The organism is Escherichia sp. E14S1 (assembly GCF_004211995.1).
Taxonomy (GTDB): domain Bacteria; phylum Pseudomonadota; class Gammaproteobacteria; order Enterobacterales; family Enterobacteriaceae; genus Escherichia.
In genome coordinates this window covers 114,491-219,512 of the sequence record NZ_RHJQ01000014.1, presented here as the reverse complement: position 1 = coordinate 219,512, position 105,022 = coordinate 114,491, and the positions used below count along the sequence as shown (strand labels likewise).

Annotated in this window: 110 protein-coding genes and 2 pseudogenes (1 of these 112 only partly in view); 46 read left to right on the top strand and 66 right to left on the bottom strand. The window is 51.7% G+C overall.

What is annotated here, in order from left to right:
* The 3 genes from D9734_RS17350 to gadW form a co-directional block, all read left to right on the top strand.
* Positions 1-655 (top strand): pyridoxal-dependent decarboxylase (locus D9734_RS17350; protein WP_240780547.1); only part of this gene is annotated, 655 nt, incomplete at its 5' end.
* 395 nt (positions 656-1,050) lie between these two features.
* Positions 1,051-1,866: a DNA-binding transcriptional regulator GadX gene (gene gadX / locus D9734_RS17345; RefSeq protein ID WP_130209218.1), complete on the top strand. Its 816-nt coding sequence runs from the start codon at positions 1,051-1,053 to the stop codon at positions 1,864-1,866.
* 368 nt (positions 1,867-2,234) lie between these two features.
* Positions 2,235-2,963: an acid resistance transcriptional activator GadW gene (gene gadW / locus D9734_RS17340; protein ID WP_130209198.1), complete on the top strand. Its 729-nt coding sequence runs from the start codon at positions 2,235-2,237 to the stop codon at positions 2,961-2,963.
* Between the two features lie 363 nt (positions 2,964-3,326).
* Here the strand turns inward: gadW and mdtF are convergent, their stop codons facing one another.
* Both mdtF and mdtE read right to left on the bottom strand, forming a co-directional pair.
* Positions 3,327-6,440: a multidrug efflux pump RND permease MdtF gene (mdtF, locus tag D9734_RS17335; RefSeq protein ID WP_130209196.1), complete on the bottom strand. Its 3,114-nt coding sequence runs from the start codon at positions 6,438-6,440 to the stop codon at positions 3,327-3,329.
* Positions 6,441-6,464: 24 nt separating this feature from the next.
* On the bottom strand, positions 6,465-7,574 hold the full coding sequence (mdtE, locus tag D9734_RS17330; protein ID WP_346460520.1) for a multidrug transporter subunit MdtE: 1,110 nt from the start codon (positions 7,572-7,574) through the stop codon (positions 6,465-6,467).
* A 107-nt stretch (positions 7,575-7,681) separates the two neighbouring features.
* Here mdtE and D9734_RS23800 point away from each other — a divergent pair.
* Positions 7,682-7,966: pseudogene (locus D9734_RS23800) on the top strand (hypothetical protein); the annotation flags it as partial.
* A gap of 19 nt (positions 7,967-7,985) precedes the next feature.
* On the opposite strand, the gene gadE reads toward D9734_RS23800, so the two are convergent.
* Entirely contained in the window at positions 7,986-8,513 is a 528-nt protein-coding gene (gene gadE, locus D9734_RS17320) for an acid resistance transcriptional activator GadE (protein ID WP_064527778.1), read from the bottom strand.
* A gap of 722 nt (positions 8,514-9,235) precedes the next feature.
* Complete coding sequence (gene hdeD, locus D9734_RS17315; protein WP_130209191.1) at positions 9,236-9,805, bottom strand: acid-resistance protein HdeD; 570 nt, start codon at positions 9,803-9,805, stop codon at positions 9,236-9,238.
* A gap of 254 nt (positions 9,806-10,059) precedes the next feature.
* On the opposite strand from hdeD, the gene hdeA reads away from it, so the two are divergent.
* The 3 genes from hdeA to D9734_RS17300 all read left to right on the top strand — a co-directional run bounded on the left by hdeA (position 10,060) and on the right by D9734_RS17300 (position 11,546).
* The gene (hdeA, locus tag D9734_RS17310) at positions 10,060-10,392 is read left to right on the top strand and encodes an acid-activated periplasmic chaperone HdeA (protein WP_130209189.1); all 333 of its coding nucleotides are present in this window, start codon (positions 10,060-10,062) and stop codon (positions 10,390-10,392) included.
* 116 nt (positions 10,393-10,508) lie between these two features.
* Entirely contained in the window at positions 10,509-10,835 is a 327-nt protein-coding gene (gene hdeB, locus D9734_RS17305) for an acid-activated periplasmic chaperone HdeB (RefSeq protein WP_130209187.1), read from the top strand.
* A gap of 63 nt (positions 10,836-10,898) precedes the next feature.
* Positions 10,899-11,546, top strand: coding sequence for an MgtC/SapB family protein (locus D9734_RS17300; protein ID WP_130209185.1), 648 nt, complete (start codon positions 10,899-10,901; stop codon positions 11,544-11,546).
* A 50-nt stretch (positions 11,547-11,596) separates the two neighbouring features.
* Here D9734_RS17300 and D9734_RS17295 read toward each other — a convergent pair whose 3' ends face one another.
* From D9734_RS17295 to shuT, 6 genes are read right to left on the bottom strand one after another with little or no spacing between them, the layout of a single operon-like run.
* Positions 11,597-12,367 carry a heme ABC transporter ATP-binding protein gene (locus D9734_RS17295; protein WP_130209183.1) on the bottom strand — a complete coding sequence of 257 codons (771 nt, stop codon included), beginning with the start codon at positions 12,365-12,367 and terminating at the stop codon, positions 11,597-11,599.
* A complete protein-coding gene (gene shuU, locus D9734_RS17290; protein WP_240780268.1) occupies positions 12,364-13,356 on the bottom strand; it encodes a heme ABC transporter permease ShuU/ChuU in 993 nt (330 codons plus the stop codon). The genes D9734_RS17295 and shuU overlap by 4 nt, the downstream gene beginning before the upstream one ends.
* 50 nt (positions 13,357-13,406) lie before the next feature.
* A complete protein-coding gene (chuY, locus tag D9734_RS17285; RefSeq protein WP_130209181.1) occupies positions 13,407-14,030 on the bottom strand; it encodes an anaerobilin reductase in 624 nt (207 codons plus the stop codon).
* On the bottom strand, positions 14,030-14,524 hold the full coding sequence (gene hutX / locus D9734_RS17280) for a heme utilization cystosolic carrier protein HutX (RefSeq protein ID WP_021550030.1): 495 nt from the start codon (positions 14,522-14,524) through the stop codon (positions 14,030-14,032). Before hutX ends, chuY begins: the two co-directional genes overlap by 1 nt.
* Before the next feature lie 12 nt (positions 14,525-14,536).
* On the bottom strand, positions 14,537-15,874 hold the full coding sequence (hutW, locus tag D9734_RS17275) for a heme anaerobic degradation radical SAM methyltransferase ChuW/HutW (protein ID WP_130209180.1): 1,338 nt from the start codon (positions 15,872-15,874) through the stop codon (positions 14,537-14,539).
* 19 nt (positions 15,875-15,893) lie between these two features.
* Entirely contained in the window at positions 15,894-16,808 is a 915-nt protein-coding gene (gene shuT / locus D9734_RS17270) for a heme ABC transporter substrate-binding protein ShuT (RefSeq protein WP_130209214.1), read from the bottom strand.
* Positions 16,809-16,863: 55 nt separating this feature from the next.
* On the opposite strand from shuT, the gene D9734_RS23260 reads away from it, so the two are divergent.
* From D9734_RS23260 to chuS, 3 genes are all read left to right on the top strand, one after another.
* Positions 16,864-17,064, top strand: a complete 201-nt coding sequence (locus D9734_RS23260) for a hypothetical protein (protein WP_165383169.1) — start codon at positions 16,864-16,866, stop codon at positions 17,062-17,064.
* Between the two features lie 416 nt (positions 17,065-17,480).
* On the top strand, positions 17,481-19,463 hold the full coding sequence (gene chuA, locus D9734_RS17260; protein ID WP_130209178.1) for a TonB-dependent heme/hemoglobin receptor ChuA/ShuA: 1,983 nt from the start codon (positions 17,481-17,483) through the stop codon (positions 19,461-19,463).
* Positions 19,464-19,511: 48 nt separating this feature from the next.
* Positions 19,512-20,540, top strand: coding sequence for a hematinate-forming heme oxygenase ChuS (gene chuS / locus D9734_RS17255; protein WP_130209176.1), 1,029 nt, complete (start codon positions 19,512-19,514; stop codon positions 20,538-20,540).
* Between the two features lie 61 nt (positions 20,541-20,601).
* Here the strand turns inward: chuS and D9734_RS17250 are convergent, their stop codons facing one another.
* The 6 genes from D9734_RS17250 to D9734_RS23255 form a co-directional block, all read right to left on the bottom strand.
* Positions 20,602-21,132: a LuxR C-terminal-related transcriptional regulator gene (locus D9734_RS17250; RefSeq protein WP_130209174.1), complete on the bottom strand. Its 531-nt coding sequence runs from the start codon at positions 21,130-21,132 to the stop codon at positions 20,602-20,604.
* Between the two features lie 155 nt (positions 21,133-21,287).
* Positions 21,288-21,857 (bottom strand): outer membrane lipoprotein Slp, encoded by a 570-nt coding sequence (slp, locus tag D9734_RS17245; RefSeq protein WP_130209172.1) that lies wholly within the window; start codon positions 21,855-21,857, stop codon positions 21,288-21,290.
* Between the two features lie 454 nt (positions 21,858-22,311).
* A complete protein-coding gene (arsC, locus tag D9734_RS17240; protein WP_130209170.1) occupies positions 22,312-22,737 on the bottom strand; it encodes a glutaredoxin-dependent arsenate reductase in 426 nt (141 codons plus the stop codon).
* 12 nt (positions 22,738-22,749) lie between these two features.
* Entirely contained in the window at positions 22,750-24,039 is a 1,290-nt protein-coding gene (arsB, locus tag D9734_RS17235; protein ID WP_130209168.1) for an arsenite/antimonite:H(+) antiporter ArsB, read from the bottom strand.
* Positions 24,040-24,093: 54 nt separating this feature from the next.
* The gene (gene arsR / locus D9734_RS17230) at positions 24,094-24,447 is read right to left on the bottom strand and encodes an As(III)-sensing metalloregulatory transcriptional repressor ArsR (protein ID WP_130209166.1); all 354 of its coding nucleotides are present in this window, start codon (positions 24,445-24,447) and stop codon (positions 24,094-24,096) included.
* A gap of 307 nt (positions 24,448-24,754) precedes the next feature.
* Positions 24,755-24,928, bottom strand: a complete 174-nt coding sequence (locus D9734_RS23255) for a hypothetical protein (protein WP_165383292.1) — start codon at positions 24,926-24,928, stop codon at positions 24,755-24,757.
* Positions 24,929-24,955: 27 nt separating this feature from the next.
* Between D9734_RS23255 and dinQ the strand changes: the two genes are divergently transcribed.
* Positions 24,956-25,039, top strand: coding sequence for a damage-inducible type I toxin DinQ (gene dinQ, locus D9734_RS17225; RefSeq protein WP_001295215.1), 84 nt, complete (start codon positions 24,956-24,958; stop codon positions 25,037-25,039).
* Positions 25,040-25,092: 53 nt separating this feature from the next.
* Here the strand turns inward: dinQ and gorA are convergent, their stop codons facing one another.
* Both gorA and rlmJ read right to left on the bottom strand, forming a co-directional pair.
* On the bottom strand, positions 25,093-26,445 hold the full coding sequence (gorA, locus tag D9734_RS17220) for a glutathione-disulfide reductase (RefSeq protein WP_130209164.1): 1,353 nt from the start codon (positions 26,443-26,445) through the stop codon (positions 25,093-25,095).
* A gap of 71 nt (positions 26,446-26,516) precedes the next feature.
* Positions 26,517-27,359, bottom strand: a complete 843-nt coding sequence (gene rlmJ, locus D9734_RS17215; protein WP_130209162.1) for a 23S rRNA (adenine(2030)-N(6))-methyltransferase — start codon at positions 27,357-27,359, stop codon at positions 26,517-26,519.
* 233 nt (positions 27,360-27,592) lie between these two features.
* Between rlmJ and prlC the strand changes: the two genes are divergently transcribed.
* Both prlC and rsmJ read left to right on the top strand, forming a co-directional pair.
* Positions 27,593-29,635 carry an oligopeptidase A gene (gene prlC, locus D9734_RS17210; protein WP_001298719.1) on the top strand — a complete coding sequence of 681 codons (2,043 nt, stop codon included), beginning with the start codon at positions 27,593-27,595 and terminating at the stop codon, positions 29,633-29,635.
* Positions 29,636-29,642: 7 nt separating this feature from the next.
* Complete coding sequence (gene rsmJ, locus D9734_RS17205) at positions 29,643-30,395, top strand: 16S rRNA (guanine(1516)-N(2))-methyltransferase RsmJ (protein WP_130209160.1); 753 nt, start codon at positions 29,643-29,645, stop codon at positions 30,393-30,395.
* A 48-nt stretch (positions 30,396-30,443) separates the two neighbouring features.
* On the opposite strand, the gene dtpB is transcribed toward rsmJ, so the two are convergent.
* Together dtpB and uspA are read right to left on the bottom strand one after the other, a co-directional pair.
* Positions 30,444-31,913 carry a dipeptide/tripeptide permease DtpB gene (gene dtpB, locus D9734_RS17200; protein WP_130209158.1) on the bottom strand — a complete coding sequence of 490 codons (1,470 nt, stop codon included), beginning with the start codon at positions 31,911-31,913 and terminating at the stop codon, positions 30,444-30,446.
* 355 nt (positions 31,914-32,268) lie between these two features.
* Positions 32,269-32,703 (bottom strand): universal stress protein UspA, encoded by a 435-nt coding sequence (gene uspA, locus D9734_RS17195; RefSeq protein ID WP_000323571.1) that lies wholly within the window; start codon positions 32,701-32,703, stop codon positions 32,269-32,271.
* Between the two features lie 390 nt (positions 32,704-33,093).
* Here uspA and uspB point away from each other — a divergent pair, with 390 nt between their 5' ends.
* Entirely contained in the window at positions 33,094-33,429 is a 336-nt protein-coding gene (gene uspB, locus D9734_RS17190; protein ID WP_124038640.1) for a universal stress protein UspB, read from the top strand.
* 74 nt (positions 33,430-33,503) lie between these two features.
* Here the strand turns inward: uspB and D9734_RS23755 are convergent.
* Both D9734_RS23755 and pitA read right to left on the bottom strand, forming a co-directional pair.
* Positions 33,504-33,602 (bottom strand): annotated as a pseudogene (locus tag D9734_RS23755) (hypothetical protein); the annotation flags it as partial.
* 72 nt (positions 33,603-33,674) lie between these two features.
* Positions 33,675-35,174 (bottom strand): inorganic phosphate transporter PitA, encoded by a 1,500-nt coding sequence (gene pitA, locus D9734_RS17185; protein WP_130209156.1) that lies wholly within the window; start codon positions 35,172-35,174, stop codon positions 33,675-33,677.
* A 230-nt stretch (positions 35,175-35,404) separates the two neighbouring features.
* On the opposite strand from pitA, the gene D9734_RS17180 reads away from it, so the two are divergent.
* Positions 35,405-36,598 (top strand): NAD(P)/FAD-dependent oxidoreductase, encoded by a 1,194-nt coding sequence (locus D9734_RS17180; protein WP_130209154.1) that lies wholly within the window; start codon positions 35,405-35,407, stop codon positions 36,596-36,598.
* Here the strand turns inward: D9734_RS17180 and D9734_RS17175 are convergent.
* A complete protein-coding gene (locus D9734_RS17175; protein WP_130209152.1) occupies positions 36,590-37,588 on the bottom strand; it encodes a permease in 999 nt (332 codons plus the stop codon). The genes D9734_RS17180 and D9734_RS17175 overlap by 9 nt on opposite strands.
* A gap of 105 nt (positions 37,589-37,693) precedes the next feature.
* Between D9734_RS17175 and D9734_RS17170 the strand changes: the two genes are divergently transcribed.
* Positions 37,694-37,990, top strand: a complete 297-nt coding sequence (locus tag D9734_RS17170) for a metalloregulator ArsR/SmtB family transcription factor (RefSeq protein WP_000418114.1) — start codon at positions 37,694-37,696, stop codon at positions 37,988-37,990.
* A 42-nt stretch (positions 37,991-38,032) separates the two neighbouring features.
* On the opposite strand, the gene D9734_RS17165 is transcribed toward D9734_RS17170, so the two are convergent.
* Complete coding sequence (locus D9734_RS17165) at positions 38,033-39,085, bottom strand: DUF2776 family protein (RefSeq protein ID WP_130209150.1); 1,053 nt, start codon at positions 39,083-39,085, stop codon at positions 38,033-38,035.
* Positions 39,086-39,762: 677 nt separating this feature from the next.
* Here D9734_RS17165 and D9734_RS23565 point away from each other — a divergent pair.
* The 6 genes from D9734_RS23565 (at position 39,763) to D9734_RS17140 (ending at position 45,566) form a co-directional block, all read left to right on the top strand.
* On the top strand, positions 39,763-39,876 hold the full coding sequence (locus D9734_RS23565) for a hypothetical protein (protein ID WP_214251098.1): 114 nt from the start codon (positions 39,763-39,765) through the stop codon (positions 39,874-39,876).
* Positions 39,877-39,938: 62 nt separating this feature from the next.
* Entirely contained in the window at positions 39,939-41,006 is a 1,068-nt protein-coding gene (locus D9734_RS17160; protein ID WP_130209148.1) for an HlyD family secretion protein, read from the top strand.
* Positions 41,003-43,738: a ribosome-associated ATPase/putative transporter RbbA gene (gene rbbA, locus D9734_RS17155; protein WP_130209146.1), complete on the top strand. Its 2,736-nt coding sequence runs from the start codon at positions 41,003-41,005 to the stop codon at positions 43,736-43,738. Before D9734_RS17160 ends, rbbA begins: the two co-directional genes overlap by 4 nt.
* Positions 43,738-44,862 (top strand): ABC transporter permease, encoded by a 1,125-nt coding sequence (locus D9734_RS17150; protein ID WP_130209210.1) that lies wholly within the window; start codon positions 43,738-43,740, stop codon positions 44,860-44,862. Before rbbA ends, D9734_RS17150 begins: the two co-directional genes overlap by 1 nt.
* Positions 44,863-44,979: 117 nt before the next feature.
* Positions 44,980-45,210, top strand: a complete 231-nt coding sequence (locus D9734_RS17145; RefSeq protein ID WP_130209144.1) for a type II toxin-antitoxin system HicA family toxin — start codon at positions 44,980-44,982, stop codon at positions 45,208-45,210.
* Positions 45,207-45,566, top strand: a complete 360-nt coding sequence (locus tag D9734_RS17140; RefSeq protein WP_000593555.1) for a type II toxin-antitoxin system HicB family antitoxin — start codon at positions 45,207-45,209, stop codon at positions 45,564-45,566. Before D9734_RS17145 ends, D9734_RS17140 begins: the two co-directional genes overlap by 4 nt.
* A gap of 49 nt (positions 45,567-45,615) precedes the next feature.
* Here the strand turns inward: D9734_RS17140 and D9734_RS17135 are convergent, their stop codons facing one another.
* The 33 genes from D9734_RS17135 to D9734_RS16975 form a co-directional block, all read right to left on the bottom strand.
* Positions 45,616-46,476 (bottom strand): class II aldolase, encoded by an 861-nt coding sequence (locus D9734_RS17135; protein ID WP_001131788.1) that lies wholly within the window; start codon positions 46,474-46,476, stop codon positions 45,616-45,618.
* A gap of 31 nt (positions 46,477-46,507) precedes the next feature.
* Complete coding sequence (locus tag D9734_RS17130; RefSeq protein ID WP_130209141.1) at positions 46,508-46,777, bottom strand: HPr family phosphocarrier protein; 270 nt, start codon at positions 46,775-46,777, stop codon at positions 46,508-46,510.
* Positions 46,767-48,275 (bottom strand): FGGY-family carbohydrate kinase, encoded by a 1,509-nt coding sequence (locus tag D9734_RS17125; protein WP_130209139.1) that lies wholly within the window; start codon positions 48,273-48,275, stop codon positions 46,767-46,769. Before D9734_RS17125 ends, D9734_RS17130 begins: the two co-directional genes overlap by 11 nt.
* Positions 48,268-49,626, bottom strand: a complete 1,359-nt coding sequence (locus D9734_RS17120; protein ID WP_130209137.1) for a PTS galactitol transporter subunit IIC — start codon at positions 49,624-49,626, stop codon at positions 48,268-48,270. The genes D9734_RS17125 and D9734_RS17120 overlap by 8 nt, the downstream gene beginning before the upstream one ends.
* A 76-nt stretch (positions 49,627-49,702) precedes the next feature.
* On the bottom strand, positions 49,703-49,984 hold the full coding sequence (locus tag D9734_RS17115; RefSeq protein WP_000084021.1) for a PTS sugar transporter subunit IIB: 282 nt from the start codon (positions 49,982-49,984) through the stop codon (positions 49,703-49,705).
* A complete protein-coding gene (locus D9734_RS17110; RefSeq protein ID WP_130209135.1) occupies positions 49,981-50,454 on the bottom strand; it encodes a PTS sugar transporter subunit IIA in 474 nt (157 codons plus the stop codon). The genes D9734_RS17115 and D9734_RS17110 overlap by 4 nt, the downstream gene beginning before the upstream one ends.
* 24 nt (positions 50,455-50,478) lie before the next feature.
* The gene (locus D9734_RS17105; protein WP_001308115.1) at positions 50,479-51,225 is read right to left on the bottom strand and encodes a GntR family transcriptional regulator; all 747 of its coding nucleotides are present in this window, start codon (positions 51,223-51,225) and stop codon (positions 50,479-50,481) included.
* A 198-nt stretch (positions 51,226-51,423) separates the two neighbouring features.
* The gene (nikR, locus tag D9734_RS17100) at positions 51,424-51,825 is read right to left on the bottom strand and encodes a nickel-responsive transcriptional regulator NikR (RefSeq protein ID WP_001190062.1); all 402 of its coding nucleotides are present in this window, start codon (positions 51,823-51,825) and stop codon (positions 51,424-51,426) included.
* 5 nt (positions 51,826-51,830) lie between these two features.
* Positions 51,831-52,637: a nickel import ATP-binding protein NikE gene (nikE, locus tag D9734_RS17095; RefSeq protein WP_130209133.1), complete on the bottom strand. Its 807-nt coding sequence runs from the start codon at positions 52,635-52,637 to the stop codon at positions 51,831-51,833.
* Entirely contained in the window at positions 52,634-53,398 is a 765-nt protein-coding gene (nikD, locus tag D9734_RS17090) for a nickel import ATP-binding protein NikD (protein WP_001136218.1), read from the bottom strand. Before nikD ends, nikE begins: the two co-directional genes overlap by 4 nt.
* Positions 53,398-54,231: a nickel ABC transporter permease subunit NikC gene (gene nikC, locus D9734_RS17085; protein WP_001008963.1), complete on the bottom strand. Its 834-nt coding sequence runs from the start codon at positions 54,229-54,231 to the stop codon at positions 53,398-53,400. Before nikC ends, nikD begins: the two co-directional genes overlap by 1 nt.
* Positions 54,228-55,172 (bottom strand): nickel ABC transporter permease subunit NikB, encoded by a 945-nt coding sequence (nikB, locus tag D9734_RS17080; RefSeq protein ID WP_130209131.1) that lies wholly within the window; start codon positions 55,170-55,172, stop codon positions 54,228-54,230. Before nikB ends, nikC begins: the two co-directional genes overlap by 4 nt.
* Entirely contained in the window at positions 55,172-56,746 is a 1,575-nt protein-coding gene (nikA, locus tag D9734_RS17075) for a nickel ABC transporter substrate-binding protein (RefSeq protein WP_130209129.1), read from the bottom strand. Before nikA ends, nikB begins: the two co-directional genes overlap by 1 nt.
* 110 nt (positions 56,747-56,856) lie before the next feature.
* Complete coding sequence (gene acpT / locus D9734_RS17070) at positions 56,857-57,444, bottom strand: 4'-phosphopantetheinyl transferase AcpT (RefSeq protein ID WP_130209127.1); 588 nt, start codon at positions 57,442-57,444, stop codon at positions 56,857-56,859.
* 1 nt (position 57,445) lies between these two features.
* The gene (locus D9734_RS17065) at positions 57,446-58,675 is read right to left on the bottom strand and encodes a beta-ketoacyl-ACP synthase (protein WP_130209125.1); all 1,230 of its coding nucleotides are present in this window, start codon (positions 58,673-58,675) and stop codon (positions 57,446-57,448) included.
* Positions 58,672-59,403 (bottom strand): 3-ketoacyl-ACP reductase FabG2, encoded by a 732-nt coding sequence (locus D9734_RS17060; RefSeq protein ID WP_000091660.1) that lies wholly within the window; start codon positions 59,401-59,403, stop codon positions 58,672-58,674. Before D9734_RS17060 ends, D9734_RS17065 begins: the two co-directional genes overlap by 4 nt.
* Positions 59,403-59,867 (bottom strand): 3-hydroxy-fatty acyl-ACP dehydratase, encoded by a 465-nt coding sequence (locus D9734_RS17055; RefSeq protein ID WP_130209123.1) that lies wholly within the window; start codon positions 59,865-59,867, stop codon positions 59,403-59,405. Before D9734_RS17055 ends, D9734_RS17060 begins: the two co-directional genes overlap by 1 nt.
* The gene (locus tag D9734_RS17050) at positions 59,864-61,033 is read right to left on the bottom strand and encodes a beta-ketoacyl-[acyl-carrier-protein] synthase family protein (RefSeq protein WP_130209121.1); all 1,170 of its coding nucleotides are present in this window, start codon (positions 61,031-61,033) and stop codon (positions 59,864-59,866) included. The genes D9734_RS17055 and D9734_RS17050 overlap by 4 nt, the downstream gene beginning before the upstream one ends.
* 1 nt (position 61,034) lies before the next feature.
* On the bottom strand, positions 61,035-61,619 hold the full coding sequence (locus D9734_RS17045; RefSeq protein ID WP_000595148.1) for a DUF3261 domain-containing protein: 585 nt from the start codon (positions 61,617-61,619) through the stop codon (positions 61,035-61,037).
* The gene (locus tag D9734_RS17040; protein ID WP_130209119.1) at positions 61,616-63,934 is read right to left on the bottom strand and encodes an MMPL family transporter; all 2,319 of its coding nucleotides are present in this window, start codon (positions 63,932-63,934) and stop codon (positions 61,616-61,618) included. The genes D9734_RS17045 and D9734_RS17040 overlap by 4 nt, the downstream gene beginning before the upstream one ends.
* Complete coding sequence (locus D9734_RS17035; RefSeq protein WP_130209117.1) at positions 63,903-64,508, bottom strand: outer membrane lipoprotein carrier protein LolA; 606 nt, start codon at positions 64,506-64,508, stop codon at positions 63,903-63,905. The genes D9734_RS17040 and D9734_RS17035 overlap by 32 nt, the downstream gene beginning before the upstream one ends.
* A complete protein-coding gene (locus tag D9734_RS17030) occupies positions 64,505-64,927 on the bottom strand; it encodes a thioesterase family protein (RefSeq protein WP_130209115.1) in 423 nt (140 codons plus the stop codon). Before D9734_RS17030 ends, D9734_RS17035 begins: the two co-directional genes overlap by 4 nt.
* Before the next feature lie 3 nt (positions 64,928-64,930).
* Complete coding sequence (locus D9734_RS17025) at positions 64,931-66,607, bottom strand: glycosyltransferase (protein ID WP_130209113.1); 1,677 nt, start codon at positions 66,605-66,607, stop codon at positions 64,931-64,933.
* Positions 66,598-66,951: a 3-hydroxyacyl-ACP dehydratase FabZ family protein gene (locus D9734_RS17020; protein WP_024225041.1), complete on the bottom strand. Its 354-nt coding sequence runs from the start codon at positions 66,949-66,951 to the stop codon at positions 66,598-66,600. The genes D9734_RS17025 and D9734_RS17020 overlap by 10 nt, the downstream gene beginning before the upstream one ends.
* A complete protein-coding gene (locus D9734_RS17015) occupies positions 66,938-68,299 on the bottom strand; it encodes an acyl-CoA synthetase (RefSeq protein WP_130209111.1) in 1,362 nt (453 codons plus the stop codon). Before D9734_RS17015 ends, D9734_RS17020 begins: the two co-directional genes overlap by 14 nt.
* A complete protein-coding gene (locus D9734_RS17010; RefSeq protein WP_130209108.1) occupies positions 68,296-68,877 on the bottom strand; it encodes a hypothetical protein in 582 nt (193 codons plus the stop codon). The genes D9734_RS17015 and D9734_RS17010 overlap by 4 nt, the downstream gene beginning before the upstream one ends.
* A 4-nt stretch (positions 68,878-68,881) precedes the next feature.
* Positions 68,882-69,133 (bottom strand): acyl carrier protein, encoded by a 252-nt coding sequence (locus D9734_RS17005; protein WP_000139646.1) that lies wholly within the window; start codon positions 69,131-69,133, stop codon positions 68,882-68,884.
* A gap of 11 nt (positions 69,134-69,144) precedes the next feature.
* Positions 69,145-69,402: a phosphopantetheine-binding protein gene (locus tag D9734_RS17000; protein ID WP_047643688.1), complete on the bottom strand. Its 258-nt coding sequence runs from the start codon at positions 69,400-69,402 to the stop codon at positions 69,145-69,147.
* Positions 69,377-70,198, bottom strand: coding sequence for a lysophospholipid acyltransferase family protein (locus D9734_RS16995; RefSeq protein WP_130209106.1), 822 nt, complete (start codon positions 70,196-70,198; stop codon positions 69,377-69,379). The genes D9734_RS17000 and D9734_RS16995 overlap by 26 nt, the downstream gene beginning before the upstream one ends.
* On the bottom strand, positions 70,195-70,917 hold the full coding sequence (locus tag D9734_RS16990; RefSeq protein WP_130209104.1) for a beta-ketoacyl synthase chain length factor: 723 nt from the start codon (positions 70,915-70,917) through the stop codon (positions 70,195-70,197). Before D9734_RS16990 ends, D9734_RS16995 begins: the two co-directional genes overlap by 4 nt.
* A 40-nt stretch (positions 70,918-70,957) precedes the next feature.
* Positions 70,958-72,016, bottom strand: coding sequence for a methyltransferase (locus tag D9734_RS16985; RefSeq protein WP_130209102.1), 1,059 nt, complete (start codon positions 72,014-72,016; stop codon positions 70,958-70,960).
* A gap of 68 nt (positions 72,017-72,084) precedes the next feature.
* Positions 72,085-72,462: a hypothetical protein gene (locus tag D9734_RS16980; RefSeq protein ID WP_130209208.1), complete on the bottom strand. Its 378-nt coding sequence runs from the start codon at positions 72,460-72,462 to the stop codon at positions 72,085-72,087.
* Between the two features lie 393 nt (positions 72,463-72,855).
* Complete coding sequence (locus D9734_RS16975; RefSeq protein WP_130209100.1) at positions 72,856-73,905, bottom strand: AI-2E family transporter; 1,050 nt, start codon at positions 73,903-73,905, stop codon at positions 72,856-72,858.
* Between the two features lie 98 nt (positions 73,906-74,003).
* Between D9734_RS16975 and D9734_RS16970 the strand changes: the two genes are divergently transcribed.
* On the top strand, positions 74,004-75,254 hold the full coding sequence (locus D9734_RS16970; protein ID WP_130209098.1) for an MFS transporter: 1,251 nt from the start codon (positions 74,004-74,006) through the stop codon (positions 75,252-75,254).
* Between the two features lie 3 nt (positions 75,255-75,257).
* Here the strand turns inward: D9734_RS16970 and dcrB are convergent, their stop codons facing one another.
* Positions 75,258-75,815 (bottom strand): phage sensitivity protein DcrB, encoded by a 558-nt coding sequence (gene dcrB / locus D9734_RS16965; RefSeq protein WP_130209096.1) that lies wholly within the window; start codon positions 75,813-75,815, stop codon positions 75,258-75,260.
* A 72-nt stretch (positions 75,816-75,887) separates the two neighbouring features.
* Complete coding sequence (locus tag D9734_RS16960; RefSeq protein WP_130209094.1) at positions 75,888-76,553, bottom strand: 7-cyano-7-deazaguanine/7-aminomethyl-7-deazaguanine transporter; 666 nt, start codon at positions 76,551-76,553, stop codon at positions 75,888-75,890.
* Between the two features lie 220 nt (positions 76,554-76,773).
* Here D9734_RS16960 and tusA point away from each other — a divergent pair, with 220 nt between their 5' ends.
* Positions 76,774-77,019, top strand: a complete 246-nt coding sequence (tusA, locus tag D9734_RS16955; RefSeq protein WP_000130623.1) for a sulfurtransferase TusA — start codon at positions 76,774-76,776, stop codon at positions 77,017-77,019.
* Positions 77,020-77,433: 414 nt separating this feature from the next.
* Positions 77,434-77,742: a hypothetical protein gene (locus D9734_RS16950; RefSeq protein ID WP_130209092.1), complete on the top strand. Its 309-nt coding sequence runs from the start codon at positions 77,434-77,436 to the stop codon at positions 77,740-77,742.
* 32 nt (positions 77,743-77,774) lie between these two features.
* Here D9734_RS16950 and zntA read toward each other — a convergent pair whose 3' ends face one another.
* Positions 77,775-79,973 carry a Zn(II)/Cd(II)/Pb(II) translocating P-type ATPase ZntA gene (gene zntA, locus D9734_RS16945; RefSeq protein WP_130209090.1) on the bottom strand — a complete coding sequence of 733 codons (2,199 nt, stop codon included), beginning with the start codon at positions 79,971-79,973 and terminating at the stop codon, positions 77,775-77,777.
* Positions 79,974-80,046: 73 nt separating this feature from the next.
* Positions 80,047-80,673 carry a lysoplasmalogenase gene (locus D9734_RS16940; RefSeq protein WP_064527705.1) on the bottom strand — a complete coding sequence of 209 codons (627 nt, stop codon included), beginning with the start codon at positions 80,671-80,673 and terminating at the stop codon, positions 80,047-80,049.
* A gap of 141 nt (positions 80,674-80,814) precedes the next feature.
* Between D9734_RS16940 and D9734_RS16935 the strand changes: the two genes are divergently transcribed.
* Positions 80,815-81,174: a DUF2500 domain-containing protein gene (locus D9734_RS16935; RefSeq protein ID WP_130209088.1), complete on the top strand. Its 360-nt coding sequence runs from the start codon at positions 80,815-80,817 to the stop codon at positions 81,172-81,174.
* 2 nt (positions 81,175-81,176) lie between these two features.
* On the opposite strand, the gene D9734_RS16930 is transcribed toward D9734_RS16935, so the two are convergent.
* Complete coding sequence (locus D9734_RS16930; RefSeq protein ID WP_130209086.1) at positions 81,177-81,452, bottom strand: DUF1145 family protein; 276 nt, start codon at positions 81,450-81,452, stop codon at positions 81,177-81,179.
* Complete coding sequence (gene rsmD, locus D9734_RS16925; protein ID WP_130209084.1) at positions 81,442-82,038, bottom strand: 16S rRNA (guanine(966)-N(2))-methyltransferase; 597 nt, start codon at positions 82,036-82,038, stop codon at positions 81,442-81,444. Before rsmD ends, D9734_RS16930 begins: the two co-directional genes overlap by 11 nt.
* Before the next feature lie 149 nt (positions 82,039-82,187).
* On the opposite strand from rsmD, the gene ftsY reads away from it, so the two are divergent.
* The 7 genes from ftsY (at position 82,188) to ataT (ending at position 88,872) form a co-directional block, all read left to right on the top strand.
* Complete coding sequence (gene ftsY / locus D9734_RS16920) at positions 82,188-83,726, top strand: signal recognition particle-docking protein FtsY (RefSeq protein WP_130209082.1); 1,539 nt, start codon at positions 82,188-82,190, stop codon at positions 83,724-83,726.
* A gap of 2 nt (positions 83,727-83,728) precedes the next feature.
* A complete protein-coding gene (gene ftsE, locus D9734_RS16915; RefSeq protein WP_000617723.1) occupies positions 83,729-84,397 on the top strand; it encodes a cell division ATP-binding protein FtsE in 669 nt (222 codons plus the stop codon).
* Positions 84,390-85,448, top strand: coding sequence for a permease-like cell division protein FtsX (gene ftsX, locus D9734_RS16910; RefSeq protein WP_130209080.1), 1,059 nt, complete (start codon positions 84,390-84,392; stop codon positions 85,446-85,448). Before ftsE ends, ftsX begins: the two co-directional genes overlap by 8 nt.
* Before the next feature lie 244 nt (positions 85,449-85,692).
* Entirely contained in the window at positions 85,693-86,547 is an 855-nt protein-coding gene (gene rpoH / locus D9734_RS16905) for an RNA polymerase sigma factor RpoH (RefSeq protein ID WP_000130217.1), read from the top strand.
* Between the two features lie 271 nt (positions 86,548-86,818).
* On the top strand, positions 86,819-87,922 hold the full coding sequence (livJ, locus tag D9734_RS16900) for a branched chain amino acid ABC transporter substrate-binding protein LivJ (protein ID WP_130209078.1): 1,104 nt from the start codon (positions 86,819-86,821) through the stop codon (positions 87,920-87,922).
* Between the two features lie 149 nt (positions 87,923-88,071).
* Positions 88,072-88,338 (top strand): type II toxin-antitoxin system antitoxin AtaR, encoded by a 267-nt coding sequence (gene ataR, locus D9734_RS16895; RefSeq protein ID WP_001277106.1) that lies wholly within the window; start codon positions 88,072-88,074, stop codon positions 88,336-88,338.
* A gap of 6 nt (positions 88,339-88,344) precedes the next feature.
* Positions 88,345-88,872, top strand: coding sequence for a type II toxin-antitoxin system toxin acetyltransferase AtaT (ataT, locus tag D9734_RS16890; protein ID WP_130209076.1), 528 nt, complete (start codon positions 88,345-88,347; stop codon positions 88,870-88,872).
* Here ataT and panM read toward each other — a convergent pair.
* Positions 88,869-89,252 (bottom strand): aspartate 1-decarboxylase autocleavage activator PanM, encoded by a 384-nt coding sequence (panM, locus tag D9734_RS16885; RefSeq protein ID WP_130209074.1) that lies wholly within the window; start codon positions 89,250-89,252, stop codon positions 88,869-88,871. The two genes, ataT and panM, sit on opposite strands and share 4 nt — an antisense overlap.
* Positions 89,253-89,675: 423 nt before the next feature.
* Here panM and livK point away from each other — a divergent pair, with 423 nt between their 5' ends.
* The 11 genes from livK (at position 89,676) to ugpQ (ending at position 100,692) form a co-directional block, all read left to right on the top strand.
* Entirely contained in the window at positions 89,676-90,785 is a 1,110-nt protein-coding gene (gene livK / locus D9734_RS16880; RefSeq protein WP_130209072.1) for a high-affinity branched-chain amino acid ABC transporter substrate-binding protein LivK, read from the top strand.
* A 47-nt stretch (positions 90,786-90,832) separates the two neighbouring features.
* Positions 90,833-91,759 (top strand): high-affinity branched-chain amino acid ABC transporter permease LivH, encoded by a 927-nt coding sequence (gene livH, locus D9734_RS16875; RefSeq protein WP_130209070.1) that lies wholly within the window; start codon positions 90,833-90,835, stop codon positions 91,757-91,759.
* On the top strand, positions 91,756-93,033 hold the full coding sequence (livM, locus tag D9734_RS16870; protein WP_130209068.1) for a branched chain amino acid ABC transporter permease LivM: 1,278 nt from the start codon (positions 91,756-91,758) through the stop codon (positions 93,031-93,033). Before livH ends, livM begins: the two co-directional genes overlap by 4 nt.
* The gene (gene livG, locus D9734_RS16865) at positions 93,030-93,797 is read left to right on the top strand and encodes a high-affinity branched-chain amino acid ABC transporter ATP-binding protein LivG (protein ID WP_000082101.1); all 768 of its coding nucleotides are present in this window, start codon (positions 93,030-93,032) and stop codon (positions 93,795-93,797) included. Before livM ends, livG begins: the two co-directional genes overlap by 4 nt.
* A 1-nt stretch (position 93,798) precedes the next feature.
* On the top strand, positions 93,799-94,512 hold the full coding sequence (gene livF / locus D9734_RS16860; RefSeq protein ID WP_000416895.1) for a high-affinity branched-chain amino acid ABC transporter ATP-binding protein LivF: 714 nt from the start codon (positions 93,799-93,801) through the stop codon (positions 94,510-94,512).
* Between the two features lie 118 nt (positions 94,513-94,630).
* Positions 94,631-95,377: a tetratricopeptide repeat protein gene (locus D9734_RS16855; protein ID WP_130209066.1), complete on the top strand. Its 747-nt coding sequence runs from the start codon at positions 94,631-94,633 to the stop codon at positions 95,375-95,377.
* Positions 95,378-95,736: 359 nt separating this feature from the next.
* Positions 95,737-97,053, top strand: coding sequence for a sn-glycerol-3-phosphate ABC transporter substrate-binding protein UgpB (ugpB, locus tag D9734_RS16850; protein ID WP_130209064.1), 1,317 nt, complete (start codon positions 95,737-95,739; stop codon positions 97,051-97,053).
* Between the two features lie 97 nt (positions 97,054-97,150).
* Entirely contained in the window at positions 97,151-98,038 is an 888-nt protein-coding gene (gene ugpA, locus D9734_RS16845; RefSeq protein ID WP_000099289.1) for a sn-glycerol-3-phosphate ABC transporter permease UgpA, read from the top strand.
* Positions 98,035-98,880, top strand: coding sequence for a sn-glycerol-3-phosphate ABC transporter permease UgpE (gene ugpE, locus D9734_RS16840; protein WP_000572183.1), 846 nt, complete (start codon positions 98,035-98,037; stop codon positions 98,878-98,880). The genes ugpA and ugpE overlap by 4 nt, the downstream gene beginning before the upstream one ends.
* Position 98,881: 1 nt before the next feature.
* Positions 98,882-99,952: a sn-glycerol 3-phosphate ABC transporter ATP binding protein UgpC gene (gene ugpC, locus D9734_RS16835; protein ID WP_130209062.1), complete on the top strand. Its 1,071-nt coding sequence runs from the start codon at positions 98,882-98,884 to the stop codon at positions 99,950-99,952.
* On the top strand, positions 99,949-100,692 hold the full coding sequence (ugpQ, locus tag D9734_RS16830) for a glycerophosphodiester phosphodiesterase (RefSeq protein WP_130209060.1): 744 nt from the start codon (positions 99,949-99,951) through the stop codon (positions 100,690-100,692). The genes ugpC and ugpQ overlap by 4 nt, the downstream gene beginning before the upstream one ends.
* Here ugpQ and D9734_RS16825 read toward each other — a convergent pair.
* Entirely contained in the window at positions 100,679-101,119 is a 441-nt protein-coding gene (locus tag D9734_RS16825; protein ID WP_130209058.1) for a DUF2756 family protein, read from the bottom strand. The genes ugpQ and D9734_RS16825 overlap by 14 nt on opposite strands.
* 120 nt (positions 101,120-101,239) lie before the next feature.
* Between D9734_RS16825 and ggt the strand changes: the two genes are divergently transcribed.
* A complete protein-coding gene (gene ggt, locus D9734_RS16820) occupies positions 101,240-102,973 on the top strand; it encodes a gamma-glutamyltransferase (RefSeq protein ID WP_130209056.1) in 1,734 nt (577 codons plus the stop codon).
* Positions 102,974-103,033: 60 nt separating this feature from the next.
* On the opposite strand, the gene yhhY is transcribed toward ggt, so the two are convergent.
* Positions 103,034-103,522: an N-acetyltransferase gene (gene yhhY, locus D9734_RS16815; protein ID WP_130209054.1), complete on the bottom strand. Its 489-nt coding sequence runs from the start codon at positions 103,520-103,522 to the stop codon at positions 103,034-103,036.
* A gap of 474 nt (positions 103,523-103,996) precedes the next feature.
* Here yhhY and D9734_RS16810 point away from each other — a divergent pair, with 474 nt between their 5' ends.
* Positions 103,997-105,022 carry the 5' portion of an oxidoreductase gene (locus tag D9734_RS16810; protein WP_130209052.1) on the top strand. It continues 12 nt past the right edge of the window, so 1,026 of the gene's 1,038 nt are visible here — the first part of the coding sequence; it begins with the start codon at positions 103,997-103,999; its stop codon lies beyond the right edge, outside the window.

Here is a 105,022-nt window from a genome sequence, read left to right as displayed (position 1 = left end):
CCTTGCGCCGTTCGTGGCGCCAGATATCGTCTGGGACTTCCGCCTGCCGCGCGTGAAATCGATCAGTGCTTCAGGCCATAAATTCGGTCTGGCTCCGCTGGGCTGCGGCTGGGTTATCTGGCGTGATGAAGAAGCGCTGCCGAAAGAACTGGTATTCAACGTTGACTATCTCGGCGGTCAGATTGGTACTTTCGCCATCAACTTCTCCCGTCCGGCAGGTCAGGTGATTGCGCAGTACTATGAATTCCTGCGCCTCGGTCGTGAAGGCTATACCAAAGTACAGAACGCCTCTTACCAGGTTGCTGCTTATCTGGCGGATGAAATCGCCAAACTGGGGCCGTATGAGTTCATCTGTACGGGGCGCCCAGATGAAGGTATCCCGGCGGTGTGCTTCAAACTGAAAGACGGGGAAAATCCAGGATATACCCTGTATGACCTTTCCGAACGTCTGCGTCTGCGCGGCTGGCAGGTTCCGGCATTTACCCTCGGCGGTGAAGCCACCGACATCGTGGTAATGCGCATTATGTGCCGCCGTGGCTTCGAAATGGACTTCGCTGAACTGTTACTGGAAGACTACAAAGCCTCCCTGAAATACCTCAGCGATCACCCGAAACTGCAGGGCATTGCCCAGCAGAACAGCTTTAAACATACCTGATAACCGAATGTCACCTGCATGCCAGGAGCATGCGGGTGTAATTCATTCACGGTAAAGAAATATATCCTATAAATAAGAGTAGTGGCGTAATGATCAGGATGCTAATTCTGATCATTTTTTTGTTTTTTGGGAAATTCATATAATTGAATAATTTGCAATGTAAATTAAATATTGTACAAATTACAATAGGATGCATCAGCTATTATTCATATCCGTTATTATTGCTTGTTTTTGCTCTAATAGATTGAAAAATAAGTGACCTGGAACAATGCTTCTAACCACTTAGGATGCTATTATTTTTTTTCGTTTAAGCTTTGTTTAAATCGCGATTTGACTTAGGGTGTTGGCGTGCTACATTAAATACAATAATATGTTTCTGTTATAGTGTATTAATGATGCAATCACTACATGGAACTTGTTTAATTGCGTACGCAAAGCATAAATATATTCTTACCATGCAGAATGGTGAATATCGCTGTTTTAACGGTGGTGATTTGGTTTTTGCGGATGCAAACCAGATTTTAGTTGATAACTGTGCAGAGAACGTCGTCTTTGTCACGAAGGAAACACTTTCATTATTTCTCCCAATGCTCAAGGAGGAGGCATTAACTCTTCATGCCTGTAAAAAAGTACCTTCGTTAATCGTGCATCACTGTACCCGAGATATCCCCGTTTTTCAGGAAGTTGTACAGCTTTCACAGAGTAAAAATCTCCGCTATGGTGAGATTTTACGTAACAGGGCATTAATATTCGCAATATTGTCGGTTTTTCTTGAAGATGAACAGTTTATAGCGCTACTCATGAATATCCTACAGCCCAATATGCGAACTCGGGTTTGTACGGTCATTAACCGTAATATTGCTCATGAATGGTCATTGGCGAAAATAGCCAGCGAGTTATTGATGAGTCCAAGTTTGTTAAAGAAAAAATTGCGTGAAGAAGAGACGTCTTATTCGCAACTGCTTACCGAATGTAGAATGCGACGCGCGTTACAATTCATTGTAATACATGGCTTTTCTATAAAGCGAGTGGCCGTGTTGTGTGGCTATAACAGTGTGTCGTATTTTATTTATGTTTTTCGCAATTATTATGGCATGACACCGACTGAGTATCATGAACGAATAGCTGAAAGAGGGGGTGATAACCCTCTGATGATGGACACTTGTTTAGCAGGAAAGTGTTGTCACCCTGAAAGGATAGTAAGGTTATAATTGCTTTTTGAAGATAAAAAAAACCCGGCATAGGGGACCGGGAAGAGGATAGTCTGCCGTCTCCAGACTAATAAGCCGTTATAACACTCCATGTTGGCACGGGAAACTTTGTGCTCTCAGTGGGTTAAATATAACTTTTGCTGGAGATAAGATCAGCCAATTTTTTATAAACATAAGCTATACACAAATTTAAGATATATCACGCATGCATTTACTTTTTATGGCTTAACTGATATATGCGCTTATGTATGTGATTACTTTTTGGTCCTACCAATTTTGGCAGTTTTGGATTTTTACAGGAGTCATACATCATTTCATTTGTATACTGAAATTGTAATGGTTGTAGTAATGGAATATAAGGGCTTGTCATGACACACGTTTGCTCAGTGATCCTCACCCGCCGTTCATTTGATATTTATCATGAGCAGCAAAAACTCTATTTGCAAAAAGAGAGTATTCTTTTGATGGATAAATATATGGTGGAGAATTTTCCTTTTGATGAATCCCATGCCCGTAGACTAGATATCGATGAAAGGATCATTAGCCATTATTTGCACAATGTCCGTCTTTCGGGTCGGTGTTTAGGGCTGCATGGTAAAAAACGGTTGCTAGTTAACCCAACACCACCAATGCCGCTGGTCACTGCGATATTTGATAGTTTTGCTCAAGAAGATATTGCGTCCAGAACATTAAGTAATATGCTTTACTTTTCCTGTCTTTCGATGTTTTCACGAAATAAAGAACTTATTCCCTTCCTTTTTAATAGCATTAGTACTGTTTCAGGTAAAGTTGAACGCATTATTAGCTGTGATATAGCCAAACGTTGGTATCTGCGTGATATCGCCGAAAAAATGTATACCAGTGAAAGCCTAATCAAGAAAAAATTGCAGGATGAAAATACCTGCTTCAGTAAAATATTGTTGGCCTCGCGAATGTCGATGGCCAGACGATTACTCGAGTTACGACAAATCCCGCTGCCGATGGTCGCAGAAAAATGTGGCTATAGCAGTACGTCGTACTTTATTAATACTTTCCGCCAGTACTATGGCGTAACACCGCACCAGTTTGCGCAACAATCAACTGGGACCTTTAACTGACAGGATTTCTCATTCGAAAGTCGGTCAGGATCTCCCTCACACTTCATGTGAAAATCTTTCCTCATTAACTCTGCCGGGTCACCGGCAAGTTTGCTTTCGCAGTTTGCAAAACACTAAACGTATTTTCAGGAGGAAAAGACGCGGCATGTTCAGGATTATTAAGTTTGCAATTCATACAATTACGGGAATTCTGGTCAGTGTCGTGTTGTTTAAATTGATAACCAACGGTTGGAGCGGGTTCTACTTTCAATGCTGTTTACTGAGTCTGATGTTCCTGGCAGTAAGCTGGCTGTTGAGTGGCGAGTGGTTAGCGGGAAAGAGTAAGGCTGAACCCTCACGTTCAACCTTACTCTCGTTTACGCGTTACGCTTTTTTAAAGCGGGCAAAGAGATGTTCCACCACAACGAAAAAGACCGGAACGAAGTAAATCGCCAGCACCGTTGCTGCAAACATCCCCCCCATAACGCCTGTACCTACTGCGTTTTGCGCACCGGAGCCTGCGCCATGACTGATAACCAGCGGCAGTACGCCGAGAATAAAGGCCAGAGAGGTCATCAGGATTGGGCGTAAGCGCATCCGTGCCGCTTCGATAATCGCTTCCATCGGTGTCTTCCCTTCTTTTTGCATCATCTCAACCGCAAACTCGACAATCAGGATGGCGTTCTTGGCGGAAAGCCCAATGGTGGTCAGCAGACCAACCTGGAAGTAGACGTCATTGCTTAACCCGCGCAGATCTGTAGCCAGTAACGCGCCAATTACCCCAAGCGGTACGACCAGCATTACCGAGAATGGAATCGACCAGCTTTCATAAAGTGCGGCGAGGGCAAGGAACACCACGACCAGCGAGATGGCATATAGTGCCGGGGCCTGGTTGGAAGATAACGCTTCCTGATATGACAGTCCGGTCCATGAATAGCCAACGCCAGTCGGAAGTTTTGCGACCAGATCCGCCATAAATTTCATTGCGTCACCCGTACTTTTTCCTGCCGTCGCTTCACCTAAAATCTCCATTGCTGGAATACCGTTGTAGCGTTCCAGACGTGGTGAGCCGTAGGTCCATTCTGTTGAAGAATAAGCAGAAAGCGGCGCCATCGTGCCGGAGGCGTTGCGCACATACCATTGGTTTATATTATCTGGCAGCATGCGGAACGGTGTTCCCGCCTGGACATACACTTTTTTCACTCGTCCCTGGTTAAGGAAGTCGTTCACGTAGCTACTACCGAAAGCGGTGGAAATGGTCTGGTTGATATCGGACAACTCCACGCCCATCGCCTCAGCTTTCGCAGCGTTGACGTTGACTTTGAACATCGGTGTATCTTCCAGGCCGTTCGGGCGTACCCCGGTGACCTGGTCAGGGGATTGTGCTGCCAGAGACAGCAACTCATTTCTCGCCTGGGTCAGCTTTTCATGTCCCAGGTTACCGTTGTCCAGTAGTTCCATATCAAAACCTGACGCTGTCCCCAGTTCTGCTACCGCCGGTAAGTTGAACGGGAAAATAACTGCTTTATTGATGCGGCTAAGAGCCACCATCGCCCGCTGAATAATCGCGGTCACCGAATTTTCTTCGCCGACGCGTTCAGACCACGGCTTCAGGCTGATAAACGCCAGACCGTTGTTTTGCCCCTGGCCGCTGAAACCAAAGCCGCCAACGGTAAACACCGACTGAACATTATTTTTCTCTTTTGTCAGATAGTAATCGGTCACCTGCTGCAGCACTTTAGTGGTGTTAACCATCGTGGAACCTGATGGTAGCTGTGCAGTGGTCATAAAGACCCCCTGATCCTCTTCTGGCAAGAAGGAGGTCGGTGTACGCAGAAACAGCACCGCCATCCCGGCACAAATCAGCAGGTAAACCACCATATAACGACCCGTGCAGCGCAGCAGTGAGCGGGTACTGTCGGTATAGTGTTGAGTTGATTTTTCAAACAGATGGTTAAATCGCACAAACAACGCATTCTGTTTGTGACCGCCTTCTGGAACGGCTTTCAAAATGGTGGCGCAAAGGGCAGGCGTTAGACTCATCGCCACAAACACCGAAAGCAACATGGAGGAGATCAGCGTAATGGAGAACTGACGGTAAATTTCCCCGGTCGCGCCGCTCATAAAGGCCATTGGCATAAACACCGCGGAAAGCACAACGGCAATCCCGACCAGCGCACGTTGGATTTGCCCCATTGATTTATGCGTCGCTTCCTTCGGCGGCAGCTTATCTTCTGCTATCACGCGTTCGACGTTTTCTACCACCACGATGGCGTCATCCACCAACAACCCTATAGCTAACACCATCCCGAACATGGTGAGGGTGTTGATGGTAAAACCGACAGCCGACAAAATCGCGAACGTGCCGAGAATAACGACCGGTACGGCAATAGTCGGGATGATCGTAGCGCGAATGTTTTGTAAAAACAGATACATGACCAGGAAGACGAGGATGATGGCCTCAACCAGCGTTTTGAAAACTTCCTGGATTGAAATTTTAATAAATGGTGTCGTGTCGTAAGGATAAACCGTCTTCAGGCTGGCGGGGAAATAGGCCGATAAACGGTTGAGCTCCTCTTTTACCGCCCGGGAGGTATCGAGCGCGTTTGCTCCTGTAGCCAGTTTGATAGCGATCCCGGCGGCAGGTTTGCCGTTATAGCGCGCCACGGTGGAGTAATCTTCCGCTCCCAGCTCGACGCGGGCAACGTCGCGCAGCAGCACTTGTGAACCATCTTGCTGAACTTTCAGCAGGATTTTGCCAAATTCTTCCGGTGTTTGCAGACGTGTCTGCACAATGATCGAGGCGTTCAGTTGTTGGTCTGCCGCCTGTGGCATTCCGCCCAGTTGACCGCCGGAAATCTGGTTGTTCTGTACCTTGATTTGGGAAATAACATCGGCAGGAACAAGGTTGTATTTATTGAGTTTTTGCGGGTCCAGCCAGATACGCATGGCGTACTCTGAACCAAAGAGCTGCACGCTACCGACACCTGCGGTACGACTTAATGGGTCTTTAATATTAGAAGCCACATAGTCCGCAATGTCGTACTGGTTGAGGCTGCCGTTTTCAGAGATAAACGCTGCCACCATCAGGATATTGCTGCTCGACTTATTGACGCTAATCCCTTGTTGCTGTACTGCTTCGGGGAGTGATGGCATAGCAAGTTGCAGTTTATTCTGCACCTGAACCTGCGCAATATCGGGCGACGTTCCTGTCTCAAAGGTCAGTGTGATGGAGGCATTACCCGCCGCATCACTGGTTGATGACATATACATTAAGCCATCAAGTCCATTCATATTTTGCTCAATCACCTGAGTGACTGAATCTTCTACCGTTTGCGCATCAGCACCCGGATAGGTGGCGCTAACGGTGATGGTCGGTGGTGCAATCTGCGGATATTGCGCCACCGGTAAGTTCATGATCGCCAGCCCGCCTGCGAGCATCAAAATAATGGCAAGTACCCAGGCAAAAACCGGGCGATCAATAAAATAGTTAGCCATGAAAGTCCCCTTAAGCCTGCAACGTTATTGTTTCGATTCGGTGCTGGCGTTTTCCTGGCTGGAGGAAATTGCGCGTGCTTTGATACCTGGGCGAATGCGTTGCAAACCGGAAACGATCACCCGATCGCCAGCTTGCAAGCCAGAGGTAACAACCCACTGGTTGCCGATGGCTTTGGTAGCGTCAATTTCGCGTAACTGCACGACATCATCTTTATCAAGAATGAGCGCCGTTGCTTTGCCCTGAGCGTTATGGGTAACGCCTTCCTGCGGCACCAGTAACACATTCTGGCGACTACCTTCATCCACTAATGCTGTGACGTACATGCCTGGCAGTAAGTCACCATTTGGATTGGGGAAAATCGCGCGCAACGTGACCGAGCCAGTAGTTTCATCCACCGTCGGGTCAGAGAATTTCAGCGTACCGCTCTGGCTGTAACGTTTGCCATTTTCCAGATTGAGCTGTACTGGCGTACTGCCCTGAACCTGTTTGATTTGCCCACTGGCGACCTCTTCTTTCATGCGCAAAAAATCTTGTACCGACTGCGTGAGATCGACATAAATCGGGTCCAGACGCTGCACTGTAACCAGCGAATCTGCCTGATTAGCAGTAACGAGTGCGCCGACGGTCACTGATGATTTCCCACTGACGCCCGTAATGGGCGAGGTGACATTTGCGTATTGCAGATTGATCGTCGCCTGCTCAACAGCCGCTTTAGCAACGGTGACATTGGCTTCAGCCTCATTCAGCTGGGTGCGCGCGGTGTCGTAATCCTGACGGCTGACGTAGTTGGTTTTTAGCAACGATGCCTGGCGATTAAAGGTAATGCGGGCATTGCTGGCGGTAGAGAGGGCTTTCGCCAGCGAACCTTTGGCTGAGTTCAGCTCTGCCTGCAAGGGCGCAGGGTCAATCTGATACAACGAATCGCCCTGGTTAACTTTATCGCCTTCGATAAAATTGCGCTTAATGATGATGCCACCCACCTGCGGGCGAATCTCAGCAACTTCATAAGGAACAGTTCTGCCGGGCAATTCGCTCATGACATTGATTGAGCCGGGGGAGAGCGTCACCACGCCCACTTCTGGCGTCATGGCGGCAGCATTTTGCGCTGATTTGTCGTCGCATGCGGTGAGTATTACGCCGCAGAATAACAACGGTATTAACAGTTTTCTTTTTCTGTTCATTTTATTCCCTGAAAATTCGTGAAAAATTACGGATTTTTTGAATGTGTGCGGGGAGAGGCATGAGGGATTTACAGACCTGCGGCATAGTGCAAGCCATGGGGATGTATGCCTGTGATGGCGCATGCAGGCCGAGTGACCAATGTGGCGATTTAGATGGCAAAAAAAATGTTGCCGTTCTGCTGACAGTCTCTGCCTGCGTCCGGGCAACGAATGTTTCTACTGGTGGATACATAAACCAGGGGAATAAGTTCGTTTTTGCTTCTCCTTTGGTTATCACCGGGAGTAATGGAGTCAGCATTTGCATCCCTCGTCATGCCAGCCGTCAATTTCAGGCACTTATCGCTGGGCCACATCAACGCCTTCTTAAAAATAAGAAGAGATCCCCAGAGTCACGATGTCGCTCATACGTCTAAGTTTCAGCTTGTACATAATATTGAATTTCTGGATCTTTAATGTCTGCTGCGAAATTTTCAGTGTTGACGTGATATTACTTTCATTTTTGTTCTTCAGGATTAATTGCATAATTTTGAATTGATTATGCGAGAAACATAATTGAGAATTCTTATGAGGCAAGTGTTTTCCATAAGTAATATCAATCAGATTTTTAATGCTTTCTTTACGGCTGATAAAAAAGATAGGCGACTGACTTTTAAGTTTGCTGATGTGGTAAGGTGCCAGAACAATGATTCTTTCAGCATCTAACTTCTCAAGAAACTTAATCGCTTCTTCATCAAGGATATGATTATGATAGGTATCAATGATCACCTTGAATGGTTTGTTACCTATGCTTTTTATCTCTGACAGGGAATTGATTTTTATCATTTCGTGATTATCTTTCAACTGCAAAAAGCCCTGTAAAAGAAAAGAATCCTTCGTCATGAGAAAAATCATAACTTGCTCCTTAGCCGTTATTGTTTCGAACATGTCATCCTTTTCATTATTTACATCCATGTCCGAATTCGTTGTTCAATATAGTAAACGCCTATAAGAACGTTGCCCTTCGTGAACTAATACGTCTATTAACACTAATCAAAACTTGAGATTTATCCATCACGCACTCCATATATTGATCCTAGGTAATATTCCTGGTTGTTATAAATTTGTTAGTGCTAACATGAAATTAACAACTCCCATATTTTTACCAAGAATAAGTTATCAATTTAAAGTTTGTGATTTCTGAATGATAAAACTAAAATAAAAAAGTAATCCGATTTAAATATCGAGTCTCCTTGTTTCTACTTAAGCTGGCAATTGGATTTGCCAGCTTTCTTTTTAATTTTTTGGGAAAATTAACATCAACTGCATTAATTACCTTCTTATTGAGCCAATGCTTGCCAAATCTTGATTTCATTTTCCCACAGCACTTTTAAACATTAAACCTGACTACAGAAAATATCAGCCATGATAATGTTTGAAATGGCTAATTTGCTGTGAAATTTATAAAACCATAAAGGTTTCAGCGAGTTGTTTAATGAGTCGCACGGTAATTATTTCAACGATGGTTTATGTTTTGCCATGGTGGCGATATGAAGCGGGAGTGTTATATGCCTCATAGTCACCATAAGTGATTATGAGGCGGTGTGGGAAATACTGTGCCGACGGTCTGATATTGATTATTTTTTAACGAATAAACTAGCGAAGCTAAACAAGCTGGCAGCGCTGAATATTAGTTCTATCCCCACCAGTGTAGAAACTAGTGTTACAGAAACCATTGGCGTTGCACCCAGGAATATCCATGCAATGATGATATCCAGGATACCAATGACTAGTTGTAGCCAGCTGCCTTTCATTGAACGCTGGCGATACCAGCTCATCAAGCGAATAACCCCAGCGACACAAAACAAGCCAGCGATAAACGCCGCAATAGCAAAAATTCCCAGTTCTGGTGCGCGGATGAAGAAATAGCCGATCAACAAATAGGCGACAGCGACAAGGAAGCCGGATAATACAGGCCAGAAATTATGACTCCGGTTGCTGAATAAACCGACAATAAGCGCAATGCCTGAGCAGATTAATAATGCGCCAACGACTGTGCTAAGGATATCGCCAGAGACAAACGGGAAGCTTATACACAGTAAACCGACAATAAACAGTAGCACAGCAATAAACTGGATTGCTCTCCGATGCCTCTTAAGCATATCCAGATCAAATTTCAAAATTGTTGCCTTATCTATATATAACATAGAACCACCCTATAAATTTAAGAAGAAAAATCCCTACTATCAATCTATGCCAAAAATGCATCCAGGAATGCATGTGATTTAATAAAAATTTCCTAATTAATGTGTCCAACACCCATGTAACTTGTTGTATTTAAATAAAAATATCTGATTTTGATATTTTATCTCAACATGACATACCCAAAAAACCAGGTTATAACCTCAATGTCGAAATTGATTCGTGACGGCTCTTTCACTTTATAGTTGAGGATATTACGATGAAAAAAGTATTAGGTGTAATTCTTGGTGGCCTGCTTCTTCTGCCAGTTGTGAGCAATGCCGCGGATGCACAAAAAGCAGCTGACAATAAAAAACCTGTCAACTCCTGGACCTGTGAAGATTTCCTGGCTGTGGACGAATCCTTCCAGCCGACTGCAGTCGGTTTTGCTGAAGCACTGAATAACAAAGATAAACCAGAAGATGCGGTTATGGATGTTCAGGGCATTGCAACCGTAACCCCAGCTATCGTTCAGGCTTGTACTCAGGATAAACAAGCCAGCTTTAAAGATAAAGTTAAAGGCGAATGGGACAAGATTAAGAAAGATATGTAATTCATGGAATGCGTTGCATCGTATTTCCTTGAATATTGAACAGGCAGGAATACCTCGCGTTAAAAGCAGATAATCCTCCTGTTCATATATACTTTATTTGTTGAATGGGTTGTAAAATGAATATTTCATCTCTACGTAAAGCCATGATTTTCGTTGGCGCTGTAGCGGCACTTTCACTGGTTAATGCACAATCTGCACTGGCTGCTAATGAATCTGCTAAAGATATGACTTGTCAGGAATTTATTGACCTGAATCCAAAAGCGATGACACCGGTTGCATGGTGGATGCTGCATGAGGAAACGGTTTACAAAGGTGGTGATACTGTAACCTTAAATGAAACTGATCTGACTCAGATTCCTAAAGTGATTGAATATTGTAAGAAAAATCCGCAGAAAAATTTGTATACCTTCAAAGATAAATTGGCAAATGTCCTGCCGAATTAACAGGAATAAAGCAAAAAGGAGTAGCAAGTTGAGCCATCTTGCTGCTCCTTTTTGCATTTTTATATGACTGCAGAATTTATTGTTCGTCTAATCCTGGCTGCTATTGCCTGTGGTGCTATTGGCATGGAAAGGCAAATCCGCGGCAAAGGGGCAGGGCTTCGTACACATGTCTTAATCGGTATGGGTAGCGCCCTGTTTATGATTGTGTCGAAATATGGTTTCGCTGATGTGCTGGCGCTGGATCACGTCGGGCTTGATCCCAGCCGTATTGCCGCTCAGGTTGTCACTGGCGTCGGTTTTATAGGCGCGGGTAATATCCTCGTTCGTAATCAAAATATTGTCGGCCTCACCACCGCTGCGGATATCTGGGTAACAGCTGCAATCGGTATGGTGATTGGTAGCGGCATGTATGAGCTGGGGATTTACGGTTCTGTAATGACCTTGTTGGTACTGGAAGTCTTCCATCAATTAACTTTCCGGCTGATGAACAAGAATTACCATTTACAGCTGACGTTGGTGAACGGTAATACGCTGTCGATGCTCGACTGGTTTAAACAACAAAAAATAAAAACTGATTTAGTTTCGTTGCAAGAAAATGAAGATCATGACGTGGTTGCTATTGATATTCAGCTTCATGCGGCGACGTCGATTGAAGACTTATTAAAGTCGCTAAAAGACATGACGGGTGTGAAAGGTGTTTCAATCAGCTAATGTGAATATTAATGATATCGACGGGAGTACACCCGGTACTCCCGTCGTATTTAACTATCGAGGACAATCAGCGGAGAATGATTGGCAGGGGCGTTTAATACAGTAATATCCGCGCCGTAGAGCATAGTCAGCGCCTGCTGTGTCAACACGTCCTGCGGTTTACCATTGGCGATAACCTTTCCTTTTTGCATCAATACAACACGGTCGGCATAGCGGGCGGCAAGATTAAGATCGTGCAATACACAGCAGACGTTGAATTGCCGTTCGCGAACTAACTGACGTAATAAACGAAACAGATGCTGCTGATGGTGAATATCCAGCGCCGACGTTGGTTCATCAAGAAATAACCATTTCGGCGAGGGTATTGCTTCCCAAAGTTGTACCAGCAGGCGCGCTAATTGCACACGCTGTTGTTCACCGCCGGATAATTGCCGATAGTCGCGGTTTGCTAACGCCTGACAGTCGCATAGCGCCATTATCTGTGCCGTTTCATCCCCCTGATTACCGGTACGATGCGGATGGCGCCCCATCTGGATTACTTCTTGTACACTGAATGGGAACGCCATATGGCTATTCTGACGCATCACGGCCCGGTGTTTCGCCAGTTCGGTAATTGACCATTCATTTAATGGCTTATTGAATAACCGGCATTCGCCGCTATCAGGTTGAAGATAGCCGGTGAGCTGGCGAAGCAACGTGGATTTTCCCGCACCATTAGGACCGAGAATGGCAACAATTTCCCCGCCGGGAAAAGTCAGCGAGACATTGTCAGTCAGGCGTCGCCCATGAAGGCTATAAACCAGGTTCCGGGCGCTAATCATGCGATCCTCCGGTTGCGCAGAATCAACCACATGAAATACGGGCCGCCAAGCAGGCTGGTTAGTAATCCGACAGGCATTTCTGCTGGCTGTACCAGTGTGCGGGCAAGCGTGTCTGCCATCAGTAATAAGCAGGATCCGGCAAGGGCAGAGCAAGGAATTAGCCAGCGATGATTTGCTCCGGTAGTCATGCGAATCAGATGCGGGATCACCAGGCCAATAAAGCCGATAATGCCGCTTACCGATACGGCAGCGCCAACGAGCAGTGAGCTAATCAACAGTAATTGTTGGCGTTTACGCTTTACGTTCACGCCGAGGTAATGGGCTTCTTCATCACCAAGTTGCAGCAAATTCAGCGTTCCGGCGAGACACGTTGTTGCCATAATGGCGGGCAGAATGAAGGAGCTGGCAACCAATAACGTTGGCCATTGCGCCTGACCGAGATTGCCCATCATCCACAACGTGAGTTGTCGTAATTGCTGCTCATCGCCTATATAGCTCAGTATGCCGATTGCTGCGCCGCATAGGGCATTGATGGCGATACCGGCGAGTAACAATTGCATCATGCTGCCATCGCGATGGCGCTGCGTGATGAGAAAAATGATGGTGCAGACCACTAAACTTCCGGCGATGGCAAACACCATTTGCTCATAGAGCACCAGCACCACGGGGAAGGAAAAGGGCAGCACAATAGCAACGCCAACCATTAATGCCGAACCGCTACTGACGCCGAGTAATCCTGGGTCAGCCATGGGGTTGCGGAAAAGCCCCTGCATAATCACCCCGGCGGTTGCCAACGCGGCGCCTACCAGCACGGCCAGTAAAACGCGCGGCAGGCGAATATTTAGCCAGATATCGCGGTATTCCTCATCAAGAAGGGCGCTAAAGCTGATTTTTAACGCGCCCTGACTGGCACCGAACAGCACCAGGGCAAGCAATAATAGTGATAGCCCCATAAAGACACTGGCGGATGAAAATGAATCCTTGAGCACGCAAAACTCCGTTATGACGTTGCGGCGCGGAGAGTCTGCGCCGCATGGGATTACGCCGGTTTCAGGTCAGGTTCAATCAGACTGTAGATCTGCTTGTTGAGTGCTGGCGCGTTTGCCAGTTCATGAATGTGTGCGGCGACATCGGCACGGCGGACAAAACCATGACACTCCTGATTTTGTATCCGTTGTGCTTTGCCTGTTGCTGCGCCGTCAAGCAGACCGCCAGGGCGGAGAATGGCGTAGTCTAGCTGGCTGGTTTGCAGCCAGCTTTCCGCCAGTGTCTTTTCGCGCACCGCCTGACCAAACGCGGCTTTTGCCCGATCCGATAAAAACGGCCAACTATCGGCGCATCCCAAAGAAGTCACCAGAATCATGCGACTGATGCCTGCCTTTTCGGCCTCATCAATCACCGTTCTGTGGGCCAGATAATCCTGTGCGCCGCCCATTGTTGAGATGATAAGTGCTTGCGGACCAGCCGCGCGGCAGGCGGCTGCGACTACGCTGGCGTCACAAGCGTCGCCAGTAAAAGCCTGCACACCTTGTTGCGTCAGTTGAGCCGCAGCGTCTGCACGGCGAACGACAGCGACGACCGGACGTTGTTCCGCCAGCGCCAGTTCAAGCGTTCTGGCGCCCACACCTTTTCCGCCCGCGCCAAAGAGTAGCCACGGTGTCATCAGGCGTGTTCCTTTAACGATGCTGCCAGAGCATGGAAGGCGTTGACCTGTTCACTCAGGAGCTGACGATGGTCATCCCTGCCGAGGAAGATTTTCAGCATGGCGCTGCCTTCTTTGTTGAAAAAGAGAATGGATGCGGTGTCCATGCCCATAAATTTACGTTCGATTAAGGCAATATGCGTGCAGTTTTCTGCTTTGATATGCCCGGACATGCCGTGCTTTCCACGCAGATTGAAATAGCCGTGGCGGTGGAAACCCGAAGGCAGTTCGCCGCTAAATTCGAGGATCACATCGGCAGTATGCACCAGCGTGGTGACGTTGCCCCATTCGCAGACGGTATCCCAGACAGTATCGAATTTATCGCCTGAGACAACTGTCGGAGAGGGCAGATTTTTCACTACCTCCAGCAGCGTGGTGTTGTATTGTTCGGCGATCGCCTCCAGCGTACCGTCTGGCTCCGTTTTCAAAAATTCCTGTAACGAGACATGGCTCATAAATCACTCCTGTTATGGTTTTTCAAGCGCAATCGCTGGCGCATTAAGTACCTGAATCAGTTCATTAAGAGACTGCAAAATGTTGCTTGCCCAGAAACGACCTTCATTGGTTAACCGCAGGCACGTTGAAGCATCGCGGCTTAAGCCTTTTTGGTGCCACTGGGCCAGTAATGGTGCGAGTTTTTCAGCATGTGGCGTAAGTTCGTCCAGCGGTACACGCGCCGTTTCAATGCCCGACTGCAAGGTATGACGCCACTGCGCGTTACGTTCGGCGTTACGCATGATCATCATCAGCGGTTTTTTGCCTGCCGCGACGGATTCATGCCAGGTCTGCAGATTGCGTTCGTTCATCCAGGAGTAACCATTAATCGAACCACCTGCGCCGGAACCAAAGGCCAGACAATCGGCACCTTGTTTTATCAGCAGGTTATAGAGATTGCGTTCGCGTGTGGTACGGCCCCAGTGGCTGTTACTGATGCAGCGCCAACCGGCATCGTCCATAAAATCACACCCTTGCAGGTAAAGATCGCGACGCTCCGCCGGAGAGGGCACGGTAGTGCGCCCGTTTTCCACGGCTTTGCCCAGTGGCGTGTTGGGCAGGACGTTGAGCGCATAGAGGTCGACGCCGTCAAGACCGATATCGCGGGCAATAGCCAGATCTTCTCCCCAGGTTTGCGCATCCTGACCTGGCAGGCCAAACAGCAGGTCACAGACCACCGCAGCACGGTCGCGTTTGACCAGGCTTTCCATAAACGCAATGGCGGTTGGACCATCCGAGGTGCGGGCCATTTTCTTGCGGATTTTGCTGTTAAACGACTGAATACCAATTGAGAAGCGGTTTGCTCCCGCATCAAGGCAAGCGTCGATTCGGTCAGCGTCAAAATTCAGTACCCGGCCTTCAATGGTGATTTCACAATCGGGTGCCAGTGGTAATTTCTCTCGTAGTGTGGTGATGATTCTTGCTAAATCGCGCGCGGAGAGTGCGGAAGGCGTACCGCCACCGAAATAGACCGCATGGATGGGTGCGGACTGATGCAATACGCTGTCTGCCTCCTGTTCGATTTCTCGAATCAGGGCATCGGTATAATGAGCACACGCATCTTCATTAAAACGATTCTGATAAAAATCACAAAACGTGCAGTGTGTCGCGCAAAAAGGAATATGAAGATAAACCAGTCGCTTACGAGGTGAGGTTGTTTGACTGATCATCTCTTGCCAGGTCTGTGCCAGTTGTTCTTTGGCGACCGGAATGGCCCCACGAAACGGCATCATGGCACGCCTGTCTTTAAATGGCTGGTCACCGTCTAAAGCAAAATGAGGCGTGAGATCCAGGGTGTTTTTCATGTTCATACGTCTGATTTAAATCCGTTTATTGCGGCCAAAGTTGCTGGTGTAAAGACGCAACGACATCAGCAATACGTGGGCCCATTCCCAGAATCAGGTTTTGATCAACGGTGATAATGCGCTGGTTCTTCCAGGCGGCGGTGTGGGTAATTCCGGCAATGGAACGTAGCCGATTAATATCGCCATCGACCATTTGTGAGGTTACGACAATCACTTCAGGGTTAGCCGCAATCAGCGATTCCGCGCTGTAGCTTTTGTACTGCTGGTGGGTAGCGACGTTTTCTGCTCCGGCAAGCGACAGAATGGCGTCTGCAACGCTGCCTTTACCGGCGACCTGTGGCGCGCTGCCGCCAGCAGAGAGAATAAACATCGCTTTAACCGGGGCTTTTTTTGCCGCCACGCTTTGCTGTACTCGCTCCAGGCGTTGGCTGATTTGTGTCACCAGCGCCTCGCCTTGTTCAGGAACCTGTAACGTTTTTGCCAGTTGGCGAATGTTGGCGTACATCTGCTCAAGGGTGGCTGGTACACGCGGCAGAGTGACGACGTTGACCTTTTGCGCCCGCAACTGGTCGAGCACAATTTGCGGTCCTGCATCCTGCCAGGTAATTACGCTATCCGGGCGAAGTGACAAAATGCCTTCGCTGCTGAGTTGTTTCCAGTAGCCAATATGCGGCAGTTTGGCGGTTTCTGGGGGATAAGATGTCGTTTCATCGACACCCACCACGCGCTCGCCAGCACCCATCGCGTAGATTAGCTCCGTCAGTGATCCTCCAGCGACCACAATGCGTTCGGCAGCCGTTGCGCTAAAAGCCCAGCTAAGAGCCAGTACTGCCGTAAACAATTTTTTTCGTTTTACCGCAGTCTTCGCGACAGAGGCCACGGCTGAAATACATAACGTTAGTGGGGAAAAAAGATACGGCCTGTTGGTGATCCTTGGCATCATATGAGAACTCTTATCGAATTGAGAATGATCATGATTATCATTTGAGTTATATATGAAATACAACCGTCGATTCAATACGCAAGGCGTTACAAGCGTATTTATTTTTGATTTTTATCAAGATGCTTCGTCAGCTAACGTTCTTGTTACCGACAAAATTTCAGGGCGGGAAAAAGCTGAGATCTCAGAGATATCGCGGCTTGCAGAGCAAAGAGAAGAGAAAATTATCGCGGTTAACGACAATGTTTCGTTATGAGGTCGTGGGGGAATGCCACAAGAAAAAAATGGTTTTCTGGATACAGGATAGCTTTCATAACCCCCTGTTTATTGTGTTAATGGCGGTTAAAAAAAAGCTTGATCATAAAAAATTGATCGATAATAATTCTCATTATCACATCTGGCTTTAACAAAATATGACTATATGGATAACAAAATCATAGCTTTTGCAAGGGATAACGCACAGCGCTCTTCACTCCAGATGCGGCATATCGCTTTGCCTGACAAAGAGGGCGAATTGTCCGGGATACCAGGCAATTTCACCGGATATAAACGCCCGTTAACTCACCCGGCGAATATTATCGCTTTGAATTGTAAATAAATTTATTTTTCGCCAGCCATCCCGGTATTAATCCAGGTAGCCAGCATTTTTTATTTTCCTCATGGAGAATCGCTATGTCACGTCCGCAATTTACCTCGTTGCGCTTGAGTTTGTTGGCTTTGGCTGTTTCTGCCACCTTGCCAACGTTTGCTTTTGCTACTGAAACCATGACCGTTACGGCAACGGGGAATGCCCGTAGTTCCTTCGAAGCACCAATGATGGTCAGTGTCCTCGACACTTCCGCTCCTGAAAACCAAACCGCGACTTCAGCCACCGATCTGCTGCGTCATGTTCCTGGAATTACCCTTGATGGTACCGGACGAACCAACGGTCAGGATGTAAATATGCGTGGTTATGACCATCGCGGCGTGCTAGTTCTTGTCGATGGCGTTCGTCAGGGAACGGATACCGGACACCTGAATGGGACTTTCCTCGATCCGGCGCTGATCAAACGTGTCGAGATTGTCCGTGGACCTTCGGCATTACTGTATGGCAGTGGCGCGCTGGGTGGGGTTATCTCCTACGATACGGTCGATGCAAAAGATTTATTGCAGGAAGGACAAAGCAGCGGTTTTCGCGTTTTTGGCACCGGTGGCACGGGGGACCATAGCCTGGGATTAGGCGCGAGCGCGTTTGGGCGAACGGAAAATCTGGATGGTATTGTGGCCTGGTCCAGTCGCGATCGTGGTGATTTACGCCAGAGCAATGGCGAAACCGCGCCGAATGATGAGGCTATTAATAACATGCTGGCGAAAGGAACCTGGCAAATTGATTCTGCCCAGGCTCTGAGCGGATTAGTGCGTTACTACAATAACGACGCGCGCGAACCAAAAAATCCGCAGACCGTTGAAGCGTCTGACAGCAGTAATCCGATGGTTGATCGTTCAACGATTCAACGTGATGCTCAGCTTTCTTATAAACTCTCTCCAGTGGGCAACGACTGGTTAAATGCTGATGCAAAAGTTTACTGGTCGGAAGTTCGTATTAATGCGCAAAACACGGGAAGTTCCGGTGAGTATCGCGAACAGACAACAAAAGGTGCCAAACTGGAGAACCGTTCCACTCTGTTTGCCGAGAGTTTTGCCTCTCACCTGCTGACGTATGGCGGTGAGTATTATCGTCAGGAACAGCATCCGGGCGGCGCGACGACGGGCTTCCCGCAAGCAAAAATTGATTTCAGTTCCGGCTGGCTACAGGATGAGATCACCTTACGCGATCTGCCGATTACCCTGCTTGGCGGAACCCGCTATGACAGTTATCGCGGTAGCAGCGACGGCTACAAAGATGTTGATGCCGACAAATGGTCGTCTCGTGCAGGGATGACTATCAATCCGACCAACTGGCTGATGTTATTTGGCTCATATGCCCAGGCATTCCGCGCGCCGACGATGGGCGAAATGTACAACGATTCTAAGCACTTCTCGATTGGTCGCTTCTATACCAACTATTGGGTGCCAAACCCGAATTTACGTCCGGAAACCAACGAAACTCAGGAATACGGCTTTGGGCTGCGTTTTGATGACCTGATGTTGTCCAATGATGCCCTGGAATTTAAAGCCAGCTACTTTGATACCAAAGCGAAGGATTACATCTCCACAACCGTCGATTTCGTGGCGGCGACAACCATGTCTTATAACGTCCCGAACGCCAAAATCTGGGGCTGGGATGTGATGACGAAATATACCACTGACCTGTTTAGTCTTGATGTGGCCTATAACCGAACCCGCGGCAAAGACACTGATACCGGGGAATATATCTCCAGCATTAACCCGGATACCGTTACCAGCACCCTGAATATTCCTATCGCTCACAGTGGCTTCTCTGTTGGTTGGGTCGGTACGTTTGCCGATCGCTCAACACATATCAGCAGCAGCTACAGCAAACAACCTGGCTACGGCGTGAATGATTTCTACGTCAGTTATCAAGGGCAGCAGGCGCTCAAAGGCATGACCACGACTCTGGTATTGGGCAATGCCTTCGATAAAGAGTACTGGTCGCCGCAGGGCATCCCACAGGATGGACGTAACGGCAAAATTTTCGTGAGTTATCAATGGTAATCATCAGCCCCGATATTTCGGGGCATTTATCTGGAAGGAAGAGAGACAATGAACCACTACACACGCTGGCTTGAGTTAAAAGAACAAAATCCCGGAAAGTACGCGCGTGACATCGCAGGTTTAATGAATATCAGCGAAGCAGAACTGGCATTTGCGCGCGTCACTCACGACGCGTGGCGGATGCGCGGCGATATTCGTGAAATTCTGGCAGCGCTGGAAAGCGTTGGTGAAACCAAATGTATTTGTCGTAATGAATATGCAGTCCATGAGCAAGTTGGCTCGTTCACAAACCAGCATTTGAACGGTCATGCCGGATTAATACTCAACCCGCGCGCGCTGGATTTGCGACTATTTCTTAATCAGTGGGCCAGTGTTTTCCATATAAAAGAAAACACGGCTCGCGGTGAACGTCAGAGTATTCAGTTCTTTGATCATCAGGGCGATGCATTACTGAAAGTTTATGCTACCGACAATACCGATATGGCGGCATGGAATGAGCTTCTGGCACGCTTTATCGTCGAGGAAAATACGCTGCTTGAGTTAACAACGGTTGATGCGCCTGTCGCACAAACCGACGTCGATGCCAGTGTCGTAGAACAAGAGTGGCGTGCGATGACGGATGTCCATCAGTTTTTTACGTTGCTCAAGCGCCACAACCTGACTCGTCAGCAGGCGTTCAATCTGGTGGCAGACGATTTGGCCTGCAAAGTACCTGGCAGTGCGTTGGCGCAAATTCTTGAATCTGCACAGCAGGATGGCAATGAAATCATGGTGTTTGTTGGCAACCGTGGCTGCGTACAGATTTTCACGGGTGTGGTAGAAAAAGTGGTGCTAATGAAAGGTTGGCTGAATATTTTCAACCCGACGTTTACTCTTCATCTATTAGAAGAGAGCATTGCTGAAGCCTGGGTTACCCGTAAACCGACCAGCGATGGCTACGTAACCAGCCTGGAACTGTTTGCTCATGATGGTACGCAGATTGCGCAACTTTATGGTCAGCGTACTGAAGGGGAACAGGAGCAGGCGCAATGGCGTAAACAGATTGCGGCGCTGACGCAGGAAGGCGTTGCTGCATAACGAGTCATTGTCCGGAGGTCTGGCTGTCGCCGGGCCTCTTTATAAATATTAGCTGGAGATTTCAGACCAGATAATCAATATGTTGATGACGTACCAGCTCATTGATCCGCTTAAGATTGAGGATCATCATAATATTGTGTTTATGGCAGTAGAATGTTTTCAGCGATATTTTTAGTTTCCCCAGAATATCTTCTGTCGTCATTTGATTCGCAATGCAGCTCAGAACCTGATGCTGTTTGCGCGAGAGTGACACGTCTGCTTCAGGTACAGAGCAATAACTGCCATTGAGCAGTGCGATGAAGTCAATAATCGTAATATTTCTCTGGACAAAGGTTACCGGAACTTTCCCCAGACAGCGTTTAATATTAAACGGCGAGAAAACAATGACATGAACAGGCCGCAGGCGTTCAATTTTGTTGAGCATTGATGAGTGGAATACATTATTCATTAATGTATCAATAATTACTAAGGCATTCTGATGCAACGTTAAGTCAATCTCTTCTTCGTTCTGTATATGAACGACATTACCTTTACTTACAATATTTTTCATCGCGGTGAAAAACATAGTGTCTTTGGTAATTATAAGAAACATAACCGACTCCCTTTGCGAACATTAACTTTATAATCAGGTTGCCAAAGGTAATAAAAAGGTCAGGGCTTGTAATTATACTAATTAGCTTGCTGTACATTAATTGAATGTGTTCAAAGATGCAGATATCTCATCAATATCTGCATCTTCAGGTAATGTTATTTGACCAGTTCTGGCGTTACCTGGCTAACCGCATCGGTATAGTAAGGAGTGCCGCCCCAGCCGGGTTCTGGCCAGAATGCGCCGTAGCCGTAATCCCACAGGTTATAGGTTGTGTTCACCACTTCTCGTAAATGCCACACCTGAATCCCCTGCATATTCACTTCAAGGAAGTTATATGGGACTTTATTGATAAAGCCAGGTTGTTCGCCCTGAATGGTTCCGAGGATGGTGACATAGTGGTTACGGTAGTTTACTGGGTCAAGGAAACCACTTTGTCTGGCGAGCAGTCGCCCTTGATAGTTGGCCTCAATGTCAGGTTTCGCATAGCTATCCAACGGCAATACGGCGATTTCTAGCAATGTATCGGTTTTGCCATTAATGACGTTAATGACTTTACCGCCAAAGCGGGCCTGCTGACCAACGTATAAATTTGGTTGGTTATGAACAGCAACAAAACTTTTTTGGATATCAGGCTGGTTATTACCTTTGATATTTTGTGGAATAGAACTACACGCGGCAAGCAATAATGCAAGGCTGACGATGAGAGCACCTTTTGACTTGTTCATGTTACTATCCTTATCAACAAATGTTAAAACCATAATAGATATTTCTTTATGGTTTTCATCTGATTTTCAGGTGATATGCCTGATAGTAACGCAAACCTGTCTGATATTTATATCCTTGCAGATGAGATCCGGAAAGCATTGATGTGTGATGTTATTATGTGTCTCCTTATAATATGGGATATTATAAGGCGGCTCTTATTTCTAATGGCACATGGTGTAAAGATTGTTATTGATGTGATGATAATGGTTTATAAATGTTAGATATGCAAGCCATTCGTAATTTTAACTTTGGGGACCTTCAATTTAAAAACACTTATTATATGACTCATTTTATCTGTTCATTAAAAAAACATTGTTTATCCGTCCTGCATGGATATCAATAAGTTACTGAAATTGCACGATCGAAATTATGTATTTTTTGTCAATAATGAGAGGGCGCAGCCGCCCCCTTTGTTTATTTTAATCGTTTACCCGCCTCATCAACCACTTTCTCGCCATCTTCCTTGGTGAACGCGCCTTGTTGCGCATCTGGCAGAATTTCCAGCACCACTTCTGAAGGGCGGCACAGACGAGTTCCCAGCGGTGTAACCACAATCGGGCGATTAATCAGGATGGGATATTGCAGCATAAAGTCGATTAACCGATCGTCAGTAAATTTATCTTCCGCAAGGCCCAGATCCTCATATGGCTCGACGTTTTTACGCAGCAGCGCGCGTACCGAAATCCCCATATCGGTAATGAGTTTGACCAGTTCATCGCGCGTCGGCGGTGTTTCCAGATAATAGATAATGGTCGGTTCTGTACCGCTGTTGCGGATCATCTCCAGCGTATTACGCGACGTGCCGCAGGCCGGGTTGTGATAAATGGTAATGTTGCTCATATCAGTATCTCATTACGATGTGAAAGAGAGGCGTAGCGCCAGCGCGGTCAGCGTCACAAACAGCACAGGCAGGGTCATGATAATTCCTGTACGGAAGTAATATCCCCAGCTGATTGTCATATTCTTCTGCGAAAGTACGTGCAGCCAGAGCAGCGTTGCCAGACTACCAATCGGGGTAATTTTCGGCCCCAAATCGCAGCCAATCACGTTGGCATAAACCATCGCTTCTTTGATAACGCCAGATGCCGTGCTGCCATCAATGGATAACGCGCCAACCAGCACCGTTGGCATATTGTTCATAATAGAAGAGAGGAAGGCGGTGAGGAATCCGGTGCCGAGCGTCGCGGCCCACAGGCCGTTATCCGCCAGCATGTTGAGTACGCCAGAAAGATGTTCCGTTAATCCGGCATTGCGCAGGCCATAAACCACCAGATACATGCCGAGCGAGAAGATGACAATCTGCCAGGGTGCACCGCGCAGCACCTTACCCGTATTAATCGCGTGACCGCGTTTAGCGACGGCAAATAATATCAGCGCGCCCACTGCCGCAATGGCGCTTACCGGAATGCCGAGTGGTTCCAGGACGAAAAATCCCACCAGCAGAAACAGTAAAACAACCCAGCCAGTTTTGAACGTAGCAGGATCTTTAATCGCTTCGGCGGGAGATTTCAGTAGCGCCATATCGTAGTTCTGCGGAATATCTTTGCGAAAATAGAGATGCAACATCGCCAGGGTAGCCAGTATCGCGGCGATATCCACCGGTACCATTACCGAGGCGTATTCGCGAAAGCCGAGGCCAAAGAAATCTGCGGAAACGATATTCACCAGGTTGGAGACGATAAGCGGCAGGCTGGCGGTATCGGCAATGAATCCCGCTGCCATCACGAACGCCAGCGTAGTGCCTTTACTGAACCCTAAAGCCAGCAGCATGGCGATGACAATCGGCGTCAAAATAAGCGCCGCGCCATCATTGGCAAACAGGGCCGCAACGGCGGCACCGAGCAGGACAATCCAGGTAAACAGCAAGCGACCGCGTCCATTGCCCCAGCGTGAAACGTGCAGCGCCGCCCATTCAAAAAAGCCGGACTCATCCAGCAGCAGGCTGATGATAATGACGGCAATAAACGCAGCCGTCGCGTTCCAGACGATATTCCACACCACCGGAATATCACCCGGATGTACCACGCCCGTAACTAACGCCAGTACTGCGCCGAGCGTTGCACTCCATCCGATGCCTAAACCTTTCGGCTGCCAGATAACCAATACGATGGTCAGGACAAAGATAGCGCCTGCCAGTAACATAATGCCTCCCGGATAAAACACATGCGAAAATCCATATGTGTTTGGATAAATTTTTTAACTGCAAATGTTATTACCGTCTGCGGAACAATTTTGTCGAGACAGGTTGCGGACAATCGCCTGAACCTTTTCCTGCTCACACCGCCAGGCCTCATCAATAATTTTCGCCGCCCACGATGGAATATGCGGCGATAAGCGGTAATGAACCCACTTTCCTTGCTTGCGGTCCAGCAATAGCCCGCTCTCACGAAGAAGCGCCAGATGGCGGGAGATCTTGGGCTGCGACTGATCGAGGGCAGTGCAGAGATCGCAGACGCATAACTCTCCCAGTTCGCTGAGCAGTAAAACGATGCCCAGACGGGTTTCATCGGCAAGAATTTTGAACAGTTGGATGGGTAACAGAAATGACATATTGCGCTCCTGATTATGGTCAGTAGTGTCTCTCTTTGAAGCGGATAAGTCAAAAACATATATGTTTTAGCGAATTCGTAAGTGCAGAGGAAGGTAACAGGTGTGAATTTTGAGTTGGGTATTCATTTGAAAGGCGGTCTGAATCAGGACGTAAAAAAACCGACTTTGCGTCGGTTTTTTTACTCTTCAGCCTGAGTTGGTGGCTCTGGCTGGAGTGAGAATGCCATCATCTAACTTTTCCATGCTATTACCTTAAAGGATACATTGCAAGGTTATGCTGGTTATTTAGCCTAATTTCACTGTATGATTATCCAGTTAGCTCTGAGGCATTTTCACTCTGGCAATGCGCATAAACGCTTTCAAAGTCCTGATCAGTGGTACGGGTGGTGCCGTTAACTGATGCTCTGGCCGGAGTGAGAATGCCATTATCTAACAATGGGGCATGCGCCGTGACAGGCAGTGGATGAGTAAGCGGATGCATTCTCACTCCATCGCATGGAGAAAACGGGTGATTGACAAAGCAATCATCGTTCTTGGAGCGTTAATTGCGCTGCTGGAACTGATCCGCTTTCTGCTTCAGCTTCTGAACTGATAGCGGAAACGTAATTAAGGGCTAAGAGCGCACTACTCTTAGCCCTTTAACATTTAACGCATTGTCACGAACTCTTCTGCCGCTGTCGGGTGAATGGCAACCGTGTTGTCGAAGTCTTTTTTGGTTGCGCCCATCTTCAGCGCCACCGCGAAGCCCTGCAACATTTCGTCCATACCAAAGCCAATGCCGTGAATACCGACAATCTTCTCTTCCGGTCCAACGCACACCAGTTTCATGCGGCACGGCTGGCGGTGAGTGGTGACGGCGGTATACATCGCGGTGAAAGAGGATTTATACACTTTCACCTGATCGTCGCCGTACTGCCCGCGCGCCTGCGGTTCCGTTAAACCAACAGTACCAATCGGCGGATGGCTGAAGACCACGGTCGGAATGTTGCTGTAATCCAGATGCTCATCCGGCTTGTTATTAAACAGGCGTTCAGAGAGACGACGACCCGCTGCAACTGCCACCGGTGTCAGTTCCACTGCACCCGTGTTATCGCCCACCGCGTAAATACCTTCAATGTTGGTGTTTTGATATTTATCGACGACGATATAGCCTTTTTCGTCGGTTTTAACGCCAGCGGCTTCCAGGTTGATGTTGTCATTGGCAGGCTCGCGACCAATCGCCCAAATCAGGCAATCCACCGTTTCACTGCGACCATCTTCCAGCTCCAGCGTCAGGCTGCCATCGGCATTTTTCACCACCGCTTTCGGGATGGCGTTGGTGTGCAGCTGCGGGCCTTCGGCGTTCATCACTTCAACCAGCGTTTCAGAGATCATCGGGTCGAAACTGCGCAGCGGCGCATGTTTACGCACAAACAGATGCGTTTTCGCGCCCAAGCCGTTAATCACGCCCGCCAGCTCAACAGCGATGTAACCCGCGCCAACAACCGCCACGCGCTCTGGCAAAGCAGGAAGGGCGAAGAAGCCATCAGAATCAATACCGTATTCCACGCCTGGAATATCCGGGTGGCTCGGACGACCGCCGGTAGCGATCAGAATATGATCGGCTGTGATGGTTTCGCCGTTTACTTCCAGCGTTTTGGCATCAACGAAGCGGGCAAAGCCTTTGATTACATCAACGTTATTTTTACCGAGCACGTTTTCATAGGAAGTATGAATACGGTCGATATAGGCGGTACGGCTGGCGATCAACGTTTCCCAGTTGAATTTATTGATAGTGGTATCGAAACCATAATCCGGGCCGTACATATGGATCGCTTCACGGATTTGCGCCGCGTGCCACATCACTTTTTTCGGCACGCAGCCGACGTTCACGCAGGTGCCGCCCAGCTCTTTGGCTTCAATCAGCGCGCATTTCTGGCCGTACATAGCCGCGCGGTTGATGGAGGCGATACCGCCGCTGCCGCCGCCGATGGCGATGTAATCATAGTGTTTAGTCATGACAGAGTGTCCTTATCGTTGATTACCGCGATTGTAGCGCGAGACGTAATAGGTGCCAGCAATGGCTGCAATTACTCCGGCACGATCCAGCTTACGGTGGCGTGCCCGGTGCCAGCCGGAACCAGTTTGCTGTGCAGCCACGGCAGCACGTTATTCATCTGCTGTTCCAGCTTCCACGGCGGGTTAATCACAATCATGCCGGAAGCGGTCATGCCACGGCGATCGCTGTCTGGCAGCACCGCCAGTTCAATTTGCAGAATTTTGCGAATGCCGGTCGCTTCCAGGTCGTGGATCATGCGCTTAATTTGCTGGCGCAGCACTACTGGATACCACAATGCGTAAGTGCCAGTGGCGAAACGTTTGTAACCTTCTGCTATCCCGCTGACCACCGCCTGATAGTCGGTTTTCATTTCATACGGCGGGTCGATAAGGATTAAACCACGGCGGGAAACCGGCGGTAGCTTGGCCTTAAGCTGCTGGAAACCGTCGGCTTTTTCCACGCGCGCACGGCTGTCTTTCTGAAATTCAGAACGCAGCAACGGGTAATCGCTCGGGTGCAGCTCGGTCAGTTGCAGGCTGTCTTGTTCGCGCAGTAGCTGGCGAGCAATCAACGGCGAACCGGGGTAGTAACGCAACTGACCGCTACGGTTGAAGTGTTTTACCACATTGATGTACGGCTCCAGCTCCGCAGGCAAATCCTCCTGCTGCCAGATACGGGCGATACCTTCGAGATATTCGCCGGTACGCTCGGCATGTTCGCTGCCTAACTGATAACGCCCGGCGCCTGCGTGGGTGTCGAGATAGAGAAACGGTTTATCTTTCTCTTTCAGCGACTCGATGATCAGGCTCTGAACGGTATGTTTAAGGACGTCGGCGTGGTTGCCAGCGTGAAAGCTGTGGCGATAACTGAGCATGGGTAAAGGTGTTCCGGTAAGTAAAAATCGGCCCGTATTCGGGGCGCACAAAAGCCTATCAGGACAGTATACCGAAAAGAGGCCGCCGCCGCGAAAGCGTAACGTTTCTCATTGAAATTCACTACACTTAACCCCATGCTATTGCCATTACGCGCCGGATGAGATGCTTTGTGTCACACCCGGCGAAAGCGCCTGTGAGCGTTTTGTTCCCCTCTTTAACCAGGACTGTACCTATGACGAATCCGTTACTGACTCCCTTTGAATTGCCACCGTTTTCTAAAATTCTCCCGGAACATGTGGTTCCAGCCGTGACTAAGGCGCTGAACGACTGCCGCGAAAATGTGGAGCGCGTAGTAGCGCAAGGGGCACCGTACACCTGGGAAAATCTCTGCCAGCCGTTGGCGGAAGTGGACGATGTGCTGGGGCGTATCTTCTCCCCGGTCAGCCACCTGAACTCGGTGAAAAATAGCCCGGAACTGCGCGAAGCCTACGAACAAACCTTGCCGCTGCTGTCAGAATACAGCACCTGGGTAGGGCAACATGAAGGGCTGTATAAAGCGTATCGCGACCTGCGCGATGGCGATCATTACGCCACGCTGAATACGGCGCAGAAAAAAGCGGTTGATAACGCACTGCGCGACTTCGAACTCTCTGGCATCGGTCTGCCGAAAGAGAAACAGCAGCGTTACGGCGAAATTGCTACCCGTCTTTCCGAGCTGGGCAACCAGTACAGCAACAACGTCCTTGATGCGACGATGGGCTGGACCAAACTCGTTACCGACGAAGCTGAGCTGGCGGGTATGCCAGAAAGCGCGCTGGCTGCGGCAAAAGCCCAGGCCGAAGCGAAAGAACTGGAAGGTTACCTGCTGACGCTGGATATCCCAAGCTACCTGCCGGTAATGACCTACTGCGACAACCAGGCTCTGCGTGAAGAGATGTATCGCGCTTACAGCACCCGCGCCTCCGATCAAGGGCCGAATGCCGGTAAGTGGGATAACAGCAAGGTGATGGAGGAGATCCTCGCGCTGCGTCACGAACTGGCGCAACTGCTGGGCTTTGAAAACTACGCCTTTAAATCCCTTGCCACTAAAATGGCAGAAAACCCGCAGCAGGTGCTGGATTTCTTAACCGATCTGGCAAAACGCGCGCGTCCGCAGGGCGAAAAAGAGCTGGCGCAGCTGCGCGCCTTCGCCAAAGCCGAATTTGGCGTCGATGAGTTGCAGCCGTGGGATATCGCTTACTACAGCGAAAAACAAAAACAGCATCTTTACAGCATCAGTGACGAACAGCTGCGTCCGTACTTCCCGGAAAACAAAGCGGTTAACGGCTTGTTTGAAGTGGTGAAACGTATTTACGGAATCACCGCTAAAGAGCGTAAAGATGTTGATGTCTGGCATCCGGATGTACGTTTCTTCGAACTGTATGACGAAAACAACGAACTGCGCGGTAGCTTCTACCTCGACCTGTATGCCCGTGAGAACAAGCGCGGCGGGGCGTGGATGGATGACTGCGTAGGCCAGATGCGTAAAGCAGACGGTTCGCTGCAAAAACCGGTCGCGTATTTGACCTGTAACTTCAACCGCCCGGTAAATGGCAAACCGGCGCTGTTTACCCACGACGAAGTGATCACCCTGTTCCACGAGTTCGGTCACGGCCTGCATCATATGCTTACCCGCATTGAAACCGCTGGTGTTTCCGGGATCAGCGGCGTGCCGTGGGATGCGGTCGAACTGCCGAGCCAGTTTATGGAAAACTGGTGCTGGGAGCCTGAGGCGCTGGCGTTTATCTCCGGTCACTATGAAACCGGCGAACCGCTGCCGAAAGAGTTGCTGGATAAAATGCTGGCGGCGAAGAACTACCAGGCGGCGCTGTTTATTCTGCGTCAGCTGGAGTTCGGCCTGTTCGATTTCCGCCTCCATGCAGAGTTCCGCCCGGATCAGGGAGCGAAAATCCTCGAAACTCTGGCAGAAATCAAGAAACTGGTTGCCGTGGTACCGTCTCCGTCATGGGGCCGTTTCCCGCACGCTTTCAGCCATATTTTCGCCGGTGGTTATGCGGCAGGCTACTACAGCTACCTGTGGGCCGATGTGCTGGCAGCAGATGCCTTCTCGCGTTTTGAGGAAGAGGGCATTTTCAACCGTGAAACCGGGCAGTCGTTCCTCGACAATATTCTGAGCCGTGGTGGTTCAGAAGAGCCGATGGATCTGTTCAAACGTTTCCGTGGTCGTGAACCGCAACTGGATGCGATGCTGGAGCATTACGGCATTAAGGGCTGATCATTCAGTGAAAATCTGCTTAATTGATGAAACGGGCGCCGGAGACGGCGCCTTATCTGTTCTGGCGGCCCGCTGGGGGCTGGAACATGATGAAGACAACCTGATGGCGCTGGTGTTAACGCCGGAGCATCTGGAACTGCGCAAGCGCGATGAGCCAAAACTTGGCGGCATCTTTGTTGATTTTGTTGGCGGAGCGATGGCGCACCGCCGCAAATTCGGCGGTGGTCGCGGTGAGGCGGTGGCGAAAGCGGTGGGCATTAAAGGCGATTATCTGCCGGATGTCGTCGATGCTACCGCAGGGCTGGGGCGCGATGCCTTTGTGCTGGCTTCGGTCGGCTGCCGCGTACGGATGCTGGAGCGTAATCCAGTGGTTGCTGCATTGCTCGACGATGGCCTGGCGCGTGGTTATGCGGATGCGGAGATCGGCGGCTGGTTGCAGGAGCGTTTGCAGCTGATCCACGCCTCCAGCCTGACGGCGCTGACTGATATTACCCCGCGCCCGCAGGTGGTCTATCTCGATCCGATGTTCCCGCATAAGCAGAAAAGCGCGCTGGTGAAAAAAGAGATGCGCGTGTTTCAGTCGCTGGTGGGGCCGGATCTCGACGCCGATGGGTTGCTGGATCCTGCGCGGCTGCTGGCGACCAAACGTGTGGTGGTAAAGCGCCCGGACTACGCGCCGCCGCTGGCGAATGTCGCCACGCCAAACGCGGTTGTCACCAAAGGGCATCGCTTTGATATTTATGCGGGTACACCGGCATAAAAGTAAAACAGGGTAGCGTTATCGCTACCCTGTTTTCTGCAAGAATAATCAATGGCTTTCCGGCGTCTCAATCATGCGTTTCAGCCACGGCACCATCAACAGCATCACTACTGCAACGGCCAGTGTAACCAGACCAATCTTACCAAACACGTTGGTATAGACAGGCAGCGTCTCAAGCGGGTCGGTAATGTTGTCTGGTACTGCGGTAAATGTTGCCACATAGCCGCCCAGCAAGAACGCGGCAGCCTGCGTAAGGAACCACATCCCGAGAATAAAGCCCATCAAATGTTGTGGCACCAGAGCGGCAATCATTGCCAGGCCCAGGGCGCTAATAAGCAGTTCACCTAAGCTCTGGAATAAGTAAACCAGCACGATAAACCATGGCGATGTCAGCCCCTGGGCGTCTGCAAACCACATTCCCGCTGCGGCGGCTGTCAAAAAGCCTAGCGAGCACATAAACATACCGAGAGTAAATTTCATCGGCATGGAGAGGTCTTTGCCTTTGTTACCCAGATGCGTGTAAATGCCTGCCAGAACTGGGCTGGCGAGTACCACCCAGAACGGGTTAAGCGCCTGGAAGCTCACCGGGTTGATGGAAAAACCGAGAATTTCATGATGCACGTTGTTGATAGCAAAGAAGTTCAGCGACGTTGGCATCTGGGCGTAGAGGATGTAAAACACTACCGCTTCAAGCATCAGCACAAAGGCGACAAACATCTTATTGCGCCCGGTTTTATCCAGCTTGAATGCCTGACGGAAGAAGATAATGGTCACGACGATAGAGAGAACAATCAGTACCAGATTGGCGACTTCCACGTTGTGCATCAGCCATGCGCAAACGAAAATCATCACCACGCTGCCCATCAGCACGTACAACAATTTGCTGAAGTTCATCGGTCGGAAATCTGGTTCAGAACCAATATCTTTCACCATTCCGCGACAGGCGATGTAAACCAGTAGCGCGACAATCAATCCTGCTCCGCATAAGTTATAGGTGACGGAATAGCCAAATCTGTCAGCGATAACCGGTGCTAGCGACAGCGCAATCAACGAGCCGATATTGATCGACATATAGAACAGGGTGAAAGCGCCATCGAGACGTGGATCTTTCGGTGGATAGCACTTCGAAAGCAGGCTTGCCGGGTTGGCTTTAAACAGGCCGTTGCCGACAGCGATTGTTCCCAGCGCGATGAATATCAGGTCTGGTTTGAGTAGCGACATCCCGGTCATGAAGTAGCCCATCGCCAGAACAATTGCCCCAAGGACAATGGTGCGTTTAGTTCCTAACAGATGGTCGCCAACATAACCACCGATCGAGATAAGGCCATAGACCAGCGCAGCGAAGGCACCAAAGGTGACAAAAGCCTGTTCTTGTGAGAAGCCGAGCTGTTTAACGAAGAAAACGGCCAGGACGCCTTGCACGCCGTAGTAACCGAATCGCTCCCATAGTTCGACAAAAAAGATCATGAAGAATGGGCGAGGTTGTTGCAGCATCCCAGTGGGTGTTGTTGTATTCATAATTTTTAGCCTTTCAATACCATCATGAAAAGTATGAACGCGTAAGTGATTGCGCGCGAAAGAGTTTACACATGTCTAAAATTCTTAATATTGATGCAATGAATGCATTAATGCACTATCTCAGCAAAAAATAACCAGCTAATCATGCTGATTGTTTGAGTTATGATGGCGTTAAATGCTGTTTTTTTGGTGGGGTAAATTTGAATTATTCGATGCGTAGTTGAAGTTTCTGACCGCAGATGAATACCGGCTTGATTGAGCGACCTCGTGTTTGTACCCGCACGTCGCATTCGGGTACAACACAAAAAGCAGAACGCCCGCATAAGCGGGCGTCCAGGAGCAAGTAGGGGAGATATTATTCTTCTTCGTCGCGCAGCGGAACAATCAGCATATCAACGTGAACGGTGTTGATCAGCTGACGCGCGGAAGACATCAGTTTGCTCCAGAAGTCCTGGTGGTGACCACAAACAACCAGGTCCATGTCGTATTTCTTGATCGCATCAACCAGCACCTGACCCAAATCGCCGCTGCCGCTAAGGGTTTCAGTAATTGGGTAGCCTGCGTTGGTGGAGAGTTCGGTCAATGCATGATGAGTCTCTTCGGAAATGCGTTTCTGCATGTCACCCAGATTTACATCAATAAGTCCGGTGTATAGGTCAGAGTAGTTTACATCTACGTGGATCAGAGAAACTTTCGCATTGTAGGGGCGAGCCATAGAGACTGCTTTCTCTACCAGAACTTTGCTTTCCGGGGAGAGATCGACCGCGATGAGAATGTGTTTATAAGCCATAGTGTTACTCCTTCCATAAAGTTGTCGATGACTGGCCAGCTTGCGTTTCTTGTGCCGTTACGTCACCCGCGTCCTGCGAACTACGTGCGCGGGGCTAACCCAGCCGTAAAGATTCAGTGAAAAGACCATCCTTACCTTATAGCGACCTGGATGATCCGTCAATCCGCCTTGCTTACCAATCAGATAATCAAATTTTCTACATGAATGTATTGATAGTGGTTAACCTTATGGAAAAAAAACAACCTGATCTCCTACACTATCTATAGAGCCGCTCGGATGTTTGTCATCACAAAAGCGGTTTCTCCAGGACCTGGTGTTAACTGATTGGCAGCGTATCGGGAGCGGTAGCCCCGGAGGGGAACTCCGCGGGCAGGTCGCCGGGGAGGGGGTATGATAAGCACCGTCGCATTATTTTGGGCTTTATGTGTCGTTTGCATTGTTAACATGGCGCGCTATTTCTCATCACTACGCGCGTTGTTAGTGGTACTGCGTAATTGCGATCCATTGCTCTATCAATATGTTGATGGAGGGGGCTTTTTTACCTCACATGGCCAACCCAACAAACAGGTGCGTCTCGTTTGGTATATCTATGCCCAACGTTATCGCGATCATCACGATGATGAGTTTATCCGTCGCTGCGAGCGCGTGCGTCGTCAGTTTATTCTGACCAGCGCATTGTGTGGCCTGGTGGTGGTAAGCCTGATTGCGTTGGTGATTTGGCATTAAGCGCCACGGTAATAACGCATAAAAAAAGCGGGCCAGTAAACTGACCCGCTCGAGACTGATTACAAACGCAAAATTGCCTGATGCGCTACGCTTATCAGGCCTACATAATCTCTGCAATCTCTTGAATTTGCATGTTTTTGTAGGCCGGATAAGGCGTTCACGCCGCATCCGGCATGAACAAAGCGCACTGTGTCAACAATCTGAAGCGGGCCAGTAAACTGACCCGCTCGTTTTTATGCGTGCGATTACAGGAACTGCAAGGAGATCCAGTACAGCGCACCGGAGAGCAGAACTGCAGCCGGGAGGGTAAACACCCAGGCCATCAGAATGCTGGTTACGGTTTTACGCTGTAAGCCGCCGCCGTCAACCACCATTGTCCCCGCTACGGAAGAGGAGAGTACGTGAGTGGTGGAAACCGGCATCCCGGTATAACTCGCCAGACCGATAGACACCGCTGCCGTCATCTGAGCAGACATACCCTGAGCGTAGGTCATGCCTTTCTTACCGATTTTCTCACCGATAGTGGTCGCCACACGACGCCAGCCAATCATCGTACCGATACCTAACGCCAGCGCGACCGCCATGATGATCCACACCGGAGCATACTCGATGGTGCTCAGCATATCGGACTTCAGTTTCTTCAACAGACGCTGATCATCCGCAGTGACGCCAGGCATTTTCACCACTTTGTCGATAGTGTCAGAAACGCACAGCATAATGCGGCGCATCTGGCTACGTTGGTCAAGCGACAGCTTGTCGTAGCTTTCCACATCGGCGGTCAGCATGCCTTTCAGGCGGTTGAGCGCGTTAATGGTATTCGACGGATGGCAATGGAACTCCGCAGGTTGTGTTGCGCCTGCTTCCGGAGCCGGTACTAACTGATCGGCACCGGTCGCCTGTTTAAGCAGCGCAGGATGCTGCTCAAAGTAAGCTTCCACATTGTTGATGGCATCACGGGTACGGGTGATTTCGTAGCCAGTGGCATTCATATTCACCACGAAGCCCGCTGGTGCGACGCCAATCAGAACCAACATAACCAGACCAATGCCTTTCTGACCATCGTTCGCGCCGTGAGAAAACGCCACGCCGATAGCGGAAAGGATCAGCGCGATACGCGTCCAGAAAGGCGGCTTTTTCTTGCCGTCTTTCTTTTCACGTTCCGCTGGGGTCAGGTGGATACGGGCGCGTTTCTTGGTGCCGCTCCAGTAGCGACGCAGCAAGAAAATCAGACCGCCAGCAAACACCAGGCCGACAATAGGGGAAACGATCAGAGATGCGAAAATACTTAATACTTTCGGGATATTGAGTGCATCCACCACTGACGTACCGGACATCAACGCATTGGTTAAACCAATACCGATGATCGCGCCAATCAGCGTATGGGAGCTGGATGCAGGTAAACCAAAGTACCAGGTACCAAGGTTCCAGATAATTGCTGCCAGCAACATAGAGAACACCATGGCAAGACCATGGGACGATCCCATATTAAGCAGCAGATCCGTCGGCAGCATATGCACAATGGCATAGGCAACACTAAGACCACCCAGCAAAACACCCAGGAAGTTGAACACTGCCGCCATAACCACAGCGAGCTGAGAACGCATCGCGCGGGTATAGATGACAGTTGCCACGGCGTTGGCTGTGTCATGGAAACCATTGATGGCTTCGTAGAACAGCACAAAAGCCAGTGCAAGCAATAATAACAGCCCGGTATGCAAATCCAGGCCAGCAAACAAATGTAGCATAGGACGTTACGCCATTTTGAGGACATGAACGCGGCGCATTATCAGTGACTTTCGCGGCGCGGGCAAAGTGAAATATAGATTTTTTTGATTTGCCTCCTGTATGAATTTCGCTCAAAAAATAATTATCTTATATAATTCAGACAAATACTTCCCCTAAGTAATATTGATGCTGGTGCGACCACTGAGGAATCTTTACAATTCACGCCCGTTTTTTCTAAGAGGAACGCAACGTGGAAAAGTTTGATGCCATTATTATAGGCGCTGGCGCGGCGGGTATGTTCTGTTCTGCGCTGGCAGGTCAGGCAGGGCGCAGAGTTTTGCTGATCGATAATGGCAAAAAACCGGGGCGCAAAATCCTCATGTCTGGTGGTGGGCGCTGTAACTTCACCAACCTTTATGTCGAACCAGGTGCCTATCTGAGCCAGAATCCGCATTTTTGCAAGTCTGCGCTTGCCCGATTTACTCAGTGGGATTTCATTGATCTGGTCAATAAGCACGGCATCGCCTGGCACGAGAAAACGTTAGGGCAACTCTTCTGTGATGACTCCGCTCAGCAGATTGTCGACATGCTGGTGGATGAGTGCGAGAAGGGCAATGTGACCTTCAGATTACGTAGCGAAGTGTTGAGCGTGACGAAGGATGACGCGGGATTCACGCTTGAACTGAACGGCATGACCGTAGGCTGCGATAAACTGGTCATTGCGACCGGAGGCCTCTCGATGCCGGGTCTGGGCGCGTCGCCGTTTGGTTATAAGATTGCCGAACAATTTGGCCTCAACGTGTTGCCGACGCGCGCAGGCCTGGTGCCATTCACCCTGCATAAACCGTTGCTGGAGGAGTTACAGGTGCTGGCGGGCGTGGCGGTGCCTTCTGTGATAACCGCTGAAAACGGCACCGTGTTCCGTGAAAACTTACTCTTCACCCACCGCGGCTTGTCTGGCCCTGCGGTATTGCAGATATCCAGCTACTGGCAACCGGGTGAATTTGTCAGCATCAATCTGCTACCGGATGTCGACCTGGACACTTTTCTTAATGAACAGCGTAACGCGCATCCGAATCAGAGCCTGAAAAACACGCTGGCGGTTCATTTGCCGAAACGGTTGGTTGAACGGTTACAACAACTCGGGCAAATCCCGGACGTCTCGTTAAAACAGCTCAACGTGCGTGACCAACAGGCGCTCATTGCCACATTGACTGACTGGCGTGTACAACCTAACGGCACTGAAGGCTATCGCACCGCCGAAGTGACACTCGGCGGCGTGGACACCAATGAACTCTCTTCACGGACGATGGAAGCACGTAAAGTTCCGGGCTTGTACTTTATCGGCGAAGTGATGGACGTTACCGGCTGGCTAGGGGGCTATAACTTCCAGTGGGCGTGGTCGAGTGCGTGGGCTTGTGCACAGGATTTGGCCTCAGAATAACGCTTGCGTTACATATCCCATAACCACTGCCATTCCTAAAATTACCATCAGAAAGGCAATAATCATCGGCGTGCGAAACATCGATTTCAGCAAAATAACTTCTGTTAAGCTGGCACCCGCGCTACCGATGATAAGTGCCATTATGGCACCCATCCCCATGCCTTTGGTCATTAATACCGACGCGAGGGGAATGACGGCCTCTGCACGTATATAAAGCGGGATACCTATAACCGCGCTTAAGGGGATAGCCAGTGGATTATCCGTTCCGGCATGTGCTGCAATCCATTGTGCTGGAATAAAGCCGTAAATAAATGAGCCAATTAGCACCCCAATTAACAGGTAGGGCAGCACTTCTTTAAATTGCCGCCATGCATCCTTTATTGCCTGAGTCAGCAGGCTGGGGGGCGCCGTTTTGGCTGCACTACAGCAATTAACAGCAGGTTCTGCGGTACAGCAAGATGTGGTTTGTGGTGTAAACGTCGCGGAGCGCAAGTTAATAACGGGTTTATCGGACAGTGGTTTGCAGCAGCTCGCGTTGCTCCCCTTTGCCTGTATGACATATCGTTCGAAGCCAACAAAATCCAGTAACAAACTGGCGGCCAGCGAAACGCTGCACGCAATAACGGCGTACAGCAACGTTACCTTCCAGCCAAATGTTGCCCACATTAGCCCGACGATAATCGGGTTGAGTAATGGTGAAACAAATAAAAAGGTGAGCGTTGGGCCAAATCCCGCTTTTGCAGAAAGAAGACCGCGAAGCATAGGAATGGTTGAGCAACTGCAAAACGGAGTCACTGCACCTAACATTGCTGCTAGCAAATAACCGCGCCCTTTACGCGCACCCATCATTTTCTGGATCTTATGATCCGGGATTTTCTGACGGATTACGCTGACACCAGCACTGATAAGAAGAAAAAGTAACGATAGCTCTACAGCTAAGAACAGGAACATCCCGGCGGCGTCGCGCAGCCCTGGTAACCATTCAAACATTTTATACCCTCTTTAAAACTATATTTCTAAAATTATCGAAATAACGAGAGATGAACAAGATATTTCTGGTATTATCGAAATATCAATTAGCCGGAGAAACTACTTATGGAACTGGAAGATGTCGCTAAGGCACTGAAAGAATTAGGTCATCCGACCCGTTTGTTTATTTTTCGTCATCTGGTCAAAGCGGGAGAACGCGGGATGCCGGTAGGCGAGTTACAGAAAGAACTTGCGATCCCCGCATCGACCTTGAGCCACCATATCTCGGCGCTGGTCTCCGTTGGTCTGGTTAAGCAAAACCGCGAAAGTCGCACGTTGATGTGTGTCTCGCAATATGATGTTCTGGAAGGGATTATTAGCTTTCTGCGTGAAGAGTGCTGCGTGAATAACGGGAAGTATTAATATTCGCCGGGCTGTAGCATAACCACAATCCGGCGAGAGTCATTATTTTTTCGCAGACCCTGCTTCTAATATAGAAACGATGGAAAACAGTGTAAAACACACTGCACCTAAGCCAACCAAAACTCGCGAAGGAATAAAATAAGCCATGTCGGTTTGCGCAATTTCAGCAAGGAACGCTGCGAGGAACAGGCAAAACAGACAGGTAAATACCGGAATCATGGGTATTCTGTTGGCTAACGAACAGGTGCGTCGCCATACCAGCGCCAACAACCACACTTTGGAGAAAATACTGTAGCAAATCATTCCCAGACAAATAAGAATAATGCCGGGTGCCAGTCTGGCACTTTCATCAGAACTGACTAAAACGTAGATCCCCTGAATAACCGTCAGTGAGCCAAGTAAAATAACCCAATAGCACCACAGCCAATGCTCTTTCATTGAGAACGTATTCCGCGTTTGATGGACAATAGTGGCGACAAGACCAATAAGACAAGCGCAAATTGCCGTTAACCCCAGCAGTACGTGACCAGCAACATAATGTGGTGTGATATTTGCACTACGTAACAGCGCGACTGACCAAATGAAACCAAAGAGAGTAAGCAGAACGGGAACGGCAATTAAGCCATTACCGATTGTCGAAGAATAAGCCTGCAGCGGCGTACCATCACTCTTACTGCCCGAGGCGTTTTTGGGAATTAGCAGAAAATGCCCGGAAGACGCCGCCACGGTTGATACGCAGGCAGCAATCATCCCAACACCGAAAATAACATGTCCGGCAACAAATTCATCGGCCATGACATTATCACTTGCCAGCAGCAACCATCCCCAAATCATAGTTGCGACAGACCCAGCGTAACCAATAACAGGAAAAAGTGTGCTGTAGAGCTTATTCACACCATGCGTTAACTGCGAAATAATAATAAATGCAGTAGTGAATAACGCCAGACATATTGCAGAAAGCGAAATAAGTACATGTCCCGCCACAAAATACTCACTTTGCCCGGAACCTGCTAATACAAAATCACCCAATGCAATACATATTATCCCCATAATTAAAGGGATTAATTTAAATAGCCATCCGATATATATATTCATTTTAAACTCCATGTGTACTTTCTGCTAATATAAGAAAGCGTATCAGTAGTATTTTTAGTCAGTTAAATATAACAATGAGATACCACCAAATGTAACAAGTAACTTTACTATAGCCGGATTTATTGCCCGGAGTGTTAAGTTTTAGATGTGAGTTAATGCTGATAAATAAATATTTATCCTAAGGTAAATTCCGAGTTAATATCTTTATCTTATACTCTAAATAATTCGAGTTGCAGGAAGGCGACAAGCGAGTGAATCCCCAGGAGCTTACATGAGTAAGTGACTGGGGTGAGCGAACGCAGACGCAGCACATGCAACTTGAAGTATGACGAGTATATTTTTATTTTGTTGCTTTAAACGACCTTGTTCGAGACTGCTTTATTTAATACATAAGCCTTTATCATCTTTTTAAAAAATTATTTCGCTTTCGGTAAATATTTGCACCTCGGCGATAATAACGCTATGTGATAGTCATCGGGTTTTCTGTTACGGAAACCTACGCAGTAGTACCTGAGAACCTGTGCAGAAGATTTTTGGTTAAAAACGCTATCGGACAGAAGAACATCGCGATGTATCACAAGCTGATGGTAATCAAATAGACAACATGAATATAACTGTTAGTATTTAATTGATTTCACTTATGAGTATGCGTGTTTCATTTACGGCCAGGAATGCTGATGATGACAACATTACTACCCGTTTTCACCAGACCTTCCCCGTTGGCGCTCAGTTTGCTGCGCCCTGGCCGCCTTTGCCGTTTCCTTCTTATCCCGGATGGAATAATTCGCTGAACGTCGTTCGGTGGCAGTTGTAACACGCGTCGATTGCTTACAGGGATTATGGCGGGTCGATTATGGATAATATTAAGCGCCATCTGGCGTGGTGGGTTGTCGGGTTACTGGCGGTGGCTGCTATCGTGGCGTGGTGGCTGTTGCGTCCAGCAGGTGTGCCGGAAGGCTTTGCCGTCAGCAATGGGCGCATTGAAGCGACGGAAGTGGATATCGCCAGCAAAATTGCCGGGCGTATCGACACCATTCTGGTGAAAGAAGGCCAGTTTGTTCGCAAAGGCGAAGTGCTGGCGAAGATGGATACTCGTGTGTTGCAGGAACAGCGACTGGAGGCCATCGCGCAAATCAAAGAGGCGCAAAGTGCCGTTGCCGCCGCGCAGGCTTTGCTGGAACAGCGGCAAAGTGAAACTCGCGCCGCTCAGTCGCTGGTTAATCAACGGCAAGCTGAACTGGACTCCGTAGCCAAACGTCATACCCGTTCCCGCTCGCTCGCCCATCGTGGGGCTATTTCTGCGCAACAGCTGGATGACGACCGCGCCGCTGCCGAAGGCGCCCGTGCTGCGCTGGAATCGGCAAAAGCCCAGGTTTCGGCTTCTAAAGCCGCTATAGAGGCGGCACGCACCAATATCATTCAGGCGCAAACGCGCGTCGAAGCGGCACAAGCCACTGAACGGCGCATTGCCGCAGATATCGATGACAGCGAACTGAAAGCCCCGCGTGACGGACGCGTGCAGTATCGGGTTGCCGAGCCAGGCGAAGTGCTGGCAGCAGGTGGTCGGGTGCTGAATATGGTCGATCTCAGCGACGTCTATATGACCTTCTTCCTGCCAACCGAACAAGCGGGCACGCTGAAACTAGGTGGTGAAGCCCGGCTGATCCTCGATGCTGCGCCAGATCTGCGTATTCCTGCGACCATCAGTTTTGTCGCCAGCGTCGCCCAGTTCACGCCAAAAACCGTCGAAACCAGCGATGAACGGCTGAAACTGATGTTTCGCGTCAAAGCGCGTATCCCACCGGAATTACTCCAGCAGCATCTGGAATATGTCAAAACGGGCTTGCCGGGCGTGGCGTGGGTGCGGGTGAATGAAGAACTTCCGTGGCCTGAAGACCTGGTGGTGAGGTTGCCGCAATGACGCATCTGGAACTGGTTCCCGTCCCGCCTGTCGCGCAACTGGTGGGCGTGAGCCAGCATTATGGAAAAACCGTTGCGCTGAACAATATCACTCTCGAGATTCCGGCCCGCTGCATGGTCGGGCTGATTGGCCCGGACGGCGTCGGTAAGTCGAGTTTATTGTCATTGATTTCCGGTGCTCGTGTCATTGAGCAGGGCAACGTGATGGTGCTGGGCGGCGATATGCGCGACCCGAAGCATCGCCGCGACGTTTGCCCGCGCATCGCCTGGATGCCGCAAGGGCTGGGCAAAAACCTCTACCACACCTTGTCGGTGTATGAAAACGTCGATTTTTTCGCCCGCCTGTTCGGTCACGACAAAGCGGAGCGGGAAGTGCGAATTAACGAGCTGCTGACCAGCACCGGGTTAGCACCATTTCGCGATCGTCCGGCAGGGAAACTCTCCGGCGGGATGAAGCAAAAACTTGGGCTGTGCTGTGCGTTAATCCACGACCCGGAACTGTTGATTCTTGATGAGCCAACAACGGGGGTTGACCCGCTCTCCCGCGCCCAGTTCTGGGATCTGATCGACAGTATTCGCCAGCGACAAAGCAACATGAGCGTGCTGGTCGCCACCGCCTACATGGAAGAGGCCGAACGCTTCGACTGGCTGGTAGCGATGAATGCCGGAGAAGTGCTGGCGACCGGCAGCGCCGAAGAGCTGCGGCAGCAAACGCAAAGCGCCACGCTGGAAGAAGCGTTTATCGCTTTGTTACCAGAAGCGCAACGCCAGGCGCATCAGGCGGTAGTGATCCCACCGTATCAAGCTGAAAACGCAGAGATTGCCATCGAAGCGCGCGATCTGACCATGCGTTTTGGTTCCTTTGTCGCTGTTGATCACGTCAATTTCCGCATTCCACGCGGGGAGATTTTTGGCTTTCTCGGTTCGAACGGCTGCGGTAAATCCACCACCATGAAAATGCTTACCGGACTACTGCCCGCCAGCGAAGGTGAGGCGTGGCTGTTTGGGCAACCGGTTGATCCAAAAGATATCGATACGCGTCGTCGGGTGGGCTATATGTCGCAGGCGTTTTCGCTCTATAACGAACTCACCGTGCGGCAAAACCTTGAGTTACATGCCCGTTTGTTTCACATCCCGGAAGCAGAAATTCCCGCTCGAGTGGCTGAAATGAGCGAGCGTTTTAAGCTCAACGACGTTGAAGATGTTCTGCCGGAGTCATTGCCGCTCGGCATTCGCCAGCGGCTTTCGCTGGCGGTGGCGGTGATTCATCGCCCGGAAATGTTAATCCTCGATGAACCCACTTCTGGCGTCGATCCGGTGGCGAGGGATATGTTCTGGCAGTTGATGGTCGATCTCTCGCGCCAGGACAAAGTGACTATCTTCATCTCCACCCACTTTATGAACGAAGCGGAACGCTGCGACCGTATCTCACTGATGCACGCCGGAAAAGTGCTTGCCAGCGGTACACCGCAGGAACTGGTTGAAAAACGCGGAGCCGCCAGTCTGGAAGAGGCATTTATCGCCTATTTGCAGGAGGCGGCAGGGCAGAGCAACGAAGCCGAAGCGCCGCCCGTGGTACATGACACTACCCACGCGCCGCGTCAGGGATTTAGCCTGCGCCGTCTGTTTAGCTACAGCCGCCGCGAAGCTCTGGAACTGCGACGCGATCCGGTACGTTCGACGCTGGCGCTGATGGGAACGGTGATCCTGATGCTGATAATGGGTTACGGCATCAGTATGGATGTGGAAAACCTGCGCTTTGCGGTGCTTGACCGCGACCAGACCGTCAGTAGCCAGGCGTGGACGCTCAATCTCTCCGGTTCCCGTTACTTTATCGAACAGCCGCCGCTCACCAGTTATGACGAACTTGACCGTCGGATGCGTGCGGGCGATATCACGGTGGCGATTGAGATCCCACCCAATTTCGGGCGCGATATCGCGCGTGGTACGCCTGTGGAACTCGGTGTCTGGATCGACGGTGCGATGCCGAGCCGTGCCGAAACGGTAAAAGGTTACGTGCAGGCCATGCACCAGAGCTGGCTACAGGATGTGGCGAGTCGACAACCCACGCCTGCCAGCCAAAGCGGGCTGATGAACATTGAGACGCGCTATCGCTATAACCCGGACGTAAAAAGCCTGCCAGCGATTGTTCCGGCGGTGATCCCGCTTCTGCTGATGATGATTCCATCAATGCTAAGCGCCCTTAGCGTGGTGCGGGAAAAAGAGCTTGGGTCGATTATCAACCTTTACGTGACTCCTACCACCCGTAGCGAATTTTTGCTTGGCAAACAGCTGCCGTACATCGCGCTGGGGATGCTGAACTTTTTCCTGCTCTGTGCCCTGTCGGTGTTTGTGTTTGGCGTACCGCATAAAGGCAGTTTCCTGACGCTCACCCTGGCGGCGCTGCTGTATATCATCATCGCCACTGGAATGGGGCTGCTGATCTCCACCTTTATGAAAAGCCAGATTGCCGCCATTTTCGGTACGGCGATTATCACGTTGATCCCGGCGACACAGTTTTCCGGGATGATCGATCCGGTAGCTTCGCTGGAAGGGCCTGGACGTTGGATCGGCGAGGTTTACCCGACCAGTCATTTTCTGACTATCGCCCGCGGGACGTTCTCGAAGGCGCTTGATCTGACTGATTTGTGGCAACTCTTTATCCCGTTGCTGATAGCCATCCCGCTAGTGATGGGCTTAAGCATCCTGCTGCTGAAAAAACAGGAGGGATGATGCGCCATTTACGCAATATTTTTAATCTGGGTATCAAAGAGTTGCGCAGCCTGCTCGGTGATAAAGCGATGCTGACGTTGATCGTTTTCTCGTTTACGGTGTCGGTGTATTCGTCAGCGACCGTCACACCAGGATCATTGAACCTCGCGCCGATCGCCATAGCCGATATGGATCAATCGCAGCTATCGAACCGGATCGTTAACAGCTTCTATCGCCCGTGGTTTTTGCCACCGGAGATGATCACCGCCGATGAGATGGATGCCGGACTGGACGCCGGACGCTATACCTTCGCGATAAATATCCCGCCTAATTTTCAGCGTGATGTCCTCGCCGGACGCCAGCCGGATATTCAGGTGAACGTTGATGCCACGCGCATGAGCCAGGCATTCACTGGCAACGGTTATATCCAGAATATTATCAACGGTGAAGTGAACAGTTTCGTCGCGCGCTACCGTGATAACAGCGAACCGTTGGTATCGCTGGAAACCCGGATGCGCTTTAACCCGAACCTTGATCCTGCGTGGTTTGGCGGGGTAATGGCGATCATCAACAATATTACCATGCTGGCGATTGTATTGACCGGATCGGCGCTGATCCGCGAGCGTGAACACGGCACGGTGGAACATTTATTGGTGATGCCGATAACGCCGTTTGAGATCATGATGGCGAAGGTCTGGTCGATGGGGTTGGTGGTGCTGGCAGTATCGGGATTATCGCTGGTGCTGATGGTGAAAGGCGTGCTGGGCGTACCGATTGAAGGTTCGATCCCGCTCTTTATGCTGGGCGTGGCGCTCAGTCTGTTTGCCACCACGTCAATCGGCATTTTTATGGGGACGATAGCGCGTTCAATGCCGCAACTGGGGCTGCTGGTGATTCTGGTGCTGCTGCCGCTGCAAATGCTTTCTGGTGGCTCCACGCCGCGCGAAAGTATGCCGCAGATGGTGCAGGACATTATGTTGACCATGCCGACGACACACTTTGTCAGCCTTGCGCAGGCCATTCTCTACCGTGGTGCCGGATTCGAAATCGTCTGGCCGCAGTTCCTGACGCTGATGGCAATTGGCGGCGCGTTTTTCACCATCGCGCTACTGCGATTCAGGAAGACGATTGGAACAATGGCGTAAGGAAGGGAAACTTGACTTCATACTGTGATGTCATACTATTGATGTCATAAAGTGAAGTCATAAGGACATGCCATGAGAACCTAGGTACAGGCTTTACGGAAGAAACAAAAAAACACATTGGATCAAATATTTAAATCTCCTGTTCCTCAAGGGATCAAGTGGTCTGATATAGAGTCACTGGTTAAAGCATTAGGCGGAGAAATTAAGGAAGGAAGGGGTTCGCGTTGTAAGTTCATACTAAATATGAGCGTTGCGTGTTTCCATCGGCCTCATCCGTCGCCAGATACCGATAAAGGCGCTGTAGAAAGCGTGCGTGACTGGTTACTAAGTATAGGGGTAAAACCATGATCAAACTGAAGACGCCAAACTCTATGGAGATTGCCGGGCAACCTGCTGTTATTACCTACGTGCCAGAACTAAATGCATTTCGTGGCAAATTCCTGGGCTTGTCAGGTTATTGTGATTTTGTCTCTGACAGCATTCAGGGGCTGCAAAAAGAAGGGGAGCTTTCCCTGCGAGAGTATCTTGAGGATTGTAAAGCTGCGGGTATTGAGCCGTATGCGCGTACAGAAAAGATTAAAACCTTTACGTTACGCTATCCAGAATCGCTGAGTGAACGCCTTAATAATGCGGCTGCGCAGCAACAAGTCTCTGTTAATACTTATATTATTGAAACGCTGAATGAGCGTTTGAATCATTTATAACTTATAGCGGCCCAACAATTTCTGTTGCGCCGCTATATTTTTGTGGCTCTTAAGATGCCTTTCTAACCAACCGATGGCCTTCATTCATCATCAGGATTTTGCTATACACATCTTCCTCGACGGCGTTTTTTGCTGATGCCATCACTCGTGCCAGATTCGCTTCGTTGTGATTATTCACATACGCTTTGCCGACGGCGGTGATAAACGCTTTGCGCAGATCGCTGGCGATATTTACTTTAGCGACGCGATAATTAACAAAGCTGCGTAATATTTCCGGGGCGATACCGGAGCCGCCGTGAATAACCAGTGGCACCGGGCAGACTTCGGCAATGCGCTTCAGCAGGGGGATATCGATCCGCGGTATATCGTCCAGGCCATGAACGTTGCCAATAGAAACTGCCAGCATGTCGCAACCGGTGCGCTCGACAAAGGTCTTCACCTTTTCCGGTTCCGTTTTACAATCGGCTTCGCTGACGTGATCGTCTTCTTTGCCGAGAATCGCCCCCAGCTCCGCTTCAACCGGTACGCCATAGGATTTACAGAAATCGACAGCTTCCTGAGTGAAAGCGATATTCTCTTCAAAAGAGAATGCGGCGCCGTCAATCATGACCGAGGTAAAGCCCGCCCGCACCGCCTGTTTAACATCCTCCTGGGTTTTCCCGTGATCCAGATGAAGACTGACCGGAACATCCATTTTATCGGCGTGACGTTTCACGATTTCATAAATGTAATCGTATCCCGAGAGTTGCGCATTGGTGGGCGCAATCTGAATGAAGTTGGGTAATCCCGAACGCTCAATAGCGTTTAAAATTGAAATCGTCGTCTCCAGATTGGTGGTATTAAACGCGCCCGCTAATACCCGTTTTTCCTGAATGCGGTCGAGCAGTATCCGTCCATTAACTAATGGCATATTGAAAACCTCATCTTTTAATATCAGTTAATTATTCAGTTTCACCGAAGCGGTCACGAAATAAGGCAGCGAGAGTCTGTATTGCCTCGTTTTCATCATCACCTTCGCAGCGTATTTCCACCGTTTTGCCGCCTTTTATTCCGGCGCGCATAATATTCATCATGCTGGTGGCATTAATATCATTACCCTCATAGTGCAGCGTCACTTTACAGCTATATTTTTTGGCGGCTTTCGCCAGACAGGCCGCCGGACGTGCATGTAGGCCAGTACTGTTTCTGACCTCCACGGTTTTACTCAACATAGTGCTCCTCCCGATGATGTAATGGCATCACGCCTTCTTGCTGTAATTTCAACTGATACCAGCTTTTCCACTTGTGCTGATAACGCTGCAATTGATGGTATCTCGCCCGATTCGGTAACAAACGTTGGGCAATGGTGACTTGCGGCGGTGGAATATCTGGTGCGGCGGTTAATAATGCTCCGACAGAAACCGCCTCGTTAAATGCAATTGCTTCAACCGGACGCTGTAAAATATCCGCCTTTAATTGCAGCCAAAGAGGATTATGGGTCGCCGGACCAATCACTTTTAACGCGCTGGTGCCAGGCACATTAAAACAGGCAAAACAGTTGGCAAATTCCATGGTTAATCCCAGTGAAATACTGGCAATTAACATGTCGATATTTAATGTATCGCCAAGCCCATAAAATAATCCTCGGGTATGGCGATTTTTATAGGGCGAACCTGAACCGCGAAGATGGGGAATAAAGACGGGAATGTCATCGAGCGACCAGTTCCCCGCCAGGTAATCCGCATGTCCGCGAGTAAGTGATGCGGCGATCTCCTCATCGGTTAGCCGGAACGTGTTGCGCAGCCACTCCAGCGCGAAACCGCCCACGGGCAGCGACGCAAACAGGGTGAACTGGTTGGCAAGCGAGTAACAGCCGTTTGCCAGCTTGTCGCGCTTCGCCTGTTCATCCAGCGTCGGTTGTGTATCCAGTTGCAGAATGCCTTCCGTGGTGCCCGTCGAGTTAAGGATATCGCCTGGCATCATCTGTAACGCCCGCGCACCCACCATATGGTCATGTCCGGCCAGCGTCACGCTGACCGATTGCGAGAACCCAAGCGTTTTGCAGAGCGACTCGCTGACCCATCCGGCGTGTTCGCCTGGCTGCACCAATGGCGCAAATGCTGAACAGGGAACGTGTAACAACGCCGCCGCTTTCGCTGACCATTCGCCTTTGCGCACGTCCAGACACAGCGTACGGCTGGCTAAGGTGATATCCGTGCGCTGTTCGCCAGTCAGCCGCCAGAGCAGCACTTCCGGTGCATGTAGCCAGCGCAGGCCGCGACGATTACGCAGCGGGTAATGCTCCAGTAACCAACGCATTTTGAAGGCAGAGTAATTGCTGTGCAGCGGTAGCCCGCAGATGTCATAAAGTGCCGCACTGTCTGCCTCGCTAAGTGTGGCCAGATACTCTTCACCGCGACGGTCATACCAGGCAAGCATTGGCGTCAGGATCTCGCCGTGCTCGTCAAGGAACACGCCTGATTCGCCAAAACTGGCAATGCTGATCCGCCTGACTGGCAGTGGCGAGGCGGCGTTCAGTTGCGCTATCGCCTGACGGACCTCCTGCCAGAGGGCGTCGATATCGAAATCGACATCACCCTGTGGAGAGATCTGTTTTGCCGTCACGAATTTATGCGCGCCCAACGTCGTTGCATCCAGGCAGGAAAAGCAGGTGACTTTGCAATTGGTGGTGCCAATATCGATAACGATAGCTGCGCTGTTATCAGGCATAAACCGTGCTCCGCGTCATTCGGAAAATGCCATACAGTACCAGGGCGATAATCGGCACCAGACCAATGGCGATGATATTGCCGTTGAAGATTTCCAGCAGCCAGAAGCGGAACGGGTTGCCGCCATCAAGGAAACTGGAAACCTGTCCGCTGGAGCCTTCGGCAAATTTGAAATTAACGTCTTTCGCCATTCCGGTAATAAACGGCGCGATTTTGGTGGCAATCCACAGGTCGGCAATAATTACCGGGATTGCTGCAATAACGGTGCGGAAAATATTGCCACGGTTGGCTAAAGCTATCATCGAGGCCATTACTGCCAGGTTGGCAAGGTCGCCAAGCGGCAGGACTTCATTACCCGGCAACACAAAAGCGATAAAGACCGAGATGGGCGTCAGCAGCAGGGCGGTGGAGATAATCGCCGGGTTACCTACGGCAACGGCGATATCCAGGCCGATATAGAGATCGTCACGGTCAGGGTATTTGGCGTTGAGATACTTTTTGATGGCTTCAGACAGCGGTAATAAACCTTCCATCAGAATGCGTACCATGCGTGGCAGGATGAACATCACACCGCCAATACTGATGCCAAGCAACAAGACTTTTTTGAAATCGTATCCAGCAATCACGCCGAGCAGAATGCCCAGAATAGTGCCAACCATCATCGGTTCGCCGAAGATGCCAAACTTTTTCTGTACGGTTTCCGGGTCGATATGAATACGATTGAGGCCAGGGATATGGTCGATGATTTTGTCGACCAGCAGACCGACCGGGAAGAACACTACCGAAGAGAGCGTCGGCAATGAAATCCCTTCCAGACCAAAGTATTTTTGTACCAGTGGCGCAGACCAGTCGGCGAGTTTAAGTACTACCACCGCAGCAATCGCCGCCGCCAGCAAACCAAAGAACAGGCTGTCGGTGCTGTAATAAACCAGCGTACCAGCAAGGGCAAAATGCCAGTAGTTCCACATATCTACGTCAACGGTGCGGGTTTTATTTAACGCCAGCATCGCCACGTTAATCAGAATGGTCAGGGGAATAACAAACGGGGCAATTGGCGAACCCCATGTAATTGCGGAAAGTGGCGGCCAGCCTAAATCCACCACCGGTAAATTAATTCCAGTGCGTTCAACCATCGCCTGGGCCGCTGGCCCGACATTGCTGGTAAGAATATCGAAAATGGCATAAATACCGACAAAACCAATGCCGACCGTTAATGACGAGCGTAAGGCTTTAGCGGGTTTTACTTTAAAACAGAGAGCAAGAATAAATAACACCAGCGGCAACATTACCGTGGGGCCAAATCCCAATATATATTGCACAATATTATAGAGGGTATGCGCGATATCGTTCATAATAAACCTCTTTTTCAGGCGAGAGCGCACCTCGCGTTAGCGCCTGATGGAGTGTGTTGAAATTAATTATTATTAATTACTTTTTAAGGATAGAAACAATTTGCGCCAGCACTTTCTCTTCGCCAATACCGGTAATAATTGGCAAGCCGTTAACCACCGGCACGTCGAGTTCATAAGGTACTTTCGTGGTTGAAACAACCAGTGCTACGCCGTCGGTATTTCCGGGTAAAGAGGCAACGTTGGTTTGGGAATAATTGACGTTAAGACCGTGCTCTTTGCAATATTCCATGACTTTTTCTGTTACCGCCGTGGATGTGGCAATCCCCGTGGCGCAGACAAATAAAATAGTTTGACTCATATTTCACCTCGTTCTTTCATTTTGTTTAAGATTACTGTGTGTATTTCTGTTGTTTCCATCGTAAGCAGGGCGCACATAAAGGGCGTATCCTGAATCATCTCCATAATCCAGCCCAGGGCATTTAATTGTTTGTTGCTTTCGCTTAATGCGAGCAAAAAAATCACTCTTACAGGTACGGGGTCAGGATCGCCGCCCATATCGGCAAACTCTACCGGCTCCGGCAGGATGCCGACGGCAATTGCATTGTGTCTGACATGTTTATGATCCGTGTGTGGAATGGCGACGCACGGTGGTTCGGTAGGCAGCCCCGTTGGGTACGTTGCCTCACGTTTCAGCACATGGTCGGCAAAATCAGGGACCACCAGTTCGGCGGTAACCAACGGTTGCGCTAACTGACGGATGATCTCTTCAACGCTTAACCCTGCCGGAAGTCGTTGAATATAATTTTCCTGAAACAGTATGCCTTGCATTTTATTCCTCTTAAAAAAATGTACTTAACTCACTTCCCGCCGTTGCAGCACGGTGCCAAGATAATATTTATTTCCTTTTAACCAGACATTGCCAAACTCAACGGGTAACCCTCGGGAGAAAAAGACTAACTGCTCCAGATGCAAAACGGGGGCATCTTCACTGATATCTAAAAAATGGCCGCGTTCATTACCAATTAATCGCGCGGCATAGCGGCTTTCCGAGTAGCGAATTTTTCTTTGCGACAAACTTTCAATGGTTGGAAATAAATTGTGTTGATTAAAATCTATTTCCGCGATGCCGGGGCATAACTCAATATTGATACGGTTCTCTATCAGCATCGCTTTTTCATCACCAATTGAACGTAAACGCTCAAGGTAAAGAATATCCTGACCGGGCGTTATTCTTAATTTCTCTGCCACATAACGATTAGCCGGTTCAATCCGTGACGTAATAACTTCAGTGGTAAAATGTATTTTCTGGCTTTCCAGCGATTCCGCGAATGACAATAATCCTTCACCTAACGGATATGCCACGTTCTCTTTTTTAACAAATGTTCCCTTGCCCTGGACCTGAATCAACACGCCTTCTTTTACCAGTTGGGCGACCGCTTTTTTAACGGTTCCCCGACTCACTTCCAGCATATCCATAATCTGGTATTCCGAAGGAATGCGATCGTCTTCCACCAGATCCCCGGTATAAATACTTTCTCTTATCCACTCCACCACTTGTTGATAAAGCGGTATTTGGGACGACTTACTTAATGATTTCATGGCGCGCACCTGAACATTCACAGTTGTCTATGGACAATCATGGACAACTTCAAGCGTATAGTAGGTGAACAGGCGAAAAAGAGGATCGAAGCGTCTCACATTTTGGGGGACCAAATCGTGATCAAAAAAATGTGACGCAAGTCGAAATTTGGCAGAAATTTACTGCGCCGTCAGGAAATAACGGCGCGTTGGTAGGAGTTAATCTTCCTTCGGCAAGCACTGCAAATGCCCGTGCCGCACGCCGCGTTGGGCGATAACGTCATCGGCAAAATGCTGCACGTCGCCCATGTCACCTTTCAGCACGGCAATTTCCAGACAGTCGTCGTGATTAATGTGCACATGCAGCGTGGCGACCGAGAGATCGTGGTGGTGATGCTGCGTGGAGACAATACGGCTGGCTAAGTCGCGTTTTTCGTGTTCATACACATACGACAGCACCGCGAAACCTTGTGTGCCGTGCTGCTGGGTAGCTTCCTGTGCCAGGGCGCTGCGCAGAATATCGCGGATAGCTTCGGAACGGTTGTTATAACCACGACGCTGGCTCAGGCTGTCCAGCGTCTCCAGTAAATCGTCATCAAGCGTGATGGTGACTCGTTGCATTTGCGTTAAACCTTTTCTGTGGCGCGACGGCGCACGGGGAATGCGGGTAATACCGCGTTTTGTAGCACACGTCCGGCGTTAGAGGAAAAGGTTAATTTATCTCCCACCACCTGGGTTTCGATGATTTGTCCGTTGTCCATCACCATCACCCGCTGACAGAAGCGTTCTACAAGACGTAAGTCGTGGGTGATGAACAGGCAGGCGGTGCCAAACTGTTGTTGTAGCTTTTTCAGCAGGCGAATGACGCCCGCCTGTAACACGAGATCAAGGTTAGAAACGGCTTCATCCAGAATCAGCAGTTTCGGTTCGACCGCCAGCGCGCGCGCAAGGCAGACGCGCTGGAGCTGGCCGCCGCTTAACTGCGGTGGGCGCTTGTCGAGCACGCTGTCGTCGAGGTCGACCGCCTTCAGCATTTCGCTGGCGCGCGCCAGTTGCTCCGATTTTTTCAGCGATAGCAGGTGGCGCATCGGTTCACGCAGGATCTCGCGCACGGTTTTGCGCGGGTTAACGGCGCTGATAGAGTCCTGAAATACCATCTGAATATCGCGACGGAAGGCTTTTCGCTGGGCGCGATTAAGTTTCGTCAACGGTTCGCCGCGCCAGCTAATATTCCCATGTGAGGGCGATTCTAAGCCTACCAGCAGCCGCGCGAGAGTGCTTTTCCCGCAGCCGCTACGCCCCAGCAGGGCGACGGTTTCACCGCTTTTCAGGGTCAGGGAAACGTTATTCAGCACCGCCTGATGCTGGTGCTTACCGCTGAATCCACCGTGCGCATAGTGATGGGAAAGGTCGCAGACGTTAAGTAAAGTCATGATGCCAGCTCCATACCGTAGAGGGCGAGATGAGCGGAAACCAGGCTGCGCGTCACCGCATGTTTGGGGGCGTTAAACAGCGTTTCTACATCGCCCTGTTCGACAATCTTACCGTGCGACATCACCGCCACGTCATCCGCCAGACGCGCCACAACGCCCATATCATGGGTGACCAGCAGCATTCCCGGTGCTTGTTTTTGCATAATGCTTTCCAGCAGATCGAGAATGCGGGCCTGCGCCACCACGTCAAGGTCAGTGGTAGGTTCATCGGCGATGATAAATGGTGATTCACACAGCACCGCCATCGCAATCATCATGCGCTGCAACATGCCGCCGCTCATCTCGAACGGGTACAGCTTCAGCACGCGTGCGGCGTTTTCCAGCCCCACCGCTTCTATGGCTGCGGTAAGCGTGGCGTCGTCGGCGGGTTTCCCCAGCGCCAGGCAGGTTTCACGCGCGTGGGTGTGCATGGTGTGCAGCGGATTAAAGGCGCTGCGCGGGTTCTGCATGATGGTGGCAATTTTGATGCCGCGCAGGGCGCAGGGAGAAACCGGTTTGCCATCGGCTAAAATTTCCCCCGCCGTCTGGCGAACGCCAGCGGGCAGAATGCCCAGCGCTGCGGCGCAGGTCAGTGATTTTCCGCTGCCGCTGCCGCCGACTAACGCCAGCACGCGCCCGCGTTGCAGGGTTAACGATACACCGTGCACCAGCGGCTGCGCGGCCTGTAGCGCGATATTACGTAGTTCAATCTGTTGCGGCATTAGTGTGCGTGCTCCGTCACCAGATGAGGATCCAGATGATCGCGCAGTGCGTCACCCACCAGGTTAAAGGCCATCACGCTGATAAACAGCGCCAGCCCCGGCCAGAACATTTGCAGCGGCTGGGTCCAGATATACTGGCGCGCGTCGTTAATCATCACGCCCCATTCGGCGGTCGGCGCGGTCACGCCGAGGCCGAGGAAGGACATACCCGCGACGTGCAGCATCATATGGCCGATATCCAGCGTTGCCAGCACCAGCAGCGAGGGGATCACCGCACCTGCCAGATGATCAACAAACACCCGCACATGGCCCGCACCAGAAAGCCGTGACGCCAGCACAAACTCGCGCTGGCGCAGTGAAATCACCAGGCTGCGCACCATGCGTGCATACCACGCCCAGTGCGACAGGGCGATGGCGATAATTACGTTGGTCAGCCCGGTGCCGAGCACGCCAACCATAAAGAACGACAGAATCGAGGTCGGGAAGGTCATAAACATATCGGCAACGCGCATGGTGGCCTGATCAACGCGCCCGCCAATCAGTCCGGCGCTGCCGCCAATAACCAGCCCTAATGTCAGTACCAGCAGCAGGCAGGCCATTACCGAACCGAGCGACACGCGGGTCGCCGCCATCAGCCGCGAGAAAATATCGCGTCCTAAGTGATCGGTGCCCAGCCAGTGCTGCGCATCCGGCGAAAGCAGGCGCGACGGCAAATCAATCGCCTGGGGGTCATACGGCAGCCACCACTGGCTGGTGAGCGCAATCAGCGCCAGCAGGGCGATAATGATCAGCGCCAGGCGAACCGACCAGCGGGAAGAGAGGAAAAAGTTCACGCGTGCGCTCCTTCATGGCGACGAATGCGCGGGTCCAGCGCGGCGTTGAGCAAATCAACAATCAAATTACAGACCACAAAAACCACCACCATCATCAGCGTAAAGCACTGAATAACCGGATAGTCACGGTTAAAAATCGCCGACACCGCATAGCGCCCGACGCCCGGCCAGGCAAAGATGTTTTCGATAATCATCGTCCCGCCGATCAGTTCGCCAATGTGCATCCCCACGGCAGTGATCATCGGCAGCGAGGCATTGCGCAGAATATGGCGGCGTTCGGTCTGTTTGTCGTTCAGGCCGCGTAGCCGCGCCCAGGTGACGTGACGCTGACCGGCGACGTCCAGCATACTGGCGCGCAGCAGACGCGCGTTAATCGCCAGCGACATAAAGGCAATGGAAACCGCAGGCAAAATGATGTGCTGCCAGCCGCCGTAACCCATTGCGGGTAGCCATTGCAGATAGACCGAGAAAAACATCACCAGCAAAAACGCCAGCCAGAAGTTAGGCATCGACACACCGAGAAACGCGATGAAACGTACGGCGAAATCCGGCAGACGGTCGCGATGGCGCGCCGCCCAGATACCGAGAGGTACGGAAGTGAGCAGAATTAATACCAGCGCCGCACCTGCCAGTTCCAGCGTGGCGGGCAGGAAGTTCAGCATATCGTCCAGCACCGGGCGTTGGCTGGCGAATGAGATTCCAAAGTCAAGATGCAGCGCCTTCCACAACCAGGTACCGTACTGGACGTACAGCGGCTGATCCAGTCCCAGCATGGTGCGGGTAGAGGCCAGCATCTCCGGCGTTGGCGGCAGGTTAGATAAACGCAAATAATCGAGCGCCGGGTCGCCGGTGCCGAGGCGCAGCATCAGAAAAATGATCACCGAGGCGGCGAGTACCATCGGGATCAGCAGCAGAAAGCGGCGTAATACGTAACGCAACATTAAGGTTTCACCGGTTTAATCTGTTCGAACGGAATTTCGGTGGCGATCGGCGCGTAGGGGATGTTACCCAGCTCCGGTTTTGATACCACCATCATTGAGATGTAACTGATAGGCAGATAAACCGCCTCGTCATGCAGACGGGTCAGAATGTCGCGATACAGCGCCTGACGTTGCGTTTCGTCATGGGTCGCCAGCACTTCGCCGATCTCTTTATCAATCAGCGGCTTGTCGGCTAATCCTTGCTGTGCCTGGAAATCAGCGTGCGACGGTACGCGCATTGAACTCAGGAAGGCGTGTGGGTCGTATGGCGCGCCCCAGGTGCGGTGGAAAATCATGCCAAAACGACCGTCGCGCTGACGAGCATAGATACTGCTCTCTTCTTCGCCAATCAGCGAGACATCTGCGCCAATCTGGCGCATATCAGCCTGAATGATTTCCGCCATCGATTTACTTAACGCATCGGTGCCGATGAACGACAGTTCAATGCGCAGCGGCTGACCGTTTTTCTCGCGGATGTCTTTGCCCGCAGGTAGCGTCCAACCGGCTTTTTCCAGCAACTCTTTCGCTTTCTGCGGATCGTACTGGCGTGGTTTCAGGCCGAGATTAGCGTAAGGCACAGAAGGGGCAAACAGGGTGTCGGCAACCTGCTGGGTGCCATACAACGCGTTATCAATCAGCGATTTTTTGTTTACCGCGTAATTGAGAGCTTCACGTACTGCCAGCTCGTTGGTGGGGGCTTTGGCGGTATTAAGTGCCAGCATCACGGTTTCGATCGGCTGTGACAGTTGGGTGTGATAAGCCGGATTCTGGCTAAAGCGGGCGAAGGTATCGAGCGGTAATAACCCTTCGTTTCCGTACAGCAGGTCGATATCGCCAGTTTCAAACGCTACCGCGCGGGTAGTCGGGTCCGGGATCACGTTAAAAGTGATCTTTTTAATCGCCGGCTTTTCGCCCCAGTAGTTTTCGTTTCGGACGAAGACATCGTACTGATTCAGTTTCGATTCCTGCAAAACCCACGGCCCGGTGCCAATCGGCGCTTTAATCCCGTTCATGGTTTCATGGTTTTTAAACTGCGAGGGGGCGATAAAGCGGAAAGGGCGTGGCAGGGCCAGTTCTTGCAGGAAAGGATAGTAGGCGCTTTTCAGGGTGATTTGCAGCTCGTTTTTACTGAGTGCTTTGACATCAACAATCTGGTTTGCCAGCTCCAGCCAGGCGTGACGTTGACGGTTATCGAGCACTGCGCGGAAGTTTTCTGCCGCCGCCTCTGCATCAAACGGTTCGCCGTTAGAGAATTTCACGCCATCACGCAGAGTGAAGGTCCAGGTTTTGCCATCTTCCGAATGGGTCCAGCTTGTTGCCAGCCACGGGATCACCGAACCGTCTGCCTGATATTTCACCAGCGGTTCATAAACCATGCTCTGGGCGAACATCTGATTAGGCGTGTAAAGGTGTGGGTTTAGTGGCCCGACATTCACCGGCCAGGCGGTGGTGATTTCATCTGGCGCGGCGGCATGAACGATAAAAGACGCACAAGCCAGCAGCGCAAATAGAGTGCGGCGGAGTGTGGAGAGCATGGTAACCCCAATGGATTAAAATAGATGGCGGAAATAAGTATGACGATTTTAAGTATTCGTCATACTGATTACCTGTTCTGGATCAAGAGATAGGCAGTCGGACGGGCGGATCAGTTAACTGAATCGATCCATTGCACACTGTCAGCGGTGAGCGTAAAGGGGGTAGGAGTGCAGATTGCCAGGCTTAAATTGTCGAGCTGGCAATGGCTAACTGACAGCGATGACTGATAGGTGCTGTCTACGCTGACGATTTGCCAGGCGCTGCCACCACGCTGTTTAACGATGGCTTCTTTGCGCGTCCAGATGCGCCAGAACATTTCCAGTTGCTGATCAGGATGCACGGCGTCCATCTCAGCGTGTTCCCCAAGGCTGAACACGGCGTTCGCCAGCCAGCGCCAGTTGGCGCGCGGGCGAATCACTTCGATATCGCAGCCGACTTCGCCTTCATCGCTCAACAGCAGGGCGATATCGTCACCGCTATGGCTTAAGTTGAACCATAGCGGCGTTTCCGGCGCGAATGCCGGTTTGCCTTGTTCGCCATAGATGATCTCCGGTAGCGGGGAAAGCGTGTGCGAAAGCAATGCACGCCCCGCCAGCCAGCGTTCGCGTCGTGGACCTTGCGGTGCTTGATCGTGTAAAGCCGGTGGCAGTGGAGCTGCGCTTAAGGTCGAAACTTTCCCCAGAACTATCCGATACATATCAGGGCCAACGTTTAATGATGATGGATGTATTAATGCCGCCAAAGGCAAAGTTGTTACTCTGCAAAAACTCACAATCAACCTTGCGGGCTTCATGCATGATGTAATCCAGCGCGCCACAATTCGGGTCTGGTTTATTCAGGTTTAGCGTAGGAGCAAACCAGCCTTCGCGCATCATTTGCAGACTCATCCAGGCTTCGAGCGCGCCACAGGCACCAAGCGTATGACCAAAATAACTTTTCAGCGAGGAGAGCGGCACATTATCACCGTAAATGGTTGCTGTCGCCAGACTTTCTGCCATATCACCACGATCGGTCGCCGTGCCATGCGCTGAAATATAGCCGATATCTTGTGCGCTTAACCCGGCGATTTTCAGCGATTGCTCCATACAATACTGCATGGTCTCACGCTGTGGCTGGGTGATATGCGCGGCGTCGCAGTTAGTCGCAAAGCCGACGATTTCACCGTAAATGGTCGCGCCGCGCGCTTTGGCGTGCTCCAGTTCTTCGAGGATGAGCGTCCCTGCGCCTTCACCAATCACCAGCCCGTCGCGGTTTTCATCGAACGGTGAAGGTGTGGTTTTCGGCGCATCATTGTGCTGGCTGGTGGCGAAAAGCGTATCAAATACCGCTGCTTCTGAAGGACATAACTCTTCGGCACCACCAGCAACCATCACCGTTTGATAACCGTGGCGAATGGCTTCCCACGCATAACCGATCGCCTGGCTGCCGGAGGTACAAGCGCTGGAGGTTGGGATCACCCGCCCGCGCAGGCCGAAAAAGAGGCCAGTATTAACGGCGGTGGTGTGCGGCATCATCTGCACATAGGTGGTGCCAGTGATGTTATTGGTGTGCTTTTCAGTCAGCATGGTGGCGAACTCGCTTACCGGGCCGGTACTGCCGGTTGATGAACCGTACGCAATGCCCGTTTCGCCGCTGGTTAATATCGGATCGCCAATCAACCCTGCCTGCTCTAACGCCAGCTCGCTGGCGCGGGTCGACATTTGCGACACGCGGCCCATCGCACGGATACGCTTGCGGGTGTAGTGCTCCGGTAGCGTGAAATCATCAATAGGCGCGCCAAGCAGGGTGTGCAGGCCATCGTAAACCTGCCACTCCGGCATTTTGCGCACCGAGTTTTCATACGCCAGTAAGCGTGCAGAAACGTCCTGCCAGTTTTCACCAAAGGCAGTCACGCCGCCCATTCCTGTAATCACTACGCGACGTGTCATAACATCCCTCCGTTGATGGAAATAACCTGGCGGGTGACGTAACCCGCAATATCAGACATTAAATAGCTGGCAAGCCCGGCAACTTCTTCCGCCTGGCCCATGCGTTTCATTGGGATCATCGACATTGCCTCTTTCAGGGCGCTCTCTTCCATTTCGATCATCCCGGTATCAATAAGTCCCGGCGCGATGCAGTTGACGGTGATTTTGCGCTTCGCGAGTTCGATAGCCAGCGCTTTTGTTGCGCCGATAATTCCGGCTTTGGCAGCGCTGTAATTCACCTGGCCGCGATTGCCCATTACGCCGGAAACCGAGGACAGCGTGATGATGCGTCCGCCCTGGCGCGCACCGATCATCGGCATAATGCACGGCTGAATGACGTTGTAGAAACTGTCGAGATTGGTGTGGATCACCGCATCCCAGTCGTCATCGCTTAAAGCCGGAAAAGCGGCGTCGCGGGCGATCCCGGCGTTACTGACTACGCCGTACCAGGCGCCGTGTTGCGCGATCTCGTGCTCCAGCACTTCCCGACATTGTTCGCGGTTTGCGACGTCGAAACTGAGCAAACGCCCGTTACCACCGTTGGCGACAATGGCATTCAGCGTTTCCTGAGCGCCTGCGGCGTCACGGTGATAGTGAACGCCAATGTTAAAGCCGTCTGCCGCCAGTTGACAGGCGATGGCGCGACCAATGCCTTTGCTGGCACCAGTAACCAGAACTGAACGACTCATCAGGACGCTCCTTGTTGAAACAGGGTGGTAAGTTCTTCCGCGGTCGGCTGGAAGGTGTTAATGCGGCCCGTCGCCTCGCCGTCGTTGATGCTGCACTCAAAACTGCCGAAGCGATCGTCTTGCATCAGCAGTTTGACGGTAATGGTCAGCGTCTGGCCTGCGGGCAGAATGCCAGTGGTGCAAAGCAATTCACGCGCGCCCAGTACCATCCCTAACTCAATACTGTTTTTGCCCTGCTGGTGGCGATGCCAGCCAGACCAGACGCCGACGGTTTGCGCCATCAGTTCAAGGGCAAACCAGCCAGGGAGATTGCCGTCCGGGTCGAGAAACGGTGCCAGTACGCCACTGGGCGAGACTGTTACGCGGCACACCGCGCTGTCATCGCTGACGCTCACCACTTCTTCCAGCAGTAACATGGGCGCGTCGTGGGGCAGATAAGCGCCGGGTGATAAATAGTGGCTCACGAAACCCTCCCGAGCAGAATGCTGGCGTTATTGCCGCCAAAGGCGAAGGAATTGGACAGGATCACCGGACGTGCCAGCGGCTGCGGTTGTTCGATAATGCCACACGGTGGCAGCCTGGGATCGCGCGGCGACAGGCTGAAGTCCTGAGCGGGCAGCGGTAAATCACGCTGTAAGATCAACATGCTGATTGCCGCCTCGGTAATGCCCGCCGCGCCCAGCGTGTGTCCGGTCAAATGTTTGGTGGAGCTGCAAGGTACGCGTTCGCCAAACAGGGCGTTAACCACCATTGATTCAATCTGATCGTTGAGTTGTGTGGCGGTGCCGTGCAGGTTGATATAGCCGACGTCATCTGGCGTAAGCTGCGCATCGGTCAGCACCTGATTAATAGCGCGGATCGCCCCTTCGCCCTGCGGATGCGGGGCCGAAATATGGTAAGCGTCGCTTGATTCACCAACGCCCAGCAACGCGATGGGCTGCGGTTCGCGGGTTAATAACATCAGCCCCGCCCCTTCGCCAATGGTAATACCCGCGCGGTCACGACCAAACGGCTGACATAAGGTTGGCGAGAGCGATTCGAGGCTGTGAAAACCGTTAATCGGCATTCGGCTCAGGGTATCTGCGCCACCCACAATGGCGGCATCGACCAGCCCCGCTTCGATAAGTCTGCGCCCGCTGATCATCGCTCTGGCACTGGAGGAGCAGGCGGTTGAAAGGGTATAGGCCGGGCCGTCGAGCGCCAGCCAGTGGCTGAGAAAACGCGACGGATCGCCGAGTTCCTGTTGTGCATAGTGCCACGTGGTGCTCGGCTGTCCGTTGGTGCGCAGCTTAACGTGCGTGTCGCCTTCATGCAGGCCGGAGGTGCTGGTGCCAAGCACAATCGCGATGCGCTCGCGGCCATATTTCGCGATAGCGTCATCAACCTGCGGCTGGATCTGCGCCAGCGCCGCCAGCAGGATCTGATTGTTGCGCGAGCGGTGCGCAGCGAATTTTTCCGGGATAAGCGGAAGCTCGCCATCCACGCCAGCCAGGACCGCCTGCGGATGCCCCTGCAACCAGCCTGCGCGTGGGCGCATTCCGGGAGCAACACCGCGAGCCAGGTTGGCTGCAATTTCGTCAAGGTTATCTCCCAGGGCGTTGATCATGCCAACGGCGGAAATATAAATCATATCAGTCACCTAAGTATTGAATGGTGATGTGGTATTTAAAGACATGCTGCTCAATGCTGATTGGCACGCGTTTGCCCTTGCGATTCAGATAGGTGATTTCCGTGACCAGTTTGCCGCTGGCGTTACGCAGCTCGCGTTTGTCACCGTTGTCGCGAAGTGTCCAGCCTGCGGGGAGTTGCGGTTGCCAGGCGCTAATCGGCCAGTGGCTGAGCATTACGTCAGCCAGTACCTGACTTGCGGGCGGTAACTGTGGGACGACGATGGATTGCTCGGCGCGTAGCCCTTGCGCATCGTAGGTCACCAGAAACAGGCGAATGCCGACCGACGACAGCCCGGCAAGGGTGATTTTCTGGTCGTCGGCGTTAAGCATCACTAGCAGCGACTGGGTTTTGCCGTTGAAGCTGCCGGTCAACAGTTGCTGGGAATTGACGGCGGGTGAAATCCCCGGCGCAGGCAGCGTGATGCGCGTGCCAGGTTGCAGCCACGCCTGCGGGCGACCTTCCTGTTCCGGTTGCGAGTGGCTACAGCCGGTGAGGATAAGCGTAGCGGTCAGGGCGAACGCTCGCCAGAATGTGGGTTTGATCATTTTTTTGTTCTCTTTTTATCGGGCATAGCCAGCGGCGAAAGCAGGAAGGCGGTGAAAATACCGCTCACCAGCACAATGCCAAAACTGCTGATGGCCTGGGTGGCGCTGAATACCAGCATTCCCAGCGTCAGTAAGGTGGTGAGCATTGCCAGCATGATCGCCAGTAGTGAAGTTAACGGTGTACCGCGCGGATTACTGAAAAATAGTGTGTAGTTGATGCCGATGCCAAGCACCAGCACCAGCGCCAGTAGCGAAAAGAGATTCACCGCCTGCCCGCTCATCGCCAGCACTGCCAGACCGCAGCCCAGAGAAAGCACCGAAGGTACAAGGCTGATAAGCCCTTTGCGCCAGCCGAGGCGGGCCACCGCGCCGCAGGCAATTACTGCCAGCGCCACCAGCAACAAACCGGTTAACACATAACGGTAAAGTGCGAACAATTCATCAAAGGTGTTTTTGCGATCAACCCAGGCAATGCCGCCAGGGTAATAGCTGGCTATTTCCTGCAACAACGCGCTACTTTTAACCCCTTCAACCGGCACCAGTACGCCGCTTGCGCCGTTTTCCAGCGTCAGCCACAGCAGACGCCAGCCTTCACTGGCGGGGCTTGCCAGCCATTCATCAACGTTCACTGGCATGGCGTTGAGATCTGGTTTCACCGCCGTCAGCCCGGCATTTTGCAGCGCTTTTGTTACCGTCGGGGCCGCCGTTTTCAGCAGGTCTAAATCTTCCTTCTGCCGCGCCAGGGAGTTCAGCGGAATAGTGCGGTAGTTGCTGATAAGGCCGTCTTTTTTCGCTTTCTCCAGCGAGGTGGTAAATGTCTCCAGTCGTCCCAAGGTTTGCTGTGGGGAGTCGCCGTAAACTACAAACCATTTTTGATCGACGCTTTGTCCGGTCAGGGCGGTAATGGCTTTTTCCTGCGCCAGAATATGCTGCGGCAGCGCCTGTAACTGCGAGATATCGTCATCGACGCGCAGCATTGACATCCCCGCCAGCGAAAACAGCGCCAGCGCGACGGGCAGACCCAGCGACAGTTTTTTATTACGCCGCCATGCTGCCAGCCAGCGCAGCATCAGCGCCATCGCCGGAACCGGGCGCACCGGCAGGCCACGGCACAGCCACGGATGCCAGAACAGGACGGTCAGACAGGAGGCGCTCAACCCGACGGCGGCAAAAATCGCCATCTGGCGAATGCCGGGGAAGGGGGCGAGCATCATAATCAGATACGCCGCCACGGTGGTGAGCAGCGCCAGCAGCAGGGCATTGTGCACTTTTGCCAGGCTTTGCCACGGCGAAACGTCATTGCCGTGTACCATCCGCTCGGTAAGGTAATAGAGCGTGTAGTCAGCGGAAATGCCAATAACGCTCATGCTCATCACCAGCGTCATCAGGTGTAATTCACCGAAAATCAACAAGGTGGCGACCGTTCCCGCCAGCGCGCCGATGCCGATGGAAATCACGCAAAGCAGCAACGGACGTAAAGAGCGGAACACCGCCACAATCAGCAATATCACCCCCAGCAGCGTTACCACGCCCAGGGTGGAGATATCCTGCTTCGCTTGTTGACTGGCGTAATCGCTGTAAAACACCGTGCCGCGCGAGAGCAGTTGCGCCTGCGGGTAACGTGTTTTCAGATCTTTTTCCAGCGTATTCAGGGTCGTGATGAGCTTGTGGGTTTGCTGCATATCAAACGACGATCCCGCCAGTTCGCCGTGCAGCAGATACCAGTAGTTTCCCTGGGGATCCTGCGTCACCAGCCAGCCGTCCATCAGTCGTAAACGCTGGCCGTTTTTCGCCATCGCCAGCTGCGAGCCGCGCATTAACATCAGCGGATCGTTTTGCAGCTCCTTGCCGCTTACCCCGGAGAACGCAGAATAAAGCTGGGAGAGGATCCACTGCGCCTGCGCTTCGCCGCCGTTTTGCAGGCGGACGCGAGTGTCGGGGTCAATCAGGCCGTTGCGGTGCTGCCAGAAAAATGCTCCCCACGCCTGCTGGCTGGCGGCATCCATTGGCCCTTTAACGTCGCCGAGCGCAGCGGATTTTTGCAGCAGCGTCAGCCACTCCTGAGCCACCCTGGGATTAGCCTCTTTACCGGGGCTGACCAGCCACACCAGTTGGCGGTCCAGACGCTGCATAAAGCCGTCATTCAGCGCTGGGGGAATATCGCCCATCGCCTGTTTGGGTAACATTGCCAGCACGCTACTGTTCAGCCGTGATTGCGGCAGCAGAATCAGCAACGCCGCCGCCATGACCAGGCAGACGATCCCCCATAACAGCGCGGGGCGTTTACTGGGCGGCAAAACGTTGGCGTTCGTCATCGGTCAGTTGCGCTGGCGTCAGTTGATGTTGGGTAAGAGCGATACCGGTGCGATCGCCCTGTTTATCATTAAGCTGAATGCTCTCCAGATAGGTTTGCCCGGCGAGATCGATGGTGTTGAAAATTTTATCCAGCGGCGTGGTGGTCGGCGTCAGGCGCAGCGTCCAGCGGCCTTCGCCTTTGTCAGCAAATTCGACGCGGAAGTTTTGTTCCAGCACTTTGCGATCGGCCTGAAACAGCGCGCGCAGCAGGTGGTTAAACTGGAACATCTGCGGGTTATTTTCTGCCGTGATGATTTGCGGCGGCTGACCGTTGATCACCTGCACCATGCGTTTATCGTCCAGCAATAGCTGCATGGGGAACGGTGAGGTTTGATCCCACAATAACCCATGGTCGCGGGCGATCAACATCTGGCCCTGAGATCGCAGCGGCTGCGGCAGATCTTTAATCGTCCGGGTTTGATCGAAATGGGCGCGGATCACCGGCTGTTCGGTAAAGCGTTGCTGAAGATCGTCCAGGGTCAGGGCGCTGACAAACGGGCTAATCAGCATCGCCAGCAGCGGCAAAAATTTCATGGTTTGACTCCCATGCGTTCAAACAGAATATCGGGGCTGACAAAGCACAGTTCGCGGCTTTTCTCGTCGACCGCGACCTGAATGGTGTATCCGGTGGTGGCGCGTTTACCCGTTTCGGCATCGAAAATCTGATAGCTAATCCGCAGACGGTTTTCGAACTCTTCGATATGCGCACGCACGCGGATGCGTTGCTCAAAGGTGAGAGCGTGGCGATATTTCACCCGCGCATCGACCACTGGCCACAAATAACCTGACTCTTTCATCTGCCGATAGCCGTAATTGAACTGGTTGAGCAGCGCCTCGCGGGCCACTTCAAAGTAGCGAAAATAGTTACCGTGCCAGGCCACGCCCATCATATCGACATCGTGAAAGGGAATGGTCAGCTCGACTTCAGCGGTAAATCGGGGATCGTTAAGCACCCTTTACTCCTTGTCCTGAATTTCCGGCAGTTGCCAGAAATCGAAAAAATTAAACCAGTCGAGGGGCGACTGGAGCGCGTAATGTTCCAGACGCGCGGCGTAGTGGTCGATAGCGTTTTGCAGCGCCTGTTGGCGTTCGCCACGCGGCAACAGCAGCGGGTCGGCAAAGGTTTCGCAGTGAATATGCAGCTTGCCGTGCTGGCGCAGGGCGAAAATCAGATTCACCGGGCAGCGCAAAATGGACGCGAGAATAAACGGCCCCTGTGGGAAAGGTGCAGGCTGACCCATAAACGGACTCCAGCAGACGCGCCAGTCGCCGCCGCGTTGCGGGTTGACGGCGATGCGGTCACCGACAATCGCCACCCATTCGCCGTTATCCAGCTTCTCTTTCAGCAGGATGGCGGTTTCCGGGCCGATATCTGTTACCGGGAGCAGGTTAATGCCTGCCTGAGGAGCCATCTCCTGCATTATCTGTTTAAAGCGTTGGGCATTTTCGCTAAACACCAGCGCGTTAATGGTTTTGTAGCCCTGAATTTTTGCCAGCGCCCGGCACACTTCGACATCGCCAAGATGCGAGGCCAGCAGCAATTTGCCGCGCGGATCGCGGACGTCAAGCGCCGCTTCTGCGCCTGGCGCAAACAGCACATCGCGCCCCAGTTGCAGCTCGCCGCGCCAACTGGCGATTTTGTCGAGCATGGCGTTGCCGAAACGTAAAAAGTGCTGGTAGCTGTTGAGTTTTGCTGCCTGTGGTTGATGCTGGCGCACACGGGCGAGCCAGTCTTGCGATGCTTTACGCGCACGGGAGGCGGTGAGCCAGTAGACGCCCACTACCGGGTAAAGCAGCGCGCTAAACGCCGTTCTTCCCAGCAGACGCCAGACCAGCAGCATCAGGCGCATTCCCCATAATCCTTTCACTTCACTCTGCCGCGCCCAGTGGCTGGAAGAGCGGCGCATTAACAGCGAAGGAATACGCGGCAACATGCCGAAAAACAGACGCGTGTGCATGAGCGAGATGCGGACGTTATCTTTCAGGGCATCAAAATGCGAAAGCCCGTCTAGCGGATAGGTGACGCGGGTCGGCACGAAATAACTGGTATTTCCCTGCCAGTAGAGGCGCACCATCACTTCGGTGTCGAAATCCATCCGCTTGCCGATGGTGGCGTGTTTTGCCAGTTGCAGCGTTGGCGCAACCGGATAAACGCGAAAGCCGCACATGCTGTCTTTCAGTTGCAGGGAGAGCGTTTCGATCCATACCCAGACGTGGGTGACCCAGCGCCCGTACAGCCGTGAGCGGGGGATGGATTCATCGTAAATCGGCTGGCCGGAGATCAGCGCCGCAGGGTGCTGTTCGGCAAGTGCCAGCAGTTTGGGGATATCTTCAATCGCGTGTTGACCGTCAGCATCCACCTGCACCGCATGGCTGAACCCCGCGTCTGCCGCCGCCTGTAAGCCGCGCATCACCGCCGCGCCTTTGCCTGCGTTTTCTGCCTGGCGAATTAAGGTCACGCCAGGCTGTTCGCTAACCAGCTTATCCAGTTGCTGTTGCGTGGCGGCATCGCTGCCGTCATCCACCACAATACAGGGCAGATTAAATGGCTTAAGACGCGCCAGCACGCCCGGCATCATTGCGCCGTGGTTGTAGCAGGGGATCAACACGCAGGGAGAAAAGTTTACCGACATAGGCGGATCTTCCCGCTACTGGCGGTGTGGCGGGCGTCACCGTCGTGACGCTGATAGCTAAAGCTCAGAATCTGGCGATCTTCCTGCCAGTTAAGCGTGAGCGTGACGCGGTTTTCCGGCAGCAACGGAGACTGGAATTTTATGTTCTGAATGGAGTGAAAACGCCAGCCGGGCGCGAGCAGAGTGAGCGCGTAGCTCATCGCCCAGTCGATTTGCGCCACGCCAGGGAGTAATGGTTGCACGGCAAAATGACCGCGAAACCAGAACAGATCTGCCCTGAGATGCAAAACAATCTCAAGGTGATTCGCTTGTGCCTGATGGCGCTCGATTTCATGGGGCTTCATGAAATAACTCCTGTAATTGCGCATAGACACGCTTGTTCATACTGTTTACTGGCATTTCATCAATAACGCGCCAGTAACGCGGAATGGCAACTGGCTCCAGCGTCGGGCGCAGTAATCGCCGCCAGGTCATTTCCTGGCTATGCCCGCCCCCGTTCTGCCATTGCAGATGAGCTTCGTCATCCAGCACCAGCAAAACGCCAATGCACTGACGCCCGCCGCGCGTAACGGGAACTGCCGCCACCTCGCGAATACCGTCCAGCGCCAGCAGACGTTGTTCCACTTCCTGCAGAGAAATACGTTTTTCTTCAATCTTAACGATGCGCCCACGACGCCCCATCAGATGGAACTGGCCGTCTTCGCTAAACTGTAAGGCATCGTCGAGCAACAGGCCGTTATCTTCCGTCATCAGCGGTGAAAAGAGGCGAAAAGAATCACCTTCTGCCTGGAACTGCATACCTGGGAAAGGCAGCCAGCGGCGTTGCTCCTGTTCGCGGTAACGCCAGGCAATGACGCCGGTTTCCGTGCTGCCGTAGATTTCATCAGGCCAGACGCGTAGCCAGCTCGCGGTGTGTTGTACGTCCTGCCACGGTAGCTCACCACCAGCAGAGAGAAGCACCTGAACAGGCGGCGGGGATAGCTGAGCATCCAGACGCTTCAAAAATGCCGGGCTGCTGATGAAGATATAGTGATGCTGATGACTCAACGCGGCAAACTGTTCGACATACCAGAGCATGGCGGCATGCAGGGGTAATCCCAGCGCCATTGGCAAGAAAATGCGAAAAGTCAGGCCGTACAAATGCTGCGGTAATACGGAACCGACCACCCGACAACCCGCCAGACGTGCGCCTAATCGTTCAGCCAGCAGTTGTGCTTCACGGTCCAGCAAATGAACAGGTTTAATCACCCGCTTCGGCTGCCCCGTGGAACCAGAGGTAAATAGCTCGATATAAGCGTCTGGCGCTATAGCAGCAAAGGTGAATGATTGTGGCGCGACTTGTGGGGAACTTGCTACCAACAGCAATGAACCTTGCCAGTTAAGTTCGCTGTCGCTAAGCACACCATCAAAAAGTTCACGTTGCTCATTAAGCTGGATGACGCGGTTATGCCCCGGAAGCACCGGCGTTTTTCCGGCGTGTAGCGTGGCGAGCAGGGCAACGATAAACAGATAGCTGTTCTCAAAGCATAGCGCCCAGCGTTTCCCGGGCTGTTGCTGTAAACGGCAGATAAGTTGCGCGACATCGTGACGCAAATCGCCCAGTGCCCAGGTGCTTTCGTCCAGCCACGCAATGGGCGTGTCATCAGGGCGTGGCGCAGTCAGCCAGCGTGCAAGCGGTAAGGTCTGCTTCATGAGCGATCTCTTTTCATCACCTGACGGCGCACCAGCCATTCACCAGCCATTAACGTCCCCATCAACAAATAAGCGATCATGCCGTTCCAGGCAGTCCATAACGACATATCGCCATGCAGCGCGGTAAACAGGGCAATTCCGCCGTTGATGATGAAAAAGCCGCACCAGATTTGCGTGACGTGGCGGGTATAGCGCACGCCCTTTTCCGGAAGGTCTGGCTCCTGCAAACGCGCCAACCGCTCAACTATCGGCATTGCCGACCACAGCGAACCGCCAAAAACCGCCAGCATTACCGCATTAACCACTACCGGGTAAAACAGCAGTAGCTGGTGCGTTTTCAACAGAAAGCTGGCGACACACAAGGCGATGCCCACGACAGCGACGATTTGTGTGACAGCTTGTAGCGGCCCCGCCTGGCGACGGGTCTGGCGCAGGCGCAACAAAAGCAGCAGCGCCATCAGCGGCAACAGCCAATGCAGGCCGTTATGTGCCAAACCAAGCCAAATCACAAACGGCCAGGCGAGCAGCAATAATCCGGTCAGCAGCTTAATAATCGGTAGCGAGCGAATGCCCGACATCAGATCAGGCTTCTTGTAGCAGGCGTTCTACGGCCTCTACGACATCCTGGACTGTACGCACTGCTTTAAACTCTTCCGGCTTGATTTTCTTACCGGTTTTCTTTTGCAGGTGCACAATCATGTCAACGGCGTCGATGCTGTCCAGTTCCAGATCTTCGTACAGGCGCGCTTCAGGTTTGATGTCCTGCGGATCGATTTCAAACAGCTTGACCAGCAGGGCTGAGACTTCCTGATAGACGGTTTGTTGTTCTGTCATGATGGCTTTCCTCAGGCGCGTTGCGCAGCAATGAAAGAGGCCAGAGTGGCGACGGAGAAAAAGTGCTGACGCATCTCTTCACTTTCCGCGGAAAGTACAACGCCATATTCATTTTTCACTGCCAGCCCCAGTTCCAGGGCATCGATGGAATCCAGCCCTAAACCGTCGCCGAACAGCGGCGCATCGGTATCGATATCATCAGGAGTCAACTCGTCCAGATTGAGGGTGCTGATGATGAGATTTTTAATTTCCAGATAAAGCGCTTGCATTATTTATTCCTGAGAGAGGTAAACAACCTTGTTGTAATTGAAGCAAAAGATGCCGGTTTAACCGCCTTGCTGCCAGCGCCGGTTCTTGTGAAGTTGCATCGTAAAATTTATTGATTTCTACCCGCCCACGGACTTCAACCGTAAAAAACGGCCTGGCAGGCGGAACGTCATACCATTTACTTTGTTTATCCAGCAGATGCTCGCTACAGCCGATCGTCACGATGCGTAAATCGCTGGCACAGCGCACGGCAATATTCGCTGCCCCGCGCTGCAACGTCATTTTTTCACCAGGCTTCGTTCGCGTGCCTTCGGGGAAAATCAAGATAGTGTCGCCCTGTGCCAGTCGCTGTTGGCAACGGGGTAAGAGGGTTTCAGCTTCGCTGTTGATTAAATAATCTGCCGCCCGCACGACGCCGCCAAGAAAAGGATTTTTTAACAGCGCGCTTTTCACCAGGCAGTCAGTTTCTGGCATGACTGACGCCAGCAGTACGTAATCGATCAGCGTGGGATGATTGGCTACGACGAGGCAACCGCGTTCCTGACGTAAAATTTCAGCCCCATCAATCCGATAATCCAGCACACCAAGCCCTTTTGCGACTGTTAAAAACAGACGAAAACTGGCGGCAATGCTGCGGCGCGCCACACGACGGCGGCGGGAAGTATCCCACACCAAAACTAACAATACGTTAAACCACACCACAGAGAGCAGTAGTCCGCCGAGGCCAAACAGGGCAAAACATAACCCGGTCATAACCAGTCGCCATGCCCACTCCAGGCGCGACATCAGCTTACTCATCTGCGGCTCCAGCGCCATTGCACGCGCTCGCCAGGCAGTGAAAATGTGTCTGCATTTTGTAAATAGTGCTGTAAAAACAACATGCTTTGCGGCAGTGTTGTTTCATTGCCCGCAATGGCTGGCTGTGTTTCACATTGCCAGTCATCGCCAGCTTCAATCACCAGCGCGACGGCGTACGGCCAGGTCGGCATTTCTGCTGGCAGTTGTGGGTGATAGAACTCAGGCAGAAAGCCATCAAAATCGACCATCAACACGCGCTGGTATCCCGCTTGTAGCAGGCTAAGCACTTCACATAAACCTTGCTGGAAACTGTCGCGACCAGCCGAAAGCGATGACGAAACGATCGGTTGTTTGGCCGTAATGGTCAGGTTACCCACGGAAGAGTTGTGTACGGAGAGCGCGAAGTCTGTCGGAGAGAGTGCCTGTTCGGTTGCCAGTGCATGAACAATGCGGTAATTGCGTTCCAGTTCGCCATGACGACTCGTATACAAAACGGCGTCTATTTGATGGCGGCGTAGCATTGCCAGACCGCACTCCACGGCCAGTTTACTGCCAGAACTGAGACGGCGGGCGGTCATCATTGGCAATTCGCATAATTTTGCCAACGGTGCAGCAGGGTCAACCGCCCACGGCTGGCGCGACCATGCTTGCCATTGCTGGGCTTCGCTGAGTCCAGGCGCCAGTGCCTTCCAGTCGGTAATATTTAATGTAAATTTCATCAACGCGCGCCCGCGGTAAACCAAAATTATTAAGTGACGATTATTTCTTTTGGCATATCAATAATGTATGCCCAACGCCTAAATTATCGTGGCGCTCTGCTACCTGAAATCCTGCTTTATTCAGATAGTCGTAAAATTTCTCTGCGCTATAGAAACGACTGTTACCGTTTGCCATGCAGGTGAAATAAAGTGAGGAGGCATTCAGGCTAAACGATGCCGCTTCAAACCGCTGCGCATCCCAGAACAACTCCATAATGCAAAGTTTTGCGCCGGGCTTCATTACGCTGGCAACTTTGCTGAGTATGCTAATTATTTGTTCGGGTGAAAAACAGTCTAAAAATTGACTCATCCACCAGATATCAGCCTCGCCCGGTAACGGCGCATCGCTTAGCATATCCACAGCATGGAAATCTATACGATCAGAAAAGCCTGCATTCGCGATATTTTCTTTGGCGAGCACGATTTGTTGTGGCAGATCTAATAACGTAACGGTGATGTTTTCGTTGTATTTACAGCAGCGCAAAGCCCACTTACCGGTATTGCCGCCTACATCGTACAAGGTTGTGGGGTTGTTGGCGAATACATAAGGCAGTGCGGCGTTAAATGCGCCATCTGAATAGTAATGATCAAACGCGAACCAGCTTTCACGGGCGGCGTCAGGTAATTGTGAAAGTGCCGGGTATATCGTCGGCCAGTCGCCAAATACTTTTAACCCGGAAGGTTTGCCTTCATTGAGTGAATCGGCGAGGAAGAATAGCCCCTGATAACAGACATCCTGGGTGAAATCCATATTCACGCGCGTCATGGTGTCATGCAGGAGGTAATGACCGATTTTCGCCAGGTAATAAATTCCCTCTTTGCAGGTAATAATTCGCCCGCTTAAGCCCATATCTAACAGAACGCTGGCAGCATATTCGTTGATATGACTATTTTCGGTGATATCAGACAGCGTTGCGCCATCTTTGCCTTGCCGATCCAGATAAGAAAGTACACCCGCATTACGCAGGCAGAGAGCTGTTTGAAAAAGCATGGGGGCAAAGGCAATGCGTTGAGCTTCGGTAATCGCATCCAGTGCGCTAAGAGAATCCTGTTCGTACATGTTGGGCACAACCTGTTAAGAGGGAATTAAATTATTATCGGACCGAAGCGGCCCGACTTTAGGGGAAATTACAAATCTGCGCCAGCCGACAAATTCAGTTGAATATCTTTGTCGAGATTGCGGACCCAGCGATTATAGTTTTTATGAATTTGTCCGCCTGATGCTTGCAGGTTCTGACTATTTTCATAATTGATATCGTAGCTGGATGCCGTGTAGTTAATGCGAATTTCTGCTGAATGATCGCGTGATTGTTGACGTGCTTTAATTACACCTTGTCCGGCTTCGGACATAATCCATTTGCGTTCAACGCCAGCTTTCAGAATCGCTTTTTTAACTTGATCCTGGGTATGACCGGCGCTGACGGTTGAGTGGACTTGATCAATTGGTGCAGTACGCGCACAACCCGCTAAAGCGCCGACAACAGCAATAGCAGCAAACCATTTCATGTAGTGTTTCATTAAAGCCCCATTAAAGTATTGTTTTTACGAGTAAAGCAGGATTTAACTGTAATTGCTGGTATCACTATTCTTTATTTAGCGAAAAATTTACTTATGAGATAAGTCAGTAAGTGCACATCAGAACAAATCATTTTGAGATGACTAAATTACTGCCAGCGGGGACCAACTATAAGTGAGTGAGAAAAATGAGGCAATAAAAATAACACAATATAATCAGTGCGTTCTCTGGGATGGGAATTTAATGATTATTTGGTGTTTATATATATTTGACTTAAGGAGTGGTTTTTAGAAATTAATTTTCTGAATAATATTGCATCATTTTCTCGAATCAAATGGCCACCGTTAGATAAACGGTGGCCATTGTCTGATCAGGGTGCGCTATTACCCCGGTAACCGACTTTTCGGTCTGCCTGGCCCCAGTAAAATCGCCAGTTTGCTACCGCCTTTAGTGGTTTCCATCCAGATTTTACAGACGCTGGTTAATGGCACCGAGAGTAGCATTCCTACCGGACCGAGCAGCCATCCCCAAACCAACAACGAAAGAAATACCACCATGGTGGACATCCCCAGGCGATGGCCCATCATCCGTGGTTCTAAAATATTGCCGATGACCATATGGACAACTAAAAACAATGCGCCGACCAGAATACATTCGTAAACACCATTAAACAGCAGCACCTGAATCATTGGCGGTACGGCGGAAATTACCGCGCCGATATTGGGGACGTAGTTGAGTAAAAACGCCAGTACCGCCCACATCAGCGCAAACTGCACGCCCATCAGCGCCAGCCCCAGCCAGACGATAACGCCCGTCCATAAACTTAGCAGCGTTTTTAATGCCAGATAATGCGAAACGCCTTTTAATGCGCGGTGTAATCCGGCGATGTGAATCTGTGGGTTATTCAACGCAAAGCGCATTTTGTAAGGGACGTGGCGTACTTCAAACAGCATAAAAACAACGGTCATCACCAGCAGAAGTACGCTCGCCATTGCCCCGGAAAGCCCGGTCATTAAAGCGGTGGTGAAGGTAACCACTTTTTCTGAATCCATCCGCTGCAACATTCGTTCCGGCGACATATGCAAATTAAGAAAAGGCAGCATCTCCTGCAATTTAAAAAGCTTGCGCGTCAGCTCCTTATTAAATTTCGGCAGCATAGAGATGAATTCGTTAAACGATGCCGCCAGCACACCGACCAGCGCAGTAAGCGCAATCAACATCACTACGACCACAATCGTAATGGCAACGGGACGCTGAACTCCGCGACGAATAAACCAGGTCACCAGTGGATTGAGGACGATGGCGAAAAACAGCGCCAGTAACAATTGCACAATGATATCTGCCGCTGCGTGAATACCTGCGAGGATTACTACCAGTGAAGCCAGCTTGAGTAGAATGTGCATGCCCGTTTTATCGGGTTGAGATGTTTCCATTGGGGCTTCCTTATGACTTTTTGTATTAAGTGTAGCGGGAGTCACGCCAGCAATATTCTGATTCTTCTTGCTGATTTACACGCCACCACGTGGTAAAAATGAAACACTGTTGTAAAAATGTGGTGCTCCTCATGCCCGTACCTGTTGCCGAACCGGCGCTTAACGGAATGCGCCTGAATTTGCGCATTGTCTCCATTGTCATGTTTAACTTCGCCAGCTATCTGACCATTGGGTTACCGCTCGCCGTGCTACCGGGCTATGTCCATGATGTGATGGGCTTTAGCGCCTTCTGGGCGGGGTTGGTTATCAGTCTGCAATATTTCGCCACGTTGCTGAGTCGTCCTCATGCCGGGCGTTATGCTGATTTGCTGGGGCCAAAAAAGATTGTCGTCTTCGGTTTGTGCGGCTGCTTTTTGAGCGGGCTGGGTTATCTGGTGGCTGGGTTAACCGCCAGTCTGCCAATTATCAGTCTGTTATTACTTTGCCTGGGGCGCGTGATTCTTGGGATTGGGCAAAGTTTTGCCGGAACGGGGTCGACACTGTGGGGCGTTGGCGTGGTCGGTTCGCTGCATATCGGGCGAGTGATTTCGTGGAATGGCATTGTCACTTACGGAGCGATGGCGATGGGCGCGCCGTTAGGTGTGGTGTTTTATCACTGGGGCGGTTTGCAGGCGTTGGCATTAATCATTATGGGCGTGGCGCTGGTGGCTATTTTGTTGGCAATACCGCGTCCGACGGTGAAAGCCAGTAAAGGCAAACCTCTGCCGTTTCGCGCGGTACTTGGGCGCGTCTGGCTGTACGGTATGGCGCTAGCGTTGGCTTCCGCCGGGTTTGGCGTTATCGCCACCTTTATCACGCTGTTTTATGACGCTAAAGGCTGGGACGGTGCGGCCTTCGCGCTGACGTTGTTTAGCTGTGCGTTTGTTGGAACGCGATTGTTATTCCCTAACGGCATAAACCGCATTGGTGGCTTAAACGTGGCGATGCTCTGCTTTAGCGTTGAGATAATCGGCCTACTGCTGGTTGGCGTGGCGACTATGCCGTGGATGGCGAAAATCGGCGTCTTACTGGCGGGGGCGGGCTTTTCGCTGGTGTTCCCGGCATTGGGCGTAGTGGCGGTCAAAGCGGTGCCGCAGCAGAATCAGGGGGCGGCGCTGGCAACCTACACCGTATTTATGGATTTATCGCTTGGCGTGACCGGACCACTGGCAGGGCTGGTGATGAGTTGGGCGGGCGTACCGGTGATTTATCTGGCGGCGGCGGGGCTGGTCGCAATCGCGTTATTGCTGACGTGGCGATTAAAAAAACGGCCTCCGGTGGAAGCACCTGAGGCCGTTTCGTCATCTTAAAACTTACTGAATAACCAGCGTGTTAATGATGTTTTCTGCGGTGGTCTGCGCTTTTTGCTGATCGTCAGCAGGCAGTGTGATTTGCATTGTCAGCAGTTGGTTGCCCACGTTACCCAGAATGACGGAAGAGTACGCCGTCTGGCCTTTAGCAGAGATAACGCTGTCTAACTGCTGCATTTTGTGACCTTTCAGCTCAATGGCTTTGTTGGTCACCACTTGCAGCTGTGGATCGCGGCTACGTTGCTGATCTTCCAGACGCTTCGCCAGCACAGCCAGGTCTTCTTTCGGATCATCGCCCATAATAACAATCACCGCTTTCTGCCCGGTGGCGTCGGACCAGACGTGCATGTTATTGGCCTGTGTTCCCAGCTTACCGCTCTGGTCGGTCATATCCGCTGGCAGCGAGAAGCTTAACTTGCCATCAAGCAGGTTGACGGGATTCGCGGTAGCGTTACTTTCCGCGACTGTACCTTCCGCTGTAGCGTTAGTGTCTTTATCATCACAGGCCGCAAGCCCCATAACCAGCAGGCCAATTCCGACATATTTAACCAGATTGCGCATTGACATCTTCCTTTCGATAAACGGCCATAACGGCTCATTCATCCATCTTATCACAAGTCTGATAACGAACCTTTAACTGGCCTGCAAAGCGTTGATTTCGGATTTATCTGCCAGTCTTTTCAATAGCATATTGAGTAATACGCCATACATTGGCAGGAAAAAAACGATGCTGATTAACACTTTGAAACAGTAATCAACCAGCGCGATTTCCATCCAGTGTTCGGCCATAAAGGCATCCGGACTACGCCAGAAAGCAATGAAGAAGAAGGCCAATGTGTCACTGACGTTACCGAACAGTGTGGACGCCGTCGGTGCCAGCCACCAGCGGCGATTCTGGCGCAGGCGGTTAAATACATGCACGTCGAGGATCTGCCCCAGTGCGTAGGCCATAAAACTGGCGGCAGCGATACGGGCGACAAACAGGTTGAAGTGGGCGAGAGCGCCGAATCCCTGCCATGAACCCATATAGAACAGCGACGAGATGACATAGGAGATCAATAACGCCGGGATCATCACCGCAAAGATGATACGACGGGCCAGCGGTGCGCCAAAAATACGCACGGTCAGGTCGGTAGCAAGGAAAATAAACGGAAAGCTAAACGCGCCCCAGGTGGTATGAAAACCAAAAATGGAGACAGGAAGCTGAACCAGATAGTTACTGGAGGTGATCACCAGCAGATGAAATAACGATAACCAGAACAACGCCTTATAGCGTTGAGTTTGTGAGGAAACGTTCATATTGTACCTTTTTGATTAGCCATTGGGGTGAGGGAACCCAATACGTACGACACGTCTGTTACCTTAACATAATAACGTGCTTACCCTTTTTTCGAGCCGCCGCATGATACTGCTTTACGTTGACAATGCAATGGTTAATTTTCACGCAATCGTTAACCTGGTTTGCTAACGGACATACAGAGCGTAAACTAGCGCCGTTTTTTTATGTGATGAGAAGAAAATGACCGATCTCTTTTCCAGCCCTGACCACACACTCGACGCGCTTGGCCTGCGCTGCCCGGAACCGGTGATGATGGTGCGCAAAACCGTGCGCAATATGCAGCCTGGCGAAACGTTACTGATTATCGCCGACGATCCGGCGACGACCCGAGATATTCCTGGGTTTTGTACCTTTATGGAACACGAACTGGTTGCTAAAGAGACGGATGGCTTGCCTTATCGTTATTTGATTCGTAAATCGGGTTAAGGTGGAGCAGGCTAGCGGACCGATCGCGCTCAATTTTGCGGTTTGCAACGGGTTTGTAGGACGGATAAAACGTTCAAGCTGCATCTGGCGATACGGTGCGCAATGCCTGATGCGACGCTGTCGCGTCTTATCATGCCTACGAGTTCGATGCCTTGTGTAGGCCGGATAAGGCGTTCACGCCGCATCCGGGCGGTGGTGCGCAATGCCTGATGCGACGCAGCCGCATCTTATCATGCCTATGAGTTCGATGCCCTGTGTAGGCCGGATAAAGCGTTCAAGCTGCATCTGCGATACGGTGCACAATGCCTGATGCGACGCTGCCGCGTCTTATCATGCCTACGAGTTCGATGCTCTGTATAGGCCAGATAAGGCGTTCACGCCGCATCCGGCACGCAAGTGTAATGGAATGCACAAATGGATTATTTAATTCCAGTTTGTCTGGGATTGCTGGGATTGCTGGCGATGTTCGCCCCCAATTGGCTGATGCCTGTTTTTATCATCATGGGGGGATGGCTGGGGGTACTTGCCTGTGGTTGGCTCTGGTTAATGATTTTTTTACCTTTACTTAGCGGTGTCGGGCTTGCTTATGCCCTGTGGTTGATGTTCAAAAGGCCATCATTAGCATCCCGTCTGGTTGCTGCATTCAGTGTTATCTCCGTCATTCTGATGTTAGCGCTATATTACGCTTTCCTGACCATGCTGCCGTTCCCGCCTCAGCACTAAGCCTGATAGCCAGAGGCTATCAGGCAACACCTTTATCTCCTGCGCAACAACCTTAACGCATTCGCCGTCACCAGCACCGTTGCCCCCGTATCTGCCAGCACCGCCAGCCACAGGCCGGTCATCCCTAACAGCGTCGTGACGAGGAAGATCCCTTTCAGCCCCAGCGCAATAGTGATGTTCTGGCGGATATTAGCGTGAGTGGCGCGCGCCAGTTCAATCATCTGCACCAAGCCGCGCAGGTGATTATGGGTTAATGCTGCGTCGGCGGTTTCCAGCGCCACGTCTGTGCCGCTACCCATTGCAATTCCGATGGCGGCAGCTTTCATTGCTGGCGCGTCGTTAATACCGTCACCGACCATTGCCAGCGGCGCATGTTGATTCAGCTCGGTCACCGCTTTGACTTTATCTTCCGGCAACAATCCAGCTTTAAACTCCAGCCCCAGCTCCCCGGCGATTGCCGCCGCTGCGCGTGGATTATCGCCGGTGAGGATCACCCCTTTGACGCCCAGCGCGTTCAGTTCATTGATAGCAGTTGCGGCATCGGCGCGCAGGGTGTCCTGCAATGCAATGACACCCAGCACGTCATCGTTACGTACCACCAGCACTACCGTTTGCCCGGCGCTTTCCAGTTCATTAATCAAACCGGCGAATGCATCAGCAGGATGTTTTCCGGCAGCGCAAATCAATACGCGCTCACCGTTAACCTGCGCTTCAATGCCGGACCCGACCAGCGCCCGCTGTGACTCGGCGGCGGGAATGGCGAGTGCAGCGACCTGTGCTTCACGAACTATGGCTTGCGCAAGTGGATGCGTTGCGCCTTGCTCGACCGCCGCCGCCAGTGTCAGCAGTTCAGATTCGCTAATATCCGTTGCCGGATGGATGGCGGTAACGCGTGGTTTCCCGACGGTCAGCGTTCCGGTTTTATCAAACGCCACCTGGGTAACGCGACCTAGCTGTTCCAGCGCCGCGCCACCTTTAATCAATGCCCCGCGACGTGCCGCCGCCGCCAGCCCGGAGGTAATCGCCGCGGGCGTGGAGATAACTAACGCACACGGGCAACCAATCAGTAGCAGCGTCAGCCCTTTATAAATCCACTCCTGCCAGCTTGCGGCAAACAGCAGCGGCGGAACCAGCGTTACCAGCAGAGCGACGGCCATAATCGCGGGCGTATAGATACGGCTGAAACGGTCGATAAACCGCTCAATGGGCGCGCGGCGCTCTTCGGCTTCTTCGATCAGTTTCAGAATCCGGTCAATGGCGCTGGCACCCGGTTCTGACAGCACTTCCAGCGTTACCAGACGGTCTACGCTGGTGGCGCCTGCAGGAACTTTATCGCCCGTCGCGCGCTCCACAGGAATGGATTCGCCGGTCAGGGCGCTTTCATCAAAACTGGCAAATGGCGAGAGCAGTGTACCGTCGGCAGGCAAACGCCCACCTGCCGCAACTTCAATCACATCGCCAGGGCGCAGGCTATTGATCGCCACCTCTTCCCGCTCACCGTTACGCAGGCGCGTGGCGGTTTCCGGTTTCAGCGCCATTAGCGCGCTGACGCCCTGACGCGCGCGGCTGGCGGCCCAGCCTTCCAGTCGTTCACCAATCAAAAACAGCAGCAACACCATCGCGGCTTCAGCCGTTGCGCCAATAAACAGCGCACCAATGGCGGCTACGCTCATTAACGTTTCAATAGCAAAGTAACTGCCGGATTTGATCAGCCGTAATGCCTGACGAGCAATTGGGTACAGCCCAACCAGCGTGGTCGCGATAAACGCCAGTTGACCAAACGGATGATTGAACTGCTCCAGTCCCCAACTGATTGCCATCATCACGATAAGCGTAATCAGCGGCAGATTCTCTTTCAGGCGCGATGCTTGCGGTTCGTCGGCGGCCTGTTCATCGCGCAGGGAATAGCCTGCTTTTTGCACCGCAGATTCAACTTGTGCACGGATGTCATTGTCGGCATCAACCACCAGCTTCTCGGTGGCGAACAACACCTGCACCTGATTCACGCCTGCAAGCTGGCGCACGGCATTTTCTACCTTGCGCGCACAGGCGGCACAGTCCATACCGCTGACTTTCCAGCTATAGCGGTTGCCGGAGACGTTTTCGGAGAGTGTTGGCGTACTGGAACATGCGCCGTCGCAGCAACAGTCGTTAGCGTTCTTTACTGGTGTTAGCGGTTTGAACGCAGCAAATTGAGGGGCTTTCTTGCCGAGATTGTCAGGAGTCGACATGGCATCCTCCGGTTAAGTTTTTTCTCATTAACCGAAGGATACACTCTGGAGTCGACTCCAGAGTCAAGTTTTATCAGAGATACAGCGAGCGGACGATGAGGAAGTGACCGGCAAAGTAGCAGGCAGCAGCAATCGCGTTATCGGCCCGGAAGCGGCGGCGATAGTGGCTACCCAGCCAGACAAAGTTGCTGATAAACAGTAACGAAGCGCCGACAAACGCAGAGAGCGCCGGAGCGGTCGGGCGGAAGAACCACAGTTCGCCTGCCAGCCACACCATCACCAGCGTCATACCGACAAAGGTACAAATGGGCCAACGTAACTCTTCCAGGCGTGTCCAGATAATGGCCAGCAACAGCGCGCCCAGTACCAGCAGCACCAGCGGCAATGGCCAGAAGAAAGAGAGCGTCATCTGGCTGGCGAAATAGATGGTGTACAGCAGGTGCGAGAGGAAAAATGCGCCAATGGCGTACATCAGACGCTGACGTGGCAATAGCGTTAGCGCATCGCCCAGCAGCGACGCACATAGCCCCGCCAGCACCAGATAGCTAATGGCGTCGAACATCGGCGCTTGCCAGGCCAGTAATAGCAGGAGAAGAAGAGTTAACGGCTTAAACACCCAGCGTTGCCAGGTTGAACCACGATAGGAGGCATCCACAGATAGCCATGCGGAAAGACAGACAGCGATAAACGACCAAAGCATCTTAGTTCCTTGAATTCGTTATTATTTAGTAAGCGGAATGCCTACAGTCTTGCTATTCAGTTTAGTGGCGAGGGCGGACAGATGACAACACCATAACGGGCAGGGTATGCTTATTTCCGCATTTTCCGATAAGGTACAAAGATGAGTAAACCACCTCTTTTCTTCATTGTTATCATTGGCTTAATTGTTGTCGCTGCATCGTTTCGCTTTATGCAGCAGCGGCGGGAAAAAGTTGATAATGATATGGCACCGCTCCAGCAAAAGCTGGTGGTGGTGAGTAACAAGCGGGAAAAACCAATTAACGATCGCCGTTCGCGCCAGCAGGAAGTGACACCGGCTGGCACCAGTGTGCGCTATGAGGCAAGCTTCAAACCGCAAAGCGGTGGACTGGAGCAGACGTTCCGTCTAGATGCCCAGCAGTACCACGCCCTGACAGTGGGCGATAAAGGTACGCTGAGCTATAAAGGCACGCGTTTTGTCAGCTTTGCTGGCGAAGAATAAGGTTATTTTTTAACTTTAACTTTAAATTTCTTCTGCCAGGCCAGCAGTTCAAACACGCCGAAAAGGAAAATACGCACCTTTTCGGCACTGCTTAGCTGCGGACCATCCTTCGGCAAAGTGGATTTCAATAGCGCCAGCTGCATACCATGCATCAGCACGGTAAAAATCAGCGCCACGTTAACGAATATATTCAGCGGTCGCGGAAATGGCTGAACAAGATTGAGGATTAAAAATCCCCATACGCAAAGCATTAACAAACGTCCAATATTAATCAGCATCACTTTCTCCTTGTGTTTCACGCTGATACAACCGATAAGCAACTTGACCCGCCACTTTTTCCCGATATAACGACCAGTTTGCCGGAACAGTAGGCAGGCCATTTTCTACTTCACTCTCGACATATATCCAGGCTTCGTCAGCCAGCCAGCCGTTATCTTCCAGTAAATTAATGGTTTCTTCCAACAAGCCACGGCGGAATGGCGGATCGACAAACACGATATTATGCGGTGTGCCTTTTTGCGCCAGGAATGACATTGCATTGCTGTTAACCACCCGCGCATTATCTGCTTTCAGGGTTGCCAGATTCTTGATTAATTGCTGATGCACCGCACGATCCATCTCAATCAGCGTGGCACCCGCAGCGTAGCGAGACAAGGCTTCCAGCCCCAGCGCGCCGCTACCGGCGAAGCAATCCAGACATTGCGCATCGACGATAACCGGAGCCAGCCAGTTAAATAACGTTTCGCGCACGCGATCGGTGGTGGGGCGCAGGCCAGGGCTGTCCGGAACCGGGAGTTTACGGCCTCGCCACTGCCCGCCAATAATGCGGATTTGGCCGCTACCGGAATGATTCGGTTTTTTCATGATAAATTGCTCAATCCGCCAGATAACACATAATTGCAGGCGGTGATGTGTATTCAGTTAAGTGATAGACTATTTCATCATTTTTTTAGCTGCTATGTACATAGCGTTAACGCTGTGCCATGAAGCAACAGCGAGGAGTGTAGTCGCAGATGGCGAAAGAAAAAAAACGTGGCTTTTTTTCCTGGCTGGGCTTTGGTCAAAAAGAGCAGACCCCGGAAAAAGAGACAGAAGTCCAAAATGATCAATCGGTTGTAGAAGAAACTGTCCAGGCAGAAGAGCCTGCGAAGGTTGCTGAACAACCTGTTGAGGAGTTGCCGCAGTCCCATACTGAAGCCGAGGCGGAAACTTTTGCTGCCGAAGTGGTGGAAGTGACGGAACAGGTTGCCGAAAGCGAGAAAGTGCAGCCTGAAGCTGTTATCGAAGCGGAAGTCAGTGCGCAGCCAGAACCCGTAGTGGAAGAATCGCCAGCACCGGTAGTTGAACCTGAAGTTACGCCGGAGCCGGTGGCTATCGAGCGTGAAGAGCTGCCATTGCCGGAAGACGTCAACGCCGAAGAGGTTTCGCCAGAAGAATGGCAGGCAGAAGCGGAAACCGTGGAGATTGTCGAAGCGGCGCAAGAAGAAGCGGCTAAAGAAGAAATCACCGACGAAGAGCTGGAAGCACAGGCGCTGGCTGCCGAAGCGGCAGAAGAGGCGGTGATGGTGGTTCCTCCGGCAGAAGAAGAGCAGCCGGTGGAAGAAATTGCCCAGGAGCAAGAAAAACCGACCAAAGAAGGTTTCTTCGCGCGCCTGAAACGCAGCCTGTTAAAAACCAAAGAAAATCTCGGTTCCGGATTTATCAGCCTGTTCCGCGGTAAAAAAATCGACGATGATCTGTTTGAGGAGCTGGAAGAGCAGCTTTTGATCGCCGATGTGGGTGTGGAAACCACGCGTAAAATCATCACCAATCTGACAGAAGGCGCATCCCGCAAGCAGCTTCGTGACGCCGAGGCGCTCTATGGCCTGCTGAAAGAAGAGATGGGCGAGATTCTGGCGAAAGTCGATGAACCACTGAACGTCGAAGGCAAAGCGCCGTTTGTGATCCTGATGGTCGGCGTCAATGGCGTGGGGAAAACCACGACGATTGGCAAGCTGGCGCGTCAGTTTGAACAGCAAGGTAAATCTGTCATGCTGGCGGCGGGCGATACTTTCCGTGCGGCAGCGGTTGAGCAGCTTCAGGTCTGGGGGCAGCGCAACAATATCCCGGTGATTGCCCAGCATACTGGTGCGGATTCCGCCTCTGTTATCTTCGACGCCATTCAGGCTGCGAAGGCGCGTAATGTTGACGTTCTGATTGCCGATACCGCCGGACGCTTGCAGAACAAATCGCACCTGATGGAAGAGCTGAAGAAAATCGTCCGCGTGATGAAGAAACTCGACGTTGAAGCCCCGCATGAAGTTATGCTGACTATCGATGCCAGCACCGGGCAGAATGCGGTAAGCCAGGCCAAATTGTTCCACGAAGCGGTTGGCTTAACCGGCATCACGTTAACGAAACTGGACGGCACGGCGAAAGGCGGGGTAATTTTCTCGGTGGCTGACCAGTTTGGTATTCCTATCCGCTATATTGGTGTCGGCGAACGTATTGAGGATTTGCGTCCGTTTAAGGCGGACGACTTTATAGAGGCACTTTTTGCCCGAGAGGATTAACAATGATTCGCTTTGAACATGTCAGCAAGGCTTATCTCGGTGGGAGACAGGCGCTGCAGGGCGTTACGTTTCATATGCAGCCGGGTGAGATGGCGTTTCTGACCGGTCATTCCGGTGCAGGGAAAAGTACCCTCCTGAAGCTGATCTGTGGGATTGAGCGGCCAAGCGCCGGGAAAATCTGGTTTAGCGGCCATGACATCACGCGTCTGAAAAACCGTGAAGTTCCGTTTCTGCGCCGCCAGATCGGCATGATTTTCCAGGATCACCATCTACTGATGGACCGTACTGTCTATGATAACGTGGCGATCCCGTTGATTATCGCCGGTGCCAGCGGTGACGATATTCGTCGCCGTGTATCGGCGGCGCTGGACAAAGTCGGGCTACTGGACAAAGCGAAAAACTTTCCAATACAGCTTTCTGGCGGTGAACAGCAGCGCGTTGGCATTGCCCGCGCGGTGGTGAACAAACCTGCGGTACTGCTGGCGGACGAACCGACCGGTAACCTGGATGATGCGCTGTCAGAAGGGATTTTACGTCTGTTTGAAGAGTTTAATCGCGTTGGGGTAACAGTATTGATGGCTACACACGACATCAACCTGATTTCACGACGTTCCTATCGCATGCTCACCCTGAGCGATGGTCACTTGCATGGAGGCGTGGGCCATGAATAAGCGCGATGCAATCAATCATATCCGGCAGTTTGGCGGGCGTCTTGATCGCTTCCGTAAATCGGCTGGCGGCTCTGGCGACGGGGGGCGTAACGCGCCGAAACGCGCGAAGTCCTCGCCAAAACCGGCAAATCGCAAAACCAACGTTTTCAACGAACAGGTGCGCTATGCGTTCCACGGCGCTTTGCAGGATCTGAAAAGCAAACCGTTCGCCACGTTTCTAACCGTGATGGTCATTGCCATCTCCCTGACGCTGCCAAGCGTCTGTTATATGGTGTACAAAAACGTTAACCAGGCGGCGACGCAGTATTATCCGTCACCACAAATCACTGTTTATCTACAAAAAACACTGGATGATGACGCCGCAGCAGGCGTGGTGGCGCAGCTACAGGCCGAGCAGGGCGTGGAGAAAGTGAACTATCTTTCTCGTGAAGACGCACTGGGCGAGTTCCGTAACTGGTCTGGCTTTGGTGGTGCGCTGGATATGCTGGAAGAAAACCCGCTTCCGGCAGTGGCAGTGGTGATCCCGAAACTCGATTTTCAGGGGACGGAGTCACTGAATACGCTGCGCGATCGAATCACTCAGATTAACGGCATTGACGAAGTGCGGATGGATGACAGCTGGTTTGCCCGTCTGGCGGCGTTGACCGGGCTGGTCGGGCGCGTTTCGGCGATGATCGGCGTATTGATGGTGGCGGCTGTGTTCCTCGTCATCGGCAACAGTGTGCGTCTGAGCATCTTTGCTCGCCGTGACTCCATCAACGTGCAGAAACTGATTGGTGCGACGGATGGTTTCATCCTTCGCCCGTTCCTGTACGGCGGTGCGCTGCTGGGATTTTCTGGCGCATTGTTGTCATTAATTTTGTCAGAAATTCTGGTACTGCGTTTGTCGTCAGCGGTGGCGGAAGTGGCGCAGGTTTTCGGAACTAAGTTTGATATCAATGGCTTATCGTTCGATGAATGTCTGCTTTTGCTGCTGGTGTGTTCGATGATTGGCTGGGTGGCAGCCTGGCTTGCCACGGTACAACATTTACGCCATTTTACGCCTGAATAATAAAAGCGTGTTATACTCTTTCCCTGCAATGGGTTCCGTAGCAGGGAAAGAGACCCCGTTGTCTCTTCCCGGTATTTCATCTCTATGTCACATTTTGTGCGTAATTTATTCACAGCGTTGCATTGAACTTGTGGATAAAATCACGGTCTGATAAAACAGTGAATGATAACCTCATTGCTCTTAAGCTCTGGCACAGTTGTTGCTACCACTGAGGCGCCAGAAGATATCGATTGAGAGGATTTGAATGACTGACAAAATGCAAAGTTTAGCTTTAGCCCCTGTTGGCAACCTGGATTCCTACATCCGGGCAGCTAACGCGTGGCCGATGTTGTCGGCTGACGAGGAGCGGGCGCTGGCTGAAAAGCTGCATTACCATGGCGATCTGGAAGCAGCTAAAACGCTGATCCTGTCTCACCTGCGGTTTGTTGTTCATATTGCTCGTAATTATGCGGGCTATGGCCTGCCACAGGCGGATTTGATTCAGGAAGGTAACATCGGCCTGATGAAAGCAGTGCGCCGTTTTAACCCGGAAGTGGGTGTGCGCCTGGTCTCCTTCGCCGTTCACTGGATCAAAGCAGAGATCCACGAATACGTTCTGCGTAACTGGCGTATCGTCAAAGTTGCGACCACCAAAGCGCAACGCAAACTGTTCTTCAACCTGCGTAAAACCAAGCAGCGTCTGGGCTGGTTTAACCAGGACGAAGTCGAAATGGTGGCCCGTGAACTGGGCGTAACCAGCAAAGACGTGCGTGAGATGGAGTCACGTATGGCAGCGCAGGACATGACCTTTGACCTGTCTTCCGACGACGATTCCGATAGCCAGCCGATGGCTCCGGTGCTCTATCTGCAGGATAAATCATCCAACTTTGCCGACGGCATTGAAGATGATAACTGGGAAGAGCAGGCGGCAAACCGCCTGACCGATGCGATGCAAGGTCTGGACGAGCGTAGCCAGGATATCATCCGCGCGCGCTGGCTGGACGAAGACAACAAGTCCACGTTGCAGGAACTGGCTGACCGTTACGGTGTTTCCGCTGAGCGTGTGCGTCAGCTGGAAAAGAACGCGATGAAAAAACTTCGCGCTGCTATTGAAGCGTAATTTCCGCTGTTAAGCAGAGAACCCTGGATGAGAGTCCGGGGTTTTTGTTTTTTGGGCCTCTGCAATAATCAATTTCCCCCTCCGGCAAAACGCCAATCCCCACGCAGATTGTTAATAAACTGTCAAAATAGCTATTCCAATATCATAAAAATCGGGTATGTTTTAGCAGAGTATGCTGCTAAAGCACGGGTAGCCATGCATAAAACGAAATAAAGTGCTGAATAACAACATCACAACACACGTAATAACCAGAAGAATGGGGATTCTCAGGATGAATATAAAGGGTAAAGCGTTACTGGCAGGATGTATCGCGCTGGCATTCAGCAATATGGCTCTGGCGGAAGATATTAAAGTTGCGGTCGTGGGCGCGATGTCTGGTCCGGTGGCCCAGTACGGTGACCAGGAGTTTACTGGCGCAGAGCAGGCGGTAGCGGATATCAACGCCAAAGGCGGCGTTAAAGGCAACAAACTGCAAATCGTAAAATATGACGATGCCTGTGACCCGAAACAAGCGGTCGCGGTGGCGAACAAAGTCGTTAACGACGGCATTAAATACGTGATTGGTCACCTCTGTTCTTCATCAACGCAGCCAGCGTCTGATATCTACGAAGACGAAGGCATTTTAATGATCACCCCTGCGGCAACCGCACCAGAGCTGACCGCGCGTGGCTATAAGTTGATTATGCGCACCACTGGCCTGGACTCTGACCAGGGACCAACGGCGGCGAAATATATTCTTGAGAAAGTGAAACCGCAGCGTATTGCTATCGTCCACGACAAACAACAGTACGGCGAAGGTCTGGCGCGTGCGGTGCAGGATGGCCTGAAGAAAGGCAATGCTAACGTGGTGTTCTTTGATGGCATCACCGCTGGGGAAAAAGATTTCTCAACGCTGGTGGCGCGTCTGAAGAAAGAGAATATCGACTTCGTTTACTACGGCGGTTACCACCCGGAAATGGGGCAAATCCTGCGTCAGGCACGCGCGGCAGGGCTGAAAACTCAGTTTATGGGGCCGGAAGGCGTGGCTAACGTCTCGCTGTCTAATATCGCGGGCGAGTCAGCGGAAGGGCTGCTGGTGACCAAGCCGAAGAACTACGATCAGGTTCCGGCGAACAAACCGATTGTTGACGCCATCAAAGCGAAAAAACAGGACCCAAGCGGCGCATTCGTCTGGACTACCTACGCGGCGCTGCAATCTTTGCAGGCGGGCCTGAATCAGTCAGATGATCCGGCTGAGATCGCTAAATACCTGAAAGCGAACTCGGTTGATACCGTGATGGGACCACTGACCTGGGATGAGAAAGGCGACCTGAAAGGTTTTGAGTTCGGCGTATTTGACTGGCACGCCAACGGCACGGCGACCGATGCGAAGTAACAGATAGATAAATGAAAATGCCCGATGCGCTTAACGGCTATCGGGTTTTTTTGTGTTTGTCGAAATGGTTGTAGAAAGATTAAACAATCCAGGATATGCTTATTGTACGGTGATGTGCCGTACATATTATACGGAGCAGGAGAGTTCACATGTCTGCTGTTAAAAAGCAGCGTATCGATCTGCGTTTAACTGACGATGATAAAAGTATGATTGAGGAAGCGGCAGCGATATCTAATCAGTCCGTCAGCCAATTTATGTTGAACAGCGCTTCACAGCGGGCTGCGGAAGTGATTGAACAGCATCGGCGGATGATCCTCAATGAGGAATCCTGGACGCGGGTGATGGATGCGCTGAGTAATCCCCCGTCGCCAGGTGAAAAGCTAAAACGCGCGGCAAAACGTCTTCAGGGAATGTAATAATTTATGGATGATCTGACGATAGAGATTCTGACCGATGATGCAGATTATGATCTACAGCGATTCGACTGCGGCGAGGAAGCGTTAAATCTCTTTCTGACGACACATCTGGTTCGTCAACATCGCAATAAAATTCTGCGAGCGTATATCCTTTGTCGCAACACTCCAGAACGTCAGGTGCTGGGATATTACACATTATCCGGCAGTTGTTTTGAACGAGCCGCATTGCCCTCGAAATCGAAACAGAAAAAAATTCCCTACAAAAATATTCCCAGCGTCAGTCTTGGGCGTCTGGCAATTGATCGTTCATTACAGGGGCAGGGATGGGGAGCAACATTGGTTGCTCATGCCATGAAAGTCGTCTGGTCAGCCTCTTTAGCGGTAGGTATTCACGGTCTTTTTGTCGAGGCGCTGAATGAAAAAGCCCATACGTTTTATCAGTCGCTGGGCTTTATCCCGCTGGTCGGAGAAAACGAAAATGCGTTATTTTTCCCAACCAAATCCATTGAACTGCTTTTTACACAGAGCGATTAACGCTTCTCCCAGCCGCCCTGTTGTGCCGTAAACCCCAATGCCTGCATAAACGCTGTCATCACGCTGCGGTCTTCCACGCCAGCATCCGCCATCCACCAGCATGAAACGCCAGGATTGTTACGCAAAACCTCTTCCAGCAGATATTGCCCTACACCGCGACGCCGGGTGACTTCCCGCACGCGCAGGGAATCCAGTGCTCCCTCGGTGCCGCTTAAGGTTACCCGCACGGCCGCGAGCAGACGCTCGTTAAAACGCGCGGCGTAGATACGGTGGTTATCGTCAATCTGTAAAGAGGAAGGGGAATACTCCGGCCAGATCTTTTGCAGGTCAATCCGGTCCTGGTCGCTAAAGTTTTCTAATCGAATGATGGTCAGCTTCATGGGTAACCCGTGTAAATCACAAAAGTGGAACCAGTGTAGCGAAATAATTTAATCGGAGGCTTTCTCTTTTTTATTTCTTTTGGCAGGTGATTAATTTTTTTTCAGCAATAATTACAAATTAAAAACATTAGAGAATGAAAATTGTCCAGCATAATCCCCTGATGGCTAGTGAATTGTTCCGCCCTTTATGCCGTTATTTTATGCTGACAACGACGCTTTTTTCTGTTTATCTATCAACATATTCAGAATATTATCTGTTCTTAATCGACTGAAAAATAGGGATTTTAATCGCTATTATCACAATATACTGCGCTAAACCCTTAATCAGACAGGTAAAAACAGTGCAGTATAAAAAAAGAACAGCCTGATTTGTTAACACATAAAAACAAAGCAACACAACATTACGAGTGGGGATTTTGAATAATGAAACGGAATGCGAAAACTATCATCGCAGGGATGATTGCACTGGCAATATCACACACCGCTTTAGCCGACGATATTAAAGTTGCCGTTGTCGGCGCGATGTCTGGCCCGGTTGCCCAGTGGGGCGATATGGAATTTAACGGCGCGCGTCAGGCAATCAAAGACATCAATGCCAAAGGGGGAATTAAAGGCGATAAGCTGGTTGGCGTGGAATATGACGACGCCTGCGACCCGAAACAGGCCGTTGCGGTCGCCAACAAAATCGTTAACGACGGCATTAAATACGTTATTGGTCATCTGTGTTCTTCTTCTACCCAACCTGCGTCAGATATCTATGAAGACGAAGGTATTCTGATGATCTCGCCGGGAGCGACCAATCCGGAGCTGACCCAACGCGGTTATCAACACATCATGCGTACTGCCGGGCTGGACTCTTCCCAGGGGCCAACGGCGGCGAAATACATTATTGAGACGGTGAAGCCCCAGCGCATCGCCATCATTCACGACAAACAACAGTATGGCGAAGGGCTGGCACGTTCGGTGCAGGACAGTCTGAAAGCGGCTAATGCCAACATCGTTTTCTTCGACGGCATTACTGCTGGTGAGAAAGATTTTTCTGCGCTGATTGCCCGCCTGAAAAAAGAAAACATCGACTTCGTTTACTACGGCGGTTACTACCCGGAAATGGGGCAGATGCTGCGCCAGGCCCGTTCCGTAGGCCTGAAAACTCAGTTCATGGGGCCGGAAGGTGTGGGTAATGCGTCGCTGTCGAATATTGCTGGCGATGCTGCCGAAGGCATGTTGGTCACCATGCCAAAACGCTATGACCAGGATCCGGCAAACCAGGGCATCGTTGATGCGCTGAAAGCAGACAAGAAAGATCCGTCCGGGCCTTATGTCTGGATCACTTACGCGGCGGTGCAATCTCTGGCAACTGCCCTTGAACGTACCGGCAGCGATGAGCCGCTGGCGCTGGTGAAAGATTTAAAAGCTAACGGTGCAAACACCGTGATTGGGCCGCTGAACTGGGATGAAAAAGGCGATCTTAAGGGATTTGATTTTGGTGTCTTCCAGTGGCACGCCGACGGTTCATCCACGGCAGCCAAGTGATCATCCCACCGCCCGTGAAATGCGGGCGGGTTTAAAAAGGTTACCTTATGTCTGAGCAGTTTTTATATTTCTTGCAGCAGATGTTTAACGGCGTCACGCTGGGCAGTACCTACGCGCTGATTGCCATCGGCTACACCATGGTTTACGGCATTATCGGCATGATCAACTTCGCCCACGGCGAGGTTTACATGATCGGCAGCTACGTCTCATTTATGATCATCGCCGCGCTGATGATGATGGGCATTGATACCGGCTGGCTGCTGGTGGCGGCGGGATTCGTCGGCGCAATCATCATTGCCAGCGCCTACGGCTGGAGTATCGAACGGGTGGCTTATCGCCCGGTGCGTAACTCTAAGCGCCTGATTGCGCTCATCTCGGCAATCGGTATGTCCATCTTCCTGCAAAACTACGTCAGCCTGACCGAAGGTTCGCGCGACGTGGCGCTGCCCAGCCTGTTTAACGGGCAGTGGGTGGTGGGCCATAGCGAAAACTTCTCTGCCTCTATTACTACCATGCAGGCGGTGATCTGGATTGTTACCTTCCTCGCCATGCTGGCGCTGACGATTTTCATTCGCTATTCCCGCATGGGGCGCGCCTGTCGTGCCTGCGCGGAAGATCTGAAAATGGCGAGCCTGCTTGGCATTAACACCGACCGGGTGATTGCGCTGACCTTTGTGATTGGCGCGGCGATGGCGGCGGTGGCAGGTGTGCTGCTCGGTCAGTTCTACGGTGTGATTAACCCCTACATCGGCTTTATGGCCGGGATGAAAGCCTTTACCGCTGCGGTGCTCGGCGGGATTGGCAGTATTCCAGGGGCGATGATTGGCGGCCTGATCCTGGGGATTGCGGAGGCGCTCTCTTCTGCCTATCTGAGTACGGAATATAAAGATGTGGTCTCATTTGCCCTGCTGATTCTGGTACTTCTGGTGATGCCGACCGGTATTCTGGGTCGCCCGGAGGTAGAGAAAGTATGAAACCGATGCATATTGCAATGGCGCTGCTCTCTGCCGCGATGTTTTTTGTCCTGGCGGGCGTCTTTATGGGCGTGCAGCTGGAGCTGGATGGCACCAAACTGGTGGTCGACACGGCTTCGGATGTCCGTTGGGAGTGGGTGTTTATCGGCACGGCGGTGGTCTTTTTCTTCCAGCTTTTGCGACCTGCTTTCCAGAAAGGGCTAAAAAGCGTTTCCGGGCCGAAGTTTATCCTGCCCGCCATTGATGGCTCCACGGTGAAGCAAAAGCTGTTCCTCGTGGCGCTGCTGGTGCTTGCGGTGGCGTGGCCGTTTATGGTGTCGCGCGGGACGGTGGATATCGCCACCCTGACCATGATCTACATTATCCTTGGCCTCGGGCTGAACGTGGTGGTAGGGCTTTCCGGCTTGCTGGTGCTGGGCTACGGCGGCTTTTACGCCATCGGCGCTTACACCTTTGCGCTGCTCAATCACTATTACGGCCTTGGCTTCTGGACCTGTTTGCCGATTGCCGGATTGATGGCAGCGGCGGCGGGCTTCCTGCTCGGCTTCCCGGTGTTGCGTCTGCGCGGTGACTATCTGGCGATAGTTACCCTCGGTTTCGGCGAAATTGTGCGTATATTGCTGCTCAATAACACCGAGATTACCGGCGGCCCAAACGGTATCAGTCAGATCCCGAAACCGACTTTCTTCGGCCTTGAGTTCAGCCGTACCGCCCGTGAAGGCGGCTGGGACACCTTCAGTAATTTCTTTGGCCTGAAATACGATCCGTCCGATCGCGTCATTTTCCTCTACCTGGTAGCGTTGCTTTTGGTGGTGTTTTCTTTATTCGTCATTAACCGCTTACTGCGGATGCCGCTGGGCCGCGCGTGGGAAGCGTTGCGTGAAGACGAGATCGCCTGCCGTTCGCTGGGCTTAAGCCCGCGTCGTATCAAGCTTACTGCCTTTACCATCAGCGCCGCGTTTGCCGGTTTTGCCGGAACGCTGTTTGCGGCGCGTCAGGGCTTTGTCAGCCCGGAATCCTTCACTTTTGCCGAATCGGCGTTTGTGCTGGCGATAGTGGTGCTCGGCGGTATGGGCTCGCAATTTGCAGTGATTCTGGCGGCAGTTCTGCTGGTGGTGTCGCGCGAGTTGATGCGTGATTTCAACGAATACAGCATGTTAATGCTCGGTGGTTTGATGGTGCTGATGATGATCTGGCGCCCGCAGGGCTTGCTGCCCATGACGCGCCCGCAACTGAAGCTGAAAAACGGTGCAGCGAAAGGAGAGCAGGCATGAGTCAGCCATTATTATCTGTTAACGGCCTGATGATGCGCTTCGGCGGCCTGCTGGCGGTGAATAACGTCAATCTTGAACTGTACCCGCAGGAGATCGTCTCGTTAATCGGCCCTAACGGTGCCGGAAAAACCACGGTCTTCAACTGCCTGACCGGATTCTACAAACCCACTGGCGGCACCATTTTACTGCGCGATCAGCACCTGGAAGGTTTGCCCGGCCAGCAAATTGCCCGCATGGGCGTGGTGCGTACCTTCCAGCATGTGCGTCTGTTCCGTGAAATGACGGTAATTGAAAACCTGCTGGTGGCGCAGCATCAGCAACTGAAAACCGGGCTGTTCTCTGGCCTATTGAAAACGCCTTCTTTCCGTCGCGCCCAGAGTGAAGCGCTCGATCGCGCCGCCACCTGGCTTGAGCGCATTGGTTTGCTGGAACACGCTAACCGTCAGGCGAGTAACCTGGCCTACGGTGACCAGCGCCGTCTGGAGATCGCCCGCTGTATGGTGACGCAGCCGGAGATTTTAATGCTCGACGAACCGGCAGCAGGTCTTAACCCGAAAGAGACGAAAGAGCTGGATGAGCTGATTGCCGAACTGCGTAACCATCACAACACCACTATCTTGTTGATTGAACACGATATGAAGCTGGTGATGGGGATTTCAGACAGAATCTACGTGGTCAATCAGGGTACGCCGCTGGCAAACGGTACGCCGGAGCAAATCCGTAATAACCCGGACGTGATCCGTGCCTATTTAGGTGAGGCATAAGATGGAAAAAGTCATGTTGTCCTTTGACAAAGTCAGCGCCCACTACGGCAAAATCCAGGCGCTACATGAGGTGAGCCTGCATATCAATCAGGGCGAGATTGTCACCCTCATTGGCGCGAACGGGGCGGGGAAAACCACCTTACTCGGCACGTTATGCGGCGACCCGCGCGCCACCAGCGGGCGAATTGTGTTTGATGATAAAGACATTACCGACTGGCAGACGGCGAAAATCATGCGCGAAGCGGTAGCGATTGTCCCGGAAGGGCGTCGCGTCTTCTCGCGGATGACGGTGGAAGAGAACCTGGCGATGGGCGGCTTTTTTGCCGAACGCGACCAGTTCCAGGAACGCATAAAGTGGGTCTATGAACTGTTTCCGCGTCTGCATGAGCGCCGTGTTCAGCGAGCGGGAACGATGTCCGGCGGTGAACAGCAGATGCTGGCGATTGGTCGCGCGCTGATGAGCAACCCGCGTTTGTTGTTGCTTGATGAGCCCTCGCTCGGTCTTGCGCCGATTATCATCCAGCAAATCTTCGACACCATCGAGCAGCTGCGCGAGCAGGGGATGACTATCTTCCTCGTCGAGCAGAACGCCAACCAGGCGCTAAAACTGGCGGATCGGGGCTACGTGCTGGAAAACGGCCATGTGGTGCTCTCCGATACTGGCGACGCGCTGCTGGCGAATGAAGCAGTGAGAAGTGCATATTTAGGCGGGTAAATTATCGAATACCCGGCAGCCACGTTCTGCCGGGCTCTTCGTCCGTATACAGACTTGTTTCAACTGACCGGGAGGATTAAAACCAGACCACTTATTTGCCACGGAAAGGTTCCCTCCCATGCATTATGCCGTTGTCGCCATGCTTGAAATGCTTTGCTGTATCCACGCTTACCGTACCGGACAAGAGCGATATTGGTTTTTTATCATCTTCTGTTTTCCGGTGATTGGTTGCGTGGCGTATTTCGTCATGGTGATGCTGCCTGAAACGGGCGCTGACCTTCACGGACGTACTTTGCTGATGCGTCTGCAGGACAAAATCAACCCGGAACGGCACCTGCGCAAATTAACCGAAGAGCTGGCGATTGCCGAGACTAATCAAAACCATTATGCGTTGGCTAATGAACTGGCGCGCCTTGGGCGTTATCACGAAGCCGTTCCCCATTATCAGCAGGCGTTAAGCGGGATATTCGTCCATGAAGCGGCAATGATGTTGAGCCTGGCGCAGGCACAATTTGCCATCCAGGAGTTCGCCGCCTGCCAGCAGACGCTGGAAGATGTGATGCGTTATAACCCCGATTTTCAGTCGGCAGACGGGCATTTATTGTTCGCCAGAACCTTAGCCACCCAGGAAAAATACGCTGATGCGGAAAGCGAGTTTGAGGTGCTTGTTTCTTATTACCCCGGCCCGCAGGCGCGTATTTACTATGCGGAAATGCTGGCGAAAATGAGTCGACTACGTGAAGCCAACGAGCAGTATGTTGCTGTGGTTGATACGGCTAAACGCTCAAGACCTCATTATAGAAAACACCACCGGGAATGGATTAAGACCGCCAATGAACGGCTGAAGCAGAGTGTGGTGCGATGAAAATCTTCTTTGCCGTTAGACCAGTGTAGCGGCAATCTATTGTTAAAATTGAAAAATGTACTTCTCATCGGGCAGCAAAACTGGACGCAGAATTTGCTGCCATTTTTGCTCTTCATGGTAAGGCGTTCTGGCGATTAGAAGGTCGTTAATCGCCTCTTTTCAGTGCATTCTTGGGATATCCGTGCCCCATCTCCCATTTTCCCTCACCCGCGCCGTCACCGCCTTGTCATCTTTCTGACACCTTACTATCTTAAAAATGTAACAAAAGAGTTATTTTTCTGTAATTCGAGCATGTCATGTTACCCCGCGAGCATAAAACGCGTGAATTCGCGCATTCGGTACAACAAGAGAGATAATCAATGAAACCGTTACATTATACAGCTTCAGCACTGGCGCTCGGACTGGCGTTAATGGGCAATGCGCAGGCAGTGACGACCATTCCGTTCTGGCATTCTATGGAAGGGGAACTGGGGAAAGAGGTGGACTCTCTGGCCCAACGTTTTAACGCCGAAAACCCGGATTACAAAATTGTACCGACCTATAAAGGCAACTACGAACAGAATTTAAGCGCGGGGATTGCCGCATTTCGTACCGGCAACGCGCCGGCTATTTTGCAGGTTTATGAAGTTGGCACCGCCACCATGATGGCGTCGAAAGCCATTAAACCGGTGTATGACGTGTTTAAAGAGGCGGGGCTTCAATTCGATGAGTCGCAGTTTGTGCCGACGGTTTCAGGTTACTACTCCGACAGCAAAACGGGCCACTTACTCTCCCAGCCGTTCAACAGCTCGACCCCCGTTCTCTATTACAACAAAGACGCCTTCAAGAAAGCAGGGTTAGACCCGGAACAGCCGCCGAAAACCTGGCAGGATCTGGCTGACTATGCCGCGAAACTGAAAGCCTCCGGCATGAATTGCGGCTACGCCAGCGGTTGGCAGGGCTGGATCCAACTGGAAAACTTTAGCGCCTGGAACGGTCTGCCGTTTGCCAGCAAAAACAACGGCTTTGACGGCACAGACGCGGTGCTTGAATTCAACAAGCCGGAGCAGGTGAAACACATCACCATGCTCGAAGAGATGAACAAGAAGGGCGACTTCAGCTACGTCGGGCGTAAGGATGAATCCACCGAGAAGTTCTATAACGGTGATTGCGCAATGACGACAGCCTCTTCTGGTTCTCTTGCCAACATTCGCGAGTACGCCAAATTCAACTACGGCGTAGGCATGATGCCTTACGACGCCGATGCGAAAGGTGCGCCACAAAACGCCATTATCGGCGGGGCCAGCCTGTGGGTGATGCAGGGCAAAGATAAAGAAACGTATACCGGCGTGGCGAAGTTCCTCGACTTCCTCGCGAAGCCAGAAAACGCTGCCGAGTGGCATCAGAAAACCGGTTATCTGCCAATCACCAAAGCGGCGTATGACCTGACCCGTGAGCAGGGCTTTTACGAGAAAAACCCCGGGGCGGATATCGCGACGCGTCAGATGCTGAACAAGCCGCCGTTGCCGTTCACCAAAGGGCTGCGTCTGGGCAACATGCCGCAGATCCGCGTGATTGTGGATGAAGAACTGGAAAGCGTGTGGACCGGTAAGAAGACGCCACAGCAGGCGCTGGATACCGCCGTTGAGCGTGGGAATCAGTTGCTGCGCCGCTTTGAGAAATCGACGAAGTCTTAACCAGTGAAATGTCGGGTGCGCTTCGCTTATCCGACCTGCCATCGTGTGTAGGCAGAATAAGCGAAGCGTATCCGGCACAGTTCAGGAATTAACCGTAATGTCATCATCCCGTCCGGTGTTTCGCTCGCGCTGGCTGCCTTATTTGCTGGTCGCGCCGCAGCTCATCATCACCGTTATCTTTTTTATCTGGCCTGCGGGCGAAGCGTTGTGGTACTCGCTACAAAGCGTCGATCCGTTTGGTTTCTCCAGCCAGTTTGTCGGCCTGGATAACTTCGTCACGCTGTTCCATGACAGCTACTATCTCGACTCCTTCTGGACAACGATAAAATTCAGCACCTTTGTCACCGTCAGCGGTTTGCTGGTGTCGTTGTTCTTCGCGGCGCTGGTGGAGTACATCGTGCGCGGCAGCCGTTTCTATCAAACCTTAATGCTGCTGCCGTATGCCGTGGCTCCCGCTGTTGCCGCCGTATTGTGGATCTTCCTGTTTAACCCCGGTCGTGGGCTGATCACCCATTTTCTCGCTGAGTTCGGCTACGACTGGAACCATGCGCAAAACAGCGGTCAGGCGATGTTTCTGGTGGTGTTTGCCTCGGTGTGGAAGCAAATCAGCTACAACTTCCTGTTCTTCTATGCCGCGCTGCAATCCATTCCTCGTTCGTTGATTGAAGCCGCAGCTATTGACGGCGCAGGGCCGATTCGCCGCTTCTTTAAGATTGCGCTGCCGCTTATTGCTCCGGTGAGTTTCTTCCTGTTGGTGGTGAACCTGGTGTATGCCTTCTTCGACACCTTCCCGGTGATCGACGCCGCCACGTCCGGCGGGCCGGTTCAGGCCACCACGACGCTGATTTATAAGATCTACCGCGAAGGCTTTACCGGACTGGATCTGGCTTCGTCTGCCGCGCAGTCGGTGGTGTTGATGTTCCTCGTCATCGTGCTGACGGTGGTGCAGTTCCGCTATGTTGAAAGCAAGGTGCGTTACCAATGATTGAGAACCGTCCGTGGCTGACGATATTCAGCCATACCATGCTGATCCTCGGGATCGCGGTGATCCTCTTCCCACTGTACGTGGCGTTTGTCGCGGCGACGCTGGATAAACAAGAAGTCTACGCCGCGCCGATGACGCTTATTCCCGGCACGCATCTGCTGGAAAACATCCACAATATCTGGGTAAACGGGGTTGGTACGAATAGCGCGCCGTTCTGGCGGATGTTGCTTAACAGCTTTGTGATGGCGTTCAGCATTACGCTCGGCAAAATTACCGTCTCGATGCTCTCGGCATTTGCCATTGTCTGGTTTCGTTTTCCGCTACGTAACCTCTTCTTCTGGATGATTTTTATCACCCTGATGTTGCCGGTTGAAGTGCGTATCTTCCCGACGGTGGAAGTCATCGCCAACCTGAAGATGCTCGACAGCTACGCTGGTTTAACGCTGCCGCTGATGGCCTCGGCGACCGCTACCTTCCTGTTCCGCCAGTTCTTTATGACGCTGCCGGATGAACTGGTGGAAGCGGCGCGGATCGACGGCGCGTCGCCAATGCGTTTCTTTTGCGACATCGTTTTTCCGCTGTCAAAAACCAATCTGGCGGCGCTGTTTGTGATCACCTTTATTTACGGCTGGAACCAGTATTTGTGGCCGTTGTTGATTATTACCGACGTTGATCTCGGCACCACCGTGGCAGGGATTAAAGGGATGATCGCCACTGGCGAAGGCACCACGGAATGGAACTCGGTGATGGCGGCGATGTTGTTAACCCTGATCCCACCAGTAGTGATTGTTTTAGTGATGCAGCGTGCCTTTGTGCGCGGCCTGGTCGATAGTGAGAAATAAGATGGCAGGACTGAAATTACAGGCAGTAACCAAAAGCTGGGATGGCAAAACCCAGGTCATTAAACCGCTGACCCTTGATGTGGCGGATGGCGAATTTATCGTGATGGTCGGGCCGTCTGGCTGCGGGAAATCGACGTTATTGCGAATGGTGGCCGGACTGGAGCGGGTAACGACGGGCGATATCTGGATCGACCGCAAGCGTGTCACTGAAATGGAGCCGAAAGATCGCGGAATTGCGATGGTATTCCAGAACTACGCGCTCTATCCGCATATGAGCGTTGAGGAGAACATGGCGTGGGGGCTGAAAATCCGCGGCATGGGCAAGCAGCAAATAGCCGAGCGCGTTAAAGAAGCGGCGCGTATTCTGGAGCTGGACGGCCTGCTCAAGCGCCGCCCGCGTGAGCTATCCGGCGGTCAGCGCCAGCGTGTGGCGATGGGGCGCGCGATTGTGCGTGAGCCGGCGGTGTTCTTGTTTGATGAGCCGCTCTCTAACCTCGATGCCAAGCTGCGCGTGCAGATGCGGCTTGAACTACAACAACTGCACCGTCGCCTGAAAACAACTTCACTCTACGTTACCCACGATCAGGTTGAAGCGATGACCCTCGCCCAGCGAGTGATGGTAATGAACGGCGGTGTTGCCGAACAGATTGGCACACCGGTGGAAGTGTACGAAAAGCCCGCCAGCCTGTTTGTGGCGAGTTTTATCGGCAGTCCGGCGATGAACCTGCTGACAGGCCGCGTGAATAACGAAGGCACGCATTTCGAACTGGAAGGCGGTATTGCGCTGCCGCTAAACGGTTACTATCGCCAGTATGCCGGGCGTAAAATGACCCTCGGTATCCGCCCGGAACATATTGCGCAAAGTTCGCAGGCAGAAGGCGGCGTGCCACTAGTGATGGACACGCTGGAGATCCTCGGCGCAGATAACCTGGCACACGGACGCTGGGGCGAACAGAAGCTGGTGGTGCGACTGGCGCATCAGGAGCGCCCGACGGCAGGCAGCACGCTGTGGCTGCATCTGCCGGAAAATCAGCTACATCCTTTTGATGGTGAAACAGGACAACGAGTATGAGTAACTGGCCTTATCCCCGCATCGTCGCTCATCGTGGCGGCGGTAAGTTGGCCCCGGAAAACACCTTGGCGGCAATCGACGTAGGGGCGAAATACGGTCATAAGATGATCGAATTTGACGCGAAGTTATCGAAAGATGGCGAGATCTTCCTGCTCCATGACGATAATCTCGAACGTACCAGCAACGGTTGGGGCGTTGCGGGCGAGCTGAACTGGCAGGATTTACTGCGCGTGGATGCGGGCAGTTGGTACAGCAAAGCGTTTAAAGGTGAGCCGCTGCCGTTGCTTTCGCAGGTGGCGGAACGCTGTCGCGAACATGGGATGATGGCGAATATCGAAATCAAGCCCACCACTGGCACCGGGCCATTAACGGGCAAAATGGTGGCGCTGGTGGCACGTGAACTGTGGGCCGGTATGACGCCGCCGCTGCTGTCATCGTTTGAGATTGATGCTTTAGAAGCCGCACAATTGGCGGCACCGGAACTGCCGCGTGGTTTATTGCTTGATGAGTGGCGCGACGACTGGCGCGAACTGACCACGCGGCTGGGCTGCGTCTCTATTCATCTCAATCATAAGTTGCTCGATAAAGCGCGAGTGATGCAGTTGAAAGACGCCGGACTGCGGATTCTGGTGTATACCGTCAACAAACCCCAGCGCGCGGCAGAGTTGCTGCGCTGGGGCGTGGATTGCATCTGTACCGATGCGATTGATGTGATTGGTCCGAACTTTACGGACCAATAGTTTTCAACGGAATGTCAGGCTGCGACGTGCTGGGCGGATTCAGCATGTCGCCGTTTTTCCTCTCTTGCAGCATATGCTGCTGATTTAGCGAACTATCCGGATTATGGTTACTGTTTAACATCCCGCCGTTGGTGTTGGGCAGCATTTGCTGCCGGGCAGGATTTAGCTCCCCCGGCTGCGACTGCAATACCCGCTGAGAGTTGCTATTAATCTGATTTTCTAAATGCTGCTGTTGCAATTGCGTCTGAGTTTTCAGTTGCTGATTCAGCATCCCTTTTTGCTGGATTTGCTGAGTCTGCATTTGAGTTTGCATCCGCTGCTGGCTGGGGATCTGATACCCCGGCTGGTTAGGATTATTCAGAGTATTAATGGGCTGTGCAAAGCCGACAAACGGCAGGAGTGCCGTCAAAAGCAGAAGTCGTTTCATCGCGTATCCTCCTCTGAAGATATCCTTTAAGTTTACTCGCTTCCCGGCAAAACGATGATTAATTCAGAGTTATATACCAGGCTTAGCTGGGGTTGCCCCACACATAACTGGAGAATAACGATGATAAAACCGACGTTTTTACGCCGGGCGGCGATTGCAGCTTTGCTTTCAGGATGTTGTTTTAGTGCGGCAGCCGCGCCACCTGTTTCTTATGGTGTGGAGGAAGATGTCTTCCATCCGGTACGCGCAAAGCAGGGGATGGTGGCGTCTGTAGATGCTACTGCCACTCAGGTGGGGGTGGATATCCTCAAGGAGGGCGGGAATGCCGTTGATGCCGCCGTGGCGGTGGGCTACGCGCTGGCGGTAACGCATCCGCAGGCAGGGAATCTGGGCGGCGGTGGTTTTATGTTAATCCGCTCGAAAAATGGCAATACCACGGCTATCGATTTCCGCGAAATGGCGCCCGCCAAAGCGACCCGTGATATGTTCCTTGATGATCAGGGCAACCCGGACAGCAAAAAATCACTCACTTCGCATCTGGCTTCCGGCACGCCCGGTACGGTAGCAGGTTTCTCGTTGGCGTTGGATAAATACGGCACCATGCCGTTGAACAAAGTGGTGCAACCGGCGTTTAAACTGGCACGCGATGGTTTTATCATTAACGACGCTTTGGCAGACGATCTCAAAACCTACGGGAGCGAAGTGCTGCCGAATCACGAAAACAGCAAAGCTATCTTCTGGAAAGAGGGCGAGCCGCTGAAAAAGGGCGACAAGCTGGTGCAGGCGAACCTGGCAAAGAGCCTGGAGATGATTGCCGAAAACGGCCCGGATGAATTCTATAAAGGCACGATAGCGGAGCAGATCGCTCAGGAGATGCAGAAAAACGGTGGCTTGATTACGAAAGAAGATTTAGCCGCGTATAAAGCAGTAGAACGCACACCGATTAGCGGCGATTATCGCGGGTATCAGGTTTACTCCATGCCACCGCCATCTTCCGGCGGGATTCATATCGTGCAGATCCTCAATATTCTGGAAAACTTCGATATGCAGAAATACGGCTTTGGCAGCGCCGACGCGATGCAAATCATGGCAGAGGCCGAGAAATACGCCTACGCCGACCGCTCGGAATATCTTGGCGACCCGGATTTTGTCAAAGTACCGTGGCAGGCGCTGACCAATAAAGCCTATGCCAAATCTATTGCCGAGCAAATCGATATCAATAAAGCGAAGCCGTCCAGCGAGATTCGCCCTGGCAAGCTTGCGCCTTATGAGAGTAATCAAACTACCCATTACTCTGTAGTGGATAAAGACGGTAACGCGGTGGCGGTGACCTATACGCTGAACACCACCTTCGGTACGGGCATTGTCGCGGGTGAGAGCGGTATTTTGCTCAATAACCAGATGGATGATTTCTCCGCCAAACCGGGCGTGCCGAACGTTTACGGGCTGGTGGGCGGTGATGCCAACGCCGTCGGGCCGAACAAACGTCCGCTGTCGTCGATGTCGCCGACTATTGTGGTGAAAGACGGTAAAACCTGGCTGGTGACTGGTAGCCCTGGCGGTAGCCGGATTATCACCACTGTGCTGCAAATGGTGGTAAATAGCATCGATTATGGGATGAACGTCGCCGAAGCGACCAATGCGCCGCGTTTCCACCATCAGTGGTTGCCGGACGAGCTGCGTGTCGAGAAGGGATTTAGCCCGGATACGATCAAGCTGCTGGAAGCAAAAGGTCAGAAAGTGGCGCTGAAAGAGGCGATGGGCAGTACACAAAGCATTATGGTTGGGCCTGACGGTGAGTTGTACGGCGCATCCGACCCGCGCTCGGTGGATGATTTAACGGCAGGGTACTAATATCTTAAGCCCTCTCCTGGTAGGTGAGGGCTTAAATGACAAACTTAGATTACAAATTCTCTATTTCACCCGCGCCATATAATACGCATCGATATATTCACCATTACGCAATGCGTACTTCTTGCCAGTCCCTTCAATCTCAAAGCCGAATTTTTTATAGACCTTAATTGCTGGCGCGTTATCGACGAACACCGTTAGTTCAATACGATCTACCCGCAACCAGTTGTCGCACATTTCAATCATCTCTCGCATCAGGGCGCTGGCGACGCCGCGATTCTTCCAGCGGGCGTCGACACAGATACCAAAATCGGCAACATGACTGCGGCGCGGGCGTTGCTGTACATCAATGGTGAGATGACCTACTACAGTTCCATCAATACAGGCGACAAGTTGCTTGATGCTGGGGCGATCGGCGAGTCGTTCCAGCCACATATGTTCTGAAGGATGAGGCACCTGTAGTGTGTTGTAATACACCTCCGGCTGGGCGTGGATATGCCGAATGGCCTCATAATCGCGCGTTTCTGCGTGGCGTATTACTATCTCACTCATTCCTCTGTCCTCTTTAGGGTAAATGTCCCTTTCAACATCATTGACTTTCAAATACGAGTCAAATGCATTTTTTTGCAAAAAGTGTTGGACAAGTGCGAATGAGAATGATTATTATTGTCTCGCGATCAGGAAGACCCTCGCGGAGAACCTGAAAGCACGACATTGCTCACATTGCTTCCAGTATTACTTAGCCAGCCGGGTGCTGGCTTTTTTTTTGCTTTCGTACTGGTTTGATTGCCATTTTGTCCACGTGAAGTGTTCCTCGTGTTGAGACAAATGCAAAATTGCCTGATGCGCTACGCTTATCAGGCCTACAAACCGATGCCATTTTGTGTAGGCAGGTAAGGCGTTCACGCCGCATCCGGCATGATCAAAGTGCACTTTGCCAACAATCTGACGTACTGAAGCCCAGGCATAGGAACCGCGTCCGCTTTGCGCTAAGGTGTAAATAACCACCTTAAAAAGGACGAAATCATGGTCATCAACTGTGCCTTTATTGGCTTCGGCAAAAGCACCACCCGTTACCATCTTCCGTATGTACTTAACCGCAAGGATAGCTGGCATGTCGCGCATATTTTTCGCCGCCATGCGAAGCCGGAAGAACAGGCTCCCATTTATTCCCATATTCATTTCACCAGCGATCTCGACGAAGTGTTAAACGATCCCGATGTTAAGCTGGTTGTCGTCTGCACCCACGCGGACAGCCACTTCGAGTACGCGAAGCGCGCGCTGGAAGCCGGGAAAAATGTACTTGTCGAAAAACCGTTCACCCCGACGCTTGCGCAGGCGAAAGAGCTGTTTGCGCTGGCGAAAAGTAAAGGGCTGATCGTCACGCCGTATCAGAATCGTCGCTTTGATTCCTGCTTCCTGACGGCGAAAAAAGCGATTGAAAGCGGCAAGCTGGGAGAGATTGTCGAAGTGGAAAGCCATTTTGACTATTACCGCCCGGTGGCAGAAACCAAACCTGGACTGCCGCAGGATGGCGCGTTCTATGGGCTTGGTGTGCATACCCTGGACCAGGTTATCTCGCTGTTTGGTCGCCCGGATCACGTCGCTTATGACATCCGCAGCCTGCGTAATAAAGCCAATCCTGACGACACCTTTGAAGCGCAGCTGTTTTATGGCGACCTGAAAGCGATCGTTAAAACCAGTCATCTGGTGAAAATCGATTATCCGAAATTTATCGTTCACAGTAAGAAAGGTACATTTATTAAATACGGCATCGACCAGCAGGAAACCAGCCTGAAGGCTAATATTATGCCGGGCGAACCTGGATTTGCGGCGGATGATTCGGTCGGTGTGCTGGAGTATGTCAATGACGAGGGCGTGATGGTCAGAGAAGAGATGAAGCCGGAGATGGGCGACTATGGACGTGTGTATGATGCGTTGTACCAAACCATCACCAACGGTGCGCCAAATTACGTCAAGGAATCTGAAGTTCTTACCAATCTGGAAATCCTTGAACGCGGTTTTGAACAAGCCTCTCCCTCCACAGTGACT

Excerpts from the sequence above, each read along its gene's own strand:
- gadX (WP_130209218.1), top strand. The coding sequence starts at position 1,051 with ATGCAATCACTACATGGAACTTGTTTAATTGCGTACGCAAAGCATAAA.
- gadW (WP_130209198.1), top strand. The coding sequence starts at position 2,235 with ATGACACACGTTTGCTCAGTGATCCTCACCCGCCGTTCATTTGATATT.
- mdtF (WP_130209196.1), bottom strand. The coding sequence starts at position 6,440 with ATGGCTAACTATTTTATTGATCGCCCGGTTTTTGCCTGGGTACTTGCC.
- gadE (WP_064527778.1), bottom strand. The coding sequence starts at position 8,513 with ATGATTTTTCTCATGACGAAGGATTCTTTTCTTTTACAGGGCTTTTTG.
- hdeD (WP_130209191.1), bottom strand. The coding sequence starts at position 9,805 with ATGTTATATATAGATAAGGCAACAATTTTGAAATTTGATCTGGATATG.
- hdeA (WP_130209189.1), top strand. The coding sequence starts at position 10,060 with ATGAAAAAAGTATTAGGTGTAATTCTTGGTGGCCTGCTTCTTCTGCCA.
- hdeB (WP_130209187.1), top strand. The coding sequence starts at position 10,509 with ATGAATATTTCATCTCTACGTAAAGCCATGATTTTCGTTGGCGCTGTA.
- D9734_RS17300 (WP_130209185.1), top strand. The coding sequence starts at position 10,899 with ATGACTGCAGAATTTATTGTTCGTCTAATCCTGGCTGCTATTGCCTGT.
- D9734_RS17295 (WP_130209183.1), bottom strand. The coding sequence starts at position 12,367 with ATGATTAGCGCCCGGAACCTGGTTTATAGCCTTCATGGGCGACGCCTG.
- chuY (WP_130209181.1), bottom strand. The coding sequence starts at position 14,030 with ATGACACCGTGGCTACTCTTTGGCGCGGGCGGAAAAGGTGTGGGCGCC.
- hutX (WP_021550030.1), bottom strand. The coding sequence starts at position 14,524 with ATGAGCCATGTCTCGTTACAGGAATTTTTGAAAACGGAGCCAGACGGT.
- hutW (WP_130209180.1), bottom strand. The coding sequence starts at position 15,874 with ATGAACATGAAAAACACCCTGGATCTCACGCCTCATTTTGCTTTAGAC.
- shuT (WP_130209214.1), bottom strand. The coding sequence starts at position 16,808 with ATGCCAAGGATCACCAACAGGCCGTATCTTTTTTCCCCACTAACGTTA.
- D9734_RS23260 (WP_165383169.1), top strand. The coding sequence starts at position 16,864 with ATGAAATACAACCGTCGATTCAATACGCAAGGCGTTACAAGCGTATTT.
- chuA (WP_130209178.1), top strand. The coding sequence starts at position 17,481 with ATGTCACGTCCGCAATTTACCTCGTTGCGCTTGAGTTTGTTGGCTTTG.
- chuS (WP_130209176.1), top strand. The coding sequence starts at position 19,512 with ATGAACCACTACACACGCTGGCTTGAGTTAAAAGAACAAAATCCCGGA.
- D9734_RS17250 (WP_130209174.1), bottom strand. The coding sequence starts at position 21,132 with ATGTTTCTTATAATTACCAAAGACACTATGTTTTTCACCGCGATGAAA.
- slp (WP_130209172.1), bottom strand. The coding sequence starts at position 21,857 with ATGAACAAGTCAAAAGGTGCTCTCATCGTCAGCCTTGCATTATTGCTT.
- arsC (WP_130209170.1), bottom strand. The coding sequence starts at position 22,737 with ATGAGCAACATTACCATTTATCACAACCCGGCCTGCGGCACGTCGCGT.
- arsB (WP_130209168.1), bottom strand. The coding sequence starts at position 24,039 with ATGTTACTGGCAGGCGCTATCTTTGTCCTGACCATCGTATTGGTTATC.
- arsR (WP_130209166.1), bottom strand. The coding sequence starts at position 24,447 with ATGTCATTTCTGTTACCCATCCAACTGTTCAAAATTCTTGCCGATGAA.
- D9734_RS23255 (WP_165383292.1), bottom strand. The coding sequence starts at position 24,928 with ATGCATCCGCTTACTCATCCACTGCCTGTCACGGCGCATGCCCCATTG.
- gorA (WP_130209164.1), bottom strand. The coding sequence starts at position 26,445 with ATGACTAAACACTATGATTACATCGCCATCGGCGGCGGCAGCGGCGGT.
- rlmJ (WP_130209162.1), bottom strand. The coding sequence starts at position 27,359 with ATGCTCAGTTATCGCCACAGCTTTCACGCTGGCAACCACGCCGACGTC.
- prlC (WP_001298719.1), top strand. The coding sequence starts at position 27,593 with ATGACGAATCCGTTACTGACTCCCTTTGAATTGCCACCGTTTTCTAAA.
- dtpB (WP_130209158.1), bottom strand. The coding sequence starts at position 31,913 with ATGAATACAACAACACCCACTGGGATGCTGCAACAACCTCGCCCATTC.
- uspA (WP_000323571.1), bottom strand. The coding sequence starts at position 32,703 with ATGGCTTATAAACACATTCTCATCGCGGTCGATCTCTCCCCGGAAAGC.
- uspB (WP_124038640.1), top strand. The coding sequence starts at position 33,094 with ATGATAAGCACCGTCGCATTATTTTGGGCTTTATGTGTCGTTTGCATT.
- pitA (WP_130209156.1), bottom strand. The coding sequence starts at position 35,174 with ATGCTACATTTGTTTGCTGGCCTGGATTTGCATACCGGGCTGTTATTA.
- D9734_RS17175 (WP_130209152.1), bottom strand. The coding sequence starts at position 37,588 with ATGTTTGAATGGTTACCAGGGCTGCGCGACGCCGCCGGGATGTTCCTG.
- D9734_RS17170 (WP_000418114.1), top strand. The coding sequence starts at position 37,694 with ATGGAACTGGAAGATGTCGCTAAGGCACTGAAAGAATTAGGTCATCCG.
- D9734_RS17165 (WP_130209150.1), bottom strand. The coding sequence starts at position 39,085 with ATGAATATATATATCGGATGGCTATTTAAATTAATCCCTTTAATTATG.
- D9734_RS23565 (WP_214251098.1), top strand. The coding sequence starts at position 39,763 with ATGATGACAACATTACTACCCGTTTTCACCAGACCTTCCCCGTTGGCG.
- D9734_RS17160 (WP_130209148.1), top strand. The coding sequence starts at position 39,939 with ATGGATAATATTAAGCGCCATCTGGCGTGGTGGGTTGTCGGGTTACTG.
- rbbA (WP_130209146.1), top strand. The coding sequence starts at position 41,003 with ATGACGCATCTGGAACTGGTTCCCGTCCCGCCTGTCGCGCAACTGGTG.
- D9734_RS17150 (WP_130209210.1), top strand. The coding sequence starts at position 43,738 with ATGCGCCATTTACGCAATATTTTTAATCTGGGTATCAAAGAGTTGCGC.
- D9734_RS17140 (WP_000593555.1), top strand. The coding sequence starts at position 45,207 with ATGATCAAACTGAAGACGCCAAACTCTATGGAGATTGCCGGGCAACCT.
- D9734_RS17135 (WP_001131788.1), bottom strand. The coding sequence starts at position 46,476 with ATGCCATTAGTTAATGGACGGATACTGCTCGACCGCATTCAGGAAAAA.
- D9734_RS17130 (WP_130209141.1), bottom strand. The coding sequence starts at position 46,777 with ATGTTGAGTAAAACCGTGGAGGTCAGAAACAGTACTGGCCTACATGCA.
- D9734_RS17125 (WP_130209139.1), bottom strand. The coding sequence starts at position 48,275 with ATGCCTGATAACAGCGCAGCTATCGTTATCGATATTGGCACCACCAAT.
- D9734_RS17120 (WP_130209137.1), bottom strand. The coding sequence starts at position 49,626 with ATGAACGATATCGCGCATACCCTCTATAATATTGTGCAATATATATTG.
- D9734_RS17115 (WP_000084021.1), bottom strand. The coding sequence starts at position 49,984 with ATGAGTCAAACTATTTTATTTGTCTGCGCCACGGGGATTGCCACATCC.
- D9734_RS17110 (WP_130209135.1), bottom strand. The coding sequence starts at position 50,454 with ATGCAAGGCATACTGTTTCAGGAAAATTATATTCAACGACTTCCGGCA.
- D9734_RS17105 (WP_001308115.1), bottom strand. The coding sequence starts at position 51,225 with ATGAAATCATTAAGTAAGTCGTCCCAAATACCGCTTTATCAACAAGTG.
- nikR (WP_001190062.1), bottom strand. The coding sequence starts at position 51,825 with ATGCAACGAGTCACCATCACGCTTGATGACGATTTACTGGAGACGCTG.
- nikE (WP_130209133.1), bottom strand. The coding sequence starts at position 52,637 with ATGACTTTACTTAACGTCTGCGACCTTTCCCATCACTATGCGCACGGT.
- nikD (WP_001136218.1), bottom strand. The coding sequence starts at position 53,398 with ATGCCGCAACAGATTGAACTACGTAATATCGCGCTACAGGCCGCGCAG.
- nikB (WP_130209131.1), bottom strand. The coding sequence starts at position 55,172 with ATGTTGCGTTACGTATTACGCCGCTTTCTGCTGCTGATCCCGATGGTA.
- nikA (WP_130209129.1), bottom strand. The coding sequence starts at position 56,746 with ATGCTCTCCACACTCCGCCGCACTCTATTTGCGCTGCTGGCTTGTGCG.
- acpT (WP_130209127.1), bottom strand. The coding sequence starts at position 57,444 with ATGTATCGGATAGTTCTGGGGAAAGTTTCGACCTTAAGCGCAGCTCCA.
- D9734_RS17065 (WP_130209125.1), bottom strand. The coding sequence starts at position 58,675 with ATGACACGTCGCGTAGTGATTACAGGAATGGGCGGCGTGACTGCCTTT.
- D9734_RS17060 (WP_000091660.1), bottom strand. The coding sequence starts at position 59,403 with ATGAGTCGTTCAGTTCTGGTTACTGGTGCCAGCAAAGGCATTGGTCGC.
- D9734_RS17050 (WP_130209121.1), bottom strand. The coding sequence starts at position 61,033 with ATGATTTATATTTCCGCCGTTGGCATGATCAACGCCCTGGGAGATAAC.
- D9734_RS17045 (WP_000595148.1), bottom strand. The coding sequence starts at position 61,619 with ATGATCAAACCCACATTCTGGCGAGCGTTCGCCCTGACCGCTACGCTT.
- D9734_RS17040 (WP_130209119.1), bottom strand. The coding sequence starts at position 63,934 with ATGACGAACGCCAACGTTTTGCCGCCCAGTAAACGCCCCGCGCTGTTA.
- D9734_RS17035 (WP_130209117.1), bottom strand. The coding sequence starts at position 64,508 with ATGAAATTTTTGCCGCTGCTGGCGATGCTGATTAGCCCGTTTGTCAGC.
- D9734_RS17025 (WP_130209113.1), bottom strand. The coding sequence starts at position 66,607 with ATGTCGGTAAACTTTTCTCCCTGCGTGTTGATCCCCTGCTACAACCAC.
- D9734_RS17020 (WP_024225041.1), bottom strand. The coding sequence starts at position 66,951 with ATGAAGCCCCATGAAATCGAGCGCCATCAGGCACAAGCGAATCACCTT.
- D9734_RS17015 (WP_130209111.1), bottom strand. The coding sequence starts at position 68,299 with ATGAAGCAGACCTTACCGCTTGCACGCTGGCTGACTGCGCCACGCCCT.
- D9734_RS17010 (WP_130209108.1), bottom strand. The coding sequence starts at position 68,877 with ATGTCGGGCATTCGCTCGCTACCGATTATTAAGCTGCTGACCGGATTA.
- D9734_RS17005 (WP_000139646.1), bottom strand. The coding sequence starts at position 69,133 with ATGACAGAACAACAAACCGTCTATCAGGAAGTCTCAGCCCTGCTGGTC.
- D9734_RS17000 (WP_047643688.1), bottom strand. The coding sequence starts at position 69,402 with ATGCAAGCGCTTTATCTGGAAATTAAAAATCTCATCATCAGCACCCTC.
- D9734_RS16995 (WP_130209106.1), bottom strand. The coding sequence starts at position 70,198 with ATGAGTAAGCTGATGTCGCGCCTGGAGTGGGCATGGCGACTGGTTATG.
- D9734_RS16990 (WP_130209104.1), bottom strand. The coding sequence starts at position 70,917 with ATGAAATTTACATTAAATATTACCGACTGGAAGGCACTGGCGCCTGGA.
- D9734_RS16985 (WP_130209102.1), bottom strand. The coding sequence starts at position 72,016 with ATGTACGAACAGGATTCTCTTAGCGCACTGGATGCGATTACCGAAGCT.
- D9734_RS16980 (WP_130209208.1), bottom strand. The coding sequence starts at position 72,462 with ATGAAATGGTTTGCTGCTATTGCTGTTGTCGGCGCTTTAGCGGGTTGT.
- D9734_RS16975 (WP_130209100.1), bottom strand. The coding sequence starts at position 73,905 with ATGGAAACATCTCAACCCGATAAAACGGGCATGCACATTCTACTCAAG.
- D9734_RS16970 (WP_130209098.1), top strand. The coding sequence starts at position 74,004 with ATGAAACACTGTTGTAAAAATGTGGTGCTCCTCATGCCCGTACCTGTT.
- dcrB (WP_130209096.1), bottom strand. The coding sequence starts at position 75,815 with ATGCGCAATCTGGTTAAATATGTCGGAATTGGCCTGCTGGTTATGGGG.
- D9734_RS16960 (WP_130209094.1), bottom strand. The coding sequence starts at position 76,553 with ATGAACGTTTCCTCACAAACTCAACGCTATAAGGCGTTGTTCTGGTTA.
- tusA (WP_000130623.1), top strand. The coding sequence starts at position 76,774 with ATGACCGATCTCTTTTCCAGCCCTGACCACACACTCGACGCGCTTGGC.
- D9734_RS16950 (WP_130209092.1), top strand. The coding sequence starts at position 77,434 with ATGGATTATTTAATTCCAGTTTGTCTGGGATTGCTGGGATTGCTGGCG.
- zntA (WP_130209090.1), bottom strand. The coding sequence starts at position 79,973 with ATGTCGACTCCTGACAATCTCGGCAAGAAAGCCCCTCAATTTGCTGCG.
- D9734_RS16940 (WP_064527705.1), bottom strand. The coding sequence starts at position 80,673 with ATGCTTTGGTCGTTTATCGCTGTCTGTCTTTCCGCATGGCTATCTGTG.
- D9734_RS16935 (WP_130209088.1), top strand. The coding sequence starts at position 80,815 with ATGAGTAAACCACCTCTTTTCTTCATTGTTATCATTGGCTTAATTGTT.
- D9734_RS16930 (WP_130209086.1), bottom strand. The coding sequence starts at position 81,452 with ATGCTGATTAATATTGGACGTTTGTTAATGCTTTGCGTATGGGGATTT.
- rsmD (WP_130209084.1), bottom strand. The coding sequence starts at position 82,038 with ATGAAAAAACCGAATCATTCCGGTAGCGGCCAAATCCGCATTATTGGC.
- ftsY (WP_130209082.1), top strand. The coding sequence starts at position 82,188 with ATGGCGAAAGAAAAAAAACGTGGCTTTTTTTCCTGGCTGGGCTTTGGT.
- ftsE (WP_000617723.1), top strand. The coding sequence starts at position 83,729 with ATGATTCGCTTTGAACATGTCAGCAAGGCTTATCTCGGTGGGAGACAG.
- ftsX (WP_130209080.1), top strand. The coding sequence starts at position 84,390 with ATGAATAAGCGCGATGCAATCAATCATATCCGGCAGTTTGGCGGGCGT.
- rpoH (WP_000130217.1), top strand. The coding sequence starts at position 85,693 with ATGACTGACAAAATGCAAAGTTTAGCTTTAGCCCCTGTTGGCAACCTG.
- livJ (WP_130209078.1), top strand. The coding sequence starts at position 86,819 with ATGAATATAAAGGGTAAAGCGTTACTGGCAGGATGTATCGCGCTGGCA.
- ataR (WP_001277106.1), top strand. The coding sequence starts at position 88,072 with ATGTCTGCTGTTAAAAAGCAGCGTATCGATCTGCGTTTAACTGACGAT.
- ataT (WP_130209076.1), top strand. The coding sequence starts at position 88,345 with ATGGATGATCTGACGATAGAGATTCTGACCGATGATGCAGATTATGAT.
- panM (WP_130209074.1), bottom strand. The coding sequence starts at position 89,252 with ATGAAGCTGACCATCATTCGATTAGAAAACTTTAGCGACCAGGACCGG.
- livK (WP_130209072.1), top strand. The coding sequence starts at position 89,676 with ATGAAACGGAATGCGAAAACTATCATCGCAGGGATGATTGCACTGGCA.
- livH (WP_130209070.1), top strand. The coding sequence starts at position 90,833 with ATGTCTGAGCAGTTTTTATATTTCTTGCAGCAGATGTTTAACGGCGTC.
- livM (WP_130209068.1), top strand. The coding sequence starts at position 91,756 with ATGAAACCGATGCATATTGCAATGGCGCTGCTCTCTGCCGCGATGTTT.
- livG (WP_000082101.1), top strand. The coding sequence starts at position 93,030 with ATGAGTCAGCCATTATTATCTGTTAACGGCCTGATGATGCGCTTCGGC.
- livF (WP_000416895.1), top strand. The coding sequence starts at position 93,799 with ATGGAAAAAGTCATGTTGTCCTTTGACAAAGTCAGCGCCCACTACGGC.
- D9734_RS16855 (WP_130209066.1), top strand. The coding sequence starts at position 94,631 with ATGCATTATGCCGTTGTCGCCATGCTTGAAATGCTTTGCTGTATCCAC.
- ugpB (WP_130209064.1), top strand. The coding sequence starts at position 95,737 with ATGAAACCGTTACATTATACAGCTTCAGCACTGGCGCTCGGACTGGCG.
- ugpA (WP_000099289.1), top strand. The coding sequence starts at position 97,151 with ATGTCATCATCCCGTCCGGTGTTTCGCTCGCGCTGGCTGCCTTATTTG.
- ugpE (WP_000572183.1), top strand. The coding sequence starts at position 98,035 with ATGATTGAGAACCGTCCGTGGCTGACGATATTCAGCCATACCATGCTG.
- ugpC (WP_130209062.1), top strand. The coding sequence starts at position 98,882 with ATGGCAGGACTGAAATTACAGGCAGTAACCAAAAGCTGGGATGGCAAA.
- ugpQ (WP_130209060.1), top strand. The coding sequence starts at position 99,949 with ATGAGTAACTGGCCTTATCCCCGCATCGTCGCTCATCGTGGCGGCGGT.
- D9734_RS16825 (WP_130209058.1), bottom strand. The coding sequence starts at position 101,119 with ATGAAACGACTTCTGCTTTTGACGGCACTCCTGCCGTTTGTCGGCTTT.
- ggt (WP_130209056.1), top strand. The coding sequence starts at position 101,240 with ATGATAAAACCGACGTTTTTACGCCGGGCGGCGATTGCAGCTTTGCTT.
- yhhY (WP_130209054.1), bottom strand. The coding sequence starts at position 103,522 with ATGAGTGAGATAGTAATACGCCACGCAGAAACGCGCGATTATGAGGCC.